The organism is Enterococcus sp. DIV1368f (genome assembly GCF_051712245.1).
GTDB lineage: Bacteria > Bacillota > Bacilli > Lactobacillales > Enterococcaceae > Enterococcus > Enterococcus faecalis.
Genome location: NZ_JBIOON010000001.1, coordinates 942501 through 1057843, shown reverse-complemented (window position 1 = coordinate 1057843; position 115343 = coordinate 942501). Strand labels below are relative to the sequence as shown.

The window sequence follows — 115343 nt, the reverse complement described above, 5'->3', positions numbered from 1 at the left end:
TTCCGTTCATCCCTGCCGAAAAAACTTTTGCCGGAATCAAAAAGAAATTCAAACCGACCGCAGAAGTCAAAGCGGTTATCGCCATCACTGCTATTTTTTTTATCGATTCATTTCTTTGGTAAGTACTAACCAATCGACTCATTTTTCTTCGCTCCTTCGCTATTCTTCTGACTTAGAATAACAGGTTCTATCCTAAAAGAAAAGGGGCTAAAAGCGAACATTGAAAATTTTTTTTGCAACGTTTCCATGAAAGAATGCGGGAAGATATCCCTAAAAATTGATCTTCTTATTTCTCTATTCAAAATGATTCTAGCCTAACCTTTTTTACTATTTCATGATATGATGAAGCAAAGAATATTTTAGGAGGTTTTTACATGGCTGCAAAAGAAGCAAGTTTTGATGTAGTTTCAGAGGTCAATATGGAGGAAGTCAAAAACGCAATTCAAATTGCCTTGAAAGAATTGAAAAATCGTTTTGACTTTAAAGGGTCAATTGCTGATATTAAATTGGAAAACGATAAACTAGTAGTCGTAGCTGAAGATGATTATAAAGTCGAGCAAGTGAAGGATATTTTATTTGGAAAATTAGTCAAACGCAATGTTCCGATTAAAAATATTCATTTCTCAGAAAGTGAAAAAGCCTTAGGCGGTACTGCTCGCCAATATGGTGATTTAATCAGTGGTATTGATAAAGAAAATGCAAAAAAAATCAACACAGCTATCAAAAACTCTGGGATTAAAGTTAAGTCACAAATCCAAGAAGACAAAATTCGGGTAACTGGAAAAAGTCGGGATGATTTACAAAAAGTCATGGCTCTTTTACGAGAATTAGATTTACCAATGGCTCTTGAGTTTAATAATTATCGCTAAAAAAATCCTTCAACTGTTAATGAACAGTTGAAGGATTTTTTGGTTTTGGTACCGGCCATTCTTGATTATTCAATAAAACGATTGGTCGGCGTTGAATTTTTTCTGAAAAAGCGGCAATTGCTTTGAAGACCTTTGGCATAAAATAAAACGCATTTAATTCTTCTAAATCCAGTTCTTCTTCTGCCGTAAACGAGACACAAACCTCTTGTTCTGAAAGCATAATTTCAATTTTCTTTAAAAATTGAAGTTGCCGCATTCCCGGCACGAAATAACCAGCCTTTGCAACACGAGAGGTTGTAATATCTAATTTATCACTAATGATTAGCGCTAGCGTCATTAGCTCTTCCGAATCAAAGCCGTTACTATGATTTTCTATAGAAGATAAAATTTCTTCTTGATAAGGCAAACAAATCTTTTGCTTACGAAAATATGCTTCTGCAAATTGTTTCCCCCGAAGTGCATGTCCTGCTTTTCCTTGTAGCGCACCCACATCATGGAGCAGTGCCGCAATTTTTGCCGCTTCTAAATACTCCTCTGAAACAGCAAGTTGTTTCAAAATCATTTCCGTCATGGCTACGACATTGGTTACATGAAGCCAATTATGGTATGCCCACCCAGCTTCTTCATCTTCCATTTGACCAATTGCATCATAAATTTGTCGAATTTCAGTATCTTGATGAATGCGTTCAAACAGCTTCATTTATTTTCTCCTTAAAATTAGTTACTGTTCCAAAAATTCTTTTAACTCTGTAGGATTTTTTTCGCTGTTTAAACCAACAATTAAACGAATCCGCGCTTTCGGTCCGTTTAAACCACGGGCAAAAACGACCCCCATTTTTTTCAAGCCAACGCCACCACCAGCATAATCATAGATATCTTCAGCAATGCCATTGGAACAACGAGAAACTAAAACGACTGGAATCCCGTTGTCTAGCATCTTTTGTAATGCTGGGAGCGTTTCTGGCGGTAAATTCCCCGCACCTAGCGCTTCAATTACTAACCCATCCGTTTCTGGGGTGTTTAATAATTCAAACATCCGTTCACCCATCCCCGCATAGGCCTTCACTACGTGGACATTTCCTTTCACAGAAGAAACATCGCAGACTTCTTGCGGTAAGACCTCTTTCGCAAAAAAAGCACGTTCTTTCGCAATGGTTCCAATTGGTCCAAAAGTTGGCGTCCGAAATGTTGCTACGTTCGTTGTATGTGTTTTTGTCACATAACGCGCCGTATGAATTTCATCATTCATCACGACTAAAACACCTTTATCGTACGATTCGTCTGAACAAGCAGTCCAAATAGCACTGATGAAATTATACAAGCCATCACTACCGATTTCATTACTTGACCGCATTGCTCCTGTTAAAACAATGGGGATTTTTTTCTCTAAGGTTATATCTAAAAAATAAGCTGTTTCTTCTAATGTATCTGTTCCATGCGTAATAACCACGCCATCAATTGGTTCAGAATAAGCTTTTTGAATCCGTTCTTTTAATTGAAACATCCGTTCTAAGGTCATGTGTGGTGAGGGAATATTAAAAATATCTTCGACAACTAAATGAACCTTGCCAGAAAATAATGCTTCTTGTTCCATCAACGGATTTTTTTCATTCGGGGCAACACTTCCTCCTGCTACTTTCGACATGGAAATGGTTCCACCTGTATGAAGGACTAAAATGGTCTTCATTTGTTTCCTCCTTTGTTTTCTTTATTTTTTAACCAAAATTGTTTCACTTGTTGAATAAGTTGTTCATTGGTGTTTGCCTTTCGATGCGCCAACCAATGCGGCGGAAAGAAACGCTGGACACTTGGTAATTCAAATCGTTCGTCTAATAACAACACAAAGCCTTTATCTCGCGCATCTCGAATGACACGTCCAGCCGCTTGCAAGACTTTATTCATACCAGGAATTTGATACGCAAATTGAAACCCTTGCCCTCGCTCTTCTTGATAAAACGTGCGAATCAGTTCTTGCTCCGGATTCATTTGTGGTAGCCCGACACTAACAATTATCGTACCAATCAATCGGGTACCTTTCAAGTCAATTCCTTCTGAAAATATACCACCTAAAACACAAAAACCGATGAAAGTTTCTTGAGGATTCTCTTTAAATTCAGCTAAAAATGCTTCTCGCTCTTTTTCGTTTAAGTCCGTTCCCTGAATTTGAGTTTTTACTTGCGGGTAGCGTTGGCTAAATACTTGATAGACATCATCCATATAGGCATAAGAAGGGAAGAAAATTAAATAATTACCTGTTTTTGTTTCACTTAACTTCCCTAAAAGTTCACTAATCTGTGGATAACTTTTTTCACGGTTTTTATAGGTTGTTTGAAGATGACTACCAATCATCAACAATTGATTTTCTTCTGGAAAAGGATACGGAATCCGATAACGTAGGCTTTCTTCACCTCCACCAAGCACTTCTTGATAATAATTCAGAGGTGTTAAACTTGCTGAAAATAAGATACTCGCTTTCCCTTTATCTAATCGTTGTGACAATAAATAAGCCGGATCGACACAAAATTGTTTCACAACGCAGTCATAGTTTCGCAAAGAAATAGACGTATAAAAGCCGTTGTCGTAATACTCGCTGATTCGAAGATAACTTAAACAATCAAAATAAAAACTGAGAATCGACGCCAATTCCTCAATGTGTTGATTTTCTGGCAACCATTCTGCAATTACTTCTGTTAATCGATGTATCTGTTTAACTAATGAATCAATTGGCGCGCGTTGGGCAAAAAAATCCGTGTCTTTTTCTTCGCAGATTGCTTCAATATCATCAAACGTAGTTAAGACTTTTTGACAAGCTCTTTTTAATTGAACAGATTCTTTTTGCAATCTTTTTTGAATTTGCAAAACCGCATTCCTAGAAATAGCGGCCGAATACATCTCCCGTGAACGATTAACCAAATTATGGGTTTCATCCACTAAAAAAATATTCTCTTCTGCACTTTGGGGTTCTTCAAAGAAGCGCCGTAAATAAACCGTTGGATCAAATAGATAATTGTAATCGCCAATAATTAAATCACACCAAAGACTTGCATCTAGCGACAACTCGAATGGACACAATTGGTGCTTTTGTGCATACCGTTCAATAACCTCTCTCGTTAAATGATTTTCATGTTGCAATAAATCCCACAGTCCCTCATTTAAACGATCATAATAGCCGTCAGCAAACGGGCAATGTTCTGGTGTACAATTTCGTTCAGTTAAAAAACAAATTTTATCTTTTGCTGTTAACGTAATACTCTTAGTTTGCGCTTGTTTTTCGGACAGCGCTTTGACAGCATCTTCAGCCACTTGCCGCGTGATGGTCTTAGCTGTTAAATAAAAAATCCGTTCACCTTCTTCTTCACCAATTGCTTTCATTGCTGGGAAAAGAGTGGACATTGTCTTGCCTGTTCCAGTTGGTGCTTCCACGAAGAGCCGCTGTTTACTAAGAATTGTTTTATAGACGGCTACCGCCAATTCTCGTTGTCCTTTGCGATACTCCCCGTAAGGAAAACTAAGATTTTTTAATGATTTATTTCTCAAAATACGCCATTCTTCTTTAAAAATTACCCACTGTTCATAGCGCCTCATCAAATCAGTAAAAAACTCCGCTAATGCAGCTTCTGTAAAATGGCGTTCTTGTCGTGTGATTTGTTTTGTAGTGGTCTGATAATAAGTGAGTTGCAGCATTATTTCAGAAAGTTGTTCTTGCTGGCAATACATGTGACCATAACACATCGCTTGATACCAAAACAATTCGACCTTTTCTGGCGGCAATTCTTCAAACGCTGGCTCGGATGTTTTAATTTCATCAATGACCACTTGCCCAGTTTCTTTCACAAAAATGCCGTCTGCACGACCTTCTACACAATAATTATGGCCATTTAAAGGCACCTCAATTTTTAAAGATACTTCCTTTTGATAAAGGCTCCCCGCTTCCTTTTGCAGCATTCGATGAAGGCGACTACCTTCTTGTGGTGTATGTTCACTCACATGGCGAGAATCGATACTTCCCCGCCTTAAAATAAATTCGACCACTTGACGAACCGCAATTTTTCTCGTTGATTTCACGTAATCCCACCTATCTGCCTCCTATTATAGAACATACATTCGCTAAACAAAAGCAAAAAATCCAAAACGAACACAATCATGCGTTCATTCTGGATTTCTCTTTAGATTATCAACAATTAAAAACAACTCGTTTCTTCTAACTGTTTGGTTTCTTTTCCATTTGCTTTTGCCACGACCAATTGCGCCATTTGTTTAAACGAATTATTTAAACCAATGCCACCCTTTTTGGGCATCTTCACAATTGGCACTTGCTGATAATAGTGACTGACTGCTGGATTTTCTTCTGCCATCGCTGCAATTGCAGGAATGCCCGCAGCATTAAACTTACAAGCTAGACGAGCAGCCATTTCTCCAAAATTAGGATAATGCATGGCTGGTCCGCAAAGAACCGTATCGGCATGAAACTTTTTTGCAAAGCCAATAAATTTCTTTGCTACCTCTTCCTCGTTTTCCAAATAATATTGGTCACCACAATAAAGTGTCGCAACAATTTCCGCTCCTTGCTTCTGTAAAAATGGTAGCAATGTTACCCCTGGACCTAAGGGAGCTTTTTTACCACTTGGTTTCAGCTGAGCTTGTTCATCACTGCCAAATCCTGCTAAACTGTGGTTTAAGACTAAAAGGATTTTTTTCACGCCTATTTCCTCCTTATTTATAAATCATCGAAGTCAAAGGAATCAAAATCAATTTCTTCACTCTCTTCTTCTTGTGCTTTCCATTCTTCACGTAAATATTGGTCATCCATAACTCGAATAAAAGGATAATAAATGAACATTCCTAGTACCAATAAGAGAGCTTGCAGAATTGATCCTTGCCAACCGCTGACTAAAAATCCTGAGATAATTGGCGGGGTCGTCCACGGCAATTGAATACCATTCGTCAATGGAACTAAGCCCCAATCCATAGCAAAATAGGCAATAATAATATTAATCGCAGGTACTAAGACAAATGGAATTAAAAGGATTGGATTTAAAACAATTGGCAACCCAAAAATGATTGGTTCGTTAATCCCAAAAACACCAGGAATTAGTGAAAGTTGCGAAAGCTTTTTAATTCGTTGACTTTTACAGAATAAGACCATCACAATGATTAATGAGAGTGTGGAACCGGCGCCACCAAATGTTGCAAACATATCTTGAAATTGCCCAGTGATGATGTTGGGAATTTCATGGCCGTCTTTAAATGCTTGTAAATTTTCAACAGACAATGCCCGCAAAACAGGATTAAAGACTGCGCCAACCACGCTACCTCCGTTAATGCCAAAGAACCAAAAGAAGTGTAAAAACAAATAAGCAATGCTCATTGCACCTAAGGTATTACCAAGACTCAATAAGGGCGTTTGTAGAAATTCAAAAATAACATCTTGTAAATTACCATAAGGAGTTAAAGCAGCCAGCCAATTGACTAAAAACATGAGAGTAACAACTAAAAAGCTCGGGATCAGGGCCTCAAAAGACTTAACCACTGTTGGTGGTACTCCTTCTGGCATTTTTATTGTCCACCCTTTACGAACAATGGCCACAAATAAACGAGTCGCAATTAATGCGACAATCATTCCTAAAAACAAGCCACTGGAACCCATCCATTTTAAAGGTAAACTGGTAACTTCATAAACCTTTGAACTATTTTCCGGTGTAAATAATGTTTGATAAGGCGTTACAATAAAAAATGAAACCAATGCGATAATTCCTGCTTGCATTGCATCCACATTGAATTGTTTCCCTAAACTATAGGCAATACCGACAACGGCCAGAATGGTCATTACATCAAAACTAGCACTAGCTGGAACAGACATCATTGTCGCCCAGTCTTTACCAAGCAAATGAGACATCCAAGTATCCCATTGCGGCAAAGGAAAATTAGCTATTAATAAGAAGACCGAACCAACAATCAACAAGGGCGTTGATAAAAGGAAGCCATCACGAATCGCTACTAAATACTTATTTTCTCCTATCACTTTTGCCAAAGGGGTCAATACGCGCTCTAACCAATCCAAAAATTTTTGCACGGTCGTCACTCCTATCTATTATTTTTTATTTTGCTTAATTAACCGCAGCGCTTCTTTCATTGCTTTTTCGCCATCCATCATGCCATAAATTTCTGGCGTAATTGCAGCGACAGGAATCCCTTGAGGAGCAAATTGTTCTTTTGTTTTTTCTAATAAAAAACGGACTTGTGGTCCTAATAAAATAGCAACAGGCTTCTCTGCTTCAACCACTTCCTGTGCTCTTGCAATAGGAAAAGCAGTAATCATTAAAGGCATTTGATGTTTTTCCACCACTTCCATCATTTTATTCACCATAATACTTGTAGACATTCCTGCATCACAAAAAAGATAAATTTGTTTTTTACTCATGTTCCTTCACTCTCCTCATTTATTCAATTGGTGCTTTGATTCTTTTTTCATAGGCTGCTAACCATTCTTGTGAAATCGGCTGAATCTCTGTGGTATGATTCTTGCCTGGATTTGCAATATAGATTTCTGGTTGCTGCATATCAGTACCAACCGTAAAAGTAAATTCCACATTCGTAGCTACGCCCCAGTCTCCCTGTTTGTCCATGGCCACTAATGAAAAAGCTCCTGCTTTCCCATAACGTTGGGTCAATTTTTCGTGAAAAGCATAGACCGCTTGATCACATGCTTGTTGTGGGGAGCACCCTTCCCCCATTAAACGGACGATTTCATAAGAAAGACAGCCTTTCATTAAATCTTCACCTAATCCTGTAGCCGCAGCACCACCAATTTCGCTATCAACATAAAAACCAGAACCTGACAGTGGTGAATCGCCAACACGTCCTGCTTTTTTCATGAAGAGTCCCGAACTGGAAGTGCCAGCTGCCATTGATCCTGTTTGGTCTAACGTAATAGCGCCGACAGTATCATGCCCATCATAGGGGTTCAACTGATTTTCCTGAATTTCTTTTAAACGCTTTTGCCACCATTGATTAGCGCGTTCTGTCAACATATTCTTTCTTTCAAAACCGTGCAACATTGAATATTTCGTTGCACCTGCGCCAACACGAAAACTATTAAACTTCTCTTTACTTAATGCTTTAGCCACTGAAATCGGATTTTTAACATCTGTAATTCCCGCCACAGCACCAATTGCAAATGTGTCTCCATCCATATAGGCAGCATCCATTTCTAAAATCCCTTCCTCATTAGGTAAACCGCCGTAGCCCACTGACTTATAAAAAGGATAGTCTTCTACTTCTTTAATTAATTGTTCCACGGCCGTGCCTGCAGCACCTCCTTGTTGTAATTCTTCTGTAGCTTTTAGTAACCCATCATGTGCCATCCGCCATGTCGCAATTGCACCCCAAGTCATTTTCCATCCGCCCTTTCGTTAACGCTTACATTTCTCCACCATTATAAACTAGTATATACTGTTTTGTATATACTGAAAATGAAATTTTATACAGAAAAATAGAAGATACACGTATGCGACCTCTACGAAACACATTGGCTTCTTCTCATACGTGTATCTTCTATTGGTTTTATGCTTCTGTTAATGCAATCATCGCTTGCATATAGATTTCCAGATTAAGCAGTAAATCTTTTTCATCCATATATTCATCTTGGTTATGCGCAATGCCTTTTTGACCAGGAAATGATGGACCAAAAGCAACGATATTCGGCATAAAGCGAGCATACGTAGCACCTGTAGTTGTGACTGGCGTCCCATCTAAGCCAGTAATTTGTTCATAAACCTTGGTTAATTTTTGAACATTGCGCTCATCTTTTGGAAACAGCGTACTAGGGAGGCGGCGGATGACGGTCACTTCACTTTCTGGAAATAGTGCCTTCGTTAGCTGCGTGGTTACTTCGTTTTCTGTAATAGAAACAGGATAACGCACGGCCAATGATAACACCAATTGCTGTCCTCTTTTTTCCAACGCATAGGGCGTTAAAATCAATTGCCCACTATCCTGATCCTTAAAGTCCAGAGCTACTCCTTCGCCATAGTGCTTTTCGTGAAAACTAGCGGTTAACCAGTCGAAATACTGTAATAAATTTCCTTTGACTAACTGTTCCTCGCTAATTTTCTGTGCCAATAAAGTAATCGCGTTCTTGCCTAGTTCTGGCGCATTGGAAGGAGCACGTTTTCCCGTGATTGCTGTTGTTTTTCCCGCAATCACCACACTTAATTGATCAGGTACGTGGTCTTTTGCTTGATCACCTATAATCTGACCAATTTGTTCACTTGAATCATCTGGGATGGTCGTTGTGATCTCATAATTAACAATCCCTCGCTCCCCATAAACTACTGGATATTTACAATCTGGAGTAAATCCAAAAACGGGTGCGTTTTCCTTCTCTAAATATAAGGGGATATCTCCACTCCCACTTTCTTCATCCGTGCCAAACATTAAGCGAATGGTTTTCTTTGGTTGGTAACCAAGTTCTTTCAGTAATTTCATTCCATACAGGCAAGCCAAGATAGGACCTTTATTATCTAGAATTCCTCTACCATACAAACGTTGATTTTTTTTCGTTAATTGAAAGGGCGGCACTGACCAACCAGAACCTTCTGGTACTACATCTAAATGACCAATAATTCCCAGATATTCTTCCGCTGTTCCCCATTGCGCATAGCCAACTGCGTCATTGACAATCCCAGTTTGAAAGCCATAACGCTCTGCCAGTTTCAGCGTTTCTTCCAAGGCTCTTTTCGGTCCTTCACCAAAAGGTGCCTCTTTTTTAGGCGACCCTTTCACACTTCGAATCGCGATAATTTTGTTTAAGTCTTCATAAAATAAATCTTTTTGAGCGTCTATTTCTTCTTTTATCTTCATTCGTTCCAAGAACCTCCTAGCTCCACTTGGTTGTTTTCAGACGGGCTATAGCGGGTCAGTGTGTTTTTAAACGTGTACCGATCTGCTCGATATAAAGAGACATCATATAAAATGGGGGTTGCATCAAGCGCATAGGTGATAGAGTGGACTTGTAAAAGTGGCTGGCCCACAGGAACATTCAATAATTCTGAAATTTCCGCTTCAACTAAAATTGCTTCAATTTCTTGATGCGAATAAGCAATCTCGACGTTCTTCTCGATTAAGCAGAAAAGAGAGCCCTCGAAGTCTTGCTTCGTATGGCCTTGTACGTATGCCTGTGGCAAATAAATTTTTTCAACTGTCATTGGTTCGCCGTCTAACATTCGGCGGCGAATCAGTTCATAAATTGCCTCATTTTTGCCCACTTGGAGCGCCTCCCGAATTTTCTCAGCGGGATGTACTACTTCTTCAAAGGAAATGACTTCTGTCTGGCTTTTTTTCCCGTAAGCTTTGGCTGCCTCAGTAAAACCTTGTAAGCCAGCGCGACCACTTTGAATTTTCGCTTGCGACATCACATAACTACCTTTACCATGTCGTTTTACCAAAATATTTTTGCGGATCAAATCATCAATCGCTTTACGAATGGTCAAGCGACTGCAGTTATATTCTTTAGCTAAATCATATTCTGAAGGTAATTTTTGTGCACTTACATACAGACCGTCTCGAATCTTCTTTTCAATTTCTGCAGAAATTTGCTTAAATTTGGGTGCATTTTCTGTCATTTCATCGCCTATCTTTCTTCAAAAAAATAAATTTTCTAGTATATACCACACTGTCTATACTAAATCAATTTTTAAGAAACCGCAATCATTTGTTGCGTTTCTTAAAAATCAAAAAAGAAAGCGAGCCACAAGTCGGTTGGACTTGTGGCTCGCTTTTTTAGGAAAAATATGTTATTTCCCTTTCATCCGTTCTTTGCCTTCTTGACACATATAGAGTAGCGGACAGGCTTCACATTTAGGCGCTCTTGCTAGGCAGTGATAACGCCCAAAGAAAATCATGGTATGGTGCGTTTTCACCCAGAGTTCTTTTGGAACTTTACGCATTAAGGTCTGCTCAACTTCAGTAACATTCGCATTTAGCTTACAAATTCTAAGGCGCTTGGACACTCGTTCCACATGTGTATCTACTGCAAAAGCCGGTTCGCCGAAAGCATCTCCCATTACTACATTGGCTGTTTTTCTCCCCACGCCAGGTAAACTGACCAGTTCATCTCTGGTTTGCGGAACTTCTCCATTGAAACGTTCTAAAAGTTGTTGTGCACACGCTTTAATATTTTTTGCTTTATTGCGATATAAGCCAATGGTTTTTATTTTAGCAATAATCTCCTCCACCGGCGCAGCTGCTAAAGCTTCTGGTGTTGGAAAAGCTGCGAATAAACCAGGAGTCGCTTTATTTACCGATACATCGGTTGCTTGCGCACTTAAAATCACAGCAATTAATAATTCAAAAGGATTCTTATGTTTTAATTCACATTCTGCATTTGGAAACATCTCATACATAATTTCAATAGCTTGCATCGTTTTCTCTTTTGATAGCATGGCCCACCTCCTTTTTATTCACTGTCTTCTGGATTTAACCAATTGTGTAATGTAACCTTTGGTAGCGCTTCTTGTGTCTGACCTTGTTGTTCAATCTCATTTTGAATCATAGAATCTTTTCGTTTTTTCTGATCAGCAGCCACTTGTTCTTTGGTGGTAATATTTTTACGCTCCCACGCAAGTAAAATACGATCAATATATTTCAAACTATAGGCCTGATTTAAAACGGCTTCTCGCAACGCTAAACGGATTAATTCAGGGGAATAATGGTCCGTGTTCAACCACTGACCAATCATTTCTAATTCAATGGGTGAAAGTGGACGTCCGAATTCTTTTTCAAAGCCTTGATAAAGCTGTTTAATTTCATCTTCGTGATTTGCGACAACTTGTTTTTCTTTGCTCGTTTGTAAAAATAATTGAATCTTTTGAAAAACAGGCAGTAAATCATACGTATCCATCATTTGACCTTTTTGGTTTTGTTGTGTTTCAATTCGAATAAAACCGCGAGAAACCAATTGATTTAATAACTTATAAATCGTATCTGGCGTTTTACCCATCGTCTCTGCAATCGCCATTAAGTCTGGAAATAAATCGCCTGCATTTTGCGAACGAAAAAGTTGCAGTAAAAAGAGAAATTCATCATCTTTCAAACCAATTTTTTGGTAATGATCAAATAGTAAGTTTGAGATTGTTGTTTCACCAGCTTCTAAATATTCACGAATTGATAACATTGTTGTTGTCCACTTCCCCTTGCTTGTTTCACTTATTGCACTTGATAAACATCAAAATAAATAGCTTTCATATAATCAATTAAATAACTAGGATTCAATTCTTCTCCCGTTGCATCATAAATTAATTGATTTGGTTTACGTGAAGCGCCGTACTGATGAATATGTTGTGTTAACCATTTACGGATATCAGAATAATCCTCCGAAGCTAAAATTTCATCAACAGATAATTCTTGTTTCATTGCGTGAAATAGTTGCGCGGCATACATATAACCCAAGGCATAAGATGGGAAATAACCAAAGCTACCTCCAGACCAATGAACATCTTGAAGGACACCTTCTAAGTCATTTTCAGGTGATATGCCTAAGTACTCTTGGTATTTTTCGTTCCACACTTTTGGCAAATCAGCGACTTCCAAAGAACCATTAAACAACATTTTCTCAATTTCATAACGAATAATGATATGCAAAGGATAGGTGAGACTATCGGAATCAATCCGTATCAAACTTGCTTTCGTTTCTTTTAAAGAAGCATAGAAATCTTCAAAAGCAATATCATCAAAAGTGCCTTCTGCGCATTCTTGGAAAAACGGGTATTGTTTTTGCCAAAAAGCCCGGTTGCTACCAATGATAATTTCATTAAAGAGCGATTGTGATTCGTGAATCCCCATAGAGGCACCTTCGCTTAGCGGCGTAAAGTCAAATTTAGGATCAAAATTTTGTTCGTACATCCCATGACCCGCTTCATGAATCACACCAAATGTTGCCATTGAGAAATTATTTTCTTCCCAGCGCGTAGTAATCCGCGCATCATTTCGATTTAGAGCTGTCATAAATGGATGAACTGTATCATCTAATCGGCCTTTTGAAAAATCATAGCCTAATTGTTCAACCACACCAATCACAAAACGGCGTTGTTGTTCTTTGGTCATTTTTCTAGATAAAAAGTCAGTTCTAGGCGGCGTACCTTTTTCCTCTAAAACGGTCCGAATCTCTTGAATCCCTTGTTTTACTTGGTCGAATACTTGGTCTAGTTTCTCAACCGTCATCCCTGGTTCAAATTGATTTAATAACACATCGTACGGTGTTTTTTCTTCTTTTTGCCAATAAGGAATGAACTCTTTTTGGAACGCAACGACCTTCGTTAAGGTTTCTTCTAACAAGCCGAAATCTTGTGCAGCGCGTGCTTTTAGCCAATCTGTATGTGCTTGGTTTAATACTTTAACATATTCTTGCATACGTTCAGCTGGAACATTTTTATTCAAAGCATATTCTTCTTTTACTTTTTCAAAAACCAGTTTCCCTAATTCAGATAATTCTTCAGGGCGTGTCTCAAAATAGGCCAATGCTTCTTGAATAACTGGGCCAATACTTCGTTCAAAATATAATCCGGTTAAATACCCTTCTACTTCTCCTCGAAAAGGACTACTTTTTTCTGGCATCCCAGTTGATGAATCCCAGTCTAATAATGTCAAGGCATTTTTTAGTAATTGAATTTCTTTCACTTCTTGTAAAAATACAGCTTCCTTCATTTTTTTACACCAGCTTTCTTAGTCTTCCCGTGGTTTTCTTGGTGGACGTGTTCCCCAGTATTGGAATAAATCTGTTCGTAAGGCTCCGTTGTAAAGCTTCCGTTTTTTAGTAGCTTTGGCACCATAATATTCTTCAAAAGCAAGATCACTCGTCAGTATATACTTGCTCCAAGTAGTTAACGGACGGAAAACATGGCCCATTTCTTTATACAAACGGCGAACACTTTCCTCTTCTCCTAAACGCTCACCATAAGGCGGGTTAGCTACCATTACACCATATTCCTTCTCGGTTGTAAAATCTTTTAAGGCCAATTGTTTAAAGGTAATTGAATCACCTAAACCAACTTCCTCAGCATTCGCTCGTGCGACTTCAATCATTCGCCCATCAACATCTGAACCACAGATATCTAATTCAACATCGTAGTCTGCCTTTGCCTCGGCTTCGTTACGTACTTTTTCAAAAATTGCTGGATCAACCCAATCCCATGTTTCACAAGTAAAACTACGATTAAAGCCAGGGGCAATGTTATGGCCAATTAATGCTGCTTCAATACAAATTGTTCCAGAACCACAAACTGGATCATAAAAAGGACGATCTTTACGCCAATTGGTCAACATCACTAAAGCAGCTGCCATGTTTTCCTTAAGAGGTGCGCCCCCCTTTTCAATGCGATAGCCTCGTTTAAATAAACTTGGTCCAGTCGTGTCCAACGTCAACGTCACTTTATCTTTTAGAAGAGCCACTTCTAATTTAAACAAAGCTCCTGTTTCGGTTAAAGGCACCGTCGCTGGACGATGGTAAACTTCTCTTAAACGGTTAACAATGGCTTTTTTGGTGATGGCTTGGCAATCAGGAACACTATACAATTTTGACTTAATTGATTTACCTGCAACTGGAAATTCTGCATCTAAAGGCAAATAATCTTCCCAAGGAAGTGCTTTAACTTTTTCAAATAATTCATCAAAACTATAGGCGTTAAATTCGCCAACGACGATTTTAATCCGATCTGCTGTTCGTAGCCATAAATTGGCAGTGGCAATTGTTTCAACAGTGCCTTCAAAGACGGCCCGGCCATTTTCTACTTCACAGGGAATCCCTAAATCACGCAATTCTTTTCCAACTAATGCTTCTAAGCCACTAGCAGCCGTTGCAACAAGTTTGAATGTTTTTTCTTTCGTCATAAAAACTCCTTCTTGACTCTTTTTTATTGTCTGGAGCTAACAGTCCTGCCGACTACTGCTCCGCTTGTTTTTTGTAATTGTCCGCTTTCTCTGAACTAAACGGCCCTGTCCCGCCCTCTTTAGAACAGACAGCTTACTACTTTTATCTCAGTTTCTTTATTTTAACATTTTTTTATTCTTTTCGTAAAAAAAGCCTTCACAACTACGTTGGAAGGTCTTCCTGAATTACTTGTAATTTTCTATAAGCCATGTTCTGTATCACCAATTCTTCAGGAAAAATTGGTGACGGTCATCATCTATCTGCAGAGTAAACTCTGCCTCTTCTACTCGTTCATTTCCTTTAGAAGAGCGCCCCTACCATTGTTTGGGTTGCTCGCTCGAGGGGTTTACCGCGTTCCACCGATGGAGTTTCCCACATCGCTTCGTCACTGTGGCACTTTCAAGGATACTTTGACATAGTCGAAACCTTAGTCATTTTTCCTGCCGTTACTCTAAAAGAGTACCTTAGCTTATGATTTCGCTAAGCACGAACACTACAAGCATCTCAGCTTGTGCGAGCATGGACTTTCCTCAGCTTGCAAAAGCAAACCGCGATCACCCGAAAATTACAAATCTGTTTAAACGAACAGCAAAAATTTACACACTACAACAAGTGTCCGCTATTCTAACAAATGCTTTTTGTTCTCCGTGAAAACTTGACTTAAATTGTCTTGTTAAAATTGACGTGTTTGTGCATTATCAACATCATGGTTCGCTGGTTCTGCAGGCATTGACTGTGCAGAAGGCGTTACAGGTGTTTCATCTAACTTTTTACCAAAAACTTCACGCTCTAAGTTTGATAAACGTTTTAAAATATCAAAGTTGGTCACTGCTGCACTTTTTGGTACTTCTTGAGCAACACGAGGCGTTGGTTGGGCTTTTGATAATTGGTCTAATTTTGCCATTAAGCGGCTGTTTTCTTCTTGCAAGCTTAATAATTCTTTATTATAAGCTTCGTAGTCTTTAATAACATTGTCTAAAAATTCGTCTACTTCAATTGGGTCATACCCGTTCATCATTTTCGTTTTAAATTCTTTTTGTAAAATGTCTTTAGGACTATATACTAAATTTGCCATGTTTACACCTCATTTGTTTATTTACGATAGAAAATTTCATAGTTCCACAAATACTATTGTAACGAAAAATAGCTAGAAAATCAAACAGATTCTCTAATCAATCACCGAGTTTTGTAAATCATCCATTGTAATTAAGCGAATATCATAGGGTTCTCGTTCCGAAAAATGTTGTGCGTCCTTTAAAAAATACTCCGTTTTGCCAGGGTACTCTTTGTCATAAATAAGTAAGCTGCCCCCAGAATGTTCCAAAAGAAATTTTGTATGCATTTTTAATTGTGCTGGCGATTGATAAGGTTGGTGACTTACTGAGTTGATATAATCAGCCAAACTTTCCGCTTTCGTTAACAGTTCTCGATTTTGTTCATTCCAATTATTGCCAAAGTCTTTAAATGGATAAAGCAAACCTAGCTGAACTTCTGGATATTCCGTTTTTAATTCCCCAACTACTTCAGCTGTCCAAAGTTCAACACCTAAATTGCCAGAAATCAAAATCCATTCTACTCCTGCTTCAATATAACTGGCTAACTCTTTTTTTAAGACATTTTTAATAACTGTGATTTTCGGGTCTTTTCCTTGAAATATCCCCAATTCAAAGCTGCGATAACCGGTGACATAGAGGGTTTTTATCATTTCCATAAGTCATCCCTTTTCTTTCAGGTCTTTTTTTTGGTATAATACAGGCTAGGAGTGTGATAAACGTGACGTTCCATTATCCTAACGGAATACCTTATAATCATCATGAAGCACAATCACCAAAAAAACAAGTAAAAAAGAAACGCCCCGTTGAATTTGGTAATCGCGGGATGGATTTCGAAGAAGCGATCAATCAAAGCAATCAATATTATCTATTGAATAAGCAAGCAGTCGTTCATAAGAAACCCACTCCTGTTCAAATTGTTAAAGTAGATTATCCCAAACGAAGTGCGGCTGTTATTAAGGAGGCCTACTTTAGACAAGCTTCAACGACTGATTATAACGGTGTATATCAAGGCCGTTACATAGATTTTGAAGCGAAAGAAACGAAAAATACCACGTCCTTTCCCTTTAAAAATTTTCATCAACATCAAATTGATCATATGGAACAATGTATAGCACAACAAGGGATTTGTTTTGTGCTATTATGGTTTTCAAGCTTAAAACGCTGCTTCTTTTTTAGTGGTGAAAATCTAATAACGCATTGGAAAAACCAAGCAGTTACTGGAAAAAAATCTATGCCGCTTGCACTCATCGAGAAAGAAGGAATTGAATTACCTTTTGGAATCGCACCGCGAATCCCTTATCTCGACGCAGTGGAACAATATATTCAGACACACTAGATTCATAAAGTTTTGAAAGTATAACAAAGGAGTTGCTATTTATGCCAACCGCAAATTCAGGCTCGCGAGCTGCTAGACATGCATCCAACACCTCATCGAAGTCGAGTTACAAGAAAAAGACACAACCGCCGAAAAAGAAAAAACGGCTTGTTTTAAAAATCTTTCTTGGCTTACTTATCGCTGGGATGGTCGCTTTTTTAGCAGGCGTTGGTCTTTTTTGGTTCTATGCACGACAAGCCCCAAAATTAGAAGATGACAAACTGAATGCGACAGTTTCATCGAAGCTTTACGATATTAATAATGAAATTTTTGAGGATTTAGGCGCAGAAAAGCGTGAATTAATTCAACCAAATGATGTGCCTCAATTATTAAAAGATGCCATTGTTTCTGTCGAGGACCGTCGTTTCTATAAACACATTGGTGTGGATCCGATTCGGATTATCGGTTCTGCCCTTTCAAATGTCAAAAATGGTGGATTACAAGGCGGAAGTACCTTAACCCAACAATTAATTAAATTGTCCTACTTCTCTACAAAAGAATCTGACCAAACCTTGAAACGGAAAGCACAAGAAGCATGGATGGCTGTTCGTTTAGAACGTGAAAAATCAAAAGAAGAAATTTTAACTTACTACATTAACAAAGTCTACATGGCGAATGGTTTCTATGGAATGGAAACAGCGGCTGAAAATTATTATGGTAAACATTTATCTGAACTTGATTTACCACAAACGGCCCTACTGGCAGGAATGCCACAAGCGCCAAACTCATATGATCCCTATACAAAACCAGATACTGCTAAAGAACGTCGGGATGTCGTACTCTACACAATGTACGACAATAAAAAAATCTCGAAAGCAGAGTACGAAAAAGCTAAAGCTACCCCGATTAATGAAGGCTTAGTTCCATTAAAAGCCAGTGATGACAATCGAAAAGTCGTAGATAATTACGTCAAAGAAGTAATCAATGAAGTGAAAGCAAAAACTGGTAAAAATGTTTACACAGACGGACTAGATATCTACACAAACTTAGATATGAATGCCCAAAAACAACTTTACGATATTGTCAACAGTGATCAATACGTTGCGTTTCCAGATGATAAAATGCAAGTGGCTTCAACCGTTATCGATGTTGCCTCTGGACAGGTCCGAGCACAGATTGGTGGTCGTCACATTCCTGATGATGTACAATTAGGAAACAATTTAGCTGTTAACACCCAACGTGATGTTGGTTCAACCGTGAAACCAATCATGGATTATGGTCCCGCAATTGAGAATTTAAATTATTCGACGGGTCGCCTCATGGTGGATAAACCAACGAAATATCCTGGTACTGACATTGATGTCTTCAACTCTGATTTAACATATCAAGGCGTCATTACTATGCGCCGTGCGATTATGGGTTCTCGTAACACAACCGCGGTCCAGACGTTTGATGAAGTTGGTAAAGAAAACATCATGCCTTTCATTAAAGGGCTAGGAATTGACTATAAAAACTTAGAAGCCTCGAATGCCATTTCAAGTAACACAAGCGATGTAGATGGCGATAAATACGGGATTTCCTCATTGAAATTAGCAGCAGCTTATGCGGCTTTCGCCAATAACGGGATTTACAACAAACCGTATTACGTAAACAAAGTCGTTTTCAATGATGGAACTAGCGTTGATTATCAACCTGATGGTAAACGTGCGATGAAAGACTCTACCGCCTATATGATGACGGATATGTTAAAAGATGTTTTAAACGGCGGAACAGGATTTAACGGCGCCATTCCAGGCTTAATCCAAGCGGCCAAAACAGGGACTTCTAACTATACTGATGAAGATTTAGCGCGAATGGGCACAACAGAAAAAGGAATTGCCCCTGATAGTACCTTTGTTGGTTATACAACACACTATGCCGTTTCTGTTTGGACTGGATACAATGATCGAAATACACCAATCTATCAAGAATACTATGGGATTGCCTCGGATGTTTATCGTGAAATAATGAGTTACTTGTCTCAAAATGTTTCAAACGATGACTGGGTGCAGCCAGACAGTGTTGTGCGGGTAGGTAATGAATTATACGTGAAAGATGCCTATGAGGTACCAAATGTACAAGTTTTACCAAGTACTACCTCTTCAGCACCACAGCCGGAATCTAGCAGTACGGTGGAATCCTCTTCCACAAAAGAAGCGGAAAGTTCATCAAGTTCTAGTTCAGAAAGTGCGCCTTCTTCCTCTGAAGCGCCACCATCAACCGAACAACCGGCAAGCTCTTCCTCAGCAGAGCAACCGGCAACATCGGAACAACCACCTGAACCTTCAAGTTCTAGTTCACAAGAACCACCGCAACCACCTGAGAGTAGTTCTAAACCAGATGAAAATAAAGCTGCATAAAAAGTACGGGGCTCATGATGAGCCCCGTACCTTTTTTAGAGTAAAAATGGACGAAGTGAACTGAATCACTTCGTCCATTTTTGCTTATTTACTTTCTTTATTTGCCAAAGCTGCACCAACAAATCCTTTGATTAAGCGTTGTGGGCGATTTGGACGAGAAATTAATTCTGGGTGGAATTGACAAGCCACAAAGAATTGTTTTTCAGGAATTTCAACAATCTCAACTAAACGATTATCTGGTGAAACTCCAGAGAAAACTAAGCCATTTTCTTCAAATAATTGACGATATTTGTTGTTAAATTCATAACGATGACGGTGACGTTCTTGGACAACATCTTCATTTCCGTATGCTGCCGCAGTTTTCGTTCCTTTTTTCAATTTACATGGATATAAACCTAAACGTAGTGTGCCACCTAAATTCTCGATGTTTTCTTGATCTGCCATTAAATCAATAATGTTATTTGTCACGTCAGGATTAGTTTCTGCAGAACCAGCATCTTCTAAGCCCACAACGTTACGACCAAATTCTACACAGGCCATTTGCATACCTAAGCAAATGCCAAGGAATGGTACGTCATTTTCGCGAGCAAAACGAATCGCTTCAATTTTTCCTTCAATTCCACGATCACCAAAACCACCAGGAACCAAAATACCATCTGCTGAACCAATTCTTTCAGCGACATTTTCAGCAGTTAATTCTTGTGAATCAACCCAATCAATTTCGATATCTGAATCAAAATCAAATCCAGCATGTTTTAATGCTTCTACAACAGAAATATAAGCATCTGGTAATTCAACATATTTACCAACCAGCGCAATTTTTGTTTTCTTTTTCAAGTTAAGAACTTTTTCTTCTAATGCACGCCACTCAGTCATGTCTGCAGCCGGTGCGTCCAATTTTAAATGATCACAAACAATTTGATCCATGTTTTGTGCTTGAAGTGCTAATGGAATGGAGTACAATGTTTCAACATCACGAGATTCAATTACCGCTTCTGGATTAACATCACAGAATTGTGCTAATTTGTTTTTAGTGTTTTGAGAAACAGGTAATTCCGTACGGACCACTAAAATATTTGGTTGAATTCCTAAACTTCTTAATTCTTTGACACTATGTTGTGTTGGTTTAGTTTTCATTTCGCCAGCCGCTTTTAAGTAAGGAATCAAGGTTGTATGGATGTACATTACGTTGTCACTACCCATATCAGCTTTCATTTGACGCAATGCTTCTAGGAAAGGTAATGATTCGATGTCGCCGACAGTACCACCTACTTCTGTGATAATCACATCGGCATCTGTCATTTTCGCTGCACGCATGATTTTTTCTTTGATTTCATTGGTAATGTGTGGAATGACTTGCACTGTTGCACCTAAGTATTCCCCTTTACGTTCTTTACGTAAGACTTCTGAATAAATTTTTCCAGTGGTTACGTTTGAGTATTTATTTAAGTTAATATCAATAAAACGTTCATAGTGACCTAAGTCCAAATCTGTTTCGGCACCATCATCTGTGACAAAAACCTCTCCATGTTGGTAAGGACTCATTGTCCCCGGATCCACATTAATATATGGATCGAATTTTTGAATCGTTACTTTTAATCCACGATTTTTTAATAATCGTCCTAAAGATGCTGCGACAATCCCTTTTCCGATAGAAGAAACCACGCCACCTGTAACAAAGATGTATTTTGTCATAATAGTTAAAAACCCTTTCTTTGATAATATTTTGTAGAGAGAAGTAAAACAACTTTGAGACTCTTACGTTTCTCCAAATAAAAAAGAAACAAAAATAGAAAAGCTCCCTATCCATTACGAATAGGGAGCTTGTAAGTTCGTTCAAACTTCTGACCTTCTTAAAGGTGCCCAAGTAGTATAATACAAGCAAACGGACATCAGGTCAAGTACTTCTATTCAAGAAAATAATTTTTTCTATTTTCTCATTTTTCTTAAGCATTCAACTAAAAAGCTTGACTCCTTCTTAGGAATCAAGCTTTTTTGTTTCTTACTCTTCAGAATATTCGTCATCAAAATCGTCTTCATCTTCAACATCATCGTCATCAATGATTGTTAAATCTTCTTCGATTTGCGGAATGTCTTCTTCATCATCGTCTGAATCTGCACCAATCTCTTGTAAGTCAGAGTTGTATGCTTTGATTTCTTCATCTTCATCTTCTTCATCATCGTACAAGATGTCTTCTTCATCATCATTTGTTAATTCAGCATCTTCTGGATCGTCATCGTTATAGTCAATTACATCTTCATCGTTTGGATTAGTGATGAAGGCATTTACTTTTTTACGTTTTCTACGACGTGGTGCATCTTCTTCGTCTTCTTCCAAGCCATGTGTAACTTCTTCATCGATTGAATCGATTGGATACCATGAACGTAAGCCCCAACGATTGTCTCCCAATGAGATAAAGCTACCGTCGATGTTTAAATCTGTATAAAATTGTGCTAATTGGTCACGAATTTCACTATCAGACTTGCCAAGATAATTTTGGATTTGGTTAACTAAATCAGAAAAATCCATTACATCTGCATGTTGTTCTAAAATAGCGTGTGCTACTTCAATCATGGATAATTCTTTTTTGTTTAACCCTTCAAATACATTAATTTCCAAGAGGTACACGTCCTTTCACAGTCTACTCCTTATCATACAAAAACATTGAAAAAAAATCAATTCTATTCTGCAATATTTATGCAGTAAATTCTAATTCTAAATGATATTCTCCGATTCGCTCTGTTTGAGAGTATAAATCATAATCAACTAAAATCTTACCAGACATTGGTTGGTCTTTTAAACTAACACGCAAATTATGTGTAAACGTACTAATCTGTAGCAAGCCATAAGGAGTTCGATAACTTGTATCTAATTTTTCCTGATAGCCAAATCTTAAACGCATCCGTAATTCGCCGGCACGAATCAGCTGAACATGCCCGTCTGGTTCAATTTTAATGGTTACGGGGGTCGGCTCTGTATCCTCTAATAATTCTTCTTTGTAACGAATGTATAATGTATCACCCATTTTTACTAATTGACCTTCTAAGTCAAAGAAAAAATCTTTTTGTTCGTTGCCTTGTTGGACAATCGTTTTTAGTTGAATCGATACAGGAACGCCTGTTGATAAATCCATAATGGTCACTCCTTTTCCAAAATATAACTTTCTTATTGTTGACTTTTTCAATGTATTTGTCAACTAAAGTCAATTTTTCCTTGCTTATGTACCTTTTCTTATTGTATAAGCTCTTTTCACGGGTTGCAAGCATTTGTTTCATCTATTTAATAAGAAAACCGTTTACTATTTTAGAGAATTCCTTCAGAATTCGTTTATATAACATGCTTTTTTGCGTTTTTTGTATATAATATAAGAGAGAGTAAGAAAATAAACGTATTAAATGACGTAATTATAAATAGACAGGACGTTTTTTATGAGCACAACTTTTCCCCTTCACACTGAATCCTTTATGTTCCTTGATTCAGGTTGTTTAACAAACAGTGACTATTTTTTACCTTTTGCCTTGACCGATGTTTTAACCACTTTTTCAGGAATGCAGCACCAACCAATCATTCATTTCTGGCAATTGGATCAAGCAATGATTCTTGGCATGAAAGATACCCGTGTACCACATCTAAAAGAAGGCATCGCTTCTCTGCAAGAAAACGATTATTCTGTAGTCGTTCGCAATGCCGGCGGTTTAGGGGTGATTGCCGATTCGGGTATTTTAAATGTTTCACTTATTTTACCAAATAATTCTGAACACAAATTAAGTATCGATGCGGCTTATGAATTAATGTGGGCTTGGCTCCGTCAGAGTTTTCCAGAGAAAGAGATTGACGCCTTTGAAATTACTACATCCTATTGTCCCGGTACTTATGATTTAAGTATTGGCGGTCAAAAGTTTGCAGGGATTGCCCAACGACGCGTCAAAGACGGTATTTCTGTCATGATTTACATCAGCGTTAACGGCAATCAACTTGCTCGTGGAGAAGTGGTTCGAGACTTTTACCTTGCTGGCTTACAAGAACAATTTGGTGAAAATGGTTATCCACCCGTTGATCCAGCAGTGATGGCAAATTTAGAAACCCTGATTGAGACTCCATTAACAATAGACGCCGTAAAAACCCGTTTAATCGAAGCATTACCTCAACAATTTGAAAAATCTATTGATCCAAACTTAACCGAACCAATTATAACCTCAGAATGGTTCCAAACAAATTTAACTGTCCAGCTGGAAAAAATGGCGCAACGAAACGCCTTAATTAAAGGAGAGATCGTATGACGATTCCGTATAAAGAGCAACGATTACCAATCGAAAAAGTTTTTCGTGATCCCGTCCATAATTATATTCATGTCCAACATCAAGTGATTTTAGACCTTATTAATTCTGCTGAAGTGCAACGATTACGTCGCATTAAGCAACTAGGCACTTCTTCTTTTACGTTTCACGGTGCCGAACATAGTCGTTTTTCCCATTCTTTGGGTGTTTACGAAATTACACGTCGGATTTGTGAGATTTTCCAACGTAACTACTCTGTGGAACGATTAGGTGAAAACGGCTGGAATGACGACGAGCGCCTGATTACACTTTGCGCAGCTTTATTACATGATGTCGGTCATGGTCCTTATTCACATACATTCGAGCATATTTTTGATACAAACCATGAAGCAATCACGGTCCAAATCATCACCTCACCAGAAACGGAAGTCTATCAAATTTTAAATCGTGTTTCGGCAGATTTTCCTGAAAAAGTCGCCAGCGTTATTACTAAACAATACCCAAATCCTCAAGTGGTGCAAATGATTTCTAGTCAAATTGATGCCGATCGCATGGACTATCTGTTACGTGATGCTTACTTTACAGGGACGGAATACGGAACCTTCGATTTAACTAGAATCTTACGTGTGATTCGACCATACAAAGGAGGCATTGCCTTTGCTATGAATGGGATGCATGCGGTGGAAGACTATATCGTTAGTCGTTACCAAATGTATGTCCAAGTCTATTTCCACCCTGTTTCTCGTGGGATGGAAGTGATTCTTGATCATTTATTGCATCGGGCGAAAGAATTATTTGAAAACCCTGAATTTGACTATGATTTACAAGCCTCTCTGCTTGTACCATTCTTTAAAGGGGACTTCACCTTACAAGAATATTTAAAATTGGATGATGGCGTCCTCTCTACGTACTTTACACAATGGATGGATGTGCCTGATTCAATTCTAGGTGATTTAGCCAAACGTTTCCTTATGCGTAAGCCTCTGAAGTCAGCCACCTTTACGAACGAAAAAGAGAGCGCAGCAACGATTGCTTATTTAAGGGAATTGATTGAAAAAGTTGGTTTCAACCCTAAATATTATACTGCCATTAATTCAAGCTATGATTTACCTTACGATTTTTATCGTCCAAATAAAGACCGTCATCGTACACAAATTGAATTAATGCAAAAAGATGGCTCATTAGTGGAATTGGCAACGGTCAGTCCCCTAGTTGCAGCACTTGCTGGTCAGAGTCAAGGAGATGAACGTTTCTATTTCCCTAAAGAAATGCTTGACCAAGGAAATAAAAAACATTACGATTTATTTGATGAGACGTATCGTGAGTTTTCAAGTTACATTCATAATGGTGCGTTAGTTTTAAAAAAATAGGTTTTCTAGGAGGATTCTATGTCAATTAAGTTAGTTGCTATTGATATCGACGGAACATTGCTAAATTCACAACACAAGATTACCCCACGGGTCAAAGAAGCGCTCCAAAAAGCAAATGAGCAAGGTGTTCGTATTGTTTTATGTACAGGCCGTCCTTTGCCAGGCGTCAAAGAACAATTGGATGAATTAGCCTTATATGGTGAAAATGATTTCGTGATTACCTACAACGGTTCGCTTGTCCAAGCAACCAAAGATAATGCGATTATTTCACGCTATACCTTGAGTTATGAGGATTTTTTAGAAATTGAAATGTATTCTCGTAAAGTCGGCGCTCACTTGCACACAATTGATGATTCCGCTATTTACACTGCCAATCGCAATATTGGTAAATATACGATTCACGAAGCATCTTTAGTGAACATGCCTTTAAAATATCGTACGGTGGATGAAATGACACCAGAGATGAACATTATTAAAATGATGATGATTGATGAGCCGGAAGTTTTAGATCCTGCCATTGCAAAATTACCATTACATTTTACCGAAAAATATACGACTGTTAAAAGTACGCCTTTTTACTATGAAATCATGAATAAAAATGCTAGCAAAGGCAATGCTCTAGCAAAATTGGCAGACCATTTAGGCTTAAATAAAGACGAAGTGATGGCCATTGGTGACAATGAAAATGACTTATCCATGATTGATTACGCTGGGATTGGTGTTGCGATGGGCAATGCGACAGAAAATGTTAAAACAATTGCCGATGTGCATACCACTAGTAATGACGAAGATGGTGTCGCTCAAATTATTGAAAAAATGGTTTTAATTTAAACATTCTTTTCAATAACAATAACCCTCAATCTAATCAACATAGATTGAGGGTTATTCGTTATTTTATGATGCTGCCGCTAGCCATTTTTCAACGGCCCAGCGGTGGCTTCCTCTTTTTAATAAACGGACTGCTTCTTCTGGTGCAACCCAGTGTAAAGTATTGGTCCTTTCTAAGGGTTCGCTAAGTTGCCGCCAAGTATTCGCTACATAAAAATATCCCGGATTATAATAGGCCGTTTGGCGATGGTTCGAATAAAAATATTCATCAGCTTCCCCTAAATAACAGCCAATTTCTACACTAATTCCCAATTCTTCTAGCACTTCTCGATGGATCGCTTCTTCTTTCGTTTCGGTGCCTTCAATTTCGCCTCCTGGTAAAAAATAAGCTCCATTTGGCGCTTGTACCAGAACCATTGTGTTATTTTCTGGCTTTGAAACAATAATGTATGCAGCATATCTTGTTTGATAGGTCAATGTCTCTTCTCTTTTTCCAAACGTTGGCGTTTTCATTGGCGCACCTCTTCTCTTTTAATCTATTTTACCTGAGAAATTCCTTTAGAACAAGTCAGAAACCAAGCGTTTTTCTCTACATTTCACGTTTATCTATGCTACTATTAACGTTGGAAATATAATTAAGTTTGAAAGGGAGTTTTTAACTATGAAAATGGCTCATACATGTGTGCGTGTAAAAGATTTAGAGGCATCATTAGATTTCTATCAAAAAGCCTTCAATTTTGAAGAAAGTCGCCGTCGTGATTTTCCAGAAAATAAATTTACTTTGGTTTATCTAACTTTACCAGGAGACGACTACGAACTAGAACTAACTTATAATTATGATCATGAAGCATACGATTTAGGAAACGGTTATGGTCATATCGCCATCAGTACAGATGATTTAGAAGGATTACACGAAAAACATCAAGCGGCTGGCTTAACTGTCACTGACTTAAAAGGCTTGCCAGGAACTGCACCATCTTATTACTTTGTTGTCGACCCAGATGGTTATAAAATCGAAGTTATTCGTGAACGTTAAAAAGTTTCACTTGTTCACTTACTGAGCTTTTTGTGTTTGAGAGCTGTCCGAGACAAAACTTGTCTCGACTTCTTCTCAAACACTTTTTTCAAAAAAAGTGCTACAATAGAACGTATGAATTTATTGAGGATGTGATGTTATTATGACAAAAAAAATTATTGGAATCGCTGGCAATCAACTTTTGCAGGCAGCTGAAGTGTTTCACGGTAACCAAGTGACTTACACCCCACAAGGTTTTGTCAGCGCTGTTCAAGCTGCAGGTGGCGTTCCTCTCGTTTTGCCAATTGGCCCCAAAGAATTAGCCGCTACGTATATACAACAAATTGATAAACTACTTTTAGCAGGCGGTCAAGATGTTGCCCCTGAATTTTACGGACAAGAACCCCATATAAAATTAGAAGAAACGAATCGTGATCGTGACGAGTTTGAGTTAGCCCTAATTGAAGAAGCCTTAAAACAAAACAAACCTATTTTTGCGGTTTGTCGTGGAATGCAATTAGTCAATGTTGCTTTAGGTGGCACATTATATCAAGATTTATCGATATATCCTCAATGGTCAGTTAAGCACGGACAACAACCCACTCAACCAATCTTTGCGACGCATCGTATTGATGTTGAACCAGACAGTCAATTATCAAACATATATGGTACAACTGGTCAAGTCAACTCGTACCATCACCAAGCACTACATACTTTAGGAAAAGATTTACGCGTTACTGCTTGGTCCTCTGATGGCCTTGCAGAAGCAGTGGAATCAACAAATGAACAGCAGCCTTTATTAGCTGTTCAATGGCATCCTGAACTAATGTACGCACGTGATGCCAAATCCCAAGCACTCTTTAACTACTTTGTTCAAAAATTATAGTAAAAACGGAGGGACGTCTTTCGCCCCTCCGTTTTTACTTGCTATCATACTTAAAAATCAAAATTATCTGGATCTGCACCAAAACGATGATCCTTATTTAACTGATTAATTGCGGTTATTTCTTCTGGTGTTAATTCAAAATCAAAGACAGCAAAATTTTCCTGAATTCTTTTTTCGTGAACAGATTTAGGAATCACGATAATATCATTTTGTAAGTGCCAACGAATAATCACTTGGGCTGCTGATTTGCCATATTTTTCACCAATTTTCACTAGTACTGGCTCAGATAATAAATTACCTTGTCCTAGAGGAGACCAAGCCTCCACGGCAATCTTATTTTCGGCTAAATATTTTCGTAGCGGTTCTTGTGTTAACGTAGGATGTAATTCAATTTGATCCACCATTGGCACAACATTTGCTTCTGTTAATAAATCTTCCAAATGATGTTGATGAAAATTGGAAACACCAATTGCTTTGGCACGACCACTTGCGTAAATTTCTTCTAATGCTTTCCATGATTCTTTATATTTACCAGCAACAGGCCAGTGAATTAAATATAAATCAACATAGTCTAGCCCTAATTTTTCTAAGCTTTTATCAAATGCTTTAATCGCATTTTCATAGCCTTGATCTTCATTCCATAATTTCGTCGTCACGAAAATTTCTTCGCGGGGAATACCCGATTGACGAATGCCTTCGCCCACCCCTACTTCGTTTTTATAAACGGCTGCCGTATCAATCAAGCGATAACCCGCTTCTAAAGCCCATTTTACTGAATTTGTTGCTTCTGAGCCATCTTCTACACGCCAAACACCTAAACCTAGGCGTGGCATTTCATTGCCGTTTGCTAATTTTTTTGTTTTATCCAAAGTCATGTGTTTCTTCAGTCCCTTCATTTTCATTACTTTTAGTATACTACGCATTCTTCTTTCACGAAACAATCACGACTCGTCAGGTCATTTTCTTTATTTTTAATAAATAACGACGCCGATAGGTCAGCACTCCGATTAGTGCCACAACTACAATTGTTCGACCGCTAACGCTTCCAATCCACAGTTTAACTGCAAGTAACCAGATACAAAAGAGATAAACACAGGACCAATTAAAGGAAACTTTCAATGTACATGATTCCGCAATTTCGATTATCTGACTACTAAAAAAACGACTCCCTAATCGTAAAGCGACTGGATTATGGAAGATGAATGTTCGTCGCTTGTCAGCCGTCAAGCGAGTAGCACATCGTTCATCAATAAAAATTGTTACAGGTAATTTAGAAAGTAAATCATTTTTTGCCCATTCAATTGAAACTTTCACGCAGCACTCACAACCTTTAACAAAATTATAAAATATATTATTTATTTACAAAATTATAACATTCCTAAAAAAACATGTTAAGTCTTTAAAAAAACTTTCTATTTTCTTCCCCTTTCGCCGAGAGATTTAGTATACTAAAAGAAGAAATTTTAGAGAAAGTTGGATTTTTATGTTGATACTTGGGTTAGCCAGTACTGAAACAGTCGATTCTTCTGCTCCTGATTTAGCAGAAGCGACCGTAAAAAAAGTGAGCGCGCTACAACGCTTTTGGAACAATATTAATTGGGATGCCATTGTCGCTACCTTAATTGAAAAAAGTTTATCAATTTTATTTTTAATTTTTCTATTTTTTATTATTCAGCGAATCGGGAAATATTTAATTGATCGCACCTATGCAAATTATAGTAAAAAGCAACATTTTAGTGAAAGCCGTTTAAAAACGTTACACACTTTAATCATTAATGCATTTCAATATACGCTGTTCTTTTTCTTCATCTATTCTCTTTTGACCATTGTCGGTGTGCCTGTTGGCTCATTATTAGCCGGAGCGGGAATTGCCGGTGTTGCCATTGGTTTAGGGGCTCAAGGATTCATGAATGACTTAATTACCGGATTTTTCATTATTTTAGAACAACAAATGGATGTAGGCGATTATATTCGCTTATTGGCGTTAAATATTGAAGGAACAGTTACTTCTGTCGGATTACGAACCACTCAAATTAAAGCGGTTGATGGAACTGTTCATTTTATTCCAAACCGAAACATCACTACAATCAGTAACCTGTCTCGTGCCAATATGCAAGTGTTAATTGATGTCCGCATCAATCCTGAAGAAGGTTATGAAAAAATTTGTGAAGTGATTACAGAAGTCAATGAAACATTAAAAGAAAAGTATATCGAAAGTATTCAAACTGGGCCAGATATTTTTGGTATGGTCGATTTAGGCAATGGCAACTTTGCGGTGCGAACGACCATGTATGTACTAAACGGCAAACAATTTGCGGTCAAAGAAGAATTTCTAGCTCAATATATCAAAGCATTAACAGAGGCCGGCTTTACGATTCCCAATACGCCCATTATTGCAAAATAAAAAACAGCCACCAGATACTTATTAGTTATCTGGTGGCTGTTTTTCTAATTGTCCAATGATTTTAAAAACCCACTAACTGCCTCCACTCCAAACAATAACGCCTCTTCGTTCGGTTCAAACTTAGCAGAATGAAGGCTGTAGGGACTTGCCACGCCTAACCAAAACATCGTGCCTGGGACTTTAGACAATAGATAGCCAAAATCTTCACCTGTCATTGCAACCGGCGCTTGTTGAAATTGAACTGTTGCTTGTTTGCTCATGTATTCAATAAAATTCGTGGTACATGCTGGCTCATTCACTACAGGTAAATACCCTTTCTGATCAAGATGAACAGTTACTTCACATTGAAAAGATTGCGCAATACCTTCACTAATTTCGCGAATTCTTCGCTGCGTTTGTTCATTAGTTTCTGCTGTCAATGTGCGAATTGTACCAGATAAAGTTGCTTCTTCGGCAATCACATTGCAGGCAGTCCCTGCATGAAAAGTCCCAAAGGTAACGACTGCCCCAACCACAGGATCAACATTTCGACTAACAATCGTTTGCGCTTGCTGAATTAAATTGGTGGCCGCCAAGACCATATCATTTGCTTGATGCGGAAAAGCCGCATGTCCACCTTTCCCTTTTAAGGTAATGTTCACTTCACAGGTAGCAGCAAACAACGTCCCTACTCTGGTACTAATAGTTCCGACTGGCAAATCAGGATTAACATGAAGCGCATAAAATTCATCAGGTAACCACTCACCAAACGCGTGATCTTCATACATCAACATCCCCCCTGCTTCATTTTCTTCAGCAGGTTGAAATAAAAATAAAAAGTTATTGTCTGGTTGCTGTTGACTTAATTCTTTCAAAACCCCTAAACCGATTGTCATGTGAAAATCGTGCCCACAGGCATGCATAAACCCTGGTCGTTTTGATTGAAAAGCAGAAACCACTTCCTCTTGAATAGGCAAACCATCAATATCAGCACGCCAACCGATGGTTTTCTGAGGATTTTTGCCTTCTATGAAGACTAAAATCCCCGTTTGCCATGTTCGAACTTGCAGATAAGGTTGCTTCATTTTATTAATTTCATTAAGTAAAAAGGCTTGTGTTTCCTTTTCTTCTAAACCGATTTCAGGTATTTGATGTAGTTGCCGTCTAATCGCAATTAATTCTTCTTGCTCCACAAAAGCCACTCCTTCATTTTTGGGTAATCGAAAGCCGCCATGAAGAAGTTTCTTCATCGCGACTGACTAATTTATTTTTAGAGTTTACGTAATTCTTCTAAAATCTCTGTTTTACTCTTGGTTTTATCATCAATTTGTTTAATTACTTTTGCTGGCACGCCTGCGACAACGGTATGCGCTGGAACGTCTTCCACAACTACTGCCCCAGCAGCCACAACGGCACCTTCACCAACACGAACCCCTTCTAGTACGACCGCATTCGCTCCAATGACAACCTCGTTTTCAATAACCACAGGTGCGGCACTTGGTGGTTCAATGACACCAGCTAAAACCGTTCCTGCGCCAATATGACAATGCTTCCCTACAGTTGCACGACCGCCTAAAACAGCGCCCATATCAATCATAGTCCCTGCACCAACGACGGCGCCAATATTTAGAATAGCCCCCATCATAATCACCGCTTGATCGCCAATTTCAACTTTTTCGCGAATCAAAGCACCTGGTTCAATCCGAGCATTAATGTCTTTCAGATCAAGAAAAGGAATTGCTGAGTTACGTGCATCGTTTTCTACAACATAATCCTCAATTTTTTCTTTGTTTGCTTCTAAAAAAGGTTTTACGTCAGCCCAATCTCCAAACAATGTCCCAGTTTTACAATTATTAAAGACCTTAATTGTTTCCGGAAACGTGACTTCTTTTAATTGCCCTTTCAGTGTTACTTTAACAGGCGTTTGCTTTTTGGCATCGCCAATATACTGAATAATCTCATATGCGTCCAATCACAGCACTCCTTTACTTCGTGTTATCATACAGAATAACGCATTTATGAGAAAAAAGTAAAGAGTTTCTTGCGTTTTATTTAAATTACTTTCATTTCTTCTTCTGATTTAGGCAGAACAAGATGATGTTTTTCTAACTCATGCGCCATATGATTGACCGCTTTTAAAATTTCTTTGCGTGTAATGATACCTTTAAAGCGTTGATTATCATCAACCACTGGTAAAAAAGAAGCATCTACTAATAAATGTAACACTTCTTCTAAATCCCACGATTCACCAATTACAGGAACATTGACTTCCATTACATCGGCCACAGTAAATTCATTCAATTTTTCAAAATCCACTGAAGTCAAATCAAACATTTTATCTACAACGTCTGTCAAGCCGATTAAGCCAACAAAGCGATCTCCCTTATCTAACACAGGAATCTTGGAATAGCGAACTTGCGATAAGACTAATGCCGCGTGACTTAAAGGGTTTAAACACATTACATTGGCGACATTTTCGGCAGGTACTAAAAACGTTTCTTGTTTTTCTAATAATAATTCTTTTACAGCAGTCCCTATCATGATTGGGTTGCCTCCATTTCTAATTCTTTAACACGTAACTTATTGTACCTAATTCTGCGGAAAAAGTCTTGGAATTCGCAAATTCTTCATAACTTAACAAACGAAAATTAACGTTTTGTTCTATTCTCCCCAAAAAAAGAGAACGCTTTCTTAAAAAAATAAAAACCAATTAATCAGTCAATTATCCTTCTTTTTCACACGTTTCATCACAGCCATCACTGACCATAATAAGCGGAAATCCCATGTTTTCTAAAATAGTGTTTATCCAATAAAAAATGATCAATTGGTTCAACAGCTGGATTAATTATTTCCGTCAAACGTGCCATTGAACAGATTTCATCTAAAATCAAGCTGTTTTCAACTGCTTTTTCCGGAGTCATTCCCCAAGTAAATGGGCCATGTCCATAAACTAGCACTCCTGGAACTGCTAAAGGATCTAGTTCTTGTTCATGAAATGTTTCAACAATGACTTTGCCAGTCTCTTCTTCATAGTTTTCTTTAATTTCACTTTCAGAGAGCGCTCTTGTGCAAGGTACAGCGCCATAAAAAGCATCCGCATGGGTGGTACCGTAAGGAGGTAAGGCTCGCCCTGCTTGAGCCCATGTAACACTATTCAGGGAGTGCGTGTGCACAATCGCTCCAATTTCTGGCATTTTTTGATAAAGATAAAGATGCGTGGGTAAATCAGAAGACGGCTTTAATGCATTGGTTTCCAATAGTTGTCCCTTTAAATCAGTCACTACCATCTGTTCCTTGGTCATTTCTTGATATTTGACGCCGCTTGGTTTAATTACGATAATCCCTAATGACCGATTGATTTCACTAACATTGCCCCACGTTAATTTGACTAAGCCCAGTTTTGGCAAAGCCAGATTCGCTTCATAAACACGTTGTTTCATTGCTTGGATGATCGCTTTATTGTTCATAATAACCCACCTCTGCTAATTTGGGATAGAGATACTGCTGCGCGGCTTGAATTTTTTCTTGAAAATTCAAATCCGTTTCATTCCACATTTCAATTAAAAAAGGACCACTATAGTTTAACCGATTGAGTGTTTTCAATAAGCCTGTAAAATCAACACAGCCTTCTCCAAAAGTAACTTCCCGAAACTTCCCTTCAAATGTGTCTGTTACAGCGAAGGTATCTTTTAAGTGAATAGCAGCGATTTCAGCAATTCCCTTTTCAAGCTCAACCGCCGGATTATTTTCCGGCCAAGCAGACAAATTACCTAAATCAGGATAGACATGCAAAAAAGGAGACGGAATTTGTTCCTTAATTTCTAGAAATTTTTGTATGCTATTCATAAAAGGGTCATCCATAATCTCAACAGCCAGAATGACACCGTATTGTGCAGCTTCCTCAACGCCCTTTTTCAGACCTTGAAGAAAAAATTCCCTTGTTTCGGCAGTTTTTTCTTCGTAAAAGACGTCATAGCCAGCTATTTGAATTACCCGTATGTTTAATTGATGAGCCAAACGAATCGCTTGAGATAAAATTTTCCGCCCTTTTTCACGTGTTTCTTTATTTAAAGAGCCTAAAGGGAACCGCCGATGACCACTTAAACACAAAGAATGGATAAAAAAATCTTCTTTCACCATTAATTGAAAAAGTTCTTGTAACTGGCTTGGTGTCCAAGCCAATCGTGCTAATCGTTCATCGGATTCATCAATTGACATTTCTAAAAAATCAAACCCTAACTTTTTGGCCCATGTTAATCGTTCTGCCCAAGTTAAATTTTGCGGGAGTGCTTTTTCATATAGTCCAATTCGTGCCATTTTATCACTTCCAAATCTGATCGATTTTTTTTTGAAAATCTTTGGCTGCTTGTTCAGGATTTTTTGATTCAGTAATCCCACGGCCCGCAATAAATGTTGCAACTGCCATTGTTTGAAACAATTCAAGCGTTTCGACAGTTAAACCACCTGTGACGGACACTTCAAAGCCTAAGTCAATTAGTTCTTGAACTTTATTCAAATCTTTCTCTCCCCAGCTGCCGCCAGCTAAAAGAGCATCTCTACTTTGATGATAAATCACCTGATTAATCCCTAATTCTCGCCATTGTCGGGCTTGTTGCATTGTCCAATTTCCATATAGTTCTACTTGTAATTCTCGGACTTCTTTTTGAGCTGCAGCCATCGTTGGTAAGGTGGCGCAACAAATGACCGTCATGAAATCAGCGCCTGCTTGTGCGACATTACGAGCAACTGTACCGCCCGCATCAGCACATTTTGTATCAGCAACAATTGTTTTATTAGGAAACATGCGTTTTAAACAACGAATTGCTTTTTGGCCTTCTTGTAAACACAAAATAGTGCCAACTTCGATAATATCGACAATTTCTCCGACTTTCATACAATCTGCTAAAGCGTCTTCTAAGCTATTATGATCTAAAGCGATTTGTAAGTTTGGTCTTTTCATCTTTCCCATCCTTTTATTCAGATTTTTGATAACGATCTGAAGCCATATATTTTTCTTGAATTTCTTTTGCAGACATTACATTTTTAATGCCAATCACTGTGACTCCACGTTTTTCTGCTTGCTGAAACATTTGTAAAAAATTGACTGGAGTAAAAACAACGTCGTATTGGCTAGCAGAGCTTTTTCCTTCTGAAATGGCGCAATGATGAATTTTTGTAATCGGTACACCTAATTCTTTCATTGCTTTTTCAACACTCCGCATCATCATTAGACTCGTGCCAGAACCATTGGCACAGGAAACAAGTATTCTCATTTTAAATTCCTCCTTTAATTCTCTTGAAATTTTTTAGCATATTGTTCATAATCATTGACAATCATAAAGTAACCTTCTGGATTTCTCCGATACTGAAGTTGCGGAATTATTAGTAACCCAATCACCACCACTGCTACGCCAACATAGCCTAGAACTTTCATAATGATTGTAAATAACGGCCAAGCTGTTGCCCAATCGAACATGCCCAAATAACCGCCATATTGAGATAATCCAATCCATGTAGCAAATAAAGCTGAGCCACCTACTTGGATTAAACCTGAAAGGAATGGGAATAAACAAGCAGCTTTTACTCCGCCACGATTATTTGCATAAACAGCTATGACAGCGTTATCAAAAAACAATGGGATAAAACCCGCAATAACGATTGTCGGAGACTTTAATAGAATCAGTAAGCCAATCATTAAAAACTGGCCTAATGCGCCAAAGAGGAACCCAATTGTTACTGCGTTGGGCGAACCAAACCCGAAAGTCGCTGCTACGTCAATCCCAGGAACAGCGCCTGGTAAAATGGTATTTGAAATCCCTTGGAATGACTGCGTCAACTCGTCAACAAAGGTTCTAACGCCTAATTGTAAGATAGCTAAATAGACAGCAAAATTTAATGAAGTGGTCATGATATAAAAGAAGAAACTCTGCCCTTCTTGCATAAATTTAGCTTGAATTAAATAATCTTGTCCCAAAACAAGCAAGATAATGCCAAAGAAAAAGAGCATCAAAATGGACGTAGCAACCATATTTTCATTAAAAATGGATAGAAATCCTGGTAATTCGATATCTTCCAATTTTTTATCGACCTTCTCTGAACGATGTTTTTTTTGATCACGTTTTTTCAACCATTCTGCTAATTTTGCAAAAATAAATATGCCAAACATTTGTTGATGGGATACCGCAAAACCAGCACCTTCTGTTAGTTCCTGCGTAATCCCTACCGTTAAATTTGAAGCAACTGCCCAATAACACCCGAGAATTAAGCCCATAAAAATTAGTACTTCGATTCTACCTAAGTTAGGAAAACAAAAGAGTAAAATCCAGAAAGCGGTAGCTGCTTGTTGAATCTGAACATTCCCTGTTGTAAAAACGGCTCTCAATTTTGTATATTTTTGAAAACGAACCAACAAAATATTCATAATAAATGCGATCAATAACAAAATCATCACATCACCAAAGGTTCGTCCAAAGGTTTTCATCAATCCTGCATCGACTGCATTTTGCCCGAAATATGGATCGGTAACCATCGCCTGTAAATTAAATCGCTCTTTCAAGCCTACTAGAATAGGGCGAAAATTATTAACCAAACCACCAGAACCAACACTCAAAATAAAATAACCAACTGTTGCTTTCAGAAAACCTGCTAAGCATTCATAAAAGGGCCTCCGTAACAAGAGATAACCTAATAACACGATGAAACCAATCAAATATGCTGGCTGTGTTAAAACGTTCGTAGCAAAATAAGTCCAACTATTTAACAAGAACTCCCCCATTGATTTTTCCCCCTATAATTGATATTTCTCCATAACTTCTTTAAAATCCATTGGCGTGTTTGTTTCTAACAAGTCAGCAATCACGCCATCCGTCATCAATAAATCCATCAATTGCTGGATATTTTCAAGATGTTCGGCGGGATTTTGGGCTGCCAATGTAAAAAATAATGTTGCTGTTTTTGCTTCTTGATCGCCAGTAAAAGTGACTGCTTGCTTAAATTTTGTAAAAGAAATGGCCGTTCCAAAAACACCTGCGCTTTCCTCTGATGAATGTGGCATGGCTACTTCAGGAGCAATGATGATATAAGGTCCAAACGTTTCGACACACTGAATAATCTCATCGACATAACTCTGATCGATGATGTGTTTTTGGAGTAAAATCAAACAACTTTCCTGAATCGCCTCTTGCCAACTAACCGGTTCTTTATCAGGGTAATGAATAAGCTCTTGCTCCCAAAAATAAGTTAACATTGTACATCCAGCCTTTCTTACAAGAATGAAGGAAATGGTGTATCATTTTCTTTAACAAAAACATCATCAAAGCCACGATCAAAGTTAAATTCTAAGTTGTCTTTGTCATCTGGATAAACAAATTTGCCACCCACTTGCCAAATATATGGTTTAAATTGATAATGTAAACGATCTTTTTTAAATTTCCAAATTTCCATGATTTCTTTTGGATCCGCCATAAAATTAGACCAAATATCATAATGAACGGGAATGACTACTTTCGCATTTAAAGATTCGGCCATTCTCAACATATCAACAGAAGTTATTTTATCTGTGATACCGCGAGGATTTTCGCCATATGCTCCTAAGCAAACATCAATTGCATATTGATTACCATGTTTCGCAAACAAGTTAGAATAATGAGAGTCTCCGGCGTGATATACCGTACCACCTGAGGTTTCAAATAGATAATTGACAGCTAGTTCATTCATGTCCTGAGGCATTTTACCTTTAAATGTATTTTCAGGATCATCAGAAGTAATTAGCGCGGTTCGATCAAAAGCTTCCAAGGCCACTACATTCACATCATTCACTTTTATTTCTTGACCAGGCTCTATAACCCGTGTTTTTTCTGCCGGAACACCCCAACGCTGCCATGTTTTCACTACTTCTTTTGGACCAATAAATAGAGCCTTAGGACAATTTTGATGAACAGCAGCAGCTGTGTGAATATCCAAATGGTCTGAATGAATATGTGTGACAACTAAAGCATCTACCTCTTTTATTTCAAAAGGATCAATCACAAAAGGTTGTGTTCTTAAATTAGGTTGCATTTTTTGGCAACCACTCATGCGCATCATTTGATGGCCATTTTTCATTAAGCCGTTCCCGTGCATTTGTTTTCCTGTTCCACACCATAAATCACATAAAATATTCGTGTTCTCATGCGTTTTCAGCCAAATGCCTGTACAACCAAGCCACCAGAGTGCAACCGTTCCTTGAAGCACATTTGTCTGATTAATTTCTTCGTTTAAATAAGTGCCCCATTCTGGAAATGTCGCCTTCAACCAACTTTCTTTTGTAATTTCATGAATCGATTTGCTCATGCTACCACTCCTCTTCTCAAATGATTGTGTTATGCTTTATAAGAAAATCATAGCCGCAAAAAATCACAATGAAAACCCTTTTATATGATTGTTTGCACTTTTAATGATTCTTTTACGTGTTTTGTTTTCCTATGAGTTATACTATTTCATGGGAGACCGTGTCCAAAGAAATAACTAAAGGAGGTTGTATTACTTGAAAAGTTCATTAGAAACCATTGAAAAAAGGCAACAAAATATTCTCGCGCTGCTGCAAAAAAACAAACAAATGACTACCTATAAATTAGCAGATGTTTTAAATGTTTCCTTAAGCACAATTCGTCGTGATTTAAATGTCTTAGAAACTAAGAATGACATCATTCGAAAATATGGGTATTGTATTTACAACGACCAAAATCAGAAAGACTTTGATCAATCAGGACCGGAGTTATTAAAACAAGCCATTGCTCGTGTTGCTTGTAGCTATCTAAGTGATTATGATACCGTTTTCATTAATTCAAGTTCCACTGCTTTGAATATTCTCCATTATTTAAAGGCCGACCATCTGACCATCGTAACGAATAATTTAAAAATTGCCACCAAGCCTCATGTTTCTCAATACAATTATATTTTGACCGGAGGCGAATTACGTTTTCCCAAAGAAGTTCTGGTAGGAGATATTGCCATTAACACAATCACCGCAACGCATGCCGATGTTTGCGTAATTGGCTGTAGCGGGGTCAGTTTAGAACATGGCGTCACTACAAAAATTTTCAATGAAGCAAAAATTAATGAGCTTATGATAAAACAAACAACAAAAGTAAAAATTCTGGTCGCGGACCATCGAAAAATCGGCTTGACATCTAAATTTAAAATTGCTGATATTACCGCTTTTGATTGTTTGATTACAGACAAACATTGCTCATCAACTTTAATTACAGAACTTCGTAAGACCGGCTTAAAGGTTATCCAAGTCGACTAAAAAAAGAGCGTAGGACAAAAATCTCTTTTGGATTTTTGTCCTACGCTCAAAATCTGATAAATAAAAAAGTAGCACTTATTTCTTAACATTCACTTACTTCGTAAACGTTGCCTTTAATCGTTCCAACGGTTGGTGCTCTTTGTTATAATACTGAACGAGATATTGTTCAGGTGTACTTTCAATTATGGCATATGTTTTCTCTTGAACTGGTCCACGAGGTAAACGAATACTTCCCGGATTAACAAAGAGAATGTTATTGTGTCGCTCTGCACCGAGTACATGAGTGTGACCAAATAAGGCAATTGTCGCTCCTGCTTCTTCCGCTTGTAAAGCAAGTGTCGTGAGACCCATTCTAACATTGGCCAAATGCCCATGTGTCATATAAATAACTTGATCCCCCACTTTTTTAGTCACAGTTTTGGGAAATTCATCATAAAAATCACAATTTCCTTGCACTACAATGAATTTTTGCCAAAGTTCATCTGTCGGTTCTAATTCAGAATCACCACAGTGAAAGAGTGCATCGACTTGTCCTTCATAATGATTCACTAAGTCAACCAAACAGTTGCGATCGCCATGGTTATCGCTTACTACCAAGATTTTCATACGTTTCAACTCCTATTTTTTTAGCCATTCTTCCCATTGTTCTTTTAATTTTGCCACTGCTTGTCCACGATGACTGACTTTATTTTTCTCTTCTCCAGACAATTCAGCTGCCGTCTTACCAAACTCTGGAACATAGAAAAGTGAATCGTACCCAAAGCCTCCTTCACCACGAGGAATCGTACCGACTTCTCCTGGCCATTCAGCTTCGACCACCAGACTTTCTTTCTTTGGTTCAGCAAAAACCAATGTACAATGGAAACGCGCTTGTCTTTTTTCTTTTGGCACGCCCGTTAACTCGTGCAATAGTTTCGCATTATTTGAAGCATCGTTAGTTGGTTCACCAGCAAAACGAGCAGAATAGATTCCTGGCATTCCCCCTAACGCATCAACAATTAATCCTGAATCATCTGCTAATACTGGTTTCTGTAAAATTTCTGCAATTGTTTCAGCTTTTAGACGAGCATTTTCTTCAAATGTTCGACCAGTTTCTTCTACATCTGGCAAATTCGGATAATCTAATAACGTCTTAACTGTATATCCTTTTTCACCAAAAATTGAACTAAACTCTTTCGCTTTACCAGGATTTCTAGTCGCAATGACAATCACTTTCTCTTCTGAATCTTGCGAAGGGACTTCTTCAGAGGCTAAAGCATAAAGCGCTTCTTTCTGATACGCAATTAATTCCTCAATCCCTGTTTTTCCATAAAAGAGCATGGCATTTAACTCATCTCCTGAGAAGGTAGCTTCTTCACCCGTTCCTTGAATTTCCACAAATTCACCAGACTCGGTCATCACGATGTTCATATCCACTGCAGCATTCGAGTCCTCTGCGTAATCTAAGTCCAGCACACAATAACCATCGGGTAAAATACCCACGCTGACAGCAGCTAAATGCTCTTTAATTGGGTCTTCCGCTAGCGCACCAGTCATCAATAAATGATTGACTGCTAAGCGTAGAGCAACAAAAGCGCCTGTAATACTAGCTGTACGGGTTCCCCCATCTGCTTGAATCACATCACAATCGACAACAATGCTCCGTTCCCCTAACTTTTCTAAGTCAACAACAGCTCGCAATGACCGCCCAATCAAACGTTGAATCTCCATTGTTCGCCCTGTTAATTTTCCTTTCGCACTTTCCCGAATATTTCTTGTGTTCGTCGCGCGAGGGAGCATGCTATATTCAGCTGCTACCCAACCTGTTCCCCCGCCTCGTAAAAATGGGGGAACCTTTTCTTCGACAGTGGCTGAGCAAATTACTTTTGTATCGCCAAACGAAATAACCACCGAACCTTCTGGATGTTTAAAAACATTGGTTTCAATAGTGATCTTTCGCAATTCTTTTGGTGCACGACTATCATGTCTAATCATTTTCGTTTCCTCCTAAGTGAATCTGTTGTGCTTTTAAGTTCTCTATACCAAGCCAACTGCTTGCAATCTCTTCAAACATTTTTGCAGAACCAGTTGTATAAAATTCATGGGGCTGTGTAGGCGCTTCAGGCGTATGTGCAATGTCAAAATAATCGAGAAGCATGCTAACTTCGCCAACTGTTTCGGCTCCTGAGTCAATTAATGTCACATGACTTCCCATCACATTTTGAATCACCGGACGTAACAACGGGTAATGGGTACAACCTAAAATCAACGTATCAAGTCCTTTTAATTGTAATGCTTGAAGTGTTTCTGCCACAATTTTTTTTGCTACGGAAGAACGATATTGATTACTTTCAACAATGGGGACAAATTTAGGGCAAGCTAAACTAGTCACCTCAATTGCTGGTGCCTTACTCTTAATGGCGATTTCATAGGAAGCACTTTTGATTGTCCCTAAGGTACCTATGACACCAATTTTGTTATTTTTTGTGACTTTAACGGCTGCTCGTGCGCCAGGTAAAATAACACCAACAACTGGAATTGGCAAGGCAGCTTTAATTTCTTCTAATGCGACAGCCGTCGCGGTATTACATGCGATTACTAGCATTTTTATTCGTTTTTTCAATAAAAAATCGGCCATTTCCCAAGTAAACTGAACGACTTGTTCGGCTGGTCGTGGACCATATGGGCAACGGGCTGTATCTCCTAAATAAATTAATCGTTCATTTGGTAATTGCTTTAGCGCTTCCTTTAAAACAGTTAATCCACCAACGCCAGAATCAATTAATCCAATGGCTTCTTGATTGCTCATTCTCATCCTACCTTTGCCTTTTATTCACTGCCTTTATTTTCTACTTTTTAAGGACTATTGTCAATTTTTCCTGTTTTGCTCTCATTTATTTTTTTTTTGAAGGAAATCTTTTTCGATTAAAAAACTAGTAATTCATTTTTTTGTATGTTATAATTCCTAACATTAAGAATACAATTAGAAATACATTTGGTTAATTTAATTTAAATAACACGTTTCTCACCGAATCCTCTGTTATCTTTTCTACCAAATGATTGCAAAGGAGACTGCCTATGATTTCTTTAGAACATGTAAATAAGTATTTTGGGGAGCATCACGTTTTAAAAGATATTACTTTGAATGTAGAGCAAGGAGAAAAAATTGTCATTATCGGACCCTCTGGCTCTGGCAAAAGTACATTAATTCGGTGTATGAACCAATTGGAAAAAGTCAATGATGGTTCCGTCGTAATTGATAACATTGACATCACCAAACCGAAAGCACCGATTCAAAAGGTTCGCCAGAAAGTTGCCATGGTCTTTCAAAATTTTAACTTATATGCTCACAAAACGATTATTGATAATTTAACGTTAGCACCGATTAAAGTGATGGGCGTTTCCAAAGAAGAAGCGGTTCGTACTGGTATGGAGTATTTAGAACGAGTCGGCTTAGCTGATAAAGCTTCTGCTTATCCTTCGCAGCTTTCTGGCGGGCAGCAACAACGGGTCGCTATTGCTCGTGCCTTAAATATGCATCCTGAGATTATCCTTTTTGATGAACCGACTTCGGCACTTGATCCAGAAATGATTCAAGAAGTTTTAGATGTAATGGTCGATCTTTCCAAACAAAATATTACCATGGTTTGTGTCACACATGAAATGGGCTTTGCTCGTCAAGTGGCTGACCGTGTAATCTTTATGGACCAAGGAGAGATTATTGAACAAGGAACGCCTGAACATTTCTTTACAAGCACTGAAAACCCTCGTGCAAAAGAATTTCTAAGCAAAATTATTCATAACGGGTAATGAATAAAAAAACAAAAAATTGGAGGAATGAACAATGAAAAAACAAAATAAATGGCTGGCTGGACTCTCCTTACTTGTATTAGCAGGCATCATTGTGGGCTGTGGTAGCGGCAACAATGACTCAACTTCCAAAAGTGCTTCATCAAACAAAACGGTCACAGTAGAACAATTAAAAAAAGCAGGGAAAATTAAAGTAGGTGTCAAAGAAGACATTCCTAATTTTGGCTATATGAATCCTGATACAAACAAAAATGAAGGAATGGAACCAGATATTGCACGCTTGATTGCGAAAGAAATTACCGGCAGTAAAGAGAATGTGGAATTTGTGGGCGTGACAGCGAAAACGCGCGGTCCCCTTTTAGACAATGGTGAACTAGATATGGTAATTGCTACATTTACAATTACTGATGAACGTAAAAAGACTTATAATTTTACAACTCCTTATTATACAGATGAGATTGGTTTCCTTGTGCGCAAAGAGGATAACTTCTCCAGCATGAAAGATTTAGACGGAAAAACAATTGGCGTTGCACAATCTGCTACGACAAAAGAAAACTTAGAGAAAAAAGCGCAAGAGGAAGGAATCAAATTTACTTATCAAGAATTAGGTTCCTATCCAGAATTAAAAACAGCGTTAACTTCTAAACGAATTGATGCATTTTCAGTGGATAAATCAATCCTATCTGGCTATGTGGATGGCAAGACAGAAATTTTAAAAGATGGTTTTTCGCCACAAGAATATGGAATTACCACAAAGAAAGCAAATACTGAATTAAATGATTATCTAAATGGTTTAATTGAAAAATGGGAAAAAGATGGCACACTAGAAAAAATTTATCAAGACTGGGGCTTAAAAAATTAATCATTCCTAAGACTTGAAGAATCAAAAATTTTAGGAGGGATTTTTATGTTTTTGTTAGCCAATATTTCCTGGCTTGAAGAAGGGCCATTTGCCTTATATCGTTGGGAAGCTTTATTTCAAGATTGGCGAATTTTTGGTCAGGCTTTTCTCTATACTATTCTGCTTTCTTTAGGAGCAATCTTAGTCGCCTTTGCTTTAGGCATTTTCTTTGGCAGTTTATCAGCGACCAAAAGTAAACTTTTACACGCAATTAGTCGTGTCTATGTAGAATTTTTTCAAAACACACCTTTGTTGATTCAATTTATCGTAGTCTATTATGGCTTTCCTCTGCTAAGCCCGCTGCTTTCATTTTCTATTACTACGATTGCCATTCTGTGTGTAGGCCTCTATCATGGCGCCTACATTTCTGAAGTGGTTCGCTCAGGAATCGGAGCTGTCCCAAGAGGGCAATTTGAAGCGGCTTACTCCCAAGGATTAACGTATGGTCAAACGATGCGGTATGTGATTTTACCACAAGCATGGCGGATTATGTTACCGCCTTTAACCAATCAAGTCGTGAATCTAATTAAAAATACGTCAACAGTTGCCATTATTTCTGGCGCTGACGTAATGTTTGCTGCCAATAGTTGGTCGTCTGTCAACTTGAACTATATTCCCGCCTTTGCGCTTGCTGGTTTCTTATATTTCATTCTTTGCTTCCCATTAGCGAATTTGGCTAGAAAAATGGAAGAAAAAAATAAGAAAGCATATAGTAGATAGGAGGAAAACAGATGCCTTTTTCAGAAGAAATGCGTCAATTACTGACAGCAAATAATTTTCAATTTCTATTTAACGGCTTAAAATTGACACTCTATATTTCTTTCGTCTCAATTATTTTGAGTACGATTTTTGGCACCATTCTAGCCGTTTTGCGAAATCAAACCCATGGACCACTGAAGTTACTTGCCAGTATTTATGTAGAAGTGGTGCGCAATATTCCAAACTTATTGTGGATTTATGTTATTTTTTTGATTTTCAAAATCAAATCCACTCCTGCTGGAATTGTGAGTTTTACTGTGTTTACCACCGCTGCTTTAGCGGAAATTATTCGTGGTGGTTTAAATGGTGTTGATAAAGGACAAATTGAAGCGGCACGTTCTCAAGGTTTTTCAAATTGGCAAATTCTTTATCATATTGTTTTGCCTCAAGCCATTCGCAATGTTTTACCAGCGATCGTTTCTCAGTTTGTTACTGTCATCAAGGATACAAGTTTCTTGTATTCCGTGATTGCTTTACAAGAACTCTTTGGCAAATCTTATATCTTAATGGGGCGCTACGCACAAACAGGACAAGTATTCACTATTTACGGAATCGTCGCCCTTATTTATTTCATTATTAACTTTAGTATCTCACAATTTTCACGTTGGCTTTCACGAAATTGGGCGAAAAGTTATTAATGTAGTTAAAAACAGGAGGCTGAGACAAAAGTGTTTAGCTCCAAGAAATAAGAAGGAATTTCCGAAAATTGTTCTTTAATTTTTGGAGAATTTCGGCTTATTTCCGAAGGAGCTGCTTTTGTTCAGCTGATTATCTTAAGATTTAGAAAGTGGGGCATAAGTCATTTCGACTTATGCCCCACTTTCCTGTTTTTATTTTATCTTACTTCTACTTGATGTTTTTCAATTAGCGCTTTTTCAACTTTTTCCATTGAACGGTTAATTTCTTCATCCACTAATGTCGCTTCTGCATTAACAAAAGTTAAACTATACGCCATTGATTTTTTGCCAGCGCCTAATTTTTCACCTTGATATACATCAAATAAATGAATCTCTTTCAAATATTTACCTGCGTTATCTGAAATAGTTTTAACTAGTTCTTGATTGGTAACTGTTTCATCGACTAATAAAGCAATATCTCGAGAAACTGCTGGGAATTTAGAAACTGCTTCATAAGTAACCCCGCCTGCTTCTGTGGCTACTAATTGTTGCAAGTTTAATTCAGCAACATATGTTTCAGGAATATCGTACGCTTTCGCTGTCGTTGGGTGAACTTGTCCGACAAAACCAACCACTTCATCTTCTAAATAAATCCATGCTGTCCGGCCTGGATGCATTTCTGGAATCGCCGTTGTCGCTTGATAACTGATTTTTTCTGTTAATCCTAAAACAGCTACAATACTTTCCACTAAGCCTTTTACTGTATAAAAATCAACGGCTGTTGCTTTTGTTTGCCAATCTTTAACCATTGTATTACCAGTTAAAGCAAGTGCTAAGTGATTTTCTTCTGTAGGTAAATTTTTTGTTGGATCTTCTGTTTGGTAGAAAACGCGTCCTACTTCGTAGAAGGCGATATTATTATTTTTACGTGCCACATTGTATGCAACATCATCTAATAAACCAGAAATTAAGTTCATACGTAACACAGAACGCTCTTCACTCATTGGCCATTGCAAACGTGTTGTTTGACTTTCTTTCATCATAAATTGACGGGATTTTTCTTCTGTTGTCAATGCATAGCTGATGGCTTCACTCGTACCATGACCTTCCAGTAAGCTCTTTAATTGGCGCGTAACATGTTGTGCTTTGGTTAGACTTCCAGCAACTGTTTCTCCACTTGGCAATGTTGAAGGTAAATGATCATATCCATAAATGCGCGCCACTTCTTCAATAATATCTGCTTCAATCGCAATATCCCAACGTCTTGGTGGAATCGTAATTTCATATGCGCCTTGATTTACTTCATAAGCAAAACCGAGTGCTTCAAAAATTTCATTCACCGTTGCTTCATCTAATGCAGTGCCTAAATATTGGTTGATTCGTTCTAAAGTCACAGCTACCTGCGCTTCTTTAACGGCCACTTCAGAACCAATTGCAGTGCCTGAGACTACTGTTCCGTCGGCTAACTCTGCAATCATCGCGGCTGCCACATCACAAGCTAGCCCAACTGTCGCTTGGTTGATGCCTTTTTCAAATCTACTTGAAGATTCACTCCGTAAATTGAATTGTTTAGACGTTTTGCGAATAGACAATGGATTGAACAATGCTGCTTCTAAAGCCACAGTTGTTGTTTCTTGACTGATTTCAGAATTAGCCCCACCCATTACGCCAGCTAAACCGACAGGCGTTTTTCCATTCGTAATGACGATATTTTCTTCTGTTAATTGACGTGTTTCACCATCTAATGTAATTAGTTCTTCTGCTGCTGTTGCTCGACGAACCAAGATTTCTTTACTATCTAATTTTTGGTAATCAAATGCATGCAATGGTTGACCAAATAATAATAAAATATAATTTGTCACGTCCACCACATTGTTAATCGGACGGATTCCTTCATTCATCAATCGGTTTTGCAACCACTGAGGACTTTCTGCAATCGTCACATCTTTAATAACACGAATTTGATACGCTGGCGCATCTTGTGAATCTTCAACAGTCACTGTTACGTAATTTTCCACGTTATCTGAAGCATCTTCTTTGAGTTCGGGATCATTAAACTGAGGTGTTTGACGATAAATTGCGCCAACTTCATAGGCTACCCCTCTCATACTTAGTGCATCTGCACGGTTTGGTGTAATTGATAATTCAATAATCGCATCATCCATGTCTAAATAAGGGAAAACAGGTGTCCCATTCACTGCTTCTTGAGGTAAATAATAAATCCCTTCAGCATACGCTTTTGGTACGACATTGTCTGAATATCCTAGCTCTTCTAACGAACAAATCATTCCGTTAGAGACTTCGCCACGCATTTTACCTTTTTTAATTTTTTGATTTCCTGCAATTCTTGAACCAGGTAATGCTACGATGACTTTAATTCCGGCTTTCACATTTGGTGCTCCACAAACAATTTGTGACAACTCTTCTTCACCGATGTCTACTTGGCAAATTGATAAGTGGTCAGAGTTTGGATGAGGAACACATTCTTTTACTTCACCGACAACAATTTTCTTTAAGCCTTCTTCAGGTACAGCAACGCCCTCAACTTCGATACCTGTCACAGACATTTTGTCCGCTAATTCTTGCGGAGTAACGTTTGAAAGATTAACATATTCATTTAACCATTTATAAGAAACTAACATTTTTCAACTACTCCTTTACCTTGAATTGATTTAAGAAACGTAAATCATTTTGATAAAAATTACGGATATCATTTACACCATAACGTAACATAGCAACGCGATCTGGTCCTAAGCCAAAGGCAAAGCCTGAGTACTCTGTTGGATCAATCCCTGACATTTGTAACACATCTGGATGAACCATCCCCGCACCTAAAATTTCAATCCAACCTGTATGTTTGCAGACGTTACAACCTGCGCCGCCACATTTAAAACAGCTAACATCTACTTCGACTGAAGGTTCTGTAAAAGGGAAATAGCTAGGACGTAAACGAATTTTACGATCTTCACCAAACATTTTTTTCATCATGACTTCTAACGTCCCTTTTAAATCACCCATTGTGACATTTTTATCGACAACAAGGCCTTCAATCTGATGGAATTGGTGACTATGTGTCGCATCATCTGTATCACGACGGAATACTTTCCCAGGAGAAATCATTCGTAATGCACCTTTTGAAAAATCGTGTTTTTCCATTGTTCGAGCTTGAACTGGTGAAGTATGCGTACGAATTAACATCTCATCTGAAATATAAAACGTATCTTGCATGTCGCGTGCTGGATGATCTTTTGGTAGATTCATGCGTTCGAAATTATAATGATCGGATTCTACTTCGTATCCTTCCACTACTTGATAACCCATGCCTAAGAAAATATCTTCAATCTCTTCCATAACTTGTGTCAAAATATGACGTGTGCCTTGAGGCATTTGTTTTCCAGGTAAAGTTACATCTAAACTTTCTTCTTTTAGTGCCGCATTTAACGCTTCGTTTTCTAAAACAACTTTGCGCGCTTCAATTGCTTCTGTTAATAAATCACGAATTTCATTTGCAAAGCCCCCCACCATTGGTCGTTCTTCTGGTGAAAGGTTTTTCATGCCTCTTAATACTTCGGTGATTGGCCCTTTTTTCCCTAATGTTTCTACACGAATTTGGTTTAATTCTTTTAAAGTAGCAACTTGTGCGATTTCTTTGAGCGTATTGTCTCTAAGAGCTTCTAATTGCGCTTGTAATGTCATTATGCGTTCCCCTCTATCTTTTATTTAAACTAAAAAAAACGATAACCCATTCCTTTCAAAGGAACGAGCTATCGTGTTACCATCCTAATTCATAACAAATTGTTGTCATGCACTCATTTCATTTAACGGCAATTACCGGTTTGCTTTCTTCTTGAAAACAAACAAACTCAGGAAGTGAATTTCGCTTGGTGACTGTGTAAATCAGCTTCCAGTCTCTGGCTGACTCTCCCTAAAACACGTCAATTCAAACTACTTGTTTCCATCACTGTTTTTTTAGTTATTTAATTACGTTTAGTTTACAAGAAGTTTTGCTTGCGGTCAACTGCATTCTTCGTCTTTTACCCATTTTTCTGCCCAATGTTGAATTTGTTCCATTGCTAATTGCAAGTCTTCGCCTTTTTCGGTTAGGAAATATTCTAAGCGATTTCCTTCACCGCAACGAACAGCTTTGGTGATAATTCCTTCAGCTTCTAGTTCCTTCAATCGCTCTACTAAGACACGATCACTTAACATTGGAATTTTTTCTTTTAATTCGCCAAAACGTTGAGGACCTCGTTCTAATAAAACATCAATAATTAAACCATTCCATTTTTTACCAAGTATTGAAAATGATTTTTCAAATTTGGGACAAAGTACAAACGATTCTGTTTTTACTTTTTCCATCTTCCTCACCTCTTCAATGAGTATAGCACATTCCTTACAAAATGTAAGTGTTTCTGCTTCTAATTTTTTCTACTTTATAAAATCTACAACATTTCCTGTCTGCATGTCAATAATTACTCCTCCATTTAATAAAATTAAATAGACGTGCGACACCTCTTTATGCGTCGCTTCTTGTAGCGCTCTACGATAAAGATTCATCTGTCCGCGATACCGTTCGACAATTTCAGAAATTGCTTGGGGAGAGGTGCCTTTTACATGATCGGTTTTATAGTCATACAAAATGCATTGATTGTCTAATTCGATATAGCCATCAATAATCCCATGAATTAATAAATCATCTTGTGTCGTTTCTGGATAATTTTGAATGAGCTCTTCTGCTTCAATCAGCATAGAAAAAGGTTGTTCCCTTCTAACGGTTTGATGGTGTTGAATCAATTGTTTTCCTAAGGCGGTCTCAAAGAAGGCCACGATTTGTTCCAGATTCATTTTTTCAGCAATTGCTGGTAAAATCAATTTATTTTCCACTAAGCGTTCTTGAACAGCTCGCACTTCCTCGTAAGAAGGTTGTGTACTTAAATCAATTAGTTGTAATAAATAATGGGTTGCTGTCCCAATTTCAGCTGCTGAGGGCGCTTGAACCGTATCTAAAAATTTAGGCTTACTTAAATCTCCTTCAATCATTCGATTGACAATCAACGGTTGCGCTTGAATAGTATTGTCTTCCCGAACCTCAATTTTACCAATTTCTTTGTTATCGGGGTCATCAAATACTCGCTTGATTTCAGAAACAGACTGATAACTGGTGGTCCGAGTAGCCACTTCAAACGGATAATTGAAACTTAACCGTGCGAGGCCACGATTGATTTTGTCAGCAGATAATTGCGCTTTTTCGGCTAAATCCTCTGCTTGTCTTTCTGGCAATTGTAATTGCTGAATGGCTGCTCGTAGTTGTTCTTCGTTGAACCACTGAATATGAAAGTTAGCTGGGTGCTTTTTGACTTGCGGAACGTTACTTACTACTACTTCTTGCTGATATTCATCGGCTTTTTGATGGCGTACCAATGTCATCCCAACCCAATTCATTAAACTACTTTTACTTTGCAAGCGATTTTCAGCTGGTAGCACCAGTGTTTCTACATCGCCAACTTTCAGCCACTCTTTCCACATCGCCGCTTGGTCTTTATAGGAGCCCACCAGAAAAAGTTTCTGTTCTGCGCGTGTCAACGCCACATATAACTTCCGCATTTCTTCGGATAGTAATTTTCTCAATCGTACTTGTTTAATCGCCAAAAATGGTAAAGTGTCGTACATAACTCGTTCTTCAGGTTGTAAATAACGAATGCCTACGCCTAAATTTTCTTCAAAGATATAGCGTTCATTCAAATCACTGACATTAAATTCTTTGGTCATATCTAAAACGAATACCACCGGAAATTCTAACCCTTTACTAGCGTGAATCGTCATGACGCGTACGGCATTCTCTTCACTTAAAACGACTGGTTCCGCTAAATCTTTGTCTTTTTCTTGCATTTTTTCGATGAAGCGAACAAATTGAAATAATCCGCGGAAGGTGGTTTTTTCATACGCCGCGGCCCGATCGACCAACGCATATAAATTGGCTTGGCGTTGTTTGCCAACAGGCAACCCGCCAACATAATCAAGGTAGGCCGTTTCCCGATAAATCGTCCACAGCAAGTTGCTAATCTGGTTGCGTCGAGCCTGTTCCCGCCATTTTTCTAATGATTCAGCAAAACGTATAGTTTTTTCCTGAACAACTGCTTCCTCCATGGTTGGTTCCATCTTTTGATTAAACGTTAAAAATGCTTCGTAGTAACTGGTTTCCTTATTAGCCAAACGAATAAGTACTAATTCGTTTTCTTTTAATCCAACAATTGGTGAACGTAACACAGCTGCCAAAGGAATGTCTTGATAGGGATTATCAATCAATTGAAGCAAGGCAATCATTGTACGAATTTCCGTTGCTTGGAAATAATTTTGAGCATCATTGACTTGAACTGGAATTTCTAATGATTTAAAAACATCTAAAATAGTTAAATTATTTTTCTTCGTAGGCGTTAATAAGACAATATCTTGATAAGTAATCGGTCGATCCGTTTTCAGCTTTTTATCATAAATCAAGAAATTTTGGTCAATTAATTCACGAATTTTCAAAGCAGTAACGTAAAGTTCTCCTTCTGTCTTATCTTCAATCAACAACTCAGGGGATTGTAATTCTGGAAATTCAACTGATTCTGTTGCTTTTTTTTCATAAATTAGCAATTCAGTTGAATAATCAGCCGCCTCCGAAAATTGATCAAAACCATGAACCAAAGCGGCTGACTCATCGTAAGCAATTTGGCCCACTCGCTCATCCATTAATTGACTAAATACTAAATTCGTAAAGTCTAAAACGTCTTTGCGGGAACGAAAATTTTCAGCTAGAATAATTCGTTTGCCCTCTTTGCCTTGCCCATACTGATTGTATTTTTCAATAAACAATGTAGGATCTGCCAAGCGGAAAGAATAAATAGACTGTTTCACATCTCCTACCATAAAAAGGTTTCCTTCTGTGCTAAGCGGACGGCGCAACCAATACAAAATAGATTCTTGTAATTGATTGATATCTTGGTATTCATCGACTAACACTTCATCAAATTTTTCGCGATAGTAAACCGAGGCTTCTGATGCTTGCCAGCCATCTGCCTGATTTTTCGCTAAAATAGCTAACGTATAATGTTCTAAATCGTTAAAATCCACTAAATTTTTAAGCCGTTTTTCTGCGCCATAGGCCTCCATAAATTGTTTCCCCACGTGAGCCATTTCTTGAACAATGGGCGTGGCCTCTTTCAAGACTTGTTTCATGGCATCTGGAGAAAGTGTAAACAGTTGCTTTTTCAAATCATTTAACGCTTTTTTATTTTGTTCTCGTAACTGTTTGGCTTGTTCCGCGGTTGGTTTCAACTCTTCGGCACGAACCGTTGGGTAGCGGTCAAAGCTCAACAATTCAGTCAAATTATAGGCGCTTTCTAAATCATTTCTCTCTAAAAATTGTAAAAATTGTTTTGTTTGTTCCTTTTCATTTTGAGCTAAATACCAAATCTTTTGAAGTTTCTCTTCGCCCTCTGTTAAGGTCACCATTTCTTCGTAACGCTGAAGAGTTCGTTGTAATGTCTCAACGGCTAGCGGTTTTAAATAAGTCTGAAATAACGTTGATTCGCCTAGCTGATCACCTACTTCGTAGGCTTGTGTTAAGCCATTAATCCACGCCTCTGGATCAGGATTGGCTTTGGCAAATTCATAAAAAGAAAAAATTAAGTTAGTGAGTCCGTCATCACTACGGTCATTGGAAAAATTCGCTGTTAATTGGTAAAATTCTTCTTGATTTTCCGCATAAAATTGTTCACGTAATGCATCCCAAACATCTTCTTTTAATAACAATGTTTCTGTTTCATCTGTTAACATCCGAAAAACTGGATCTATGTCAATTAAATAATAAAAACGACGAATAACAGTTAAACAAAAGGCATGCAACGTGCTGATATTGGCTGTTGGCAAAAGAGCAATTTGACGAGAAAAATGCCGTCTTCTTTCTGGATCTTGTTCTTCATTCATTGCCTTTTGTAAAGCCACTTGGATACGTTCTTTCATCTCACGGGCGGCGGCTTCAGTGTACGTCACAATCAAGAGACGATCGATATCGACGCCGCTTTTGACTTTTTCAATGACACGGCGGACTAAAACAGTGGTTTTTCCTGAGCCAGCCGAAGCAGAAACTAAGATATTTTCATCGCCATCAAACACCGCTTGCCATTGACTGTCGGTGAATTGCTCATTGGCTGGACGTAGTGGAATTGTTTTACTCATCTTCGGTTGCTCCTTCCTCATCTTTGTTTAACAAGCGCGCCATAATTTCCTCTTTGGATAAATTCTCAATACGATGATAATTATTTTCTTTTAACATCACATCAAAATCACAGACACTTCGAAACGGACAATAGCGACAAGCAATCCGTTCCTTGCCTTGATAAGCGGGATTAAGTTGAACTTCGCCGCCAATAATTTGGTTCCCCGCTTCAATAAATTTATTTCGGTTATGGGAAAGCAACGCGCCTAATTCTGGTTCTGTCACAAATTTATCTTCTTGGCGACGACCAGGTTTAATTTGTTCTTTGGCGGATTCTTCAATTGGAAACAGCAACGAACTTTGTTTGGCTTGCAGACTCGTATCTAAATGATCCAATAAATCTGGGTCTTTCATCAAAAGACCATCAAACTGATATTTTTTAAGCATTTGTTGTTCAATGTCGTCTTTGCCTTCATAAGATAACGTAGGATTGTGTACATGCAGATAAAGTGAGCCAGCAGGTTTAGCTTCTTGACCAACTAATTGCACAGCATCCATTAAAGCCACATCCAAGTACGTCAGCATTTGCATGGCTAAGCCGTAATACGCTTCTGTCATATTAAATTTACGGTGACTCGATTTATAATCAATCACACCTAAGTAGGTTGATTCGGGTGTAACCAATTGATCAATCCGGTCGATTTTTCCCCGAACATGAATCTTCCCTTGATTTTTTAATGGTAATTCCAAACCAGAAATTCCTTTTTTAGCGGCAATTTGGCCAAATAACACTTCTGTTTGAACAGTCGTCATGCCACTTCGTTGGCTTTGGCGTTTCAGCGCCCAACTGACTTTTTTAATTGTTTGACTCAATTGATAGCGAATATAGTTCATGCGACTAGAGGTCGTTAATACAGAAAAACGTGCATCCCCTAAAATACTATTTAGTACTTCCTCCGCCAATAAATTGACTTCCTGATCGGTTAATTCAGATAAGTTCCGTTGATTCATAATCAATAATTTAAAGAACTGATCCAATGCTTCATGGAAAAATTCCCCTGTAGCTGCTGGTGAAAGCCCAAAGACATCTCTTTCTTTCAAACGTAAGCCATAGCGAGAAAAGTATTGATATTGACACCGATAAAAACTCTCCATCCGAGAGACAGATGTATAAATATCTTTACCATATAAAGGTTCTGCTAAGACCTCATCAATCTTTTCAGGAATATTTTGATGCGTTAAACTTTCGAAAACTTGCTTGGCTAGCGGAGCAATTGGTTGGTTCATTAGTGCTTTTTCCATATTTAACCAGAAAGGCAACAATCCTTCTTGCGTTTCTTTCCGTTGTCTTTTCAAACGCGTTAATTCACCGATTAACGTCCGATACGTACTAATATGGGCTAAACTGGTCGTTTCATCATCGAAAATGGTTGTTTCATTTTTTTCAAAAACGGGCAAGTTTAAATCTTTTTGGATATTTTTAAAATAAGGAGACGGTTTGACTTCTTGAGCGGTGTCTTTAACACTTGGATAGGTTAAATATAATCGTTCTCGCGCAGAAGAAAAGACAAGATACGCAACATAAGGTTCTTGCGCAATTTTGCGTCCGGTTGTCCCACGTAAATATTGGTTTTCCGTTAAAGTATCATTGATTGTCTGCCGTTCTTCATCAGACAATAGTGTTTTATTTTCAATCTTTTGTGGAAAAATTTCTTCCGTCATCCCAATAGCAAAAGTAACCTTGGCAGCGCCAGGTCGAGTTAAATCCATTGCGCGAACTTGTACTTGGTCAATCGCTGTCGGCACTTTACTATAGTGCAAACCTTCCAAGCCACTAACAAATATTTCTTGAAACGTTGTAAAATCAAACGAACTTTCTCCGTAAACAGTGACGTATTCATCTAGTAATGACATCAATGCATCCCAAGTCTGTTCATGGTTACGAGCTGTTTCTAGTTGACCTGCTTCGATAGCTTGTAAGCGCCACATTTTTAATTGTGTTGCCACACCACTTTGCAGTAAAAAGTGATAGAAGACGGTCGCTGCTTCCAAACCAGTTTTGGCACTTATCATTGCTTGAAAGTAACTAGGTAACAGCCGTTGAAGCGATTGACGAATCGCATTTGACTCTTCTTCCATCGTAGCGACATCTTCTTGCTCTTCCGCTTCAAAATCATACCGAATAAATTCCCAATCTTTTTCTTGCGACCAATAATAACCTTCATAGCCGTATGCCAGGACTACATTTTCGGTAATATCAACTTTTCTGCGCCAAGCGTTCCGTTGGTTTAACCAATCAGTCAAGCTTTCTTCAGAAGTAGCGAGTTGATTCATTGGCATAAATAATTCCGTTCTCAAAAAACGGAGCACATCGCGATAACGATAATTGTACGAATGAATAGCAAATAAAGATTCAATCCATTCGACTAAAGGATGCCGATCCATAGCCATATCTCGGTCGACATAAACAGGAATCTCGTGTTCCGCAAAAATCGGTTCTAATAAATTTTCATAACAATCTAAATCACGAGTCAACACCTGAATTTCTTTGTACCGATACCCTTCTTCCACCACTAAACGGCGAATTTCGGTTGCAACATGTGTTAATTCTTCTTTAACGTTTTCAGCACGCCACAGAAGTAAGCCATCGCCACTCCAGTCAGTTGTGCTTAATGGAGGCAGGTGTTCTTGCGATTGAATCCAATAATCGTTTAATCCTTGCAAGTCTGGATTTGTAATTAATACCTCTTTCTTTTCTACATAATCTGAAAGAATCGGGATTTGCTTCTGTCTTGCTAGTTGATAAAGCTGATGATAGGTTTGTCCCGCTTCATAAAATAACGACCGCGGATCAGGTAAGTCATGCGGATATTGTTTGTCCAATACGAGGGCTACTTTCACAGAACCTGCTTGCGCCATTAGCACTTCAATCAACTTTAATTCTCTGGCAGTAAACTGCTGATAGCCTGAAATAACGAATTGAACATTCGACAAATCAACCGTTTGTAAATACTCGCTTAAATGTTGAATAATCTCCGCTGATTCATAGCCATACTGACTCATTTGTAATTGGAATCGCGTAAAAATTAACGTTAAATCTTGAAACTTAAGTTGTAAATCTTGTCCTTTAGGGTTCTCCGTTTGTTTTTCTAAAAATGGATAAAGCTCCGCAATCTCAATATTGCCTTCGCGCATTTCTTGATAAAGCTGAAATAGTTGCTGAATAAAGCCGGGCTTGTTAATTTCACCTCTAAAAATTTGTAACTCTTCTTCTGCTTCTACTAAAATTTTGCGGAAAATCATCGCAGCGCCTGCATCAGATAAAACATCTGCCGAGTAAAAAGGTGTATGTTGTAAATAGTACCAAGCCAAACGATAAAAACTAAAAACCTGCAGACGGGTACTGGTTATTGAATCAGACGTAGTTGTCTGTAGTTGACGTAACTTTTGCAAGACTTGAATTTCTTGCTCAAACTTAATATGGTTCGGGACTAAATAGAATACTTCATGCTGTGCGTCTTCCTCTAGCCATTGTTTTGTCGCCTGTATAAGTGGCGCTTCTAAGTCTGCCACGGCGGTTCCTCTAATAAACTGCACACTCATGGTTTCACATCCTTTTCCTTTGCACTGCCTTTATTTTACCACAAAAGAAGGACGGAAACATGTGTTTGTTTTTACACATTTCCGTCCTTCTCTTTTACTCATTGTCTCTTTTATTGTTTTGACACTTCTGGTATTGGACCAAACCGTGAGAATGGCCACATCACAAATTTCACTTCACCCAAAATATCTTTTTTATGAATAAAACCAATCATTCGACCATCTCTTGAATTCCGTCGATTATCACCTAAAACAAAGTAGCTATCTGCTGGTACTTTTTCTTTTAATGAAAAATCGCCTGTCAAAGGTTGACCATCTGTTAAGGCTTTTTTAAATTCATCTAAATAGGGTTCGTCAACTTCTTTTCCATTGATGTACAACGTATCATCCTTGTACGCAATTGTATCTCCAGGTAAACCAATCACACGTTTAATATAATTTTTATCTGGTTCATCTGGCGCTGGAAAAGTAATAATATCGAAACGATTAATTTCTGTGTTTTTTAATGTAATTACCCGTTCACCATCTGCTAACGTTGGATCCATTGAATGACCTCTCACTACGACAGGCGTAAATACAAATTGTCTCAGTAAAAACAGACCCAAAGCTAAGCAGGCAAAAAAGACGACTGTTTTAATTAATTCTTTTGATTTCAAACTCATTCCTCCAAAAACCTTATTATCTTATGTCTCATATTCTACCACAAAGTAAATCAATCCTATAGTGCTTAACACTCAATTAATTTTTATGTACGCTTTTTTTACAAAATGGTCAGAAAAAAAACGTATTTCTTTCAAATTTGATTCTTACTTTTTGATCCTGCTCATAAAAAAAGCATAATCAATTCTAAAAAGGGCTGAATTGATTATGCTTCTAGCGTTTTAGCGATCCATCACAACCACGTAACAAACTTCTAAAGGACCATGCAACCCGACAACCAGTTGCATTTCAATATCTCCTGAATTAGAAGGCCCTGAAATAAAGTGAATCGCTGAGCCGATTTTTTCGCCTTTTTCTATTTTTTCTGTATAAAAAGCTGCTGGCTGAGTCGAACGTGGAACGAGTTTGCTAAACGGTATAATTGAAATGTAATGCTTCGGTAAAAAATGTAAGGCTCTGCCTTGTCCCGCATTGGACTCCACCACAATCGTTCCTGATTCAGCTAGTAAAAACTCAGCAAAGGCAATCGCAATATTTGCCTGAGCAGCTGTTTGAATATTCGCTTCTCGTTGCTCACTTCCAGGTTGCCATTGCTTAACAGAAACAGCCTCTAATGACTTAGCTAAATCAGCTAATCCATAGGCTTCAAAACGTGCATCTGTTGGCAATAAAAGATTGCCCCCACCAAACTCAGCAACAATTTGCTGAATCGTCGTCAGTAAATTTTCTTGTGTGGTTTCCACTAAGTTCGTGTGAATCGTTTCCACACGCTCTTTCACAATTGTTAATAGCTCTGCTGGTGTTTTATCTGCCAACTGTTCTTCTGGTAAATGATTAATTGGCTCAAATGGATGGGCCGAAACAGGCTGTTTTTCTACGCCTAATTTTTCTCGTAGATTTTGTAAAAAAGGTTCTCGATTTTGAATCGCTTCGTTAGTCATTTTTTTCACCTTCTTGATGTTTTTTGAACCAACTTCTGAAGTTTTCTGAAGATTTTGGTGGTCTTGGCAAATCACGAACATCGGTCCAACCTTTTACTAACCCTGGTCCTTTATCAAGGTAGCCCCCATGATTGTACATGTTTTCAACAGTAATGTCTTTTTGTTTACTTAAAATGCCCGCTGCAGCATGATCGACTTTCATGGCTGCTTTAAACATTGCTGGTGAACCAGTGGCTTTACCTACCATACGCATTTGGAAATCTTCAAATCCATGTTTCATTTTCAGATCATCGGTCATCACTTTACGATGTTCAATTAATAATTCGTGCAATGGAATTTTCACAGGACACGTTTCCGTACATGCCCCACAAAGACTAGACGCATAAGGCAATTCCCCAAACTGTTTATATCCACCTAAAATTGGAGAAAGCACAGCACCAATTGGTCCTGGATAAATAGAGCCATAACCGTGCCCTCCAATATGGCGATAGACCGGACAAACATTCAGACAAGACCCACAACGAATACACTGTAAGACTGGCTGAAAGGCTGTTCCTAACGCTTTTGAACGCCCGTTATCCAAAATGACCACGTGAAATTCTTCTGGACCATCGGATTCATCCGCATTTTTTTGCCCAGCAAACGTCACATACGTTGTTAAATTTTGACCAACGGCACTTCTGGCTAAAAGGTTATCTAAAACCTCTGCTTCACGCATTGTTGGTACGATTCTTTCCATCCCCATTAACACGATTTGTGTCTTAGGAATACTGATGGTCAAATCAGCATTTCCTTCATTTGTATTTAAGTTAATTAAGCCGCTATCCGCAATAGCGAAATTACAACCTGTAATGCCAATCTCCGCTTCCAAAAAGAATTTGCGCATCACTTCTCGTGCACAGCGTGCCAAATTTACTGGGTCATTATCTCCTTGATACCCTAATTTTTTCGCAAAAACCTGACGAATCTGTTCGCGATTTTTATGAATACTTGGGAAAACAATATGTGACGGCTCATCCCAGTCATCCATTTGTAAAATGAATTCCGCCAAATCTGTTTCCATCACACTGACATCGTCTAATCCCAATAACATTGGATCAATATCGACTTCGGTCGTCACCATTGATTTAGATTTCACAATTTTTTTCGCCTTTTTTTCTAGAACCACTTGTTTCACATATTCATTGGCCTCTTCGGCGGTTTGAGCAAAAAAGACTTTGCCACCTCGTTTGGCGACGTTATCACTGAACTCTTCTAAATAATCAGGCAGATACTGAATTGTATGTTGGCGAATTTGTTCTCCCAGTTCACGCCATTGTGGCCAATTGCCTAAAGCTTCCCGCGCACCTTCTCGTTTCTCCCATTGGGCATCTTGTGCTTTGGCGACAGCCTTTTGCATAAACACATCTTTTTTACTTTCTTCAATTCGTTCACTTAACGGCTTATTGCTCGTTGATAATCCCACAGTTCTTCCCCCTTACCCTACCGATATGATTTGTGGTTGGTCCATGCGTGCTTCATCCACTTCGTGATTAAGGACTTCTGCAATATGCATAATCTTAATCTTTTTCCCATCACGATTGAATTTACCCCCGATATTCATCAGGCAACCCATGTCCGCACTAATTAAAATTTCTGCGCCTGTATCAATCACATCGTTCATTTTTTCCGTCACCATTTGTTCAGAAATAGCTGGCATTTTCACTGAAAACGTTCCGCCAAATCCGCAACAATTTTCAAGATGTCCTAAAGGAATCATTTCTAATCCTTTCACATGATCCAACAAAACAAAGGGCGATTCTCGTTCATTTAAAATTCGCGTCATATGACAAGAACGATGATAAGTGGCTTTCCCATATAGCGTTGCGCCAACATCTTTGACCCCTAAGACACGATAAAGAAACTGACTAAACTCATAAGTTCGCTCAGCTAAACGTTGTGCTTTTGGTCCATAAATAGGATCATCTGCTAAAAATTTGTGGTATTCTTTCATCATGCCGACACAAGACCCCGCAGGTCCCACCACATAATCGGCACCGTCAAAACTATCAATTTGATTCTTAAGCGTTGTCGTGCTCTCTGTCACATAGCCACTATTATACGTTGGCTGACCACAACACGTTTGGCTTGTTGGTAAAACCGTTTCACAGCCATACCGTTCCAAAACCTCTACCATTGCTTGCCCTACATTTGGAAAAAGTAAATCCACCACGCATGTCGAAAATATACTCACTTTCACGCAAAATAACCTCCTCGTTTTCTACGAAAAGGCTCCATGAAATTAATTGGGCGGCTGTCATTAAAAGTCACTTGGCTGTCGTCTCTAACTACTTCACAGTGCCTTTTCAACAAATACGTTATTTGTAACAAAAATCGTTTTTTAAAATGATTCTTATACAATAATTATTTTACCAGTATCTGGTTTTAACAGCAAACGATTCCAGAAATTTTGTGCATTTTCACACAAAAAAGGAGGCTTTTTTATAAAAGTTTCTTTTAACCCCTTTGAAATTCGTTTTTTCTGAAGAAAAGAGTGACGAAATTTTGAAATTTTGGTAAACTAAGAAAAAACGAGAAACGAGGGCCATGCATGTTCATTTCATTTAACATGTTTATTCTATTAATTGTTGCAACGATCCTAATGATTTTTCTGATTATCTATTTGACAGTCACTGGAAATGATAAAAATAATAAAAAGAAACAAAAGAAAGAAACAAAAAGAACTACGCCAACTTTAAACAAAAAAACAACCGTTCCCCCTTCTCAGAAGCCAAATGTTGTGACTGATGTTGCAAAAAAGAGCGAGCCGGAAAAGCAAGCCGTACAACGAACACAGCAACCAACCACTAGAGAAGACGAGACTTCTCAATTTACACGAAGCCAACGTCATAAATGAAAATGGGACATAAGTCGAGATGACTTATGTCCCATTTTCTAATTCTTAAGATAATCAGCTGAACAAAAAATCCGCTAGTTGTTTCACTTTTTCTTTTAATTAATGATAGTTTATTCTTCTTTTCAGGTGTATACTAAATGATTGAAAAGAGACTTTAACTAATTAGGAAGAGGTGATTTTTTGTCTGCAAAGCGGTTTATTCAATTATTCATTTGTTATGCTATTTCAATGATTGTCGCAATACTTTTAACGGACTTATTTAATTTCTCGAGTCCTATAGCTTATTTAGTAGTGGCTAGTATCATCGGCTATGTAGTCATTACTGTTCCATTAACAATTATGACTCTATTAAAAAATAAAAATTAATAAAAAAATTGAGCGATTTTAATCACTTAAATTGCTCAATTTTTTTATTTTCATAATATTTTTCACTTATTTTTTCATTTTCATTGACAGAATAGTTGTAATTGTCAGAAAATTGTATATAATAAAGAAAGTTATTTTCATATTATTTTTTTCAATTAAAGGAGAATCCTATGAGTGAAACACAACAAACAACCTTAAAAAAACAATTAAGCTCGCGCCACATTACGATGTTAGCCTTAGGGGGAGCGATTGGCGCAGGTCTTTTTAAAGGAAGTGGCGAAGCAATTGGTATTGCTGGTCCTTCTGTTTTAATCGCCTTTCTAATTGGCGGTGCTGTTCTCTTCATCGTCATGAGTGGTTTAGGAAAACTCGTTTTAGATGGCGGAGACACACATCATGGTTTGTCTGGCTTAGTTCGACCATTTTTAGGTGCACATTCTGCTGACTTTATTGATTGGGTTTATTATTCCATGTGGACAATTAATATTATCGCAGAAGCGGTTGCCGCAGCTTCCTTTTTACAACTTTGGTTTCCTAATATTCCTGCTTGGTTTTTTGTTTTCATTTTAGCTATTTTAACGACGCTCATCAATCTTTACTCGGTTCGTTTATTTGCAGAAACAGAATATTGGTTGGCGTTTGCTAAAATTAGTGTCATCATTTTGTTAATTATTTTTGGTGTTTATCTGGTGGGACAACAAATGCTAGGCAGTGGTGTCTTCCCTACTTTACAAAGTATCACCGATCATGGTGGCTTCGCCCCACATGGCATGAAAGGTATTGTTAATTCTTTATTAGTAGTTATTTATTCTTATGGCGGTTCAGAATTAATCGCGATTACTGTCAGTGAAGCAGATGATCCTAAAAAAGCCATTCCTAAAGCGATTCGTGGTGTGATGGGACGGATTATTTCCTTCTATATCATTCCATTATTCTTACTTTTGATTATTTTCCCTTGGAATACATTAGCAGGCACAACGGTGAGTCCATTTGTTATGGTTTTTGAAAAAATGAATATACCTTTTGCTGCTGACATCGTAAATTTTGTGATTATTTTAGCCTTGTTTTCTTCTATTAATTCTGGGGTATACGCCTCTTCTCGCCTTTTATATTTTCGCTTAAAAGATAAAAAAGGACCCATGAGTAAACTAGCGGTTTTAAACAAGCACCAAGTACCTCAACGTTCAGTTTTCTTCTGCGCAAGTGTTTTATATCTGGGCGTTATTCTTTCTTATTTTGTTGGCGATGAATTATTTGGTTACTTAGCCGGTTCTCTCTCTTACACTGTCTTGCTAATTTGGATTTTAATTAGCGCTGCGGCGTTTGTTCTGTCTTTAAAACGAGGGTCTCTCTTTGAAAAAAGTATTAATCTCCTTGCTTTAATCATTTTAGGCCTCATCTTTATTGGCATCTTATTTACAAATTCGTTAGGCGTTACTCTTTTAACAGGCCTATTGTACTTTGTTATTTTCTTTAGTTATCGTAAGAAAAATGATTCCTTTCTACTCTCTGATGAAAGCTAAATAGACTGAAAAAACGAACAGTTTTGTAAGAGAACTGTTCGTTTTTTCGATGTTCCATCTCCTTCTTCTTTTGCTATGCTATTTTTGTAAATTGTTAGGAGGAGAAAAAATGAAAAAAATCGGCGCTATTTTATTTATCGGCTTATTGATTGTTGGTGGTTATACAGGCTATCGTTATTATGCAGATACATATAAGGGTGAAAAAGCCTATGCACAAGTTCCTCTAGAAATTCCTGAACGAAAACAAACAGTAGATGACAATCAAAAAAGCATAGATGGCCAATATTCTTTACACTATCGACTAACTTTTGTTAAAAGTAATGGAAAAACACAAGTCATGGATTACGAACGGACAGACAAAAATCCGCAACCTTTGGAACCAAATGCTTACATAGAAGCAACCATTAGTAAAAAAAGAATCATCCAATCTCCTGTTAAAATTGATAAAAAAGAGATTCCAGAAAAAGCTTTCGCACAATTAAATAACCGAAAAACAACCAGCGATAATTAGTCATCGCTGGTTGTTTTTTTACATGGAATCGCAATTAATTCATAAATAATGGTATGCTGATTTTGCTTAATTTCATGAGAACCAAAAATTTCTTGTACGCGTTGTTCTAAAATTGGAACTGACCATTGTTCTTCAAAATAGTTGCGGAAAAAGTCTTTTGAAATAGCTTCTGATGCTTCAAAGAAAAATTTTTTTGTGAAAAAAGGTCGCTGTTCTTTTTTTAGAAATGCTTTGTATTGTGCCATCCAATTTAACTGCGGGTTGCTCTCTTGCTCAAAAGGAGAAAACAACGAATCTTGCTCTTCCACTAGCCGAAATATAAGACACCATTCTTCACTTAATTGGCACAATGCATTAACTTTTTCCGGCGTATCCAAAGCAGGGTTCATCGCTGAAAAAACGACTTGAAATTTTTTCCCAGTCTCAATCAGTCTTTCTTGGCTTTGGTGAAGAAAAACAACGTTGCTTTGTGCTTTTGCTTCCGCAATCTCCAACATTCTCTGAGAAATATCGGCTAGCGTATACTCCGTGACTTGCTCTTGAAAAAAAGGTAAATATCGTCCTGTCCCACCTGCGATATCCAGAAATGTCTGACACGGAAAAAGACCTTCTTGGACCAAGAAATCCCGTAATTCTCGGGCAATTGGAAATGGCGATTCTTGTTGAATTTCTTCATATTCTTCTGCAAATTCATCCCAAAATTCCGCTAATTCTTGCTCATTATTATTCATCAACAGTTGCCCCTTTCTCTCAATTCTTATAAAAAGTGTAGCAAAAGAAGCGCCAAAGAGCTAACAAGTTCACTCATTTAAATCAATAATTTCATCTACAAATCGCAGGGTTTTAGGTCGATGAGTAACCAAAATAGTCAACTTATTGTGGGTAAATTTTTGTACTTCTTGTAACACTTTTTCTTCGGTCTTTTCGTCCAATGCGGAAGTCGCCTCATCTAAAATAAGTATCTCTGCTTGTGTAAATGCTAAGCGTGTAAAAGCAATCCGTTGTTTCTCGCCACCAGAAAAATTCATTCCTTTTTCACTCACAATAGTGTTTAAGCCTTCCGGTAACCGTTCATAAAGTTCCCCCAACTGAAAACGATACATAGCTTCAATTACTTGTTCATCAGAAATTTCTTGATTAAATACAATATTTTCTTTCAACGTTCCTTGAAATATTGGCACATCTTGAGATAAATAAAAAACTTTTTCATAATAATCTTCCAAATTAAATTGTGTTAGAGGAAATTGATTCACATAAATTGTCCCCTCTGTCGGCTTCAATAATCCTAAAATCAATTTAATCAGGGTAGATTTGCCTGTCCCACTTTTTCCAATCAAGCCATAGGTTTTATTCATTGAAAATTGTCGATTTTGTTGGGACATAATCGTTTGACTATCTACGCTAAAACACACATCTTTTAATGAAATTGTTTGAATTTCAGGTAACGCTTTGCCTGGAACCGCTAAATCAGGATCATCTTCTTTTTTATAAAAATCTTCCAAGCGCTGATAGGCTACTTTATCCAAATTATATTGAACAAATAAAACATTAAATATGGCTATCGGCGTATAAATTCGATCGATATACATCACTATCGCTACAAGTCCACCTAAACTTAATGTCACAACGTTAGTAAAACTAAGTACGACAATGCTTACTTTGATAAGTGCGACTAACAAGGCAAAAAAGCCAAAGAAAAATTCATGGATCATAGTCATTTTTGTTATATTTTGACTATTTTCCTCTGCCATTAACGCGTAATTTTCAATCTCTTTTTTATATTTTCGATTAATTCTAAAAGTTACTAGTTCGGTCATCCCTCGTATCAAAGTAGCATTCATTGCTTCTTCAGAAATAAGTGTTTTTTCTTTCATGTTTTGTAGCGTTTTCAAAAGTATTTTGGTTAAAATAAATACAATCACATAACCAATTAGAATTGCTGGTAGTAATTTTTTATCAATCAATGCTATGAAAAATAAATTAAATAACGTCTCTGGAATTAGCTCTCGAAATAAGCGCCCATAAAAATTCAAGTGGATATTTCTCCCAGCTGCTGCACCAACTTCTACTTTTTGTAGTAAAGCTCCCGCTCCCAGTTTTAGATATTCTTCATAGGAAATCTTGCTCATTTTTATTAAACTTAATTTCTTCAAATAGAAATAGATGCCATTAGTTAAGTAAGCTTTTGGTTTCTGTTCACAATAAGACAATAGCGGAATTAAAATAATTGTCGTTCCATACGCTACTAACAACCCTAGTTGGAAACTTTTTTGATAATGATCTAACAACTGTTGAAAAAAATAAATTGCTAAAGCACTACATAATGAAACAATCACGCCAATCAAAATGTACCAAGTGAAGCTTTTCCGAAAGTGCGACCATATTTTTTTAGTCATTTACTCCCTCCTTTTCGAGCATTATATACCTTACTGTAGCATAGTTTTTGATTGGCGCCTATCAACAATTTATCTCCAGATAATAGAAAAGCCCCCCAGCGAAAGCTGGATGGCTTTTCTATTGTTAATTCTTTCTGATTTGTAGATAACTTATACCTAAAACGGCAAATGTACTTGCCAGTATTCCTGCTATTAACATAAACGGTGTTTTTGTTGTGCCTGTTTTGGGAAGTTCTCGTTGCCCGTTTGCTTCATTTAATTTTTGAATTGGTTCACTAAGCAGTTGGGGAACCAATTGTGGGCTTCCTTCATTTTTCAATGTATTTAATGGAGCGTTTAGTATTTGTGGTTGATTTTTTGATGTAACATTTTTATTTGTCTCCACAGTTGTTTCTGTGGATGGCTGTTTTTTCTCAGTTGTAGTAATTTCTTTTGTTGGTGAGACATGGACTTCTGGTTGACTGCTTTCTGCGGTTTCTGTTGTGCCGTTCTCTTCAGTTGTCACACTTGGTTTTTCAGGTATGATTGACTCAATCGTGCCTAGTGTTTCACTTTCATCTGGATTTTCTTCTTCTGTTGGCGACACATGAACTTCTGGTTGGCTGCTTTCTGCAGTTTCTGTTGCGCCGTTCTCTTCAGTTGTCACACTTGGTTTTTCAGGTATGATTGACTCAATCGTACCTAACGTTTCACTTTCATCTGGATTTTCTTCTTCCGTTGGCGACACATGAACTTCTGGTTGGCTGCTTTCTGCAGTTTCTGTTGCGCCATTCTCTTCAGTTGTCACACTTGGTTTTTCAGGTATGATTGGTTCAATTGTACCTAACGTTTCACTTTCATCTGGATTTTCTTCTTCTGTTGGTGAGACATGAACTTCTGGTTGGCTGCTTTCTGCGGTTTCTGTTGTGTCTGTCTTTTCACTTGTTTCTGTTGCCTGTTCCGAAGTAGGTGTCTTTGGTTCCCATTCTTCTATTGTCTCTAAAGGAATGTCTAGACTTTCTTCTGTTGGCATTTCCACATTTTGATTGCCGCTTGCCTCGCCTTCTACAAAAACATTTTTAACCTGTGATGTATTTTTTTCATTCATTGCGTCTTGATTGTTTAGTTGATAATTGATGTCATAACTATTTTCAAATGTTGCTTGATGTTGGCCTGCTTCTGTGATTGTCGAAGTGTAACGGACGATAAAGGAAGTAAAGCGTGCTTTATCCCGATAAAAACGTAAATTAAAGTCATTATCTGTCACGAAGTCAATTTTGCCATAACCCTGTTGCTCAAACTCGGCAAGTGAAATATATTTAGTTTCTTTGTCATTCACAATATCAAATGTAAAACTCTCTTTATTTAATTGTTGACCACTTCCTTGTCGATCCGCAATTGAAATATCTTCTGTGACATCGGATTTATTGAGGTTCACATTTAAAAACCAACGTACTTGATTTGACTCTCCAGCCAAATCGCCTACTTTATAAAAAAACGGATAGTCTTGCTCAATTTGGCCAGTCTCTGTGTTAGTCACTCCTTCAATCGTCAAACGTTGAGTCGCCGTTGCTGTTCCGAAATCCGTTTCTATCACATTCGGTTGCGAACTATTGGTGATAAGCGTTTTAATCCCGAAAGAAAAATGCCCATTCACATTATGTAAAGATTCAACTTTTTCGTTAAATGTTGCTACAACATGATCTTTATAGATAAAAACTTCCCCTAAACCATTTAAATTGATTTTTCGTGGTGAGCCATCGTTCTCGGTCATTCCAACTAATGCATTTGGTAAAGTTAAAGTAATAGTATCTCCAGGTTTTATTTTCTGATTCTCTTTGTCACTAAAAGATACTTTAATTGAGGTCATCTCTCCTTGATATAAAGTAGTGTGATCTAATTCTACTTTGTCAACGATTGAACTTTTGCTCAATTCGGCGCCAAACGAAATTGGACCAATCAATAACGCCCCCGCAATTGGTAGAATCATTACCAACAGTAACACTAAAAATTTTACACTTTTTGTCATAAAAAATTATTCACCCTTCTTTTCTCTTATTTTTTCCACTTAGTGGTCTTTTTCAGAAGTTGACAATAACAAAAAGATATGTCTCGTACAATATTAATGCTCATTTAAGTAGCCTTTTTTTAAATTTCTAATTCACTTCCTAAGGAAAACGTTTTATTATGGTAGTTACATTAGATAACATTTGTTACAAAATATCTAATGCTGCCAAGTTTGAGTTGCATAAATAACATATTTCACATCAATAATGAATAAAAATACTTATTTCATCCTCATTTTGTTTCCCAGGCCATTTATTCTTGTTATAATAAAGTTTATGAGATAAGGAGGAAAAGAATGAAAAATTCATATTTTGACGGTGGTTTAGCAACGTATATCGGGACTTCAATTTTAGCAACCTTGATTACTGTCTTTACATTAGGCATTTGCGCACCTTGGGGAATTTGTATGATGTACAACTGGAAAATCAAGCATACCGTTATTGATGGTAAACGCCTTTATTTTGACGGTACAGCTATGCAATTATTCGGTCATTGGATTAAATGGCTTTTATTAACTATAATTACTTTAGGAATTTATGGTTTTTGGTTGAATATCCGTTTGCAACAATGGATTACAAAACATACCCACACACTTTCATAAAAAGAGGAAGGATGAACTGAGTTACGGTCCATCCTTCCTCTTTTTATGAATATCTAACAGAGTGTTATCCTACTCTTTGAAAAAACAAGGAATTTATGCTATACTTTGATAAGTATCAAGGGATACTTATGTTATTTCGGGGGCGTTACGGATTCGACAGGCATAGTTGAGCTTGAATTGCGTTTCGTAGGTTACGGCTACGTTAAAACGTTACAGTTAAATATAACTGCTAAAAACGAAAACAATTCTTTCGCTTTAGCTGCCTAAAAACCAGCTAGCGAAGATCCTCCCGGCATCGCCCATGTGCTCGGGTCAGGGTCCTAATCGAAGTGGGATACGCTAAATTTTTCCGTCTGTAAAATTTAGAAGAGCTTACCAGACTAGCAATACAGAATGCCTGTCACTCGGCACGCTGTAAAGCGAACCTTTAAATGAGTGTCTATGAACGTAGAGATTTAAGTGGCAATATGTTTGGACGCGGGTTCGACTCCCGCCGTCTCCATTAAAAAGGAACTTGCTAAACGTTGTTAAATCAACGATTTAGTAAGTTCCTTATTTTCTTGGGAGTTGGACTGAACTCGGACTTTTGAGAAAAATCATAAAGAAAATAGAAAAAGGTATCAACTAATAATCAAAATTTGGTGAATACTTTCAAGAAAACATTATTAAAAAGGTAATCTTTTACATAACGAACCAATTTTCTGCTGAATAATTTCAATTTATTTAAATTATACTTGATTCGATTAGCTTCACATGGATATCCACTTTTTCTAAAATGAATCTCCATTGTAATTATTTCATATTTATGAATAGATATTCTAATGGATAAACCTGTAGAAATTTCGATTTATATTACCTTATAGAATCCAGATAACAAATTTGTATAATAAAAATAGATTCAATATTTTTGTATTTTATGTGGTAAAATTAATTAAATAATGTCAAAGGAGATTCTCAAAATGGGTTACGTAAATTTCACTATAAAAAATTTAATTAAGAAAATAGATAACAATGAATATGTACTACCTGCGCTTCAAAGAGAATTTGTATGGAAACCAGAACAAATTGAAAGATTATTCGATTCCATTATGAAAGGATATCCCATCGGCTCGTTCTTATTTTGGAACGTCCAAAATGAAAATATAAATAAATATGAATTTTATAACATATTAAAAGAATACCATCAAAGAGATGCTAGACATAATACAAAAATCAATATTTCACATAAAGATAGTGTTACAGCAATACTAGATGGGCAACAAAGAATAACATCTATCTATATAGCTTTGAAAGGTACCTACAGCTACAAAATAAAAGGAGCATGGAAAAATAATGACAATGCTTATCCTTCGAGACAGCTTTATTTAAATATCGTTTCTCCAAATTTAGATACCAACAAAGATGTTCAATTTGATTTTAGATTTTTAACTAATGAGGAAGCAGAAGATTTTACCGAAGATACTCTTTGGTACCCTGTCTCCGATATTTTGCAATTTGAAGTAGGTGAAATGTTTACTGTGATTGCTAGATATCAAGAGCTTTATCGGAAAAATTTTCCTAATGAATCCGTTGAAAAAACAAGTTATATTATGAATTCTTTAGGAACTTTACATCAAATGATGGAAAAAGATATATTGGCATATTATGAAGAAAACTCACAAGAAATTGATAAGGTTTTAGATATCTTTATCAGAATGAATAGCGGTGGTACTACGCTAACTTATTCTGACCTTTTGCTTTCTTTAGCGACTGCTAAATGGCAAAATCTGAATGCTCGAGAAGAAATTTATTCATTAGTTGATGAACTAAATATGATAGGAAACGGTTTCAATTTTAACAAAGATAATATTTTAAAGGCTGCTTTAGTGTTAACTGATAAAAAGAATATTAAATTTAGAGCTTCCAATTTTGACAAACAAACCACAAACCTAATCGAAACTAACTGGGAAAAGACAAAAAAAGCAATATCTTTAGCAGTGAATTTACTTTCAAATTTTGGGTTTAATGGAGATACTTTAATTGCTAATAGTGTAATCATCCCTGTTGTTTATTACCTATACAAAATTGATTGCCCAAATAACTATTTAGAAGCTGATAGATACTTAAATGATAGGAATAAAATAAAATATTTTGTTCAGATTTCTTTGTTAAAAAGAATCTTTGGAGGAACTCCAGACTCAATATTACTTAAAATGAGAGAAAATATGCAGGATTTATCCGAAGGGTTCCCATTGTCAAAACTTCTTAAAGTTAGAGATACAAACAAATCTTTAATCATAACGGATGAAGACATTGATTATTTACTAGATACAAAAATTGGAAAGTACTCTTTCACACTTTTATCGGTAATTTTTCCAGCCATAGATTTAAAAAATAAGTTTCACCAAGATCATATATTCCCTTCAAGCAAATATAAAAATAAAAAGAATTTAAGAGAAATAGGTTATTCAGAAGAAGAAATAACATTTATTGTTGAACACATCGATACAATTGTAAATTTACAATTACTAGAAGGCATTCCTAATACAGAAAAAAATAATAAGTATTTCGATGATTGGATATTAAAAAGATATAATTCTAACGAGGAACTGGATTATTATCTAAATAGGAATTTACTAAATAAAGTTTATAAAAAGAATGAATTCATCCAAATGTATACAGATAGGAAGGAAGAATTAAGAAAAAGACTGCTACAAAACTTATCTTTTTAGACATCTTTTCAATTACTAATAACTATGTTTTATATCAAAGCTAGATAGTATAGAAATAAACTAACCCTATTATTCTTGCTAGTATTCCCTTCTCTATAGAATAATTCTAGCAAGAATAACATGAATAATAAAAATTATGTATTACTATTATTAACTATCGTGTTAGTCGGTTTAGTACTGACACTTTTTACTGTAATTAATTGGATTACTTACTCAGTGATCTTGTTAATTGTAGGCATATTAAGCAAAAGAAAGTAGTTGATTAAATGACTTACACTGAAAAAATCGAAAAATTAATAGACCTAGATTTAACGAGCTATCGTATTGCAAAAGAAACTGGTATCAGCACGCAATACATTGACAAAATCAGAAGTGGAAAAACAGCTATTGAAAATATTGGACTTGGAAAAGCGGAAATATTAGTAAAGTATTTTGATGATTTAGAAAAAAACATATCTTGATATGATGTAGTTTTTAGCTTCTATATTTCTAATATCAATATTTTTTTCAACATCTTTTTTGATTCACAAAAAAAGACCCCAAAAAATTCTGTAGAATTAAAGTTACTGAACCCATTCTAAGTAGGAATCAAGTTATGCTAAGCTTATCAAAGAAACATTGAATAGTTTAAACCTGAATGTTATATAGGATACTTATATTTCCACCTTAAGTGTAATGAAATTTCTATGGCTTTTTTATAAGTATTACCTCTTAAACTGTTAATGTGGTTGTCGTGAACCATCTACATAACAGGTCAATAAAAAAATAAAGAGAAGGCTCGTTACCTCCTCTTACACTTCCTATCACATTATCTTTCTAAAACCACTTCATTTTCTTTTTCTCTTGGTGATTTTGGGTATTGCATAGAACATGGCTAAAAATATTATTGTTATCAAAAGAGTCTTTAAGATTTCAATTTCTCCTGAATCTATCCAAGTATACACAAAAGCGATGATAAAAGTAATTACTATTTCCGTAACATGATCTTTTAAATTCATTAACTTAACCCACATTGAACTGCCCATAAAGCTAGTTGTCCAGCTATAATAATAGCATTCGTCTTTAACCCATTGGCTTTAGCGAAGCGTAATACAGTCACTGCTAATTCTTTCCAAGCCTTCTTTTGTGCAGCTTTTACAATTGCGCTGATACTAATCATTGCAAAAAACTCATCTTTGATTTTGTTAGCAACGCAACTTCCTAATGCATTCCAATTAAAACGCGCTTGAACTACTGTTGAAGCATCAGAAATATTTACATTTAACTCCTTCTCAACTGAAGAAATCTCTTGCTGAGCAAAATTATTTTTGACATAGTTTTTAAAGTTATCTTCCGTCACTCCATTCGCATACATTTCTTCCAGTCCCTTTGCTACAGCCTCAACTTCTGAATCCTCTAGCTGGTCAGATGCATAAACACTTGTACCAGCGCTGATAAAAATACCTAATGTCATTAGTAATGCCATCGCCAAACAAAAAAATTTAGCCTTTTTTGTCACCTGTAATTCCATACATAAATCCCTACTTTCTTTTTCCTTGTTATAATCATAACAAGGAAAAAGATAATTTATCATCAAAATCCCTATTTGATGCTTATATTTTCCTATATATCCTAGAGTTGATTTTTCTCACTAGTGATCACATCAATTTGAACTAATGATTCAAAAAAAGACACAGGTTATTTGAGGTAGTGCTAGGTTCTATTTTGAAAACAACACTGCTCTCTTGAAATATTTTTTGAGCTTACCTAAACCTTCTGAAACGAATATAGAAAATAAAAAAAGAGTCCCCTTTCTCAAGGAAACTCTCAATTGCTAAGTCAAAATAACTTCACGTTATCTAAATCTTTTAAATCAATCCTATGGTTCGCGGAACAAAGGAGCTAAAAACTTAATAGAATAAATCGCACAAATTCCGACAATAATATAGATAATTTTTGCTAATGGTGTGGTTGCACCGCCACTAATTGTTGCAACTAAATCAAAATTAAATGCGCCAACTAATAACCAGTTTAAGCCTCCGACAATCAATAAAATTAAAGCAATAATATCCAGATATTTCATTTTTAACACTCCTTCCAAATTTGATAAGCCAAGAGTAACACGTTTATTCTTTATTTACGAAAATAATGATTCAGAAAAAAACTTTTTCCAATTATTTTCTCAAATCATTTTTTCATTATTAAGAATTTTATGATATAACTAAAGAGTAGACAAAAACAGATTCATTATCTCTGATAAGAAATGGTGGTTTATTATGCGTGCTAAGTTATTTTTAATTTTGCGGAATCGAGTGTTATCCCGTGTTGTCTTTGTCATTCTATTTTTACATGTGTTTTTTACCACAAATGATTTCACGGTGTTGCTGCTCCTCTTACTATTGAATTATTTACTCACGCTTGAAGATAGCGCGAAAAAAAACAGAAAAATCCAAACTTGGCAGGAATTTAAACAGTCGATTGATTGGCCCTTTGTCGCTTTTTATTCAGGGCTTGCTCTTTTAGTTATTTCGTTAATACTTCTGTTTCTCTGGTTCAATTATGCACGATAAGGAGGATTAAAAATTGAAAAGCTATTTTTTACTCTTTTTTTTAGTATGTTTAGCCTTTTCGTCATACTACTTTGGTTTTCTGGATATGATAGTAAGGGATTTCTATTGGCCCTTACAGATTTTCTAGGTTTTTCTATTATTCACCAAACGCCTGTGCTGGATACTTATTATTCCCAGCAGCCTTTAACAACCAGAACGTTGATTTCTTCTGGGCTTCATTTTTGTACTTATTTTTGCTTAGGTTTGGTCATTGATTTACTACGTAAAGGGTTTAAAAAAATAAAAACATAGTCACTTTTATTATACGAATCGTTAATTTCCATGCTTTCTGGTCGTCTTTTTCCGCCGCTTGTACCAGATAATGAAGCCGCTAATAATTAACGCACAGGCAATTAAAAGTAATGTCCATAATAGTAAATTTTGTTGTTGTGCCACTTTTTTCATCCCCGCTGCTGCTTTTTCTGGTTGATATGGGATACGATGTCCTCGAACTAATAACCGATGACTGTTTATCATATACGGTGTGCAAGTTAATAAAGTGACGAGATCTTGGCCAGACTCAATGTGTAAATCTTTTGTATCAGTTGGTTCAACGGTTTTTATTTGATCTACTTGATAAGCAAGCGTCTTCCCATTGACTTCGATATAAAATTCATCGCCTTTTTTTAATTCTGGCAAATCTGTAAATAATTTGGCTTGAGGGAGACCACGATGTCCTGAAATGACCGCATGTGTATTCGCACCACCTGTAGGATAGGAGGTTCCTTCTAACAAGGAGCTTCCTTTTTCCAATAGTAATGCATTCGTTTTATCAAAAATTGGTAAACGGACATTTATTTTTGGAATGGTTAAAACACCAATCGTATGACTTTCAAAATAGGATTTGTCTGGTTTTTTCGTTGTTTTTTGCGTTTCAGAAAAAGGATCTAATCCAGGATTGCTGCCTTTTTTCGCTAATTCTTGGTTTTTCTTTTCCATTTTTTCTTGAAGTTCAGCCATTTCTTTGGTGTTTTCTTGGCTTGCTTTTGCTTGATAATGAGCGATAATTTGTTGATCCAGATAGTTATTTAATGCATCGCTAACAAAAGGATACGCAAATGCACCTATTCCAATAATCAGTAAAAGAATCATAAAACCATCAATGATACGACGTTTCTTTTTTGACTTCATTGCTTCCTCCTTAAAAATAAAGCATGAGAGCCTGGGACAGTGATTGGCCCAGGCTCTTTGTTTTTCTAAAAATTTCTTCGGTGATGCTAGAAATTAAGCATTTTCTTTTCTACGTCTAGCAAAGTAGACTCCTGCAATAAGTAGCAAGACTGCGCCACTTCCTAAGTAAACGTAGATTCCTTTGCCACCTGTTGAAGGTAAGGTACCTTTGTGTTTGTTTGGTACTTTTTCTGGTGAAACTAGGTTTTCTGTTGTGCCATATGATTGTTCATTGACCACAAATTCAATCCGATTTGTTAACAAGACATAATCATCAGGAGCTACAGTTTCTTCTAAATAATAGGTACCGTATTTAAGCCCTGTGATATCAACTAATCCATCAGCCGTTGTTGTAAAAGTAGTTGCTTCGGCTTTTGTTTTCACCCAAGTTGCTGCTTTCGTTGTTTCATCGATTTTCAAATAATTTGCTGTGTCACTGTTTTGATCACGAACGACAAAGGAAGCTCCCGCCAAGGCTTGTGTCGCTGTCACATCGCCATCGACTTTAATGAAACGTTTCCCACCTGTCACAACTTCAACAGTTGGTGGTGTTTGGTCGTCGGTATGACCGTTATCAACATTCGCCTCATTTTTAAAGCCTTTCGTAGGATCTGCTTTTTCATTTAAATGCATAAAGTAAACGAATTTTAGTGTGCCGCCTGGCGTTAACGTAGGAATATATGCTGGATTAACGGCGACAGTGAAGCCATTTGCTTGTTCAGTCACTTGATAATTTTCAGGAGCAATCACTGTATCCCCATCATATAACGCATAGGCATACTCTCCAGAAGTCACGTTATCAAAAGTTAAGGCTGCATCATGTTTATCAACTAAATTGAATTTGACGTATTTATTAGCGTCGCCTTCTTTGTCTGCAATCCCCAATGGAATATTTACAGAAATTTGATATTTAATTTTTTCGCCAATTGCCACATCTTTACCATCTAAGTTTGGTGTTGTTTTATCAACTTTAGAGGTATCATTTTTGACTGTTTTTTCAACAGGTGTTTGATTGTTTGCTTCAATTGTAAATGGTGTTTTTGTTTGATTTTCAATTAATTCTGCATTATTTGGAGCTTTTACTTCTTCTAAAATATACGAACCAACCTCAAGATTTTTAACTGTTAATTCTCCCGTTCCATTCTCTGCTTCTGTGAAATCATTTTCGCCAATTTCATAACTTTTCCCAGTAATAAAGCGTTTTGCTTGTTCTTTATCCGTTGTCCATGTATATAATCCATCTTTGACTCCTTGGATATATTTTACTGTGCCTGGTGTGCCTTCGCTTTTGGAAATAACAAATTCTGCGCCATTTAATCCTTCATTTTCAGCAGTTCCTACTTTTTTCACATGTAAACTACCATCATTGGCTACCACATTTTTAGGATAAATATGAACAACCGCTAATTCTTCTGTTCCATATTTATAGGAACCATCTGTTTGCTTGATCATTTCGTAAACTGGGAACGCCACCACCATATTCGTAGCAGCAACTACACCCTCTTTTGGTTCTTCTTTAATGGTATACACTGCATCTTTACCATTTTGTTTTTTAGGTAACTGAACAGTGACATTCCCATTTGCATCGGTGATTCCTTGAGCAACAGGTTTCCCAGGAGTTAAACTTTGGACAGCTTGTTTAGCTGCATCAACGCTTGCGCCTGCCGCTCGTTGCTCGTAAAATTCGCTCGTCACGTTATAAATACTAAACGTCACATCTGCCAGTCCTTGATATTTATCAAACTCGCTCATTTCTTTCCCGCTATTTTGAATAAGCGGATCTGGTAAATCCGTCATTTTCTTTTTGTGAATCACGAGCTGTGCGCTCTCCCCATTTTCTTCTGCAAATGCAGTTGTTGTCCCTAATACACTCGTAAAAAGTGGCAAAATTAGTAACAAGGTACTAACGGTGTACCAAACTTTTTTTAATTGCTTCATTTTCTCTCTCCTCTTTTTTGTTTTTGATAAAATAGCCAAATGACTACCATCCCAATGATTAGCAGGCCTGCAATCGTCAACCAAATAGAACGTTCTTCATTTGTTTTTGGTAAGAAGCCTGACTCTTTTACTTTTTTATTGATTACATGTAACGGTGCTGTTCGTTGTCCGTTCGTTGCATAAGAATTTTTTTCCACCGTAAAAGGAATTTCTGTTTGATTCAGAAGATAACCTTTTGGTGCAGAGATTTCTTCTAAGAAGTACTGGCCATCTTTTAAGCCTTTAACTGAAAATTCACCGGCTTGATTAGACGTGAATTTTTTAGCTAATGCTTTTTCTTTTTGCCAACGATACCCGTTTGCTGTTTCATTGAGGTATTCCCTCGCTTGATTTTTGACGATAAAAACAGCCTCTGGCAAGGTGATTTTCGCATTTTCACTATCAACTTTGACAAAAGACTTGCCGCCTGTACGAACTGCGGCTCTTTTAGTCAAGGTATGCTTGTCCGTGACTAATTGTCCTTCGTTGTTAATCGCAGTGTCTGGTTCAGCGGTCTTTTCTAAACGCATTTGATACGACACAGTCATTGTTTGATTTGCAAAGTTTTGTAAGTCTTTAATTGAAAAATCAAGCGTAAATCCATGCTTTTGCGTCGTCAGTGTGTAACCTGTAGTAACTGTTTTTCCAGCCATTTTTACCTCAATTGATTCTGGTAAAAGTGTCAACGTTGTATCCGCCTTATCTGACAAACGGAATTCCTGATATCCTAAAATATTCGCTGGAATCTGAGTCGTTAACTGATAGTTAATGTGCTCTCCTTGATTAAAGCCTTGTTGCTTATCGAGTACCGTTTTTTCAAGTGGTGGTAAGTCATAGGCATTTTCTTCATTTTTTGGATATAAATGAATATGCGTTAACGATTGCCCTTGTGGATCTTGAACAGGCAAAATCACTACTAGGTTGCTAGCTTTTTCCTTTACCACTTCTGGTGCTTCCGCTTCAACAAATAAATAGGCTTTATCTCGTTGCTGCGAATCTTTGCTAGCTAATGAAAAAGAAACCACTCCATCTTCTCCATTTATTGTCTGTGTTTTATTTTCTGCGATCGGTTTTCTATTTGTTGCACCGGTTTCTGCTAATTGACGCTGTGCCTCTTGGACCGTTTTTCCTTCAGAACGAAGCTGATAAAACGGATCCGTCACATCATAGACTTGATAAGTGACGTCATTTAAGCCCCGATAATTTTGAAGCAGCGTTCCCTCTTCCCCTGTGTTTTGCTGCTGTTCTGGTAATTGACCATCAGGGAACAATAATTTGTGCAACGTAACTTGAACGCTTGCTTGCGATGCTTCTGCTAATGCTTGCTGTGAAAACCCGAAAAGAGCGAGTAGCATGACGCAAATACTTAACCAACGTGCGTTTTTCATTGATTACACACTCCCTTCTGGTCGTCTAATAAAGAGATAAACACCCGCTATCACGAATGTACTAATCGCTATCAAGTAAAACCACAAGCGTCCTATGCCACCAGTTTCAGGTAAAGGAACCTTTGCTTGGTTAGTAACATCTAAAGTAATTTGATTATTCTTCTCTCCAGAAATTAAAACATCTGCTACTTTTTCCCCATCTATCGTGACTGAACCATCTTCGCGAATTATTAATTCGATTGGTTCTTTTAACCCCTGATATCCTTCTGGCGTAAAGGTTTCTGTTAGGACATATTTCCCTGGTTTTAAGTTTTCAAAAACAAAAGTATCCGTTTCTTTGCCATCTTTTGGTAATTCAATATCCGTATCTGGTCCTGTTAAACGGAATTTCGCTCCTTTAAGTGGCGTCTGATTATCGGCTTTTTTATGAACCGTTAAGTCAAAAGGTTTCAAATGATTTTGATGTGTCAGTGTCCATTCTGGCGCATTTTCTTCAATATTTTTGCCTGCATAGTGAATTTCCCCATATTTATCAACAGTAAATTCATAATTTCCAGCAAGAGTGTCGTATCCTAATGGTCCTGATTGTTCCACCATTCGATACTCACCAGGTTCACTAATTTTAAAATAGCTCAATCCTGCAGTATCTGTTTTTTGAGTTGCCACAGTTTGGTAACTTCCTTGAGCATTTTTTCTTTGCAACGCAAAAGTCGCCTCTGCTAAGTTCACTTGTTTGCCGTTTTGCATGGTGTATTTTCTAATTCTGATTGGCAAAGAAGAAAATTTATTTTCAATTTCCAATGGAATAACTTGATTTGTGGTGGCCACTTCTTGTCCATCGATGCTTACTTTGCCTTGCTCATTCACCTCAATTTGCCAAGTCGTTTTCTTGCCTAACTCATGTCCTACAGGTGCTTTTACTTCAGTTAATGTATAGCGTTCCCCTTTTTGTAGGCGCACATCTTTTGGCAAGGAATAGCTACCATCTTTATTGTCCACTAATGTGGTTTGAACATTTTTACCACTCAATTCAAAGACGGCTCCCACTAAGTTTTTCTCACCTGAGGAAGAATTTTTGATTACTTTTAAATCTAATGGCTTGAACTGCTTCGTGTTTTTCCAAGTAGTATCGTCGATTTTTTCTTGACTGTAACCAGGAACTGCTAATTCACGGGTTGTTTGGTAATTGAAAGCTTGTCCTTGATTGTTGTATTGGGGAAGTCCAAGAACTTCTTGATAGCTTTCATCCGCGGTTTTAGAAAGTTGGGTTACATTTTTGCGCTCCCAACTATTGCTGGTATCATTTTCTGGTTTTGATAATTTAATATACCCAGTTTGCCAGTTGGCTGTGTCAGTTACTTGCTTTCTACTAATTTCATAAATCACATTATCTGGCCGACTTGTTGGGTCTTGATCATACTCTTCCCAGATTTTTTTCACGTTTAACTTCACGCCAGGTGCTTTTCCCGAAGGAACCCCAAAATCAACTTTTTCAGGGGCCGTGGCTAATGGCTGAAACGTTGTCCGACCATTCATTTGATACCAAAAATCAGGTTTGAAGTTTTCTGACTCTGTTTGAATACGTACTTGATAATGAATTTGAATTTCTTGCCCTTTACCCAAATAAATCTCATTACTATTAATTGTAGCGCCTGTTAGCGACACTTCTGGTAATGTTTGAACCTGAACAGGACCCACACTTTTCATTGATAATGTATTTGGCTCGTATTTAAAAGGTTCAGCAATTGGATCAACTACTTTTCCGTTTACAACCGTTCCTGAAATTTGAACGGCTTTTTTCGCTAAATAATCAGAAATGTCTGGTGCATAATCCGCGGATTCATAATAAAGGTCTCCATTTTCATCGGCTGACACCATCTCACGCATTTTATCTTCAACTTGTTGTTTAGATAAATTAGCTCGTGGATCGCTTTGCAATTGAATGCCCAATCCATGTATTTCAATCCCACGTTGCTTTAAGGCCATTGCCTCACCTATCGTGGCGATAAACGTACTGTTAATCCGTTTATTGATATTGTTTTGATCTGGCGCATTATAGCTACCAGAGATATAAGAAGTGCTACCTGGTTGATCTTGTCGATTCGTAAATTGTGTCCCGTAAAAGCGACCATCCGCCTCTGTTTGAACTCGACTCACTTTATAAGAGAAGGTTGGGACGCCATCCGTTAAAAGTACAATAACTTTCTTATGTCCATTTGGCGTTGCTAACATATCACCAGCATCTCTTAATGCTTTTTGAGTGAAAGTTCCTCCTCTAGTGCTACTTGGCGTAATATTTTTAATTGGATTTTTGACTGTATCAAACGGCCCCATTTGAATGGCGTTGTTATTATAACCGTCACTTGAGTAGCCAACATAGCCCATGTTGATGTTATTGGTAATACCGCTATCTGCCAATGTATCAACAAAACGGTTCACTCCTTTTTGAACTTCACCAATCCGATTGTTTTCATTCATACTTCCGGACCAGTCAACGACTAAGACCAAATCCAATGGCGTGATTTCTTTTTGAACATTTCCACGCACATTAAGATATACATCAAAAAGCCCTGGTGTTGTTGTTTCTCTAGCATATTTTCGGATGGCATAATCGGCTTGGTCTCCTGTACCGCCATACTCAATATAAGAATTTGTGCGATTAGTAGGGTCCCCATTCCAACTCGTTTGGCCATCCCATTGGGCACCACCATCTTTATTCCCTTGATGGTTTAACACATTTTGATTGCCTGTGGGCTGCCAATTAGCTGTCGGATAAGTCCCAGAATTATCCGTCGTGTATTGTGGTGCAATTAAAGGCAGTGCCAGATTCGCTCTCAAAGTAGCTGGCGCCATTCTTGCTTCTGCAAATGGATTGGTTACCTCTTCTGTTGCGGTCGGCTGTTCTGTTTTTTCTGGAGCCGAATCATTTTTGTTAGTTTCTTTCGTATTTTCTGGTACAGTTATTTTTTCTGGTTCAGTTGATTCTTTAGCAGAATCCTCTACTGTTATTTTTTCAGAAGTAACTGAAACATCATATTCGTTGTTTTCATACAATAACTTAGGTGGCTGAGCTGTTTGAAGCGAACTTTGCTCAACAGCTAACGAAAGCTGTACCGGCTTTTTTACTTGTGCGTCCAAAGTCAGATAAAGCGTACCATTAGTCACTTGGTAAGAATATCCGTCTTTTTCAATTACAGCAGTATCCATGAACTGTGCATTTTTCAATTGAATTTCTCGTTGTAATGGCTGCTCTGTTTGGTTGAGAAGATTTAACTCGATATTAATATTCGTTTTATCATTCTCATCTGTTATCATTTGAGCGGATGTAATTTCAACTTCTTTGGCTGTTTCTGCATAGCCAATGAGCGGTATGAAATAGGATGAGACAAGTAAAAAGACTACGCCGAAAACCCCAAATTTCTTTAGTAATTTAATGTCTGTTCTCTCCTTTCTTTTATGAATTAACAGTTAAATTAGAATTGCCTAGCACGTAAAATTTCATTATTCTAATCTGATAATTATTATACAGAGAAGGAGCTCATTAAATCACACCAGCTTTCATACCAAGCGGTTTCATTTCTGAAATTGCGTTATTGTTTCGATGATTGTTTCATTAAAGTAAAGGACTTGGGAGGAAACAATATGATTAGGTTTTTAGAAAAAAATTATCGGAAAATGGAAGAAATCATTCGTGTCTTATCCATTTCTGATAAATGGATGACTAAAAAAGAACTTGCAAAATATATTGGTAGTTCTGAGTCTACTTTTATTCGTTATATTGAGGAGATTAAACAGCGTTGGGGCGAAAGTTTAACCATTAAAACATCGCATAAATTAGGCTATCGTTTAGAAAACTTTAATGTGTCCTTATATTTAAACGTACTGACGGATATGGCAAAAACGTCAACGACCACCCAATTGCTCCATGAGTTTATCCAAAATCCTGGCAAAACCATCGAATATTATTGCGATACCATCAATATTAGTCGCTCTTCTTTTGCTCGAAAATTGAAGCAGTGTAATCAGGTCTTGGAAACTTACTCTCTTCGCGTTATCGTTGATCAAGGCTATCAATTAACTAGCCAAACAGAAGAATTGCCTTTACGTATTTTTACAACCTTTTTCTTTTTAATGTATTATGGTCATTATGAATTGCCTTATCAATTAGATAAGCAGGAAATCAAACAATTAATGCGTCGTAATCAATGCCAATTAAATATTATTAGTATGGATAACAGTTATGAACACGATTTCTTTATTATGTATTTTATTGTTGATTTATTAAGAGAGCATCAAGGATTTCAACAACGTTTCCAGAAAAAAACAGATAAAAAGAGTCCAATCAAAATGGAAGATTATCTTTTACTCAGTCGTCATTTTACTGGACTCAGCCGTGAAACCTATCGGGAAGTTCTCCGATATTTTCAAAGAGGCGCTTTTCAGCAATACTACTCCGAAGACCAAGAAGTCATCAGTCAAAGAATACGTGAAAATTTAAAATTTAATGCTTTTTCACAGATTGAACAATTAACAGAAGAAGTCGTCGACTTCGCTGTTCACTTGTTAACCTGTCTTTATTTGTTTTCTCAATTAGTGCCTTTTGACACCTCCGAATTGACACAAAGGGCCACCTTTTTCACTCGACAAATTCATTTTACTCAGCTTCACTTATATGCACGATTAAAAGCAGAATTGCATTTCTTTTCCGCTCTTTTAGAAACAAATCTATTAAACTATTCATCTTCTTATATTTTTTGGTTGCTTAATACTTTTCCAGAAATTAACCAGAGTTTCGACTCAAAAAAGATTTTGATTATTAGCGACATGGGCCTGAATCATAGTCAATATATTGGAAACTATGTCCACGATATTTTAGCTTTGCATCGGATTCGTTCAAATACGTTAGCAATTACGGAAGAACAATTAGGTGACCATCGACTCGAAGAATTTGACTTGATTATTACCAATCAACCAATTATTGAAACCAGCGTTCCAAGTATTTTAATTAATGATGCTATCTTATTTTCTAACAAAAGAGAATTGCTCGATTTATTAAACTTTTAACGTCTTAATGGTTTTCCCTATCTACCAAAAAGATAGCCCTTTTAGCAAGAACCGCGTAATGTGAGGTGCCATCATACAGAAGATATTTTTCTGAAATAAAAAAGAAAATAGGACATAAGTCGAAATGACTTATGTCCTATTTTCACTCTTAAGATAATCAGCTAAACGAAACCAGCAAATTAAATTTCTGATTGATTCACTGGCCATCTTGTGTGACTTTTACTTGGCAAAATTAATGTAATGAAGATCACTAAAGTACCGATAAAAGGAAGTAAATAGAATAAAATCCACCAGTTACTGTGGTCGCGATCATGCAGTCTTCTTGCTCGAACAGTAAAGTTTGCCAACCAAATTAAAGCAGTCAGCAAGAAAAAGATAATGGTCACGGTATTCCATTCTTTAATGATTGTTCCATCATTGGGTGTTACTTCAATATATCTGTAAACGCCCGTAATTGCTGAATAAATCCCTAACACCAAATAATTAATTAATTGTGGCCACCAATATTGTGCTCGTGTTGCTGACGCATTCATTGTTGTAATATTATTCCAGTATTCTCTATACGCGTTAAACATATTATCACCCCCGCATTAACTATTACAGAAGTCTTTCGTTTTGTCAAAGAATAACGTTATTTTATGCCGCTTAATGACACGTCCATGTGCCTTCCTTAAACTCACACGAAGCTGACCCTTCAGAAGAAGGAGTTAATGAAACTAACGGTTGCTGTTGTTTTTCTTCTGCGAGAATTTTTTGAATAGTTTGGCTGATTTGCTGTTTCGGTACTGCACCATTAATTAAATATTTTTGATTAATGATTAGTGCGGGAACTCCTTGTAAACCATAAGCAGAAGCTAGCGCGAAATCTTCTTGAACCGCCGTCCAAACAGCCTCGGAAGCAACAGCTTCTTTCCATAAAGCAAAATCAATCGTTGTCTCTTTTACTAGCTCCTCAATTACTTCTGGCTCTTCAATATTTAAACTTCTCATAAATAAACCTTCTTGTAACTTATCAAACAGTAACCAATAGGTGTCTTGGTTGCCAATGTATCCAGCTGCTTTTGCTGCTAATAATGCATTCTTTGATGTTGGAAAATCAAATCGTTGCTTCCTCATCCCTTCAATATTAAAACGATGCTTTGAATCGTTTTGATTGGCATGCACCCAATGCGTCAAAACTTCTTCTTTTACTGCTGCTCGTGAGCCAAACATTGTTTCAAAATCGTTTGCTGACCATCCCAACGCAAACGACCGATGAATCAATTCAATTTCAGGAAATTCTTGTTGAATCTCATGCATGCGGTCAGACATTGGAAAACAAAAACTACAAATAACATCATGGAAAAATTCTATTTTCATCCTTACCCTCCAGTAACTCTTTTTTCAAAACAGATTGAACTAAATTTACCATTTTACTTACTAAAAGTAAACAAATGAAGCCAATTAAAAGAAAAAGGTGAAACAAAATGCGCTATGGCTTTTGTCTCACCTGTTCTATCTACTTATTCTGATATGTCCATTCCATTACCCGCTCGCCATTCGTATCTAATTCACCATTAAATACAAAACCGAGTTGTTGATACAACCGAATTGCTGAGCTGTTCGTATCATAAACACTCAAGTATAGCTTGTTTGTTTGGTATTTTTCTATTAGCATTAACATTAAAAGTCGACAGGCTGCTTTCCCATAACCTTGTCCTTGGAACCGTTGATCAATTAAAAAGCGGTCTAGCCAAACGCGCCCATCTTGCCAACGTCCATACATGGCATAGCCGATTAATTGATTGCCGTCATAAATACCTGCCGATTCCCATTCTGGAAATTGGTCCGATTCTTTTAGATTTTCTGCCATTGATTCAATGAAGGTTTGTTGTTCAGCGAAAACTTGTAAGTTTTCCACTGCTTTACGATTATCGCTTGTTACTTTTTCAAAATGTATTTCCATTGTTTTCACCTAATTAGTTGTTATTTTCTGCATACTTATATTCTTTCTTGCTTCTTATTTTAACATACTTATTTCCCTTTGCTTTCTCTAACTCTCTGTGATTATACGTTTCTCTTTTTTATGGGAAATCTTCCCTATAAATGGAGACTCTTTTCAAGAGATTTCTTTTTACACTACCCGTTTCAAATGATATAAATGATATATAGAGTGTTTTAACTATGTGCAACATGATTAAAAGTTAACTGTTGGGGAGCAGTTAACTTTTTCTTTTTAACCACAAAAGAGAGGATCCGCTGTGAGAAATAACTGCAGTGGATGCTCCCTTTTGTATATTATTTATTTACTAGCCGATAGTTGAAAGCTTTCCCGTTACTCAGTAGTATCGATTTTGTCTTCTTGACTATCTAAAGAACGGTCAACTTTTTCGTCGTAACTTTCCATGGAATTTTCATTTTTATGTTTCTGCTTATCGACCGTTTTATCGACTTTTTCTTTCTGTCGATCAATTGTTTTTTCCATCTCTTCGCCAGCCGAGGTACAACCACTCAGTAAAAAGAAACTTGTGAATAAAAACGCTGACAAGATAACTGTTTTTCCGATTTTTGTTTTCATAAACTCACCTCTCGTTTAATTTAAAAAAACGTCCCGATAAAACATTGTTCCCTTGATTATTTACTCACAATTAGCGAACGACTAAGACATTGCACAAAGCATGGTTAACCACATAATCTGTAGTAGAACCAATTAAGGTTCGTTGAATAGCACCTCTTCCCGTGGCACCTAGCACAATTAAATCTATGGCATAATTTTCAGAAATCGTGTTGGCAAGATAACGTTTTGGGCTCCCAAGCTCAACAATTTTTTTGACTGTTTTTACACCAATTTCACTCGCTTGTTTTGCCTTTTCAGTGAGCATCTCTTCTGACTTGTGTTTTTCTAAATCATACAATTCTTCAAAAGAAAATGGACTCGTCGTAAATTCAGCATCATTAATAATTGTAGCTAAATAAAGAGTGGCTTGTTCCTCTTTGGCAATCCTGACAGCTTCATGAAAAGCTTTTTCAGATTGATCTGAGCCATCAAGAGCAACCAAAATATGTTGATATACTGACATTTTATCCGCCTCCTTAACCAAATTAAGAATCAAAACTAACACAACAGCTGTGTTACATTTTAGTGGCTATTTGTTGTAATTTTTCCACGGTTAATGCTTGATAATTTGTTTCTTCAAGTAGTCCCGTTTGAATTTCAACAGAAACATCTTCCGTACATGTTTCTAAAAACCTTGTGGCATAATCAAACTGTTGCTCTAAGAATGTTTCATATTCCAGTCGACAACGTAAAAATTCTTTCGCGGTATCCGAAACATGTAAACACATGCGGCGCTTATTCGCTTTCTTGGTTATCACAAAATAGGTTCCCTCTAAAATCGTGGTAATCTCTTCAATAATATACGCTGCATCTTTTACCATTCCGTCAATCCAGTCCTTTATTTGTTTTCAGTGTCGTTGCTTTTTTCTTTGTCGTCACTTAACAGCTCTTTAATTTTTTCACGATTGTCGTATAACTTTTTTCCTACGCCCACTAAGGCGCCGCCTGCCAATAACTTTGTTAAAAAACCGCCATTTGCGTTTGTTTTTTTGCCATGGTGTCCTTTTAAATGATGTCCCATCCTAGCCACCTCCATAATTTTTATTTCTATTACCTATGAACATTATCTCATATGTTTTCACAAAACGCACGTATAACAATAGTTTTTTAATCAAGGCTCGACCACTTTGTAAACTCATGACTTTTAATATGCCGAATCTCTTCAAATAAAATATGTGTATGTCCAACTTTTGCATACTCCATTGAACTCATCCCTTCAAAAACACCAACAATTGGCGGTTGAACACGGCCAAAATCATCCAATGTATTCAATTGGATTTCTAAAACCTGGTTATTTTTTAAAGACTGCTCTAAGTATTCTTCAATTTCTTCTGTTGTCTGTTGCGGTAAGCGTTCAAACGCTCTCTTAGAATATTCGTCAGAAGCTTCGATTCCTTCTTGTAACTCCCCCAATGCAAAAGCGGTCGCCCATTTCAGTTCAAAGGGCCGATCATGGTACTCATTATAAGGTGTAAATTCTTTTTTTGTTCGTTTCATGATGTTATCCTCCTAAACCGACATTTCCTCCAGCATGTCCACCGACTAATCCTGAACGATGAATTGCCGTCGCGCCTTCCAACAAAGAAGAGGCGTGGATTAAAGCTTGAAAGCCAAATTTTTGTCGGATTTTATCAATCAGATAGTTTAACTCCATTTCACTAATTTGCTCTTCTGGTTCCGAAAATAAATCTAATTGTAAAGATTCATTCCAAACTAATTTCCCATATGAAAGCCCTAATTGCCGGACATCGGTCCCCGCTAGATAATGTTCTCTAAAAAGGGCTAATACATAGGTAATCAAAACTTTTGTATTGTTTGTTGCAGGAATCGTTTGTTGTTTTCGCCAACCAGTTCGTCCTTCACGGTCAATTTGACCTTTGGAATAACCAACGTAGACTGTGATACATTCCGTTTGACAATGCGCTTTTCTTAAACGAGCAGCCACTTGTTCTGTCAGTTCCTTTAAGACTAGTTCAATCTGATCTCTTCGCGCATAATCTCTCGGTAAAATCTGACTATTCCCAAATGATTTTTCAGCTTTATGTGGTGCTTTTTTCCCTAAAAAGGTACGATCAATCCCCCATGAATGAGCATACAATTGAAGCCCCATCACGCCAAATGTTTCTTGTAAAAGATGCGGATTCGCTTGCGCTAACTCATATACAGAATCAATTCCTAAACGATTCAATCGTTTAGCCATTCTGCGACCAATCCCACAAAAATCTGTCAAAGAAGGCAACTGCCAGACAGTATCTGGTACACGATCATACCGCCATTCTGCAATAAAATCTGGCGAATGTTTGGCGCCATTGTCCAACGCCAATTTAGCCAGTAACGGATTGTCCCCTATCCCAACGGTCACATAAATACCCACATGATTATAAACGACTTTTTGGATAATCCGAGCCATTTTATAGGCGGTTTCACAATGAAAATAACTTAAAGAAGCCGTTACATCAAGAAATGATTCATCTACACTAAACACAGAGTGATCTTCATCTGCGACAAACTTTTTATATAAATTATTGATTTCTTGATTTTTTTTCATGTACAAATTCATTCGTGGCGGAACCACATATAAATCAGGATGAGCGGGCACTTGATTTTTACGCGTAACATTTGAAACACCTAAAACTTTTTTTGCCATTGGCGATGCTGATAAAACTAATCCCCCCGCATTTTCGGCATTACTCATCACTACTAACATCGTTTTCAACGGATCTAACCCACGTTCTGCGCATTCTACACTAGCGTAAAAACTTTTGCAATCAATACAAAGAATATCGCGACTAGGTTCTTTTTCATAATCAAATTTCATAAACATCACCTCACTTGCAAAACCATTATACGAACAAACGTTCGATTAATCAAGCGAACACTGTTTATTTTTTTGTTTTTTTCAAGAACGGTCGGTGATCAAAAAAAATAAGTATTCGGAATTTTTATATTCCAAATACTTATTTTTTCTTTTACATCTTATTTCGATTTAAAAATAACGATAAAAAGCCCGTTCCTAACAGAATTACTGCTGAAACATAATAAGGGAAAAAGTGATTGATATCAAATAAAGCTCCTGCTGCCATTGGTCCTAAAATATTACCAAAACTTGTAAATGTCGAATTTAGTCCGTTGATGGTTCCTTGTTGATCTCCAGCATGTTTGGATAAATAAGTAGTTACTGCTGGTCTAAACAAGTCAAACGCTAAAAAGACAATAAACGTTGAAAATACAACAACTAAATTATTTTTTGTAAAGGCAATCACGGCAATAAAAATGGCACTTGCAAAAAAGGTTAATTGGATTAAACCCATTTCACCTATTTTTTGGACGATTGCATCAAAGAAAAACAACTGACAAATCAACGCTAAAATACCACTAACCGTAATCACGATTGCTATTTCACTTGTGGTAAAGCCAAAATTAATAGTCGCCATAATACTATAAATAGATTCGAACGCTTGCAGGCCAAAAGAGGAAATTAAGATAATCACAAATAATGAGGTAAACATTGGATTTCTTAAAATATCCATAAATGAACCTTTTTTCGCTTCAACAGCGGCTAAAATTCGTTTCTCCGGCTCCTTCAAAACAGTTAATGTCAAAATAAAACCAATAAATGCTAAAAATGCGGCCGCAAAAAATGGAGCGCGAATACCTAAATAAGCAATAAAACCACCAACTCCTGGTCCGATAATAAAACCACCACTAATTGCAGCTGACACAAGCCCCATCGCTTTCGGACGTTCAGAAATCGTGGTCATATCTGCCACAAAGGCTGTCACTGACGGCATTAATAAAGCGGCGGCAATCCCGCCTAAACCACGAGAAATATAAAAACCGCTTTTCGCTTGGGCTAAACCAAATAATAACTCAGAAATTGAAAAAACCAACATACCCGTCGCAATCATTTTTTTCCGTCCAATTTTATCCGAAAGGACACCTGCGATTGGCGATGTGATTAATTGGGCAATCGCAAAAATAGAAATCATCATTCCCATTGTGGTACCAGAAAAATGCATTTCTTCTTTTAATTGGGGAATTACGGGAATGACTAGGCCTACGCCTAGAAAAACAAGAAATAAGTTAGAAATTGCTAAGTACATCATACTATTTTTTTTCGTCATAATTTGCCTCCTCCATAAAAAAACAGCCATCAAAAATGGCTATTTCTGTTTCTTTGTATGTACTTTCTTTGACAGTGTTTCGGCTGAAACACTCGTTGAGTCATTGAGATACATTTTACACTAATTCGCTGAAAATTTCACTAGTTTTTACTTATTTTTTTAAAGGAAATTGTTATTTTTTAAAGACATAACTTAAGTATCCAAGTATTTAATGAATCGCTTTTGTTTTTTATCAGAAACATAGCCAATGTGTTCATAAAATTGATGTGCTGCTGTACGCTGTTCCCCTGAATTTAAGCGAATCGCAGACAAGTTACACTTTTTAGCTTCCGTTTCTAGTTTCGTCATTAATTGTTTGCCAATTCCACGGCCTTCTGCTTCTTTTGCCACTGCTAACCCTAGAACGTTCAATAACGTTTGGGAATAAATTGTTTCATACAGTTGCGCATGCACATAGCCTAAAATCTTGCCTGTCTTCGTTTCTTCATAAACATATAAAAACTCTCTGTCACTGGCTAGTAGTAATTTCTCAATCTGTTTACAGGTCACGTCAACGGGAACTTCATAGCCCAATTGTTCTTTATTAATGATAGTTAACGCCGCTGCATCTGTTGGCTTCATTTTTCTAATCAAGGGTAACAACCTCCTAAATGATATTTATAGAGTATTACTTTGGCTACTCTATAGTTTTTTCGATAAATAAAGAACTAACTCATCATCATTAACACACCGTTCGTTTGGTTTCAGCTGCTTATTTTGAAACCAGACTCCTGAACCATCTGGCACATATCCTTGTTTGATATATAATCTTTGCGCTGCACCATAACCAGGATGCAGGCCTACTCCCAAAGAAACAGTATCTGCATAACTTTTGGCAACATTTTCTGCACGATTTAATAATAACCGCCCCACTCCTTGTTTTTGAAATGGTAAGAATACATTGAAATCAGCTATTTCAGGATATAAATTTTTAAAAGGTCCTTCCTTAGCTAATGGCAGTAACGTCACATACCCTAACAGCGTTGCCTTTTTCTCCGCTACAAAAACCGTTCGTTGCTTGACTAATTGTTCTTCTAAATAGTTCATCAAAATCTCTTGGCGAGCGTGGAGCAAAACCTGATAAACGGCGGAAACAGAACCAACTCCTTCGGAAATAAGCAAAATTCTCCAAAAATTAAAGAACAATTTCTGGAAATTTCTTCTTATTTCTCGGAGTTAAACAGTTCTGTCCCGACCTCCTTGAGTATCCAGCGCTAAGATATCTTTCTATTGCATTTCTCTAATAACCACTAGCTCAGACATCAGCCTTCCCTCCCAAAAAACGTTTTCATTTTATACAACGAAGCGAATAATTCTTCGCTCCCTTATTCATTTTCAAAAACCATCGAGTTGATGATATTTGGGCAAAACAGCAACACATGTTTTTTCTGAATTAACAGCAATAACGAACCCTTGCCATAAGGACCACGTCACCGCTTCACCTAATTTCTCTTTCACTCGTTGAATCATTTCAGTTTGCGTTAAGTCTCGTGCAGGAAAATGTTGAACTTTATCGTTACTGATTAAAAAAATAAATGATTCTGAAAAAGCTGTCATGACTTCAGGTGGTAAATTTTTTAATCGTTCTTGGTAATCCATTGAAACCACTCCTTCTTTTTTATCATACCACAACATCCATTTCTCTAAAAAGCGCAGCACTTACTACTGAATATCTGCTAAAATTTGCCTGATAATCTGCTTTTCAGACAGTTGTTCAGATAACCGCTGTTCTCCCGGAAACCCTAAATAATCTTCTGGTAGCCACCAACGTTTCATTTCCACGACACCAAATTCTTGATTCTTGTTTCTCTGGCTATGTCTTTTCAGCGTTTCTTCAAAAGAAAGATCAAAATAATAAACCTGAACGTTTCCTTCAAAGAGATGAATTATTTCCTGAAAAAAGGAATGATAAATGGCTTTTTGAAAAATCCCTTCAACAATCACATACTGGCATTCTTGATACCCAAAAGCCAGAGGTCGGGACAGGAGTGTTTAGCTTCAAGAAATAAGAAGGAATTTCCGAAAGATGCTTTTCGTCTTTCGAGGAATTTCAGCTTATTTCCGAAGAAGCTGCTCCTCTCCCGCCGTTTATCTCAAGATTCAAGTCTAAGAAGGTAAGTCGTTTCGACTTACCTCCAAAAGACTGTTTCATCTTTAACACGAAGCATTTCTCTGCGCACCACATCTTGAGAAATCAATAACAATTGTTCTTTAAGACACTGATGAAGCGCTTTAGCTATCGTTGTTTTACCACTACCAGAATTACCACGTAAAATAATTAATTTCGGTTGCATCTGTTTCCCTCCATTTTCTTGATTGTTGAAAACCAGCAGAAAAGAGCAAAAAACTTGGAAAAAACTCTCCAAGTTTTGCTGTTATTTTGATGAATGTTTCGTTGAATCTCGCTGAATGAATTCCGTTCCGACAATAATTTTTCTAGGAACTGGTGGGGTATTCAAGCATAACTCTTTCATTGTCTCAACGGCTAGCTCACCCATCCATTCAGTATGAACTTTAACTGTTGTTAATGTTGGTGAAACATATTTTGCGACACTAATATCATTAAAACCAATGATAGAAATATCTTCTGGCACACGAATTGCTGCTTCTTGTAACGCCCGCATCGCACCAATGGCCAACGTATCACTTGCAGCGAAAAAAGCGGTTGGACGAGTGTCCGCTTTTTCAATAAAGTCTTTCATCGCTTGATAGCCTTCTTCAACAGAAAAAGCTGCTTCGACAACCCATTCTTGATGATAAAGGTCCAAATCTTTTAAGGTTTCTTTAAAAGCGACAAAACGTGGATCAACCAATGCCACGCGGGACTCTTTCGTATATTCTTGCCCAGAAAGCATACCGATTTTCTGATGCCCTTGCGCCAAAAATTCTTGCACAATTGTTTTAACACTTCCAGCAAAATCAACAACAATGGAGTTTTGGCCAAAAGCCATTGCATCAAAGTCTACAAATAGAAGAGGTGCGCCTAAGGCGGCTAAGGCCGCCACTTGCTTTTCATCAAATTTCCCTAGGGCAATTGTCCCATCAAATCTTTTTTGAGACAGGTTTGTCAGGGATTCTTTGACTAAAAGAAAACCCAATTCCTCTGCCCGCTTTTCAACACCTAAACGAATCGATAAATAGTAAATATCATCCAGTTCTTCTGGATCGCTGAACCATTGGACAAACCGAATTTTCTTTTTGCCTGCTTGTTTTTTTCTGGCTCGCTTTTTATAATTTAACGTTTCTGCTGTTTCAAATATTTTCTTCTTCGTTTCATCACTAACTGATAATGTTTCATCATAGTTCAAAACTCTCGAAACTGTCGCTGAAGAAACACCGACTTGCTCTGCTATATCTTTAATGGTTACGATGTTCCTCACCTCAAATTAATCATTTTCAATACATTGAATAAATCGTTCAAAAGCACGACGGCCTTCTTCATCACGTTTAAAGACGCCGGCATCTGTTAAAATTTGAACAAAAATTGTCCCAATTCCTTGTTGGATCACTTCTTTGACATTGGCTTCAGTGATGGTTTGCTGACTGAGTTCATCCGCCCAAGCTCGATGACTTTCAGCAATTTGATTGGGTTGCTTTAATAAATACTTTTCGACTTCTCTTAATTCTTGTGCCAGCCTTGGTGGCAAAATAGCTAGTCCCATTACTTCAATTAAGCCAATATTTTCTTTCTTAATATGTTGTACTTCTGGATGTGGATGAAAAATGCCATCTGGAAATTCCTCCGAAACATTATTATCTCGTAAAACTAAATCCAATTCAAATAATGACCCTTTGCGTCGGGCAATTGGCGTAATCGTATGATGCGGTGTGCCATCTTCTGAATAGGCCCGAACTGAGACTCGTTCATCAGAATAATTGCGCCATTTGGTCAAAATTAATTCGGCTGCCTCAACTAGTTCCTCTTGATAATTACTTTGAAGACGAATCACAGACATCGGCCATTTTAAAATACCAGCAGTTATCTCAGGATATTTTTTCAAAGAAAATCTTGTTTCCATTGGTGCTAAATCCATTGGAAATGTATGACGTCCTGCTTGGTAATGATCATGAGATAAAATAGAACCACCAACAATTGGCAAATCTGCATTAGAGCCCACAAAATATTCAGGGAATAACTCCGTAATTTTAAGGAGCCGCTGGAACGTTTTTTTCTCGATTTTCATTTCTCGATGTTGTTGGTCCAAGAAAATCGCATGCTCATTATAGTAAGCATATGGCGAATATTGAAAGCCCCAAGCTTCGTCCTCTAAATTTAGTCGGATAATCCGATGGCTTGTCCGTGCTGGATAATTCACACGGCCATAATAGCCTTCATTCTCCATACATAACATACACGCTGGATATTTTTTTTGACTCATTTTCTTTTCAGCCAAAATTTTTCGAGCATCCTTTTCTGGCTTCGATAAGTTAATGGTAACTTCTAGTTTACCATAGGGTGAGTCCATTGGGAAAATAATATTTTTGGCGATTGCTTTCGTTTTAATGTAGTTATTCGTTTTACATAACTGATAAAAATAATCCGTTGCTTTTCGTGGAGACTCTTGATAATAGTCCATAAACTTCCGATTAATAGTGGTTGGGGTCGGCGTAATAAAATCCATTAACTCCGCTTCTAGTTGTTCTGCTTCCGTAATTGAGTCATCGATTTGGTGATTGGCTTGTGCAATGTTTAAAAGCTGTTCCACCACATGCAACGGTTCTTGTTCACAAGCAACTGCTTCTGGTTGTTCAAAAAAATCACAGCCAACTAGTTTGGCAATCCGATTCGTCAAATAATAGCGGTCTGTTTCCGTCCAATCGCCATTTTCTATGATTATCTCTACAAATGCAGCAATCCATTTACTACTTTCTTTCATCATCTGATGTTCTCCTATTCATTATAGCCTTGAGGATGTTTCACATGCCATTGCCAAGCGGTGGCGATAATGTCCTTGACCTCAGTTACTTCTGGTTGCCAGCCTAAAATTCGTTTGGCTTTTTCACTAGAAGCAATTAACGTACTAGGATCCCCTGCTCGGCGTGGCGCGATTCTCGCAGGAATTTCTTGACCTGTCACTTCACGTGCAGCATCTAACATTTCTTTAACAGAATAGCCGTTGTTGCTACCCAGGTTAAAGACGTCACTTTCGCCGCCATTTTTCAAGTATTCTAAAGCCAAAATATGTGCTGCAATCAAGTCTTCAATATAAACATAATCTCGAATGCACGTGCCATCTGGTGTATCATAATCATCCCCAAAAATACTTAGCTCTGCTCGTTGGCCTAATGCCACTTGTAAAATAATTGGCACAATATGCGTTTCTGGCGTGTGATCTTCACCAATTGAGGCATCTTTTTTTGCTCCTGCAACATTAAAATAACGCAAAGCAACATATTTCATTCCATAAGCGTTGTCGCACCATTTCATGATTTTTTCCATCATTAATTTACTTTCCCCATACGGATTTTTAGGATTCGTTGGGGTTTCTTCTGTAATAGGCATTGCTTTTGGTTCGCCATAAGTGGCCGCTGTGGAAGAAAAAACAATGTGTTTCACCCCGAATTCTTGCATGACTTCCAAGGCAATTTGAGTGCCGTGAACATTGTTATTGAAATACATTAACGGTTTCTCCACGGATTCTCCTACTAAAGAATTGGCCGCAAAGTGCAACACCCCTTCAATTGATTCCTTTTCAAAGATACTACGTAAAAAAGCTTTATCACGAATATCGCCTTCATAGAAAGTCGCTTGTTCATGAACTGCTGAACGATGCCCTGTTAATAAATTATCAACAACCACAACGGCATATCCTTTTGAAATTAATTGATCGACGGCATGTGAGCCGATGTAGCCTGCGCCACCTAATACTAAAATAGACATTTAAAGCCTTCCTTTCTAAAATAACTTTCTGGCACCATCATCAATTGATGCAGGATAAAAATCAGCAGCATAGCCAATTTTATCTTGATAACTCTGGCCAACAGCCTCAATAAATGCATCTATATTTTTCTTTGGTACCAAAGCAATACTACAACCGCCAAACCCTGCACCAGTCATCCGTGCGCCCAAAACGCCTGGTTGTTCTTGCGCACAAGCCACTAAGGTATCCAACTCAATACCGGTTACTTCGTAATCTTTTTTTAGCGAACGATGTGAGGCATTTAATAATAAGCCAAATTCTTCCAAATCCCCTTCAGTTAGCGCTTGTTTTGCCAATAAAGTTCGTTCATTTTCTGTGACGGCATGACGCGCTCGTTTAATCAACGTTGGATCTCCAATCAATGCTTGATATTGTTCAAATGTCTCGCTGTCTAATTCACCTAAAAATTCAATAGATAACTCTTTTTGAAGCAAACGAACGGCTTCTTCGCATTCTGCACGGCGTTCATTATATTTTGAATCTGCTAATTCACGACGTTTGTTAGTATTCATAATAACAATCGTATACTCACCTAATTTGGCGGGAACCATTTCATAGTGCATATTATTGGTATCTAGTAGAATAGCTTGATCTTTTTCTCCCATCCCCACGGCAAATTGGTCCATAATTCCTGAATTAACGCCAATAAATTCATTCTCCACTTTTTTACCGATTTGCACCAATTCAAGCATTGGACAGTGTAAAGCATATAAATCATTACAGATCGTCCCCATTAAAAGTTCAATAGAAGCAGAAGAAGACAATCCAGCACCATTAGGAATCGTACCGTAGAAGAGCACATCTAAGCCAGAATCAATATTGTGTCCGCTTTCAATCAAGTAATTTAAAACGCCTTTAGGATAATTTGCCCAATCATCTGAATCTGAATAGGTTAAATCTTCTAATGTAAATTCGATGAGACCAACCTCTTTAAAATTATCAGAAAACATCCGAATTTTTTGGTCGTCTCTTTTTCTTGCCACACCAAATGTCCCTAAAGTAATAGCCGCTGGGAAAACATGACCGCCATTGTAATCTGTATGTTCACCAATCAAATTAATTCTTCCAGGGGCAAAATAACAGGCTGTCCCTTTCTCACCAAATATTTCTACAAATCGATTCATTAACAGTTCTTCCATCACTAATCGCTCCTTTCACTAGTAAACAAATTGTATAATATTTACTAAACTTTTGCAAATATTTACTTAACATTTTCTTGATTGTCATTTTGATTGAAAACGTGTACAATACAATTAAATAAAGATTTATTTTCTTAGCGTTTCTTTTTGACTATTTAAATAATCTAAAAAACAAAGTTAAATTTACTAAATATTTACTTGAAGGAAGGATTGATTATTTTGACTATTTCAACTGAATCATTTGGACAAGGAATGCTTCTTTACACACTGACGAATAAAAATGGTGTGACTTTAAAAGTAACAGATTTTGGTGCGCGAATTGTTGCGCTCGACGTTCCTCTTACAAAAAATGAATCCCGATCACTCGTGCTAGGCTTTCCCTCAGCAGATGAATATTTGTCTAAAGACGTATATTTTGGTGCAACAATTGGTCGAACAGCTGGCCGAATTGCCGATGGCTCCTTTGAACTAGCGGGTAAAACGTATCAAACGATGATTAATACTCCTACTCAAACAACACTTCACGGTGGCACACCTGGGTTTGAAAGTAAAAAATGGCACAGCGAAATCCAAGAGGCACAAGTGAATCCTTCTGTGAAATTTTGGCTAGAGAGTCCTGCTGGTGAAAATGGTTTTCCTGGAAATCTCACTGTTTCAGTCACGTATACATTGACTGAAGAAAATGAATGGCAAATTGAGTATCAGGCAACTACAGATGAACAAACACTTTTTAATCCAACCAATCATGTCTACTTTAATTTAACTGGAAATCCCGCAATCCCCATTGATGCGCATGAGTTACAAATAAATGCCCAAAAGTTTGTCCCGCTTGATGAAAGAGTTTTACCGCTTGGAGAATTAGCTTCCGTCGACCAGACAGCTTTTGATTTACAAAAACCTAAAAAATTAGCTGAGGTTTTTTCAAGTAACGATGAACAAATCCAAAAGATGAACGGCTTCGATCACCCTTTCATCTTAACCAATCATGATTTAATTAACCCAGATGTTATCTTAAAAAGTCCTACTAAAGATATCACCTTAGAAATGTTCACTGATCAACCTTCAGTTGTTATTTTTTCAGCAAATTTTGCTGATAACGGTCCCGATATTCAAGGGCAAAAATTAGTCAATCACGGAGCGCTCACATTTGAAACCCAAGTCTGTCCTGGTGCTGAAAGATTTCCGTTGTTCGGTTCTATCACCCTCTCACCTGAACAGGAATTTCACTCAACGACCCGTTTCAAACTAATTTATTAAGTGAAATGATGCTCTTAACCAAGCTTATCTTCGAACTAAAAAAGATAAGAATGGTTAAGAGCACTTCTATTATTTGACATTTTTAAACGCTCCATTTACACTATTTTCAATTAGAAAGGTGGTGATGTCTATGTATGCAATCAAATTTTTTCATGGCTATTTAACTGCAGATGGTAAACGTACGCGAGATAAATCAGGTTGTTTAGTTTACCACTCTGAAAAAGAAGCACAAAAATTAGCAGATAAAATTGGCGGGAGAGTTAAAAAAATTGGATAACCTTAGGTAAAGGATAGATAAGCAAGGCTATTTTGCTATCTGTCCTTTTTTATTTTACATATTCCTCGACTTATTGTATTGATTTGATACAATAGAGAAAAAGCCTAAAGGAGCGCTTACATGAAACAAAATGACTTTGATTATATGCAAATGTTAAAAGGTGAATTATATTACGCCCCCACCATTTTACCCGAAAACAAATCAACAAAAGGCAAGGTGTTAGCTCAAAAAATCAATCAACTTCCTATCGATAATGTGAAAGAAATTGTGGCCCTAGAAAAAGAATTATTAGGAAAAACTGGCAATGAGTTATATATCACCCCACCCCTCTATGTAGATTACGGTCGCCATATTGAGGTAGGAGAAAATTTTTATGCAAATATGGATTGCATTTTTTTAGATGTAAACAAAATCATCTTCGGTGATAATGTCATGGTTGGCCCTCGTGCTAGTTTTTATACTGCCGGCCATCCAATTGATCCAACGATTCGAACTGCAGAATTAGAATTCGGTACGCCAATTATTGTTGAAGATAACGTGTGGATTGGCGGAAGTGCCACCATTTTACCTGGCGTTACAATTGGAAAAAATGCTATTGTCGCTGCTGGTGCTGTGGTTACAAAAGACGTTCCTGCCAACACGATTGTTGGGGGTAATCCAGCAAAAGTCATTCGCAAAATTGATGAAAACGATCAGCAATTTTGGACAGAAAAGCAACGGCAGTATCAAATCGCTAAGAAGCAATTCTTTCATGAATAAAAAATCCCCAATCCAATGAAAATAACGGATTGGGGATTTTTTTAATCTTCTTCATAATAATTAAACATCCAATGGATGCCAAACTGATCTTTTAGGGAACCATACTTTTTGGACCAAAAAGTTTCAGATAACGGCATTGTAACAGTGCCACCTTCAGATAATCGTTTAAATAAGCGATCAATTTTTTCATCATCATCTGTGCTAACCACGAGCGAAAGGTTATTTCCTTCCATAACTTCAAAACCAAACATATCAGGAACATCTGAAATCATTACATAGGTTCCTTCAATAATGATACTTGCGTTCATCACTAAATCCTTTATCTCGTCGTTTATAGGATGCTCAGGATCTTCAGGTGCTTCGCCAAAAGTCATTAAATTTTGACATTTTGTATCAAAAACATCTTCATAGAACGCAATTGCTTCTTTTGCTTCACCTTTAAAATTTATATACAGCTCTAACAAATGACTCACCTTCTTTCATGATCAAATTTTATACTTTATTTTCTCATGATTTGTCAGAAAGCAAAAATAGTCTGCTTAAAAATCTGATTTTTCTAGTAACAAGGTAACAAATTTTTCCAAATACAGTTGGTCAACCGCATCATAGCTATTTGTTACACCACTATCAATATCTAAAACACCGACCAATTGATGATTTTTTACCATCGGTACAACGATTTCAGACATCGCAGCTGAGTCACAAGAAATATAATTGGCGTGTGTCTTCACGTTATCAACAATCAATGTAGCTTGTTTTTCCGCGGACTCACCACAGACACCTTTGCCCATTTTAATTCTGGTACAAGAGACTTTCCCTTGAAAAGGCCCCAAAACTAATTCTTCATCTTTATATAAATAATACCCAGCAAAAACGGTGTCTGGTAACGTTTGTGCAAGTAACGCGGACGAGTTTGCTAAATTTGCAATAGCATCCGTTTCTATTTCTAACAAACCGCTCAATTGTTGTAAGCACAATTCGTAGGCTGCTTTTTTGTTTTCTCTCGTTTGTTCAGTCATGCTTGGTTCATCTCCTTCATTTTGTCTTATTATAAAGGAAGATACGCAAAAGTGCTATGTTAAAGTGAGTCAAACAAACTTGAAACGCTGATACACGTTGTGAGCAGAAGCACTTTATAAGGATTAAACTGTGACGAGTAACCGCTGGACTGACACTATGCGTTGCTCAGAGCTGAACCCTGTTTCCTCTGTTTGGCTTTTTAGCATTCTATTTCTACCTAATTTTAAAGCAAGTTAAATCCATTGTCCTTTCAACATAATCTGGCGTTTCTGTGGTTTTCTAGCAATCACTTCTGCTGTAGAAGTTGCTTCTGTAAAAATAAAGTTTGCTTCGTCGCCTTCTGTAAACCAAAGGCGTTCTTCTTCAAATGAAAAAGGTGCTTCTTTGCCGCAGCCATGGACGTAAGCTTGAGTAAGTTGCTCTTCTGTAATCTTTCCTGTCATTTCACAAAAATTACGTAATTTTTCAAATAAATCACCTGAAACATTAGAACTCCAAGAGTCAAAAAAGCCATCACTACCTAAATGAACCGATACACCAGCTTGGCGTAACACATCAATTGGTGGCAATAAATAACGAGGATCATAAGGAATTGTAGACATAATCGCCGTTTGATGCGTTGCCAAGCGTTGGTATAGTTTTTCTTTTTCTGCTGGTCGTACATCTAGCAGCGCAAAGGCGTGACTGATAGCGGTTCGCTGAGTAAATTTTCGTTCTTCTAAAATGTCTAAAAATTTATCAATTGTATAAACGCCAACTTCCCCCGTATCATGCAAGTGGATATCGATTCCTACTTGAAATTCTTCTGCCAGATCGAAAATGGTTTCTAAAGATTCTTCAATTGCATAATCAATGCCTGCAGGATCTAAACCGCCAACCATTGTTCCACCATTTTTTAGGGCTTCTCTCATGAGTAAAACCGTGTGGGGATTTTTTAATAATCCATGCTGTGGAAAGACAACAATATCATAATCAATCACATGCGCATATTTTTCTAAGGCTCTTTTGACGCCCCAGAAGTTTTCTAGTTCTACATAAGGATCAATGTTGACATGTGTCCGAATATAAGAGACTCCATAACCAATCAATTTTTCAATCATGGCCGTCGCTCGTTGTTCTGTTGACGGAGCTAACAATTTAAGTTCACTGGCTTCGTCTGCTAAACGCTCTTTTAAATTCTTAACAGGTTGGCTAGCACGCCAGCCTAATGAAAGGTAGGTTTTATCTAAGTGATTATGGCTCTCTTGAAAAGTGGGAATAGCCAGTTGTCCGTTTAAATCAGTGCCTTGTTGCTCTTCAGTGACTTGATTTTGCGGAATAATCGCTTGGATTTTCCCTTCTTGAATCGCTAAAGTATAGCGTGCGGTTTTAGTATACGTTAATTCGTGGTGGTCTTTAGCAAAACCAGTTTCTAAACGAACATTATTCAAATAAACAATGGATGCTGTCATTCTCTTTCCCCCTTTTGAACGGCTTCAACCAGTTGTCCTTTTAGTATCAGTTGTTGGATTGGCTGTTGGCGTGCAATCACGTGAGCAGTGCTCTCAGCATTAAATAGTAGGAAATCTGCAGAATCGCCGACGTTAGGCCAAACTCGCTGCCCGTTAGGATCAAGAGGCGTTACAAAATTACTCGCTAAGCCCCATAAACGATTCAAGCGATACTCATCGCTAATTTTAAATCTTTGAGCGGCTGTATTTAATTTTTCTATTGTATTGCCACTGCCAAAAGGCGACCAATGATCCGTCAAACTGTCATGAGCCACGGAGATCTTAACACCTTGTTCAATCAAGGTTGGAATCGGCATGGTGGGCATTCCAATTGGTACAGTCGAAGTCAAATCAATACCTGTTTCGATGAATTTTTGCGCAATGTCTCTAATTGCTTCTTCTTCTAAGCCCCCTAAGGCTAAAGCATGACTTAAAGTGACTTTGCCAAACATCTTTGCTTGTTCTGTATAATCAACAAATTTATTAAATTCATAAAGTCCCAAAGTATCACGGGCGTGTAAATGAACATCAATTTTTTTATTAAATGTGGTAGCTAATTCAAATATTTTTGCGATTGAATGGTCCACATGACGATCCACAAGGGCTGGATCAACGCCGCCGACATGAGTTGCCCCCATGCGTAAGGCTTCGCGCATCAAAGGTTCGACTTGTGAGCGGAGTAATCCGTGTTGAGGAAAAGCCACAATTTCATGAGTAATGTATTGTTCATATCGACTAAATGCTTCTTTAGTAATTTCAATATGTTTCGTTCCAATAGATGGATCTACATTACAATGACTGCGGATATGATAATGGCCTTGTTGAATATACTGCTCAATAACTTGGCAAGCACGTTCTAAACTAGTTGGTAATTGTTCAGGTAACAGCCAAGTTTCTTCTTCAATACGTGTTAAAATTCCTTTCGTTAGTGGACGACAGGCCTTCCAAGGTCCCCCAAAATACGTTTTATCAATATGAATATGCATTTCTCTTAGAGCAGGTAAAACGAGTTGCTGATTCACATCGATAACTGTTTCGTTCTCTAAAGGACTTAACTGCGGTGCGACCGCAGTACAGACCTCGTTTTCAATTCGAATATCATAGCTAGCTGTTTCTGTCGCAACAATTCGCTGATTCACAGTAGAAAATCCTGTTTCTAATTTACAGTTTTTTAAAAGCATGACAAACCCCTTCCTACCTTCATTCAATTAGTTAACATAAGCCCAATTTAAACTGTACGTCGGTCCAAATGAATGCCAATACAGATCCTTGATTTTTTGATTAGCTAATACAGAAATGCTTCGATTGTAGATTGGTGCTAAAACCGTTTCCTGATTCACCAAAATATCTTGTGCTTGAGCAAAGTCATTTAAACGAGCCTCTTGATCAGCCGCATGTGTTGTTCTAGTCTCTTGGATTAATTGATCATACGTATCACTCTTGAACGTTACGCCGCCCAAGGTACTATCCGAAGTAAAGATGCGCATAACTGTTAATGGATCACGATAATCGGTTCCCCAACCAGATAATTCTAAATCATAGTCTCTCGTTTGATCACGATCAACACGAATAGTAAAAGGAACTTGAGTAACATTCACTTCTAATCCGTCTAGATTTTCTTCCAATTGAAATTGGAAAAACTCAGCAGCTTTTTTGGCGCTGTCTGTATCATCTGTTAAAAATTCTAATTTGATTTTATCCAGCCCAATTTCTTTTTTCCCTTTTTCCCAGAATTCTTTTGCTTTCGCTGTATCGTAGGTTAAGTAGTTATTTTTCTTAGCAGCTAGTTTTGTGAAATCTGTTCCATCTGGCGCAATCGTTTGTCCCGGCGGAATTACTTGATCTGTAGCCGTGGATTGATCTTGCAAGACTTCTTTTACAAAACTTTCTTTATCAAAAGCTTGTGCCAACGCTTTACGAATATTGTTGTTCGCTAAAGCCGGATTTTCTTTTCCATCACGAACACTGTTCATTTTTAAAAAGTATGTGACGAATTGAGGAATTGAAAGAAAGGCTGGATTATCAACATAACCAGGAATAAATTCACCACTTAGCTTATTCACTACATCCAATTCATTCGAGTCAAACAAATTCACCGCTGTCGTTGGGCTCTTAATTACTGAAACTTTCGCTTCTGTTAATTTAACTTTTTCAGCATCCCAATACGTATCATTTTTTTCGTAGGTCCAGTCATCGGAAGAGGCATTATCCCATTCTTTCAATTTAAAAGGACCATTATAAATCAAATGTTCTGCATCAGTGGCATATTTATCCCCTTGTTCTTTGATATATTTTTCATTTTGTGGAAACAAAACAGGAAACGAAAGTAATGATTTCAAATAAGGGGTGGGCCGTTCTAAAGTTATTTCTAACGTTTTATCATCTAGCGCCTTAACCCCAAGAGTATTCACATCTGCGCCTTCTAAAGCAATTTCCTTAGCATTTTTAATGACATCAAAAAATAACGCTTGATGAATCGATCCTGATTTAGGGGAAGCAACTTGTTTCCATGCATAAACAAAGTCATTTGCTGTTACTGGATCATCATTCGACCATTTGGCATCTTCTCTAATCTTAAATGTATAAACGGTTTCATCTTCAGAAATCGCTGGTTCTTCGACAGCGACCCCCAACTCTAATTCATCTTCTTTACCTAAAACATAGAGTCCTTCATAAACTTGATTCATGACTAAAGTCGAGGTCGTATCCCCCGCTGTGTGTGGTTCCATTGTCGAAATAGCCGCTTCAGAACTAATTGCAATTTTTTGTTCCGCTGCTTTATTACTATCAGCCGAGTTTCCCGTTCCCGCCTGACAAGCCGTTAAAGCTAAAAGCAAACCGACACATCCTAACATTTTTAATTTTTTCATACCGATCCCTCCATTTTACAAACTATAACCTTCAAAGTTACCAGAATTTTCTGATAAAATATAGAAAAAGAAGCATATCTGATAAGAGTCTCAAAAAACTTACAGATTATAGAAATACTTGAGAAATTTAAAGTAGCTGAAACAATAGTAAAAGCATTAAAAATTAAGTATACTATTGCTATATCTTTAAACGATGCGTTTCTATAGGTTGTAAGCGCTGATTGTTCTTATTTGGTCACTTGTGACTACCAATCACGTGATGACTTGGAACTTTTTTCTATTAGTATAAGGATACCTTATTTTCCCTAAAATAGTTTTGTAACATCTTACAATAAATACACTTAATTTTTAGATAATTCATACAAAAGGAGGCCTTGCTAATGATGACGGTTAATGATCTACTCCATGCAGAAGAACTACCTGGTTTAACCTTATTGACGCACGAGACCAATTTAGATGCGCCAATTCTACAAGCAAATATTTTAGAAAATCCTGATGCTTTTGACTGGCTAACGCCAGGAGAAATTTTATTAACTACCGGCTATATTTTCAAAGATCAGCCTTGCTTGCAAAAACGTCTTATTCAAGAACTAGCAAATATGAACTGCGCTGCTCTAGGCTTTAAAGTCCAACGTTATTTCAATGAAGTTCCACAAGAGATGATCCAATTAGCGAATGACGTCGGATTACCAATTCTCTCAATCCCTTATAATTACAACTTTTCTCAAATTATTTCATTGGTCAATCGCCGAGTCAATCAACCTGACGAAACGATTAGCCAACATTCTGTTCATATGCATAATAAATTTTATACAATTATCAAAGCTGGCGGAAAAAGTACCCAATTACTGGAAGTATTAAGTGCCGCAATTCAAGCGCCTGTAATGCTTTTAGATGAGCGTTTTCAGATTATGAATCATTTTGATTTACCTGATGCGCCAACAAGAATCACCAGTATTTTAAACAACGCGACTCTCAAAAAACAGTTTGAGACAGCTTTAAAAGCCCAGAACAATGAGCTCCTATTATTTTATAAAGAACCATTGACTGTTGAATTTTCCTTAGCGAACCATCAGTTATCTTTGCGAATTTTACCCATCAAAAAGAAAAATCTCAGCTTATCTTACTTAGTGATTTGGCAAACTACCAAAAAATTACAGACGATTGATTTATTATCTGTGGAGGTCTGTGCTCACTACCTTTTACCACAACTTCAATTAGAATCTTCGGAAAATTTAACAACGAGGCAAAAGATCGGGGCGCTGTTTCAAGACCTTATCCAAGAAAAAAATACCAATCCTCAAGCTTGGCAAGAATTTAGTAATTATCTGCAATTAAATGAAAAAGATACATTTAGTCTCTTGCTTGTAGCCATTGAACAATTGGAACAACTGTTTAATCCGACTATTCAAATGAATAGCATTGGCCATCAATTGAATCATATTTTAGAAGGATATCGACAAAAAATTACTGCCTTTCCTACACAAACTGGCTTTATTTTATTACTAGAAAATCCAGCACAAGAGGAAGCCGCCTACCTTGCACAAACCACTCATCTTGCCAAGAATTTACTAGAGCAACTAATGAAACTGAATCCAAAATTATCATTTAAATTAGCGATTGGTCCAACTGTCAAAAAAATCACCAATCTGTGTGATTCTTATAAATTAGCACAAGAAACATTCCACTTAGCACAAGCAAGTCAAGAATTACAACAACGAACTATTTTGAATTATGATGACCTCTTTTTTTATCGTTTAATGATCGAAACCCTGACCAAACAAGCCAAACAAAAAATATATCAACGATTGATTGAACCATTAGAAAAAGAAGATCAAAAACATGAAAGTTCCCTACTAGAAACCATCAATACCTACTTTCAATCGAATAAAAATATTTCGTTGACTGCCACAAATATGTATGTACATCGTAATACAATTATTTACCGCTTAAAAAAAATAGAAGAGATTCTTCACTTAACTTTAGAATTTCCTGATAGTTCGCTACAACTAAGTTTGGCTGTTTATTTATATAAACAAAAATTACTATAAAAAGGCCACCACGAATAGTAAATCGTGGCGGCTTTTTTAACTGTTTCAATTTTGTTAGCGAATAATCATTACAGAAATTGGGGCATATCGAGCCATATAAGCTGCTTGGCTACCAAAAAAGCTTTTTAATTTGCTAGTTGACTTGGAGCCAATAATTAACAAATCTGGTTTATTCAAAGGAATAAGCTTATTAATAATTAATTCTCCTGGGTTCCCTTCATTGACAATTACACTTACTTTATCGATGCCATTCGCTAACGCTTCTTGTTGATATTTTTCCGTTTGTTTCTCTAATTTCGCCAACTGTTCTTGCCAATAATTTTTATCTAACGATTGGTAAACATTAATCTCTTTCTCTTCTAAAATCGAAACAATAACCAATTCAGCTTGTTCTTCTTTTGCTTTTTGGATAGCATAATGAAATGCTTTTAACGCATCTGGCGACTCTTCAACACCAACCATAATTTTTGAAAATTTCATTATTTAACCTCCTCTACTTGTTGCTCCATAGCTGCAAGCTGCTGTGCATATCGTTTATCGCCTTTATATAATTCTACAACCGTCCAAACTAACAAGAGGATGACGAGTGCTATGATGACATAAGCAATATTATCGGCTAACGTAATTTGACTCGCTGTCGGATTATCACCGAAGAATCCTTCAATTTGATCAGGTAAGCCTTTCATATTGAGGTAAATTAAGCCAATGACAGAAACCCAGCCTAACAATTTAATTAACCACGAGTTTTTAAAATGTTCACCCATTTCAACACGGCTATCTGTAAACATCAGTAAAGGCAACATCGAAAATGGCAAAGCAAATGCTAGAAAAACTTGTGAATTGTTCATTAAATTATTAATCGCAATATGCTCCTCCACTGTACTTTTTCCGCTGGTCATTAAAACACAAATTAAGACAGGAATAACAGATAACAAACGTGTGACCATCCGACGTAACCAAATTGGCACACGCATATGAATAAACCCTTCCATAATAATTTGACCAGTTAAGGTTCCTGTAATTGTTGAATTTTGTCCTGATGCCAATAAGGCTACCGCAAATAAAATCGATAAAATTCCAGAACCTGCAATATGCGCTAAAATAGAATTACTCATAACCGCTGGATTTGATAAAGCATCAAACAAACCAAAGAATGAAGGATCTTTGACACTGCCGGATTTAAAAACGGCCACACCCATAATCAATAACAAAGAGTTAACAAAAAATGCCATCGTTAATTGAATATTAGAATCCCAAGTTGAAAAGCGTAAAGCGCGTTGAATATCGGTTTTATCTTTACGATCAATTTTACGACTTTGTACAACAGAAGAATGTAAATACAAATTATGAGGCATCACTGTTGCACCAATAATCCCCAATGCACCTGTCAGTGGCGTTTGCCCATTCACCGCATGTGATGTAGAAAAAGCTTCTGCGCTAGGAACCAGCCCTTTAATTACATCTCCCCATACTGGATTTGACAATGCCACTTGATAAGCAAAAATCACAAAAATAACAACAATTAAAGCAACAACAATAGCTTCAATTTTTCTAAAACCAATTTTTGTCAATAACAACAAAAGTAAAACATCAAATACCGTAATGAAGACAGCCAGCCCTAAAGGAATATGAAATAATAAATATAAGGCAATTGCGCCCCCGATAACTTCAGCGATATCTGTAGCCATAATTGCTAACTCTGTTAAAATCCATAATACAATACCTAACGTCTTACTAGTTCTAGCACGAATCGCTTGTGCTAAATCCATCTGTGAAACAATACCTAATTTAGCAGCCATATATTGGAGCAACATTGCAATCAAACTGGAAATTAAAATAATCGACATCAATAAATATTGAAAATTTTGTCCCCCAGTAATTGAAGTAGACCAGTTTCCTGGATCCATATACCCCACTGCTACCAATGCTCCTGGACCTGAGTAAGCAAATAACGTTTTCCAAAAACTCATATTTTTAGGCACGTCAATGGTGCCATTAATTTCTTCAAGCGAAGGACCATTTGCATATTCAATCAAATGATGTCTTTGCTTTGGTTCATGTTCTTCTGAATTTTTCAATTCAATTCCTTCTTTCGTTTTGCAATAATTTTAAAAGGCCCCTCTATCAGAAGGTTAACCTCTAATATATTTTAGGTACACCTAAAATATACTGCTAAAAATAACAAAATGCAAGACTTGAAAGAAAATTTTGACAGTGTAAAAATAGATTGTCGTAAATGTGTAGTCTTAAAGTTTGAAGAAATTAGGGTAGCTGGTAGTTGATTATCTTAAGAATTAGAAAATAAGGGACCTAAGTCATTTCAGCTTAGGTCCCTTATTTTGTTTTTATTCGGTTACTCTATTAAGAATGGTTGCTACAATTTCTGTCGTGTCAGCTGAATGATTTCTAAAAATCTCGGTAAACTGAATCTGACGAAAACCTTCAAGTACTTCGGGCAACTTATTTTTCCCCCATTCAAAAGTTCCATCATTTCTTTTCAATAATCTTTGTAAAATTTCTTCTTTCTCGACCGCTAACAAAAAATGGTAAACGTCAATGCCTGCTCGTCTCAGATATCCAATCAGCTCTTCTTCATATTCCTTTTTATAAAGGGTCATTGGAACAATAATCGGCCGTCCAGACTCTTTGGACATTCGTTTTAATAAATGAGCATTCCAGCAACGCCATTCCTGATACTCTTGAAAATCATTTTCTTTCATTTCTTCGGGAATTAATTCCATTAATGCACTACCAATAATTTCTGGATCATAAATGATTGCATTGGGAAGTTTTTGTTGTAACTCATGTGCAATGGTCGTTTTTCCGGCTCCAAACGCACCGTTTAACCAAATAATCATCATAATTTCCTTTCTTCTGAACAAATTTCTTTGTTGCTTAATTTAGGTGCTAGATTACTTTTAATTTTTTTATCTTTTTTATTTGTTCATCTACGCTATGTGTGCCATCTAAAAGATAGTCTGAACTTGCTGATACATTTTTTTCATGTTCTATAAATAGTGGTCTAACATTATTTAAATAGTTATGGGCCCACTTAATAATACTTTCTCCTTGAGAATAAGAATAATCTCTAATCACTTGGCGAGCAAAACAAACATCTAATGGCGTTTTCAGGTAGATCACAATATCAATAAAAGGCTTCAAATCATCGTGTAAATAGCCAAATGGAAAGTCTATAAAAATATAGTTAAATTTGCCTTGAGCATTCACAGAAAAAAAGTCTTTCATTAACTGGGTAATATCGAATAAATTGACTGCAACGTTGAAATTTTTTAATAAAAAAGCATGGGATGGTGCCGATGGCAAAGCATCAATACTATAATCATCGAATGAAAGTACATAAGCATTTTCAACAGTATCAGATAAAGCATTAATGAGTGTCGTTTTTCCACTTGCTGTCACACCGCTAATTACTATCACTTTTGTTTTCAATACACTACCTCCCAAAATTTTATCCATGCACGTATAGTTACTACTTACATCTTTAACAGTAAACGAGACAAACTAAAAATACAACATCCTATGCTATTCACCTTGGGTTACATAACATACTCATCTGATAATTTCCCCCTAAAAAAACAGAATGTGGGCAATCTTTTTAAGAATGATTGAATAGAATAACAACAAACAGTCATTCAGGTATAACCAGCTAGAAATTGTTTTATTTTTAGTCACGAGTATGATAAGCATGTAAATCAAATAGAATCATATTAGGTGAGGTTACTCTGAAGAACACAGGTTATCGCTCGGAAATGTCGAGAGACAGTAACGAGTAAAGCAGGGATTGTCGAATTAAGGCTTTCCTAAGATAACTAGAATTTTTTTCTTACGTCTCAGAAAGCCAAAGCTCAATTATTGTGATTACCCTATAATCTTCTTCTTTTATTCGGCGACCTCTTTAATATGATTAATTGGAGGTTTTTAAATTGAAAGCTGTCACTGCATCATCTAAGAAAAATACCCTACTTGCTAAAAGTATCGGGAATCTTACCTTGCTCATCATTTTAGGCATTTTCATTTTTATCATCGTCTTCTCTTGGCTAAAAATGAATCGCCCTCTTCACACCCTGCCCTCAGAAGAATTCCTCGCAACACCAAGTAAAACAGATGATTTCTTATCTCCATCAAATCTTTTTTACTTTTCAATTCGAACCATGTTTCGAATGATTGTAGGCATGGCTTGGTCCTTCCTGTTTTCCTTTGTTTTTGGCATTTTAGCCGTAAAATATAAAACGGCACGAAGAGTCATTTTACCATTAGTTAATTTCCTTGAATCTGTTCCATTACTAGGCTTTTTGACCTTTACAACTGCTTGGTTACTTGGTTTATTTCCAGGAAATGTGATGGGCGCAGAAGCGGTTGCTATTTTTGCCATCTTCACAGGTCAAGCTTGGAACATCATGTTGACCCTTTATCAAATAATGGAAGTTATTCCTTCAGATCTAGTCAATGTGACCGATCAGTTCAAGTACAATGCTTGGGAAAAATTTTGGCGTCTTGAATTTGTTTACTCAATTCCTGGCTTACTTTGGAACGTTATTATTTCTCAAACTGCGGCTTGGTTTGCCTTGGTGGCTAGTGAGCAAGCTTCTGTTGCCTTTCCTAAAGAAACCAACCTTTATTTACCAGGAATTGGTTCTTATATCCAAGTAGCATTAAATCGAGCCGACTTTAAATCCTGTTTATGGGCTGTTTTTGCCTTATTAATCAATGTGGTGATTTTAAACTTTTTAGTTTTTCAACCTTTAGTTCGAGCCACTTATTATTTTAAATATGAAACAGATGTCGAAAGTACGACGCCACCTAAATCCATCATTTATCATTTATTAAAAAAAGCAACTTTAACAAAATACTTTTCAAAAGCTTTTGTGAAATTCAGTCATTTTTGGATTTACGATTTACCAAAAGTTTGGTACTTTTTCAAGCTAGACTATCTCTATCGATTACTAGCAAAATTACGCCATTTCTTCAAAACATTATGGTATGTCAGCTTAACCATTATTGGGGTTTATTGTTCTATTAAGCTCTATCATTTTTTGCCCCATCAAGATTTCAGCATGATTCCTAGATTAACACTTTATACTACGCTACGGGTTACCTTGGCTATGGTCGTTGCTGGCATTATCTTTACTCCCTTAGCAATCTGGGTTGCGAATGATAATCGGCGCTTAAGTATCGTTCAACCGATTGGACAAATTTTAGGCTCCATTCCGTCAAATGTTTATACTCCATTCATTGTGTTGATTATTAGTATGGGCTTCAACAAATTAGAATGGTGGATTTTACCACTCATCATGGTTGGTTGCCAATGGTATTTTTTCTTTAATGTAATTGCTGGCTACTTAGCCATCCCTGATGATATTCGTGACGTAACCAAACTTTTTAAATTATCTAAATGGCAATGGTGGACAAAATTTTTGATCCCTTCTATCTTACCTTACCTCATTACAGCAATTATTAACGCTGCTGGTGCTGCTTGGAACGCTGATATCGCAGCAGAAAGCATTCAATGGGGCACAAAATCAATAGATGTTACTGGCCTAGGACAATATATTGCAGCAAACGATGGTGTAAAAGATAAATCTGCCTTAGGAACCTTAGCGATGTGTTTCGTTGTTGGTTTATGTATCGCCTTTGTTTGGCAACCTTTATATCGAGCAGCAAAACAAAAATTTCACTATTAATAGCTGGACGACTCAACTCGACTAAATTTTTAAGATAAACTAGAGAGGAGAACGATAGGTTATTTCCCTTGACCTATCTAATAAGACGATGGAAAATAAAGAATTATTAAGCATAAAATCAGTATATAAAGAATTTGAAATTGAAGGACATTCAGAACATTTAAAAGTCCTTGAAAATATTGATTTAACAGTTAAAACGAATGAATTTTTAAGTATTATCGGACAATCAGGAACAGGAAAATCAACGTTGCTCAGAAGTATCGCTGGACTTCTTCGTACAACTAGAGGTGAAATTACTTTTGAAGATAAAATCATTAATGAGCCTGATGCCAATATCGGCATGGTTTTTCAACATTTTGCCCTTTTTCCTTGGTTGACAGTTGAAAAAAATATCAGCTTTGGCTTAGAAAACCGTAAAGAAATTTCTCGCGAACAAATAAATAAAAGAGTCAGTAATCTCATTGAAATGATTGGTTTAACTGGTTTTGAAAAAGCATATCCCAGAGAGTTATCTGGTGGAATGAAACAGCGTGTAGGCTTTGCTCGTGCTTTAGCCATCGAACCTAGTTTATTGCTCTTAGACGAACCTTTTTCAGCTTTAGATATCATTACAGCCAGCCAATTATCCAATGATTTATTAGAAATTTGGTTAAACAATCAAATTGCGACTAAATCAATTGTAATGATCACGCATGACGTTCAACAAGCAGTTCAACTTTCTGATCGGGTTGTATTAATGGATGCAAATCCTGGTCGTATTGCCAAAATTTACTCAATCGATATCCCAAGAAATCAACGTTCGCCAAAAACAACCATTGATATTGTAGAACAAATAACAGAAGAAATGGTTCGTCGCATTCATTTGTAAATAGAACTGTTTTGACTTCTGCTTATGTCTTGACAAAGAGTTACTTAAAAGACTATTATTTCTTTGTAATAAGTTAGGTGAGGCTCCTATACAAACATAGGCTATTGCTCAGAAATGTCGAGAGACACCAATGAGTAGAACAAGACTGGTCGAGGAGAAGGCTTTTCTCAAAATAGCTAAGAGTGATCTTTACGTTGTATAGTGCTAAAGCTCAACGTTCATGTTGATGTATATTTTTAGTCTCTAGTCAATCAGTTAAGTACTTTTATTTAAAATTAAGAGAGGAGTGAAAGTATGACTACTATGTTAGCAATCATTGGAACTGTTGTAATCATCACAGTTCAAGTTATTGAATATAATATGACAGAAATTCATATTCCCACTGCAGGAACATTTAATGACGATGATGCAGAACCCCCACATTCTTCTGTAACCCTTGTATTTATTCGCACTATACTTATCACTCTCTCACTTAACTTTCCATCTCATTTTTTTGAGATGGTTTTTTTTATGTATTCGAGAAAATAATAAACAAAAAAGACTGTTAAATCATTGATTTAACAGTCTTTAGTATACCGGCGGCCGGGGTCGAACCGGCACTCCCGTGAAGGAACTGGATTTTGAGTCCAGCGCGTCTGCCAATTCCGCCACGCCGGCAAGATATTTTGGAAGGCGGTAACCGGATTTGAACCGGTGATGAAGGTTTTGCAGACCTCTGCCTTACCACTTGGCTATACCGCCATATTCCATTTTTGTTACAAAAAAACTGGGGTAGCTGGATTCGAACCAACGCATGACGGAGTCAAAGTCCGTTGCCTTACCGCTTGGCTATACCCCAATAAAATTACAAAGGGCGACCGATGGGAATCGAACCCACGAATGCCAGAGCCACAATCTGGTGTGTTAACCACT

The 115343-nt window shown here is 37.1% G+C and carries 110 protein-coding genes, 4 tRNA genes, 2 other RNA genes, 2 pseudogenes, 2 riboswitches and 1 other annotated feature (2 of these 121 cut by a window edge); of the genes and pseudogenes, 31 read left to right on the top strand and 87 right to left on the bottom strand.

Features of this window, described 5'->3' with window-relative positions; genetic code table 11:
* On the bottom strand, positions 1–142 hold the 5' portion of the coding sequence (locus IGL07_RS05445) for a YitT family protein (protein WP_002381974.1). The gene continues 815 nt to the left of window position 1, outside the view; only the first 142 of its 957 coding nucleotides appear in the window; the start codon lies at positions 140–142; its stop codon lies off the left edge, out of view.
* Positions 143–374: 232 nt separating this feature from the next.
* Between IGL07_RS05445 and IGL07_RS05440 the strand changes: the two genes are divergently transcribed.
* Positions 375–869 carry a YajQ family cyclic di-GMP-binding protein gene (locus IGL07_RS05440; protein ID WP_002357974.1) on the top strand — a complete coding sequence of 165 codons (495 nt, stop codon included), beginning with the start codon at positions 375–377 and terminating at the stop codon, positions 867–869.
* A 16-nt stretch (positions 870–885) separates the two neighbouring features.
* On the opposite strand, the gene IGL07_RS05435 is transcribed toward IGL07_RS05440, so the two are convergent.
* The 16 genes from IGL07_RS05435 to IGL07_RS05360 form a co-directional block, all read right to left on the bottom strand.
* Entirely contained in the window at positions 886–1569 is a 684-nt protein-coding gene (locus tag IGL07_RS05435; RefSeq protein ID WP_002384700.1) for an HD domain-containing protein, read from the bottom strand.
* A 21-nt stretch (positions 1570–1590) separates the two neighbouring features.
* On the bottom strand, positions 1591–2556 hold the full coding sequence (locus IGL07_RS05430) for an asparaginase (protein ID WP_002382144.1): 966 nt from the start codon (positions 2554–2556) through the stop codon (positions 1591–1593).
* Complete coding sequence (locus IGL07_RS05425) at positions 2553–4934, bottom strand: helicase C-terminal domain-containing protein (protein ID WP_010817185.1); 2382 nt, start codon at positions 4932–4934, stop codon at positions 2553–2555. Before IGL07_RS05425 ends, IGL07_RS05430 begins: the two co-directional genes overlap by 4 nt.
* Before the next feature lie 116 nt (positions 4935–5050).
* Positions 5051–5569, bottom strand: a complete 519-nt coding sequence (locus tag IGL07_RS05420; protein WP_010817184.1) for a GrdB-related putative oxidoreductase — start codon at positions 5567–5569, stop codon at positions 5051–5053.
* Positions 5570–5586: 17 nt separating this feature from the next.
* Positions 5587–6942 carry a PTS cellobiose transporter subunit IIC gene (gene celB / locus IGL07_RS05415; protein ID WP_002384702.1) on the bottom strand — a complete coding sequence of 452 codons (1356 nt, stop codon included), beginning with the start codon at positions 6940–6942 and terminating at the stop codon, positions 5587–5589.
* 18 nt (positions 6943–6960) lie between these two features.
* A complete protein-coding gene (locus IGL07_RS05410) occupies positions 6961–7290 on the bottom strand; it encodes a PTS sugar transporter subunit IIB (RefSeq protein ID WP_002377823.1) in 330 nt (109 codons plus the stop codon).
* 19 nt (positions 7291–7309) lie between these two features.
* Entirely contained in the window at positions 7310–8263 is a 954-nt protein-coding gene (locus IGL07_RS05405) for a N(4)-(beta-N-acetylglucosaminyl)-L-asparaginase (protein ID WP_002377824.1), read from the bottom strand.
* Positions 8264–8432: 169 nt separating this feature from the next.
* A complete protein-coding gene (locus IGL07_RS05400) occupies positions 8433–9731 on the bottom strand; it encodes a Sapep family Mn(2+)-dependent dipeptidase (RefSeq protein ID WP_010817183.1) in 1299 nt (432 codons plus the stop codon).
* Complete coding sequence (locus tag IGL07_RS05395) at positions 9728–10492, bottom strand: GntR family transcriptional regulator, LSA1692 subfamily (RefSeq protein WP_002357984.1); 765 nt, start codon at positions 10490–10492, stop codon at positions 9728–9730. The genes IGL07_RS05400 and IGL07_RS05395 overlap by 4 nt, the downstream gene beginning before the upstream one ends.
* A gap of 171 nt (positions 10493–10663) precedes the next feature.
* Positions 10664–11311, bottom strand: coding sequence for an endonuclease III (gene nth, locus IGL07_RS05390; protein WP_195526161.1), 648 nt, complete (start codon positions 11309–11311; stop codon positions 10664–10666).
* A 14-nt stretch (positions 11312–11325) separates the two neighbouring features.
* Positions 11326–12042 carry a DnaD domain protein gene (locus IGL07_RS05385; RefSeq protein WP_002361632.1) on the bottom strand — a complete coding sequence of 239 codons (717 nt, stop codon included), beginning with the start codon at positions 12040–12042 and terminating at the stop codon, positions 11326–11328.
* Between the two features lie 32 nt (positions 12043–12074).
* On the bottom strand, positions 12075–13571 hold the full coding sequence (locus IGL07_RS05380) for a carboxypeptidase M32 (protein ID WP_075575347.1): 1497 nt from the start codon (positions 13569–13571) through the stop codon (positions 12075–12077).
* An 18-nt stretch (positions 13572–13589) separates the two neighbouring features.
* Entirely contained in the window at positions 13590–14753 is a 1164-nt protein-coding gene (locus IGL07_RS05375) for a THUMP domain-containing class I SAM-dependent RNA methyltransferase (protein WP_002357989.1), read from the bottom strand.
* Positions 14754–14990: 237 nt separating this feature from the next.
* Positions 14991–15359: RNase P RNA component class B (gene rnpB / locus IGL07_RS05370), an RNA gene on the bottom strand.
* Positions 15360–15466: 107 nt separating this feature from the next.
* Complete coding sequence (gpsB, locus tag IGL07_RS05365; protein WP_195526162.1) at positions 15467–15868, bottom strand: cell division regulator GpsB; 402 nt, start codon at positions 15866–15868, stop codon at positions 15467–15469.
* A gap of 93 nt (positions 15869–15961) precedes the next feature.
* Complete coding sequence (locus tag IGL07_RS05360; RefSeq protein ID WP_002360568.1) at positions 15962–16504, bottom strand: DUF1273 domain-containing protein; 543 nt, start codon at positions 16502–16504, stop codon at positions 15962–15964.
* 62 nt (positions 16505–16566) lie between these two features.
* Between IGL07_RS05360 and recU the strand changes: the two genes are divergently transcribed.
* Together recU and IGL07_RS05350 are read left to right on the top strand one after the other, a co-directional pair.
* Complete coding sequence (gene recU, locus IGL07_RS05355; protein ID WP_010817181.1) at positions 16567–17184, top strand: Holliday junction resolvase RecU; 618 nt, start codon at positions 16567–16569, stop codon at positions 17182–17184.
* A 41-nt stretch (positions 17185–17225) separates the two neighbouring features.
* A complete protein-coding gene (locus IGL07_RS05350) occupies positions 17226–19562 on the top strand; it encodes a PBP1A family penicillin-binding protein (RefSeq protein WP_010817180.1) in 2337 nt (778 codons plus the stop codon).
* A gap of 84 nt (positions 19563–19646) precedes the next feature.
* Here the strand turns inward: IGL07_RS05350 and IGL07_RS05345 are convergent, their stop codons facing one another.
* The 3 genes from IGL07_RS05345 to IGL07_RS05335 form a co-directional block, all read right to left on the bottom strand.
* On the bottom strand, positions 19647–21257 hold the full coding sequence (locus IGL07_RS05345; RefSeq protein ID WP_002357995.1) for a CTP synthase: 1611 nt from the start codon (positions 21255–21257) through the stop codon (positions 19647–19649).
* A 307-nt stretch (positions 21258–21564) separates the two neighbouring features.
* Positions 21565–22182, bottom strand: coding sequence for a DNA-directed RNA polymerase subunit delta (rpoE, locus tag IGL07_RS05340; protein ID WP_002357996.1), 618 nt, complete (start codon positions 22180–22182; stop codon positions 21565–21567).
* A gap of 76 nt (positions 22183–22258) precedes the next feature.
* Positions 22259–22696 (bottom strand): DUF1934 domain-containing protein, encoded by a 438-nt coding sequence (locus tag IGL07_RS05335; protein ID WP_002382132.1) that lies wholly within the window; start codon positions 22694–22696, stop codon positions 22259–22261.
* 331 nt (positions 22697–23027) lie between these two features.
* Here IGL07_RS05335 and IGL07_RS05330 point away from each other — a divergent pair, with 331 nt between their 5' ends.
* Genes IGL07_RS05330 through yidA form a run of 3 tightly spaced genes read left to right on the top strand, consistent with a single transcriptional unit; the run spans position 23028 to position 26041 of the window.
* Complete coding sequence (locus tag IGL07_RS05330; RefSeq protein ID WP_025189509.1) at positions 23028–23843, top strand: lipoate--protein ligase family protein; 816 nt, start codon at positions 23028–23030, stop codon at positions 23841–23843.
* Complete coding sequence (locus IGL07_RS05325; RefSeq protein WP_002357999.1) at positions 23840–25210, top strand: dNTPase; 1371 nt, start codon at positions 23840–23842, stop codon at positions 25208–25210. The genes IGL07_RS05330 and IGL07_RS05325 overlap by 4 nt, the downstream gene beginning before the upstream one ends.
* A gap of 18 nt (positions 25211–25228) precedes the next feature.
* Complete coding sequence (yidA, locus tag IGL07_RS05320; protein WP_002358000.1) at positions 25229–26041, top strand: sugar-phosphatase; 813 nt, start codon at positions 25229–25231, stop codon at positions 26039–26041.
* Positions 26042–26104: 63 nt separating this feature from the next.
* Here yidA and IGL07_RS05315 read toward each other — a convergent pair whose 3' ends face one another.
* Complete coding sequence (locus IGL07_RS05315) at positions 26105–26551, bottom strand: NUDIX hydrolase (protein ID WP_002358001.1); 447 nt, start codon at positions 26549–26551, stop codon at positions 26105–26107.
* Between the two features lie 148 nt (positions 26552–26699).
* Between IGL07_RS05315 and gloA the strand changes: the two genes are divergently transcribed.
* Positions 26700–27074: a lactoylglutathione lyase gene (gene gloA / locus IGL07_RS05310; protein WP_002358003.1), complete on the top strand. Its 375-nt coding sequence runs from the start codon at positions 26700–26702 to the stop codon at positions 27072–27074.
* A 142-nt stretch (positions 27075–27216) separates the two neighbouring features.
* Positions 27217–27939, top strand: coding sequence for a gamma-glutamyl-gamma-aminobutyrate hydrolase family protein (locus IGL07_RS05305; protein ID WP_010817178.1), 723 nt, complete (start codon positions 27217–27219; stop codon positions 27937–27939).
* Between the two features lie 50 nt (positions 27940–27989).
* On the opposite strand, the gene IGL07_RS05300 is transcribed toward IGL07_RS05305, so the two are convergent.
* Together IGL07_RS05300 and IGL07_RS05295 are read right to left on the bottom strand one after the other, a co-directional pair.
* Positions 27990–28862, bottom strand: a complete 873-nt coding sequence (locus tag IGL07_RS05300) for an aldo/keto reductase (RefSeq protein WP_002393437.1) — start codon at positions 28860–28862, stop codon at positions 27990–27992.
* 28 nt (positions 28863–28890) lie between these two features.
* Complete coding sequence (locus IGL07_RS05295; RefSeq protein WP_181039071.1) at positions 28891–29253, bottom strand: hypothetical protein; 363 nt, start codon at positions 29251–29253, stop codon at positions 28891–28893.
* A 169-nt stretch (positions 29254–29422) separates the two neighbouring features.
* On the opposite strand from IGL07_RS05295, the gene IGL07_RS05290 reads away from it, so the two are divergent.
* Positions 29423–30343 carry a mechanosensitive ion channel family protein gene (locus tag IGL07_RS05290; protein ID WP_002382128.1) on the top strand — a complete coding sequence of 307 codons (921 nt, stop codon included), beginning with the start codon at positions 29423–29425 and terminating at the stop codon, positions 30341–30343.
* A gap of 44 nt (positions 30344–30387) precedes the next feature.
* Here IGL07_RS05290 and IGL07_RS05285 read toward each other — a convergent pair whose 3' ends face one another.
* From IGL07_RS05285 to ulaG, 10 genes are all read right to left on the bottom strand, one after another.
* The gene (locus IGL07_RS05285) at positions 30388–31515 is read right to left on the bottom strand and encodes an N-acetyldiaminopimelate deacetylase (RefSeq protein ID WP_010817177.1); all 1128 of its coding nucleotides are present in this window, start codon (positions 31513–31515) and stop codon (positions 30388–30390) included.
* Positions 31516–31592: 77 nt separating this feature from the next.
* Entirely contained in the window at positions 31593–32294 is a 702-nt protein-coding gene (dapD, locus tag IGL07_RS05280; RefSeq protein WP_002358012.1) for a 2,3,4,5-tetrahydropyridine-2,6-dicarboxylate N-acetyltransferase, read from the bottom strand.
* Positions 32295–32374: 80 nt separating this feature from the next.
* On the bottom strand, positions 32375–32863 hold the full coding sequence (gene cbpB, locus IGL07_RS05275; RefSeq protein ID WP_002358013.1) for a cyclic-di-AMP-binding protein CbpB: 489 nt from the start codon (positions 32861–32863) through the stop codon (positions 32375–32377).
* Positions 32864–33078: 215 nt separating this feature from the next.
* Positions 33079–33789 carry an L-ribulose-5-phosphate 4-epimerase gene (locus tag IGL07_RS05270; RefSeq protein WP_010817176.1) on the bottom strand — a complete coding sequence of 237 codons (711 nt, stop codon included), beginning with the start codon at positions 33787–33789 and terminating at the stop codon, positions 33079–33081.
* Entirely contained in the window at positions 33779–34639 is an 861-nt protein-coding gene (locus tag IGL07_RS05265; RefSeq protein ID WP_010817175.1) for an L-ribulose-5-phosphate 3-epimerase, read from the bottom strand. Before IGL07_RS05265 ends, IGL07_RS05270 begins: the two co-directional genes overlap by 11 nt.
* A 4-nt stretch (positions 34640–34643) precedes the next feature.
* Positions 34644–35282: a 3-keto-L-gulonate-6-phosphate decarboxylase UlaD gene (locus tag IGL07_RS05260; protein WP_002381985.1), complete on the bottom strand. Its 639-nt coding sequence runs from the start codon at positions 35280–35282 to the stop codon at positions 34644–34646.
* A 13-nt stretch (positions 35283–35295) separates the two neighbouring features.
* The gene (locus IGL07_RS05255) at positions 35296–35595 is read right to left on the bottom strand and encodes a PTS sugar transporter subunit IIB (RefSeq protein ID WP_002358018.1); all 300 of its coding nucleotides are present in this window, start codon (positions 35593–35595) and stop codon (positions 35296–35298) included.
* Positions 35596–35609: 14 nt separating this feature from the next.
* Positions 35610–37097: a PTS ascorbate transporter subunit IIC gene (locus IGL07_RS05250; protein ID WP_010817174.1), complete on the bottom strand. Its 1488-nt coding sequence runs from the start codon at positions 37095–37097 to the stop codon at positions 35610–35612.
* 12 nt (positions 37098–37109) lie between these two features.
* Positions 37110–37568, bottom strand: a complete 459-nt coding sequence (locus IGL07_RS05245) for a PTS sugar transporter subunit IIA (RefSeq protein ID WP_002360581.1) — start codon at positions 37566–37568, stop codon at positions 37110–37112.
* Between the two features lie 17 nt (positions 37569–37585).
* Positions 37586–38653 (bottom strand): L-ascorbate 6-phosphate lactonase, encoded by a 1068-nt coding sequence (gene ulaG / locus IGL07_RS05240; RefSeq protein WP_010817173.1) that lies wholly within the window; start codon positions 38651–38653, stop codon positions 37586–37588.
* Positions 38654–38846: 193 nt separating this feature from the next.
* Between ulaG and IGL07_RS05235 the strand changes: the two genes are divergently transcribed.
* Positions 38847–39611, top strand: a complete 765-nt coding sequence (locus IGL07_RS05235; protein ID WP_002381990.1) for a DeoR/GlpR family DNA-binding transcription regulator — start codon at positions 38847–38849, stop codon at positions 39609–39611.
* A 93-nt stretch (positions 39612–39704) separates the two neighbouring features.
* On the opposite strand, the gene IGL07_RS05230 is transcribed toward IGL07_RS05235, so the two are convergent.
* From IGL07_RS05230 to racE, 3 genes are read right to left on the bottom strand one after another with little or no spacing between them, the layout of a single operon-like run.
* Entirely contained in the window at positions 39705–40217 is a 513-nt protein-coding gene (locus IGL07_RS05230; protein ID WP_010817172.1) for a metallophosphoesterase, read from the bottom strand.
* A gap of 12 nt (positions 40218–40229) precedes the next feature.
* Positions 40230–41585, bottom strand: coding sequence for a ribonuclease PH (gene rph, locus IGL07_RS05225; protein WP_010817171.1), 1356 nt, complete (start codon positions 41583–41585; stop codon positions 40230–40232).
* On the bottom strand, positions 41578–42405 hold the full coding sequence (racE, locus tag IGL07_RS05220) for a glutamate racemase (RefSeq protein WP_002358027.1): 828 nt from the start codon (positions 42403–42405) through the stop codon (positions 41578–41580). The genes rph and racE overlap by 8 nt, the downstream gene beginning before the upstream one ends.
* A 263-nt stretch (positions 42406–42668) precedes the next feature.
* Here racE and IGL07_RS05215 point away from each other — a divergent pair, with 263 nt between their 5' ends.
* From IGL07_RS05215 to IGL07_RS05200, 4 genes are read left to right on the top strand one after another with little or no spacing between them, the layout of a single operon-like run.
* Positions 42669–43400: an amino acid ABC transporter ATP-binding protein gene (locus IGL07_RS05215; protein WP_002377841.1), complete on the top strand. Its 732-nt coding sequence runs from the start codon at positions 42669–42671 to the stop codon at positions 43398–43400.
* A 34-nt stretch (positions 43401–43434) separates the two neighbouring features.
* A complete protein-coding gene (locus IGL07_RS05210) occupies positions 43435–44262 on the top strand; it encodes a transporter substrate-binding domain-containing protein (protein ID WP_010817170.1) in 828 nt (275 codons plus the stop codon).
* 45 nt (positions 44263–44307) lie between these two features.
* The gene (locus IGL07_RS05205) at positions 44308–45021 is read left to right on the top strand and encodes an amino acid ABC transporter permease (RefSeq protein WP_002363695.1); all 714 of its coding nucleotides are present in this window, start codon (positions 44308–44310) and stop codon (positions 45019–45021) included.
* Positions 45022–45032: 11 nt separating this feature from the next.
* The gene (locus IGL07_RS05200; protein ID WP_002382114.1) at positions 45033–45698 is read left to right on the top strand and encodes an amino acid ABC transporter permease; all 666 of its coding nucleotides are present in this window, start codon (positions 45033–45035) and stop codon (positions 45696–45698) included.
* A 197-nt stretch (positions 45699–45895) separates the two neighbouring features.
* Here IGL07_RS05200 and pheT read toward each other — a convergent pair whose 3' ends face one another.
* The 9 genes from pheT to IGL07_RS05155 form a co-directional block, all read right to left on the bottom strand.
* Positions 45896–48319, bottom strand: coding sequence for a phenylalanine--tRNA ligase subunit beta (pheT, locus tag IGL07_RS05195; protein ID WP_002377842.1), 2424 nt, complete (start codon positions 48317–48319; stop codon positions 45896–45898).
* A 7-nt stretch (positions 48320–48326) separates the two neighbouring features.
* The gene (gene pheS / locus IGL07_RS05190; RefSeq protein WP_010817169.1) at positions 48327–49373 is read right to left on the bottom strand and encodes a phenylalanine--tRNA ligase subunit alpha; all 1047 of its coding nucleotides are present in this window, start codon (positions 49371–49373) and stop codon (positions 48327–48329) included.
* Between the two features lie 56 nt (positions 49374–49429).
* Positions 49430–49648, bottom strand: a binding site (T-box leader).
* Positions 49649–49691: 43 nt separating this feature from the next.
* Complete coding sequence (locus tag IGL07_RS05185) at positions 49692–50036, bottom strand: winged helix-turn-helix transcriptional regulator (RefSeq protein ID WP_002358035.1); 345 nt, start codon at positions 50034–50036, stop codon at positions 49692–49694.
* A 69-nt stretch (positions 50037–50105) separates the two neighbouring features.
* Entirely contained in the window at positions 50106–53900 is a 3795-nt protein-coding gene (gene addA, locus IGL07_RS05180) for a helicase-exonuclease AddAB subunit AddA (protein WP_010817168.1), read from the bottom strand.
* On the bottom strand, positions 53893–57483 hold the full coding sequence (locus IGL07_RS05175; RefSeq protein ID WP_010817167.1) for a PD-(D/E)XK nuclease family protein: 3591 nt from the start codon (positions 57481–57483) through the stop codon (positions 53893–53895). The genes addA and IGL07_RS05175 overlap by 8 nt, the downstream gene beginning before the upstream one ends.
* A 110-nt stretch (positions 57484–57593) precedes the next feature.
* The gene (gene lepB / locus IGL07_RS05170) at positions 57594–58142 is read right to left on the bottom strand and encodes a signal peptidase I (RefSeq protein WP_014524992.1); all 549 of its coding nucleotides are present in this window, start codon (positions 58140–58142) and stop codon (positions 57594–57596) included.
* 219 nt (positions 58143–58361) lie between these two features.
* On the bottom strand, positions 58362–59081 hold the full coding sequence (locus tag IGL07_RS05165; RefSeq protein ID WP_010817166.1) for a LutC/YkgG family protein: 720 nt from the start codon (positions 59079–59081) through the stop codon (positions 58362–58364).
* On the bottom strand, positions 59074–60546 hold the full coding sequence (locus tag IGL07_RS05160; RefSeq protein ID WP_002365496.1) for a LutB/LldF family L-lactate oxidation iron-sulfur protein: 1473 nt from the start codon (positions 60544–60546) through the stop codon (positions 59074–59076). The genes IGL07_RS05165 and IGL07_RS05160 overlap by 8 nt, the downstream gene beginning before the upstream one ends.
* 12 nt (positions 60547–60558) lie before the next feature.
* Positions 60559–61320, bottom strand: a complete 762-nt coding sequence (locus tag IGL07_RS05155) for a (Fe-S)-binding protein (protein ID WP_002360596.1) — start codon at positions 61318–61320, stop codon at positions 60559–60561.
* Positions 61321–61689: 369 nt separating this feature from the next.
* On the opposite strand from IGL07_RS05155, the gene IGL07_RS05150 reads away from it, so the two are divergent.
* The 4 genes from IGL07_RS05150 to IGL07_RS05135 all read left to right on the top strand — a co-directional run bounded on the left by IGL07_RS05150 (position 61690) and on the right by IGL07_RS05135 (position 64377).
* On the top strand, positions 61690–61977 hold the full coding sequence (locus tag IGL07_RS05150; RefSeq protein ID WP_002386008.1) for a hypothetical protein: 288 nt from the start codon (positions 61690–61692) through the stop codon (positions 61975–61977).
* Positions 61978–62157: 180 nt separating this feature from the next.
* On the top strand, positions 62158–62343 hold the full coding sequence (locus tag IGL07_RS05145) for a hypothetical protein (RefSeq protein ID WP_002358046.1): 186 nt from the start codon (positions 62158–62160) through the stop codon (positions 62341–62343).
* Positions 62344–62513: 170 nt separating this feature from the next.
* Positions 62514–63866, top strand: a complete 1353-nt coding sequence (locus IGL07_RS05140; RefSeq protein WP_002382100.1) for an amino acid permease — start codon at positions 62514–62516, stop codon at positions 63864–63866.
* Positions 63867–63975: 109 nt separating this feature from the next.
* The gene (locus IGL07_RS05135) at positions 63976–64377 is read left to right on the top strand and encodes a YxeA family protein (RefSeq protein ID WP_002369637.1); all 402 of its coding nucleotides are present in this window, start codon (positions 63976–63978) and stop codon (positions 64375–64377) included.
* Here the strand turns inward: IGL07_RS05135 and IGL07_RS05130 are convergent.
* The 3 genes from IGL07_RS05130 to IGL07_RS05120 all read right to left on the bottom strand — a co-directional run bounded on the left by IGL07_RS05130 (position 64374) and on the right by IGL07_RS05120 (position 68781).
* Entirely contained in the window at positions 64374–65108 is a 735-nt protein-coding gene (locus IGL07_RS05130) for a class I SAM-dependent methyltransferase (protein WP_010817165.1), read from the bottom strand. The genes IGL07_RS05135 and IGL07_RS05130 overlap by 4 nt on opposite strands.
* 69 nt (positions 65109–65177) lie before the next feature.
* Positions 65178–66773: an ATP-binding cassette domain-containing protein gene (locus IGL07_RS05125; RefSeq protein ID WP_010817164.1), complete on the bottom strand. Its 1596-nt coding sequence runs from the start codon at positions 66771–66773 to the stop codon at positions 65178–65180.
* Positions 66774–66897: 124 nt separating this feature from the next.
* Positions 66898–68781, bottom strand: coding sequence for a collagen binding domain-containing protein (locus IGL07_RS05120; protein ID WP_438747266.1), 1884 nt, complete (start codon positions 68779–68781; stop codon positions 66898–66900).
* Between the two features lie 333 nt (positions 68782–69114).
* Between IGL07_RS05120 and IGL07_RS05115 the strand changes: the two genes are divergently transcribed.
* The 4 genes from IGL07_RS05115 to IGL07_RS05100 all read left to right on the top strand — a co-directional run bounded on the left by IGL07_RS05115 (position 69115) and on the right by IGL07_RS05100 (position 72592).
* The gene (locus tag IGL07_RS05115; RefSeq protein ID WP_002360604.1) at positions 69115–69420 is read left to right on the top strand and encodes a DUF898 family protein; all 306 of its coding nucleotides are present in this window, start codon (positions 69115–69117) and stop codon (positions 69418–69420) included.
* 138 nt (positions 69421–69558) lie between these two features.
* Positions 69559–69925, top strand: a transfer-messenger RNA (tmRNA) gene (gene ssrA / locus IGL07_RS05110).
* A gap of 454 nt (positions 69926–70379) precedes the next feature.
* A complete protein-coding gene (locus IGL07_RS05105; protein ID WP_002377851.1) occupies positions 70380–72131 on the top strand; it encodes a DUF262 domain-containing protein in 1752 nt (583 codons plus the stop codon).
* 266 nt (positions 72132–72397) lie between these two features.
* Entirely contained in the window at positions 72398–72592 is a 195-nt protein-coding gene (locus tag IGL07_RS05100) for a hypothetical protein (RefSeq protein ID WP_002360606.1), read from the top strand.
* 366 nt (positions 72593–72958) lie between these two features.
* Here IGL07_RS05100 and IGL07_RS05095 read toward each other — a convergent pair whose 3' ends face one another.
* The 3 genes from IGL07_RS05095 to IGL07_RS05085 form a co-directional block, all read right to left on the bottom strand.
* Entirely contained in the window at positions 72959–73144 is a 186-nt protein-coding gene (locus IGL07_RS05095) for a hypothetical protein (RefSeq protein WP_025189508.1), read from the bottom strand.
* Positions 73129–73641, bottom strand: a complete 513-nt coding sequence (gene entV, locus IGL07_RS05090; protein WP_002377852.1) for an enterococcin EntV — start codon at positions 73639–73641, stop codon at positions 73129–73131. The genes IGL07_RS05095 and entV overlap by 16 nt, the downstream gene beginning before the upstream one ends.
* A 348-nt stretch (positions 73642–73989) precedes the next feature.
* Positions 73990–74193, bottom strand: coding sequence for a DUF378 domain-containing protein (locus IGL07_RS05085; protein ID WP_002381996.1), 204 nt, complete (start codon positions 74191–74193; stop codon positions 73990–73992).
* Positions 74194–74386: 193 nt separating this feature from the next.
* Between IGL07_RS05085 and IGL07_RS05080 the strand changes: the two genes are divergently transcribed.
* A complete protein-coding gene (locus tag IGL07_RS05080; protein ID WP_010817161.1) occupies positions 74387–74680 on the top strand; it encodes a hypothetical protein in 294 nt (97 codons plus the stop codon).
* Between the two features lie 312 nt (positions 74681–74992).
* On the opposite strand, the gene srtC is transcribed toward IGL07_RS05080, so the two are convergent.
* The 4 genes from srtC to ebpA all read right to left on the bottom strand — a co-directional run bounded on the left by srtC (position 74993) and on the right by ebpA (position 82722).
* On the bottom strand, positions 74993–75850 hold the full coding sequence (gene srtC / locus IGL07_RS05075; RefSeq protein ID WP_002360607.1) for an Ebp pilus assembly class C sortase: 858 nt from the start codon (positions 75848–75850) through the stop codon (positions 74993–74995).
* Positions 75851–75943: 93 nt separating this feature from the next.
* Positions 75944–77827, bottom strand: a complete 1884-nt coding sequence (gene ebpC, locus IGL07_RS05070; RefSeq protein ID WP_010817160.1) for an endocarditis and biofilm-associated pilus major subunit EbpC — start codon at positions 77825–77827, stop codon at positions 75944–75946.
* Positions 77824–79254 carry an endocarditis and biofilm-associated pilus minor subunit EbpB gene (gene ebpB, locus IGL07_RS05065; protein ID WP_010817159.1) on the bottom strand — a complete coding sequence of 477 codons (1431 nt, stop codon included), beginning with the start codon at positions 79252–79254 and terminating at the stop codon, positions 77824–77826. Before ebpB ends, ebpC begins: the two co-directional genes overlap by 4 nt.
* Before the next feature lie 3 nt (positions 79255–79257).
* Positions 79258–82722 carry an endocarditis and biofilm-associated pilus tip protein EbpA gene (ebpA, locus tag IGL07_RS05060; RefSeq protein WP_154080884.1) on the bottom strand — a complete coding sequence of 1155 codons (3465 nt, stop codon included), beginning with the start codon at positions 82720–82722 and terminating at the stop codon, positions 79258–79260.
* 174 nt (positions 82723–82896) lie between these two features.
* Between ebpA and IGL07_RS05055 the strand changes: the two genes are divergently transcribed.
* Positions 82897–84318 carry a helix-turn-helix domain-containing protein gene (locus IGL07_RS05055; protein ID WP_002382000.1) on the top strand — a complete coding sequence of 474 codons (1422 nt, stop codon included), beginning with the start codon at positions 82897–82899 and terminating at the stop codon, positions 84316–84318.
* 179 nt (positions 84319–84497) lie between these two features.
* Here IGL07_RS05055 and IGL07_RS05050 read toward each other — a convergent pair whose 3' ends face one another.
* The 19 genes and pseudogenes from IGL07_RS05050 to IGL07_RS04960 all read right to left on the bottom strand — a co-directional run bounded on the left by IGL07_RS05050 (position 84498) and on the right by IGL07_RS04960 (position 98137).
* Entirely contained in the window at positions 84498–84893 is a 396-nt protein-coding gene (locus IGL07_RS05050; protein ID WP_002358131.1) for a DUF805 domain-containing protein, read from the bottom strand.
* A 70-nt stretch (positions 84894–84963) separates the two neighbouring features.
* Positions 84964–85677: a DsbA family oxidoreductase gene (locus tag IGL07_RS05045; RefSeq protein ID WP_010817157.1), complete on the bottom strand. Its 714-nt coding sequence runs from the start codon at positions 85675–85677 to the stop codon at positions 84964–84966.
* Positions 85678–85816: 139 nt separating this feature from the next.
* Positions 85817–86263, bottom strand: a complete 447-nt coding sequence (locus IGL07_RS05040) for a GNAT family N-acetyltransferase (RefSeq protein ID WP_002390030.1) — start codon at positions 86261–86263, stop codon at positions 85817–85819.
* A gap of 369 nt (positions 86264–86632) precedes the next feature.
* A complete protein-coding gene (locus IGL07_RS05035; protein WP_002377858.1) occupies positions 86633–86875 on the bottom strand; it encodes a hypothetical protein in 243 nt (80 codons plus the stop codon).
* 70 nt (positions 86876–86945) lie between these two features.
* On the bottom strand, positions 86946–87377 hold the full coding sequence (locus tag IGL07_RS05030; protein ID WP_002391595.1) for a universal stress protein: 432 nt from the start codon (positions 87375–87377) through the stop codon (positions 86946–86948).
* 52 nt (positions 87378–87429) lie between these two features.
* Positions 87430–87735 (bottom strand): hypothetical protein, encoded by a 306-nt coding sequence (locus IGL07_RS05025; protein WP_002397742.1) that lies wholly within the window; start codon positions 87733–87735, stop codon positions 87430–87432.
* A 17-nt stretch (positions 87736–87752) separates the two neighbouring features.
* Positions 87753–87950, bottom strand: a complete 198-nt coding sequence (locus IGL07_RS05020) for a hypothetical protein (protein WP_002360617.1) — start codon at positions 87948–87950, stop codon at positions 87753–87755.
* 71 nt (positions 87951–88021) lie between these two features.
* Entirely contained in the window at positions 88022–88411 is a 390-nt protein-coding gene (locus IGL07_RS05015; protein ID WP_002358138.1) for a hypothetical protein, read from the bottom strand.
* A gap of 4 nt (positions 88412–88415) precedes the next feature.
* Positions 88416–89732, bottom strand: coding sequence for a Y-family DNA polymerase (locus IGL07_RS05010; protein ID WP_010817156.1), 1317 nt, complete (start codon positions 89730–89732; stop codon positions 88416–88418).
* Positions 89733–89883: 151 nt separating this feature from the next.
* Entirely contained in the window at positions 89884–91038 is a 1155-nt protein-coding gene (gene emeA, locus IGL07_RS05005; RefSeq protein WP_002358140.1) for a multidrug efflux MFS transporter EmeA, read from the bottom strand.
* 192 nt (positions 91039–91230) lie between these two features.
* A complete protein-coding gene (locus IGL07_RS05000; RefSeq protein WP_002369669.1) occupies positions 91231–91671 on the bottom strand; it encodes a GNAT family N-acetyltransferase in 441 nt (146 codons plus the stop codon).
* Positions 91672–91719: 48 nt separating this feature from the next.
* Entirely contained in the window at positions 91720–92199 is a 480-nt protein-coding gene (locus IGL07_RS04995; RefSeq protein ID WP_010817155.1) for a GNAT family N-acetyltransferase, read from the bottom strand.
* Between the two features lie 213 nt (positions 92200–92412).
* Positions 92413–92712, bottom strand: coding sequence for a hypothetical protein (locus tag IGL07_RS04990; protein WP_025189506.1), 300 nt, complete (start codon positions 92710–92712; stop codon positions 92413–92415).
* A gap of 27 nt (positions 92713–92739) precedes the next feature.
* Positions 92740–93057: pseudogene (locus tag IGL07_RS04985) on the bottom strand (hypothetical protein); the annotation flags it as partial.
* A 160-nt stretch (positions 93058–93217) separates the two neighbouring features.
* Positions 93218–93443, bottom strand: a pseudogene (locus tag IGL07_RS04980) (AAA family ATPase); the annotation flags it as partial.
* 9 nt (positions 93444–93452) lie between these two features.
* Positions 93453–94457, bottom strand: a complete 1005-nt coding sequence (locus tag IGL07_RS04975; protein ID WP_002360622.1) for a LacI family DNA-binding transcriptional regulator — start codon at positions 94455–94457, stop codon at positions 93453–93455.
* 6 nt (positions 94458–94463) lie between these two features.
* Entirely contained in the window at positions 94464–95954 is a 1491-nt protein-coding gene (gene galT / locus IGL07_RS04970; RefSeq protein ID WP_025189505.1) for a UDP-glucose--hexose-1-phosphate uridylyltransferase, read from the bottom strand.
* Positions 95955–95968: 14 nt separating this feature from the next.
* On the bottom strand, positions 95969–96958 hold the full coding sequence (gene galE / locus IGL07_RS04965) for a UDP-glucose 4-epimerase GalE (RefSeq protein WP_104879636.1): 990 nt from the start codon (positions 96956–96958) through the stop codon (positions 95969–95971).
* 15 nt (positions 96959–96973) lie between these two features.
* The gene (locus IGL07_RS04960) at positions 96974–98137 is read right to left on the bottom strand and encodes a galactokinase (RefSeq protein ID WP_075575633.1); all 1164 of its coding nucleotides are present in this window, start codon (positions 98135–98137) and stop codon (positions 96974–96976) included.
* Positions 98138–98335: 198 nt separating this feature from the next.
* On the opposite strand from IGL07_RS04960, the gene galM reads away from it, so the two are divergent.
* The 3 genes from galM to IGL07_RS04945 all read left to right on the top strand — a co-directional run bounded on the left by galM (position 98336) and on the right by IGL07_RS04945 (position 100430).
* Positions 98336–99394 carry a galactose-1-epimerase gene (galM, locus tag IGL07_RS04955; RefSeq protein ID WP_025189504.1) on the top strand — a complete coding sequence of 353 codons (1059 nt, stop codon included), beginning with the start codon at positions 98336–98338 and terminating at the stop codon, positions 99392–99394.
* A 130-nt stretch (positions 99395–99524) separates the two neighbouring features.
* The gene (locus IGL07_RS04950; RefSeq protein ID WP_002384758.1) at positions 99525–99671 is read left to right on the top strand and encodes a hypothetical protein; all 147 of its coding nucleotides are present in this window, start codon (positions 99525–99527) and stop codon (positions 99669–99671) included.
* A gap of 120 nt (positions 99672–99791) precedes the next feature.
* A complete protein-coding gene (locus tag IGL07_RS04945; RefSeq protein WP_002365472.1) occupies positions 99792–100430 on the top strand; it encodes a sugar O-acetyltransferase in 639 nt (212 codons plus the stop codon).
* Between the two features lie 41 nt (positions 100431–100471).
* On the opposite strand, the gene IGL07_RS04940 is transcribed toward IGL07_RS04945, so the two are convergent.
* The 5 genes from IGL07_RS04940 to IGL07_RS04920 all read right to left on the bottom strand — a co-directional run bounded on the left by IGL07_RS04940 (position 100472) and on the right by IGL07_RS04920 (position 105810).
* A complete protein-coding gene (locus IGL07_RS04940; RefSeq protein WP_016630493.1) occupies positions 100472–100903 on the bottom strand; it encodes a VOC family protein in 432 nt (143 codons plus the stop codon).
* Between the two features lie 66 nt (positions 100904–100969).
* On the bottom strand, positions 100970–101449 hold the full coding sequence (locus tag IGL07_RS04935; RefSeq protein ID WP_002360627.1) for a GAF domain-containing protein: 480 nt from the start codon (positions 101447–101449) through the stop codon (positions 100970–100972).
* A 234-nt stretch (positions 101450–101683) separates the two neighbouring features.
* The gene (locus IGL07_RS04930) at positions 101684–102901 is read right to left on the bottom strand and encodes an amidohydrolase (RefSeq protein ID WP_010817147.1); all 1218 of its coding nucleotides are present in this window, start codon (positions 102899–102901) and stop codon (positions 101684–101686) included.
* Entirely contained in the window at positions 102898–104148 is a 1251-nt protein-coding gene (locus IGL07_RS04925) for an amidohydrolase family protein (RefSeq protein WP_025189503.1), read from the bottom strand. Before IGL07_RS04925 ends, IGL07_RS04930 begins: the two co-directional genes overlap by 4 nt.
* A complete protein-coding gene (locus IGL07_RS04920; protein ID WP_195526224.1) occupies positions 104149–105810 on the bottom strand; it encodes a peptide ABC transporter substrate-binding protein in 1662 nt (553 codons plus the stop codon).
* Between the two features lie 380 nt (positions 105811–106190).
* On the opposite strand from IGL07_RS04920, the gene IGL07_RS04915 reads away from it, so the two are divergent.
* The gene (locus IGL07_RS04915; protein WP_002377870.1) at positions 106191–107861 is read left to right on the top strand and encodes a PucR family transcriptional regulator; all 1671 of its coding nucleotides are present in this window, start codon (positions 106191–106193) and stop codon (positions 107859–107861) included.
* A 54-nt stretch (positions 107862–107915) separates the two neighbouring features.
* Here IGL07_RS04915 and IGL07_RS04910 read toward each other — a convergent pair whose 3' ends face one another.
* The 4 genes from IGL07_RS04910 to IGL07_RS04895 all read right to left on the bottom strand — a co-directional run bounded on the left by IGL07_RS04910 (position 107916) and on the right by IGL07_RS04895 (position 111338).
* Entirely contained in the window at positions 107916–108341 is a 426-nt protein-coding gene (locus tag IGL07_RS04910; RefSeq protein ID WP_002358161.1) for a universal stress protein, read from the bottom strand.
* Positions 108341–109939 (bottom strand): Nramp family divalent metal transporter, encoded by a 1599-nt coding sequence (locus IGL07_RS04905; RefSeq protein WP_002382010.1) that lies wholly within the window; start codon positions 109937–109939, stop codon positions 108341–108343. The genes IGL07_RS04910 and IGL07_RS04905 overlap by 1 nt, the downstream gene beginning before the upstream one ends.
* Before the next feature lie 267 nt (positions 109940–110206).
* Positions 110207–110722 carry an AAA family ATPase gene (locus tag IGL07_RS04900; protein WP_025189346.1) on the bottom strand — a complete coding sequence of 172 codons (516 nt, stop codon included), beginning with the start codon at positions 110720–110722 and terminating at the stop codon, positions 110207–110209.
* A gap of 46 nt (positions 110723–110768) precedes the next feature.
* The gene (locus IGL07_RS04895) at positions 110769–111338 is read right to left on the bottom strand and encodes an adenylyl-sulfate kinase (protein ID WP_025189502.1); all 570 of its coding nucleotides are present in this window, start codon (positions 111336–111338) and stop codon (positions 110769–110771) included.
* Positions 111339–111578: 240 nt separating this feature from the next.
* Positions 111579–111746, top strand: a riboswitch (M-box (ykoK) riboswitch).
* Between the two features lie 44 nt (positions 111747–111790).
* Between IGL07_RS04895 and IGL07_RS04890 the strand changes: the two genes are divergently transcribed.
* The 3 genes from IGL07_RS04890 to IGL07_RS04880 all read left to right on the top strand — a co-directional run bounded on the left by IGL07_RS04890 (position 111791) and on the right by IGL07_RS04880 (position 114959).
* Entirely contained in the window at positions 111791–113563 is a 1773-nt protein-coding gene (locus IGL07_RS04890) for an ABC transporter permease subunit (protein ID WP_025187111.1), read from the top strand.
* An 88-nt stretch (positions 113564–113651) separates the two neighbouring features.
* Complete coding sequence (locus tag IGL07_RS04885) at positions 113652–114431, top strand: ABC transporter ATP-binding protein (protein ID WP_002360638.1); 780 nt, start codon at positions 113652–113654, stop codon at positions 114429–114431.
* A 62-nt stretch (positions 114432–114493) separates the two neighbouring features.
* A riboswitch (M-box (ykoK) riboswitch) is annotated at positions 114494–114661 on the top strand.
* A gap of 64 nt (positions 114662–114725) precedes the next feature.
* Positions 114726–114959 carry a hypothetical protein gene (locus IGL07_RS04880; protein ID WP_010817143.1) on the top strand — a complete coding sequence of 78 codons (234 nt, stop codon included), beginning with the start codon at positions 114726–114728 and terminating at the stop codon, positions 114957–114959.
* Between the two features lie 45 nt (positions 114960–115004).
* On the opposite strand, the gene IGL07_RS04875 is transcribed toward IGL07_RS04880, so the two are convergent.
* The 4 genes from IGL07_RS04875 to IGL07_RS04860 form a co-directional block, all read right to left on the bottom strand.
* Positions 115005–115088: transfer RNA gene (locus tag IGL07_RS04875), tRNA-Leu, on the bottom strand.
* Positions 115089–115101: 13 nt separating this feature from the next.
* Positions 115102–115172: transfer RNA gene (locus tag IGL07_RS04870), tRNA-Cys, on the bottom strand.
* 25 nt (positions 115173–115197) lie between these two features.
* Positions 115198–115269 (bottom strand) — tRNA-Gln (locus tag IGL07_RS04865).
* A gap of 14 nt (positions 115270–115283) precedes the next feature.
* Positions 115284–115343: transfer RNA gene (locus IGL07_RS04860), tRNA-His, on the bottom strand (it continues 13 nt past the right edge of the window).

Excerpts from the sequence above, each read along its gene's own strand:
- yidA (WP_002358000.1), top strand. The coding sequence starts at position 25,229 with ATGTCAATTAAGTTAGTTGCTATTGATATCGACGGAACATTGCTAAAT.
- IGL07_RS04895 (WP_025189502.1), bottom strand. The coding sequence starts at position 111,338 with ATGGATAAAATTTTGGGAGGTAGTGTATTGAAAACAAAAGTGATAGTA.
- IGL07_RS05115 (WP_002360604.1), top strand. The coding sequence starts at position 69,115 with ATGAAAAATTCATATTTTGACGGTGGTTTAGCAACGTATATCGGGACT.
- racE (WP_002358027.1), bottom strand. The coding sequence starts at position 42,405 with ATGAGAATGAGCAATCAAGAAGCCATTGGATTAATTGATTCTGGCGTT.
- ebpB (WP_010817159.1), bottom strand. The coding sequence starts at position 79,254 with ATGAAAAACGCACGTTGGTTAAGTATTTGCGTCATGCTACTCGCTCTT.
- IGL07_RS05165 (WP_010817166.1), bottom strand. The coding sequence starts at position 59,081 with ATGACTAACGAAGCGATTCAAAATCGAGAACCTTTTTTACAAAATCTA.
- IGL07_RS05035 (WP_002377858.1), bottom strand. The coding sequence starts at position 86,875 with ATGAAAACAAAAATCGGAAAAACAGTTATCTTGTCAGCGTTTTTATTC.
- addA (WP_010817168.1), bottom strand. The coding sequence starts at position 53,900 with ATGAGTAAAACAATTCCACTACGTCCAGCCAATGAGCAATTCACCGAC.
- gloA (WP_002358003.1), top strand. The coding sequence starts at position 26,700 with ATGAAAATGGCTCATACATGTGTGCGTGTAAAAGATTTAGAGGCATCA.
- IGL07_RS05205 (WP_002363695.1), top strand. The coding sequence starts at position 44,308 with ATGTTTTTGTTAGCCAATATTTCCTGGCTTGAAGAAGGGCCATTTGCC.
- IGL07_RS05375 (WP_002357989.1), bottom strand. The coding sequence starts at position 14,753 with ATGACGAAAGAAAAAACATTCAAACTTGTTGCAACGGCTGCTAGTGGC.
- IGL07_RS05250 (WP_010817174.1), bottom strand. The coding sequence starts at position 37,097 with ATGGGGGAGTTCTTGTTAAATAGTTGGACTTATTTTGCTACGAACGTT.
- IGL07_RS05150 (WP_002386008.1), top strand. The coding sequence starts at position 61,690 with ATGTTTATTCTATTAATTGTTGCAACGATCCTAATGATTTTTCTGATT.
- IGL07_RS05300 (WP_002393437.1), bottom strand. The coding sequence starts at position 28,862 with ATGCGTAGTATACTAAAAGTAATGAAAATGAAGGGACTGAAGAAACAC.
- gpsB (WP_195526162.1), bottom strand. The coding sequence starts at position 15,868 with ATGGCAAATTTAGTATATAGTCCTAAAGACATTTTACAAAAAGAATTT.
- rph (WP_010817171.1), bottom strand. The coding sequence starts at position 41,585 with ATGATTAGACATGATAGTCGTGCACCAAAAGAATTGCGAAAGATCACT.
- IGL07_RS05350 (WP_010817180.1), top strand. The coding sequence starts at position 17,226 with ATGCCAACCGCAAATTCAGGCTCGCGAGCTGCTAGACATGCATCCAAC.
- emeA (WP_002358140.1), bottom strand. The coding sequence starts at position 91,038 with ATGACGAAAAAAAATAGTATGATGTACTTAGCAATTTCTAACTTATTT.
- IGL07_RS05040 (WP_002390030.1), bottom strand. The coding sequence starts at position 86,263 with ATGGAAATACATTTTGAAAAAGTAACAAGCGATAATCGTAAAGCAGTG.
- IGL07_RS05080 (WP_010817161.1), top strand. The coding sequence starts at position 74,387 with ATGCGTGCTAAGTTATTTTTAATTTTGCGGAATCGAGTGTTATCCCGT.
- IGL07_RS05260 (WP_002381985.1), bottom strand. The coding sequence starts at position 35,282 with ATGAAAAGACCAAACTTACAAATCGCTTTAGATCATAATAGCTTAGAA.
- IGL07_RS05435 (WP_002384700.1), bottom strand. The coding sequence starts at position 1,569 with ATGAAGCTGTTTGAACGCATTCATCAAGATACTGAAATTCGACAAATT.
- IGL07_RS05380 (WP_075575347.1), bottom strand. The coding sequence starts at position 13,571 with ATGAAGGAAGCTGTATTTTTACAAGAAGTGAAAGAAATTCAATTACTA.
- entV (WP_002377852.1), bottom strand. The coding sequence starts at position 73,641 with ATGGAATTACAGGTGACAAAAAAGGCTAAATTTTTTTGTTTGGCGATG.
- IGL07_RS05210 (WP_010817170.1), top strand. The coding sequence starts at position 43,435 with ATGAAAAAACAAAATAAATGGCTGGCTGGACTCTCCTTACTTGTATTA.
- srtC (WP_002360607.1), bottom strand. The coding sequence starts at position 75,850 with ATGAAGTCAAAAAAGAAACGTCGTATCATTGATGGTTTTATGATTCTT.
- IGL07_RS04935 (WP_002360627.1), bottom strand. The coding sequence starts at position 101,449 with ATGACTGAACAAACGAGAGAAAACAAAAAAGCAGCCTACGAATTGTGC.
- IGL07_RS05020 (WP_002360617.1), bottom strand. The coding sequence starts at position 87,950 with ATGGAGGTGGCTAGGATGGGACATCATTTAAAAGGACACCATGGCAAA.
- galT (WP_025189505.1), bottom strand. The coding sequence starts at position 95,954 with ATGAAAGAAAGTAGTAAATGGATTGCTGCATTTGTAGAGATAATCATA.
- IGL07_RS04950 (WP_002384758.1), top strand. The coding sequence starts at position 99,525 with ATGTATGCAATCAAATTTTTTCATGGCTATTTAACTGCAGATGGTAAA.
- IGL07_RS04990 (WP_025189506.1), bottom strand. The coding sequence starts at position 92,712 with ATGTTGTGGTATGATAAAAAAGAAGGAGTGGTTTCAATGGATTACCAA.
- IGL07_RS04910 (WP_002358161.1), bottom strand. The coding sequence starts at position 108,341 with ATGAAATTTTCAAAAATTATGGTTGGTGTTGAAGAGTCGCCAGATGCG.
- IGL07_RS05440 (WP_002357974.1), top strand. The coding sequence starts at position 375 with ATGGCTGCAAAAGAAGCAAGTTTTGATGTAGTTTCAGAGGTCAATATG.
- lepB (WP_014524992.1), bottom strand. The coding sequence starts at position 58,142 with ATGAGTTTGAAATCAAAAGAATTAATTAAAACAGTCGTCTTTTTTGCC.
- IGL07_RS04900 (WP_025189346.1), bottom strand. The coding sequence starts at position 110,722 with ATGATGATTATTTGGTTAAACGGTGCGTTTGGAGCCGGAAAAACGACC.
- IGL07_RS05265 (WP_010817175.1), bottom strand. The coding sequence starts at position 34,639 with ATGGCACGAATTGGACTATATGAAAAAGCACTCCCGCAAAATTTAACT.
- IGL07_RS04945 (WP_002365472.1), top strand. The coding sequence starts at position 99,792 with ATGAAACAAAATGACTTTGATTATATGCAAATGTTAAAAGGTGAATTA.
- IGL07_RS05055 (WP_002382000.1), top strand. The coding sequence starts at position 82,897 with ATGATTAGGTTTTTAGAAAAAAATTATCGGAAAATGGAAGAAATCATT.
- ebpC (WP_010817160.1), bottom strand. The coding sequence starts at position 77,827 with ATGAAGCAATTAAAAAAAGTTTGGTACACCGTTAGTACCTTGTTACTA.
- IGL07_RS05385 (WP_002361632.1), bottom strand. The coding sequence starts at position 12,042 with ATGTTATCAATTCGTGAATATTTAGAAGCTGGTGAAACAACAATCTCA.
- IGL07_RS05305 (WP_010817178.1), top strand. The coding sequence starts at position 27,217 with ATGACAAAAAAAATTATTGGAATCGCTGGCAATCAACTTTTGCAGGCA.
- IGL07_RS05405 (WP_002377824.1), bottom strand. The coding sequence starts at position 8,263 with ATGACTTGGGGTGCAATTGCGACATGGCGGATGGCACATGATGGGTTA.
- IGL07_RS05185 (WP_002358035.1), bottom strand. The coding sequence starts at position 50,036 with ATGGAAAAAGTAAAAACAGAATCGTTTGTACTTTGTCCCAAATTTGAA.
- IGL07_RS05335 (WP_002382132.1), bottom strand. The coding sequence starts at position 22,696 with ATGGATTTATCAACAGGCGTTCCTGTATCGATTCAACTAAAAACGATT.
- ulaG (WP_010817173.1), bottom strand. The coding sequence starts at position 38,653 with ATGAGCAAATCGATTCATGAAATTACAAAAGAAAGTTGGTTGAAGGCG.
- IGL07_RS04960 (WP_075575633.1), bottom strand. The coding sequence starts at position 98,137 with ATGGAAGAACTGTTAATGAATCGATTTGTAGAAATATTTGGTGAGAAA.
- IGL07_RS05360 (WP_002360568.1), bottom strand. The coding sequence starts at position 16,504 with ATGGAAATGATAAAAACCCTCTATGTCACCGGTTATCGCAGCTTTGAA.
- IGL07_RS05130 (WP_010817165.1), bottom strand. The coding sequence starts at position 65,108 with ATGAATAATAATGAGCAAGAATTAGCGGAATTTTGGGATGAATTTGCA.
- IGL07_RS04920 (WP_195526224.1), bottom strand. The coding sequence starts at position 105,810 with ATGAAAAAATTAAAAATGTTAGGATGTGTCGGTTTGCTTTTAGCTTTA.
- IGL07_RS05215 (WP_002377841.1), top strand. The coding sequence starts at position 42,669 with ATGATTTCTTTAGAACATGTAAATAAGTATTTTGGGGAGCATCACGTT.
- IGL07_RS05345 (WP_002357995.1), bottom strand. The coding sequence starts at position 21,257 with ATGACAAAATACATCTTTGTTACAGGTGGCGTGGTTTCTTCTATCGGA.
- IGL07_RS04880 (WP_010817143.1), top strand. The coding sequence starts at position 114,726 with ATGACTACTATGTTAGCAATCATTGGAACTGTTGTAATCATCACAGTT.
- IGL07_RS05100 (WP_002360606.1), top strand. The coding sequence starts at position 72,398 with ATGACTTACACTGAAAAAATCGAAAAATTAATAGACCTAGATTTAACG.
- IGL07_RS05325 (WP_002357999.1), top strand. The coding sequence starts at position 23,840 with ATGACGATTCCGTATAAAGAGCAACGATTACCAATCGAAAAAGTTTTT.
- IGL07_RS05125 (WP_010817164.1), bottom strand. The coding sequence starts at position 66,773 with ATGACTAAAAAAATATGGTCGCACTTTCGGAAAAGCTTCACTTGGTAC.
- IGL07_RS05135 (WP_002369637.1), top strand. The coding sequence starts at position 63,976 with ATGAAAAAAATCGGCGCTATTTTATTTATCGGCTTATTGATTGTTGGT.
- IGL07_RS05400 (WP_010817183.1), bottom strand. The coding sequence starts at position 9,731 with ATGAAGATAAAAGAAGAAATAGACGCTCAAAAAGATTTATTTTATGAA.
- IGL07_RS04930 (WP_010817147.1), bottom strand. The coding sequence starts at position 102,901 with ATGACAGCATCCATTGTTTATTTGAATAATGTTCGTTTAGAAACTGGT.
- IGL07_RS05270 (WP_010817176.1), bottom strand. The coding sequence starts at position 33,789 with ATGAACAATAAAGCGATCATCCAAGCAATGAAACAACGTGTTTATGAA.
- IGL07_RS05025 (WP_002397742.1), bottom strand. The coding sequence starts at position 87,735 with ATGGTAAAAGATGCAGCGTATATTATTGAAGAGATTACCACGATTTTA.
- IGL07_RS04885 (WP_002360638.1), top strand. The coding sequence starts at position 113,652 with ATGGAAAATAAAGAATTATTAAGCATAAAATCAGTATATAAAGAATTT.
- IGL07_RS05410 (WP_002377823.1), bottom strand. The coding sequence starts at position 7,290 with ATGAGTAAAAAACAAATTTATCTTTTTTGTGATGCAGGAATGTCTACA.
- cbpB (WP_002358013.1), bottom strand. The coding sequence starts at position 32,863 with ATGATAGGGACTGCTGTAAAAGAATTATTATTAGAAAAACAAGAAACG.
- IGL07_RS05105 (WP_002377851.1), top strand. The coding sequence starts at position 70,380 with ATGGGTTACGTAAATTTCACTATAAAAAATTTAATTAAGAAAATAGAT.
- IGL07_RS05395 (WP_002357984.1), bottom strand. The coding sequence starts at position 10,492 with ATGACAGAAAATGCACCCAAATTTAAGCAAATTTCTGCAGAAATTGAA.
- IGL07_RS05175 (WP_010817167.1), bottom strand. The coding sequence starts at position 57,483 with ATGAGTGTGCAGTTTATTAGAGGAACCGCCGTGGCAGACTTAGAAGCG.
- IGL07_RS05045 (WP_010817157.1), bottom strand. The coding sequence starts at position 85,677 with ATGAAAATAGAATTTTTCCATGATGTTATTTGTAGTTTTTGTTTTCCA.
- IGL07_RS05315 (WP_002358001.1), bottom strand. The coding sequence starts at position 26,551 with ATGAAAACGCCAACGTTTGGAAAAAGAGAAGAGACATTGACCTATCAA.
- IGL07_RS05290 (WP_002382128.1), top strand. The coding sequence starts at position 29,423 with ATGTTGATACTTGGGTTAGCCAGTACTGAAACAGTCGATTCTTCTGCT.
- IGL07_RS05330 (WP_025189509.1), top strand. The coding sequence starts at position 23,028 with ATGTTCCTTGATTCAGGTTGTTTAACAAACAGTGACTATTTTTTACCT.
- IGL07_RS05230 (WP_010817172.1), bottom strand. The coding sequence starts at position 40,217 with ATGAAAATCTTGGTAGTAAGCGATAACCATGGCGATCGCAACTGTTTG.
- IGL07_RS05095 (WP_025189508.1), bottom strand. The coding sequence starts at position 73,144 with ATGTGGGTTAAGTTAATGAATTTAAAAGATCATGTTACGGAAATAGTA.
- IGL07_RS05085 (WP_002381996.1), bottom strand. The coding sequence starts at position 74,193 with ATGAAATATCTGGATATTATTGCTTTAATTTTATTGATTGTCGGAGGC.
- IGL07_RS05430 (WP_002382144.1), bottom strand. The coding sequence starts at position 2,556 with ATGAAGACCATTTTAGTCCTTCATACAGGTGGAACCATTTCCATGTCG.
- IGL07_RS05200 (WP_002382114.1), top strand. The coding sequence starts at position 45,033 with ATGCCTTTTTCAGAAGAAATGCGTCAATTACTGACAGCAAATAATTTT.
- IGL07_RS05245 (WP_002360581.1), bottom strand. The coding sequence starts at position 37,568 with ATGTTAACTTATTTTTGGGAGCAAGAGCTTATTCATTACCCTGATAAA.
- pheS (WP_010817169.1), bottom strand. The coding sequence starts at position 49,373 with ATGACATTACAAGCGCAATTAGAAGCTCTTAGAGACAATACGCTCAAA.
- pheT (WP_002377842.1), bottom strand. The coding sequence starts at position 48,319 with ATGTTAGTTTCTTATAAATGGTTAAATGAATATGTTAATCTTTCAAAC.
- IGL07_RS05120 (WP_438747266.1), bottom strand. The coding sequence starts at position 68,781 with ATGACAAAAAGTGTAAAATTTTTAGTGTTACTGTTGGTAATGATTCTA.
- IGL07_RS05030 (WP_002391595.1), bottom strand. The coding sequence starts at position 87,377 with ATGTCAGTATATCAACATATTTTGGTTGCTCTTGATGGCTCAGATCAA.
- IGL07_RS05140 (WP_002382100.1), top strand. The coding sequence starts at position 62,514 with ATGAGTGAAACACAACAAACAACCTTAAAAAAACAATTAAGCTCGCGC.
- nth (WP_195526161.1), bottom strand. The coding sequence starts at position 11,311 with ATGCTATCAAAAGAGAAAACGATGCAAGCTATTGAAATTATGTATGAG.
- IGL07_RS05010 (WP_010817156.1), bottom strand. The coding sequence starts at position 89,732 with ATGAAATTTGATTATGAAAAAGAACCTAGTCGCGATATTCTTTGTATT.
- IGL07_RS05015 (WP_002358138.1), bottom strand. The coding sequence starts at position 88,411 with ATGAAACGAACAAAAAAAGAATTTACACCTTATAATGAGTACCATGAT.
- IGL07_RS05255 (WP_002358018.1), bottom strand. The coding sequence starts at position 35,595 with ATGAGAATACTTGTTTCCTGTGCCAATGGTTCTGGCACGAGTCTAATG.
- galE (WP_104879636.1), bottom strand. The coding sequence starts at position 96,958 with ATGTCTATTTTAGTATTAGGTGGCGCAGGCTACATCGGCTCACATGCC.
- IGL07_RS04915 (WP_002377870.1), top strand. The coding sequence starts at position 106,191 with ATGATGACGGTTAATGATCTACTCCATGCAGAAGAACTACCTGGTTTA.
- IGL07_RS05050 (WP_002358131.1), bottom strand. The coding sequence starts at position 84,893 with ATGTTTAACGCGTATAGAGAATACTGGAATAATATTACAACAATGAAT.